Annotated in this window: 105 protein-coding genes, 5 tRNA genes and 5 pseudogenes (2 of these 115 only partly in view); 60 read left to right on the top strand and 55 right to left on the bottom strand. The window is 65.9% G+C overall.

Going from position 1 to position 110,563, the window contains the following annotated elements; genetic code table 11:
- Both OCI36_RS08440 and OCI36_RS08435 read right to left on the bottom strand, forming a co-directional pair.
- Positions 1 to 1,185, bottom strand: the 5' portion of a protein-coding gene (locus OCI36_RS08440) for a family 10 glycosylhydrolase (RefSeq protein ID WP_261664643.1). The gene continues 714 nt to the left of window position 1, outside the view; only the first 1,185 of its 1,899 coding nucleotides appear in the window; its start codon is at positions 1,183 to 1,185; its stop codon lies beyond the left edge, outside the window.
- An 82-nt stretch (positions 1,186 to 1,267) separates the two neighbouring features.
- Complete coding sequence (locus tag OCI36_RS08435) at positions 1,268 to 2,566, bottom strand: cation:proton antiporter (RefSeq protein ID WP_261664642.1); 1,299 nt, start codon at positions 2,564 to 2,566, stop codon at positions 1,268 to 1,270.
- Positions 2,567 to 2,631: 65 nt separating this feature from the next.
- Here OCI36_RS08435 and nadE point away from each other — a divergent pair, with 65 nt between their 5' ends.
- The 4 genes from nadE (at position 2,632) to OCI36_RS08415 (ending at position 6,369) form a co-directional block, all read left to right on the top strand.
- Entirely contained in the window at positions 2,632 to 3,501 is an 870-nt protein-coding gene (gene nadE, locus OCI36_RS08430) for an ammonia-dependent NAD(+) synthetase (protein ID WP_261664641.1), read from the top strand.
- 81 nt (positions 3,502 to 3,582) lie between these two features.
- The gene (locus OCI36_RS08425; protein WP_261664640.1) at positions 3,583 to 4,356 is read left to right on the top strand and encodes a flavodoxin family protein; all 774 of its coding nucleotides are present in this window, start codon (positions 3,583 to 3,585) and stop codon (positions 4,354 to 4,356) included.
- Entirely contained in the window at positions 4,353 to 5,261 is a 909-nt protein-coding gene (locus OCI36_RS08420) for a metalloenzyme domain protein (protein WP_261664639.1), read from the top strand. The genes OCI36_RS08425 and OCI36_RS08420 overlap by 4 nt, the downstream gene beginning before the upstream one ends.
- A gap of 463 nt (positions 5,262 to 5,724) precedes the next feature.
- Positions 5,725 to 6,369, top strand: coding sequence for a hypothetical protein (locus OCI36_RS08415; protein WP_261664638.1), 645 nt, complete (start codon positions 5,725 to 5,727; stop codon positions 6,367 to 6,369).
- Here the strand turns inward: OCI36_RS08415 and OCI36_RS08410 are convergent.
- From OCI36_RS08410 to OCI36_RS08400, 3 genes are read right to left on the bottom strand one after another with little or no spacing between them, the layout of a single operon-like run.
- A complete protein-coding gene (locus OCI36_RS08410; RefSeq protein WP_261664637.1) occupies positions 6,317 to 6,709 on the bottom strand; it encodes a diacylglycerol kinase in 393 nt (130 codons plus the stop codon). The genes OCI36_RS08415 and OCI36_RS08410 overlap by 53 nt on opposite strands.
- 4 nt (positions 6,710 to 6,713) lie before the next feature.
- Entirely contained in the window at positions 6,714 to 7,214 is a 501-nt protein-coding gene (gene ybeY / locus OCI36_RS08405; protein ID WP_409996729.1) for an rRNA maturation RNase YbeY, read from the bottom strand.
- Between the two features lie 8 nt (positions 7,215 to 7,222).
- Complete coding sequence (locus OCI36_RS08400; protein ID WP_261664635.1) at positions 7,223 to 8,311, bottom strand: transposase; 1,089 nt, start codon at positions 8,309 to 8,311, stop codon at positions 7,223 to 7,225.
- Between the two features lie 60 nt (positions 8,312 to 8,371).
- On the opposite strand from OCI36_RS08400, the pseudogene OCI36_RS08395 reads away from it, so the two are divergent.
- The 3 genes and pseudogenes from OCI36_RS08395 to OCI36_RS08385 form a co-directional block, all read left to right on the top strand.
- Positions 8,372 to 8,845, top strand: a pseudogene (locus OCI36_RS08395) (transposase); the annotation flags it as partial.
- A 66-nt stretch (positions 8,846 to 8,911) separates the two neighbouring features.
- Positions 8,912 to 9,121, top strand: a complete 210-nt coding sequence (locus OCI36_RS13430; protein ID WP_409996728.1) for a hypothetical protein — start codon at positions 8,912 to 8,914, stop codon at positions 9,119 to 9,121.
- A 33-nt stretch (positions 9,122 to 9,154) separates the two neighbouring features.
- Positions 9,155 to 9,829, top strand: a pseudogene (locus tag OCI36_RS08385) (transposase); the annotation flags it as partial.
- A 14-nt stretch (positions 9,830 to 9,843) separates the two neighbouring features.
- On the opposite strand, the gene OCI36_RS08380 reads toward OCI36_RS08385, so the two are convergent.
- Positions 9,844 to 10,544, bottom strand: a protein-coding gene (locus OCI36_RS08380) for an IS1 family transposase (protein WP_148231767.1) whose coding sequence is annotated in 2 segments (ribosomal slippage) — positions 9,844 to 10,310 and positions 10,310 to 10,544 — 702 coding nt in all. Because the reading frame shifts where the segments join, the coding sequence is not laid out codon by codon here.
- Between OCI36_RS08380 and OCI36_RS08375 the strand changes: the two are divergent.
- The 5 genes and pseudogenes from OCI36_RS08375 to OCI36_RS08355 all read left to right on the top strand — a co-directional run.
- A pseudogene (locus OCI36_RS08375) lies at positions 10,542 to 10,685 on the top strand (IS982 family transposase); the annotation flags it as partial. The gene OCI36_RS08380 and the pseudogene OCI36_RS08375 overlap by 3 nt on opposite strands.
- A gap of 7 nt (positions 10,686 to 10,692) precedes the next feature.
- A pseudogene (locus OCI36_RS08370) lies at positions 10,693 to 11,607 on the top strand (transposase); the annotation flags it as partial.
- Positions 11,608 to 11,693: 86 nt separating this feature from the next.
- Positions 11,694 to 12,158, top strand: coding sequence for a hypothetical protein (locus OCI36_RS08365; RefSeq protein WP_261664634.1), 465 nt, complete (start codon positions 11,694 to 11,696; stop codon positions 12,156 to 12,158).
- 93 nt (positions 12,159 to 12,251) lie between these two features.
- The gene (locus OCI36_RS08360; RefSeq protein WP_261664633.1) at positions 12,252 to 13,592 is read left to right on the top strand and encodes a WD40 repeat domain-containing protein; all 1,341 of its coding nucleotides are present in this window, start codon (positions 12,252 to 12,254) and stop codon (positions 13,590 to 13,592) included.
- A gap of 255 nt (positions 13,593 to 13,847) precedes the next feature.
- Positions 13,848 to 14,519, top strand: a complete 672-nt coding sequence (locus OCI36_RS08355) for a hypothetical protein (RefSeq protein ID WP_261664632.1) — start codon at positions 13,848 to 13,850, stop codon at positions 14,517 to 14,519.
- Positions 14,520 to 14,536: 17 nt separating this feature from the next.
- Here OCI36_RS08355 and OCI36_RS08350 read toward each other — a convergent pair whose 3' ends face one another.
- From OCI36_RS08350 to recO, 8 genes are all read right to left on the bottom strand, one after another.
- Entirely contained in the window at positions 14,537 to 15,199 is a 663-nt protein-coding gene (locus tag OCI36_RS08350; protein ID WP_261664631.1) for a hypothetical protein, read from the bottom strand.
- Between the two features lie 73 nt (positions 15,200 to 15,272).
- Complete coding sequence (pruA, locus tag OCI36_RS08345) at positions 15,273 to 16,844, bottom strand: L-glutamate gamma-semialdehyde dehydrogenase (RefSeq protein ID WP_261664630.1); 1,572 nt, start codon at positions 16,842 to 16,844, stop codon at positions 15,273 to 15,275.
- A 354-nt stretch (positions 16,845 to 17,198) separates the two neighbouring features.
- A complete protein-coding gene (locus tag OCI36_RS08340; RefSeq protein WP_261664629.1) occupies positions 17,199 to 18,146 on the bottom strand; it encodes a proline dehydrogenase family protein in 948 nt (315 codons plus the stop codon).
- 67 nt (positions 18,147 to 18,213) lie between these two features.
- Positions 18,214 to 18,681, bottom strand: a complete 468-nt coding sequence (locus tag OCI36_RS08335; protein ID WP_261664628.1) for a hypothetical protein — start codon at positions 18,679 to 18,681, stop codon at positions 18,214 to 18,216.
- Between the two features lie 97 nt (positions 18,682 to 18,778).
- A complete protein-coding gene (locus tag OCI36_RS08330) occupies positions 18,779 to 19,270 on the bottom strand; it encodes an MgtC/SapB family protein (protein WP_261664627.1) in 492 nt (163 codons plus the stop codon).
- Between the two features lie 65 nt (positions 19,271 to 19,335).
- Entirely contained in the window at positions 19,336 to 19,605 is a 270-nt protein-coding gene (locus tag OCI36_RS08325; RefSeq protein WP_261664626.1) for a hypothetical protein, read from the bottom strand.
- 48 nt (positions 19,606 to 19,653) lie between these two features.
- On the bottom strand, positions 19,654 to 20,061 hold the full coding sequence (locus OCI36_RS08320; protein ID WP_261664625.1) for a hypothetical protein: 408 nt from the start codon (positions 20,059 to 20,061) through the stop codon (positions 19,654 to 19,656).
- A gap of 100 nt (positions 20,062 to 20,161) precedes the next feature.
- Positions 20,162 to 20,926 carry a DNA repair protein RecO gene (recO, locus tag OCI36_RS08315; RefSeq protein WP_261664624.1) on the bottom strand — a complete coding sequence of 255 codons (765 nt, stop codon included), beginning with the start codon at positions 20,924 to 20,926 and terminating at the stop codon, positions 20,162 to 20,164.
- A 142-nt stretch (positions 20,927 to 21,068) separates the two neighbouring features.
- Between recO and sdaAB the strand changes: the two genes are divergently transcribed.
- Together sdaAB and sdaAA are read left to right on the top strand one after the other, a co-directional pair.
- Positions 21,069 to 21,737 carry an L-serine ammonia-lyase, iron-sulfur-dependent subunit beta gene (gene sdaAB, locus OCI36_RS08310; RefSeq protein ID WP_261664623.1) on the top strand — a complete coding sequence of 223 codons (669 nt, stop codon included), beginning with the start codon at positions 21,069 to 21,071 and terminating at the stop codon, positions 21,735 to 21,737.
- A 51-nt stretch (positions 21,738 to 21,788) separates the two neighbouring features.
- Positions 21,789 to 22,661 carry an L-serine ammonia-lyase, iron-sulfur-dependent, subunit alpha gene (sdaAA, locus tag OCI36_RS08305; protein ID WP_261664622.1) on the top strand — a complete coding sequence of 291 codons (873 nt, stop codon included), beginning with the start codon at positions 21,789 to 21,791 and terminating at the stop codon, positions 22,659 to 22,661.
- A gap of 4 nt (positions 22,662 to 22,665) precedes the next feature.
- Here sdaAA and OCI36_RS08300 read toward each other — a convergent pair whose 3' ends face one another.
- Together OCI36_RS08300 and OCI36_RS08295 are read right to left on the bottom strand one after the other, a co-directional pair.
- Positions 22,666 to 23,988, bottom strand: coding sequence for an alpha/beta fold hydrolase (locus OCI36_RS08300; protein WP_261664621.1), 1,323 nt, complete (start codon positions 23,986 to 23,988; stop codon positions 22,666 to 22,668).
- 46 nt (positions 23,989 to 24,034) lie between these two features.
- Positions 24,035 to 24,829, bottom strand: a complete 795-nt coding sequence (locus tag OCI36_RS08295) for a CHAD domain-containing protein (RefSeq protein ID WP_261664620.1) — start codon at positions 24,827 to 24,829, stop codon at positions 24,035 to 24,037.
- 75 nt (positions 24,830 to 24,904) lie between these two features.
- Between OCI36_RS08295 and OCI36_RS08290 the strand changes: the two genes are divergently transcribed.
- From OCI36_RS08290 to OCI36_RS08275, 4 genes are all read left to right on the top strand, one after another.
- Entirely contained in the window at positions 24,905 to 25,768 is an 864-nt protein-coding gene (locus OCI36_RS08290; RefSeq protein ID WP_261664619.1) for a 50S ribosomal protein L11 methyltransferase, read from the top strand.
- 2 nt (positions 25,769 to 25,770) lie between these two features.
- The gene (locus OCI36_RS08285; RefSeq protein WP_261664618.1) at positions 25,771 to 26,463 is read left to right on the top strand and encodes a 16S rRNA (uracil(1498)-N(3))-methyltransferase; all 693 of its coding nucleotides are present in this window, start codon (positions 25,771 to 25,773) and stop codon (positions 26,461 to 26,463) included.
- Positions 26,464 to 26,560: 97 nt separating this feature from the next.
- Positions 26,561 to 26,935, top strand: a complete 375-nt coding sequence (locus OCI36_RS08280; RefSeq protein WP_261664617.1) for a hypothetical protein — start codon at positions 26,561 to 26,563, stop codon at positions 26,933 to 26,935.
- Positions 26,932 to 27,339 (top strand): inorganic pyrophosphatase, encoded by a 408-nt coding sequence (locus tag OCI36_RS08275; protein WP_261664616.1) that lies wholly within the window; start codon positions 26,932 to 26,934, stop codon positions 27,337 to 27,339. The genes OCI36_RS08280 and OCI36_RS08275 overlap by 4 nt, the downstream gene beginning before the upstream one ends.
- On the opposite strand, the gene OCI36_RS08270 is transcribed toward OCI36_RS08275, so the two are convergent.
- Entirely contained in the window at positions 27,330 to 28,322 is a 993-nt protein-coding gene (locus OCI36_RS08270; RefSeq protein ID WP_261664615.1) for an SDR family NAD(P)-dependent oxidoreductase, read from the bottom strand. The two genes, OCI36_RS08275 and OCI36_RS08270, sit on opposite strands and share 10 nt — an antisense overlap.
- Positions 28,323 to 28,421: 99 nt before the next feature.
- Here OCI36_RS08270 and OCI36_RS08265 point away from each other — a divergent pair, with 99 nt between their 5' ends.
- Complete coding sequence (locus OCI36_RS08265; RefSeq protein ID WP_261664614.1) at positions 28,422 to 28,769, top strand: HIT domain-containing protein; 348 nt, start codon at positions 28,422 to 28,424, stop codon at positions 28,767 to 28,769.
- A complete protein-coding gene (locus OCI36_RS08260; protein WP_261664613.1) occupies positions 28,766 to 29,437 on the top strand; it encodes an HAD family hydrolase in 672 nt (223 codons plus the stop codon). Before OCI36_RS08265 ends, OCI36_RS08260 begins: the two co-directional genes overlap by 4 nt.
- Positions 29,438 to 29,467: 30 nt before the next feature.
- Here OCI36_RS08260 and OCI36_RS08255 read toward each other — a convergent pair whose 3' ends face one another.
- From OCI36_RS08255 to OCI36_RS08235, 5 genes are all read right to left on the bottom strand, one after another.
- Entirely contained in the window at positions 29,468 to 30,448 is a 981-nt protein-coding gene (locus OCI36_RS08255) for an NAD(P)H-dependent glycerol-3-phosphate dehydrogenase (protein WP_261664612.1), read from the bottom strand.
- A complete protein-coding gene (locus OCI36_RS08250) occupies positions 30,445 to 31,212 on the bottom strand; it encodes a class I SAM-dependent DNA methyltransferase (protein WP_261664611.1) in 768 nt (255 codons plus the stop codon). The genes OCI36_RS08255 and OCI36_RS08250 overlap by 4 nt, the downstream gene beginning before the upstream one ends.
- Before the next feature lie 62 nt (positions 31,213 to 31,274).
- Complete coding sequence (locus tag OCI36_RS08245) at positions 31,275 to 32,765, bottom strand: O-antigen ligase family protein (RefSeq protein ID WP_261664610.1); 1,491 nt, start codon at positions 32,763 to 32,765, stop codon at positions 31,275 to 31,277.
- 55 nt (positions 32,766 to 32,820) lie between these two features.
- Entirely contained in the window at positions 32,821 to 33,213 is a 393-nt protein-coding gene (locus tag OCI36_RS08240; protein WP_261664609.1) for a type II secretion system protein, read from the bottom strand.
- A 99-nt stretch (positions 33,214 to 33,312) separates the two neighbouring features.
- A complete protein-coding gene (locus OCI36_RS08235; protein WP_261664608.1) occupies positions 33,313 to 33,681 on the bottom strand; it encodes a type IV pilin protein in 369 nt (122 codons plus the stop codon).
- 558 nt (positions 33,682 to 34,239) lie between these two features.
- Here OCI36_RS08235 and dnaB point away from each other — a divergent pair.
- From dnaB to OCI36_RS08220, 3 genes are all read left to right on the top strand, one after another.
- Complete coding sequence (gene dnaB / locus OCI36_RS08230) at positions 34,240 to 35,589, top strand: replicative DNA helicase (protein WP_261664607.1); 1,350 nt, start codon at positions 34,240 to 34,242, stop codon at positions 35,587 to 35,589.
- Positions 35,586 to 36,443 (top strand): NUDIX hydrolase, encoded by an 858-nt coding sequence (locus OCI36_RS08225; RefSeq protein ID WP_261664606.1) that lies wholly within the window; start codon positions 35,586 to 35,588, stop codon positions 36,441 to 36,443. The genes dnaB and OCI36_RS08225 overlap by 4 nt, the downstream gene beginning before the upstream one ends.
- Positions 36,444 to 36,546: 103 nt before the next feature.
- The gene (locus tag OCI36_RS08220) at positions 36,547 to 36,771 is read left to right on the top strand and encodes a hypothetical protein (RefSeq protein WP_261664605.1); all 225 of its coding nucleotides are present in this window, start codon (positions 36,547 to 36,549) and stop codon (positions 36,769 to 36,771) included.
- A gap of 87 nt (positions 36,772 to 36,858) precedes the next feature.
- Here OCI36_RS08220 and OCI36_RS08215 read toward each other — a convergent pair whose 3' ends face one another.
- From OCI36_RS08215 to OCI36_RS08195, 5 genes are all read right to left on the bottom strand, one after another.
- Positions 36,859 to 37,365: an alpha/beta hydrolase gene (locus tag OCI36_RS08215; RefSeq protein ID WP_261664604.1), complete on the bottom strand. Its 507-nt coding sequence runs from the start codon at positions 37,363 to 37,365 to the stop codon at positions 36,859 to 36,861.
- The gene (locus OCI36_RS08210) at positions 37,362 to 37,724 is read right to left on the bottom strand and encodes an alpha/beta fold hydrolase (protein ID WP_261664603.1); all 363 of its coding nucleotides are present in this window, start codon (positions 37,722 to 37,724) and stop codon (positions 37,362 to 37,364) included. Before OCI36_RS08210 ends, OCI36_RS08215 begins: the two co-directional genes overlap by 4 nt.
- 127 nt (positions 37,725 to 37,851) lie before the next feature.
- Positions 37,852 to 38,148 (bottom strand): hypothetical protein, encoded by a 297-nt coding sequence (locus tag OCI36_RS08205; protein ID WP_261664602.1) that lies wholly within the window; start codon positions 38,146 to 38,148, stop codon positions 37,852 to 37,854.
- A 27-nt stretch (positions 38,149 to 38,175) separates the two neighbouring features.
- Positions 38,176 to 38,814 carry a phosphate signaling complex protein PhoU gene (phoU, locus tag OCI36_RS08200; RefSeq protein ID WP_261664601.1) on the bottom strand — a complete coding sequence of 213 codons (639 nt, stop codon included), beginning with the start codon at positions 38,812 to 38,814 and terminating at the stop codon, positions 38,176 to 38,178.
- Between the two features lie 203 nt (positions 38,815 to 39,017).
- Entirely contained in the window at positions 39,018 to 41,726 is a 2,709-nt protein-coding gene (locus OCI36_RS08195) for a DEAD/DEAH box helicase (RefSeq protein WP_261664600.1), read from the bottom strand.
- Positions 41,727 to 41,862: 136 nt separating this feature from the next.
- Between OCI36_RS08195 and OCI36_RS08190 the strand changes: the two genes are divergently transcribed.
- The 3 genes from OCI36_RS08190 to OCI36_RS08180 all read left to right on the top strand — a co-directional run bounded on the left by OCI36_RS08190 (position 41,863) and on the right by OCI36_RS08180 (position 46,091).
- Complete coding sequence (locus OCI36_RS08190) at positions 41,863 to 43,791, top strand: DUF5693 family protein (RefSeq protein ID WP_261664599.1); 1,929 nt, start codon at positions 41,863 to 41,865, stop codon at positions 43,789 to 43,791.
- A 95-nt stretch (positions 43,792 to 43,886) separates the two neighbouring features.
- Positions 43,887 to 44,867 (top strand): polysaccharide pyruvyl transferase CsaB, encoded by a 981-nt coding sequence (gene csaB, locus OCI36_RS08185; protein WP_261664892.1) that lies wholly within the window; start codon positions 43,887 to 43,889, stop codon positions 44,865 to 44,867.
- Positions 44,868 to 44,930: 63 nt separating this feature from the next.
- Positions 44,931 to 46,091 (top strand): DUF418 domain-containing protein, encoded by a 1,161-nt coding sequence (locus OCI36_RS08180; protein ID WP_261664598.1) that lies wholly within the window; start codon positions 44,931 to 44,933, stop codon positions 46,089 to 46,091.
- Positions 46,092 to 46,267: 176 nt separating this feature from the next.
- Here the strand turns inward: OCI36_RS08180 and OCI36_RS08175 are convergent, their stop codons facing one another.
- On the bottom strand, positions 46,268 to 47,473 hold the full coding sequence (locus OCI36_RS08175) for a sensor histidine kinase (RefSeq protein ID WP_261664597.1): 1,206 nt from the start codon (positions 47,471 to 47,473) through the stop codon (positions 46,268 to 46,270).
- Between the two features lie 289 nt (positions 47,474 to 47,762).
- On the opposite strand from OCI36_RS08175, the gene OCI36_RS08170 reads away from it, so the two are divergent.
- The 11 genes and pseudogenes from OCI36_RS08170 to ppk1 all read left to right on the top strand — a co-directional run bounded on the left by OCI36_RS08170 (position 47,763) and on the right by ppk1 (position 59,092).
- Positions 47,763 to 47,839: transfer RNA gene (locus tag OCI36_RS08170), tRNA-His, on the top strand.
- 109 nt (positions 47,840 to 47,948) lie between these two features.
- Positions 47,949 to 48,031 (top strand) — tRNA-Leu (locus OCI36_RS08165).
- Positions 48,032 to 48,207: 176 nt separating this feature from the next.
- Positions 48,208 to 49,548, top strand: coding sequence for a trigger factor (tig, locus tag OCI36_RS08160; protein ID WP_261664596.1), 1,341 nt, complete (start codon positions 48,208 to 48,210; stop codon positions 49,546 to 49,548).
- A gap of 313 nt (positions 49,549 to 49,861) precedes the next feature.
- Positions 49,862 to 50,233: a P-II family nitrogen regulator gene (locus OCI36_RS08155; RefSeq protein WP_261664595.1), complete on the top strand. Its 372-nt coding sequence runs from the start codon at positions 49,862 to 49,864 to the stop codon at positions 50,231 to 50,233.
- Positions 50,234 to 50,374: 141 nt separating this feature from the next.
- Positions 50,375 to 51,600: pseudogene (locus OCI36_RS08150) on the top strand (ammonium transporter).
- Positions 51,601 to 51,805: 205 nt separating this feature from the next.
- Complete coding sequence (locus OCI36_RS08145) at positions 51,806 to 52,849, top strand: beta-ketoacyl-ACP synthase III (RefSeq protein ID WP_261664594.1); 1,044 nt, start codon at positions 51,806 to 51,808, stop codon at positions 52,847 to 52,849.
- A gap of 3 nt (positions 52,850 to 52,852) precedes the next feature.
- Entirely contained in the window at positions 52,853 to 53,770 is a 918-nt protein-coding gene (gene fabD, locus OCI36_RS08140; RefSeq protein ID WP_261664593.1) for an ACP S-malonyltransferase, read from the top strand.
- 42 nt (positions 53,771 to 53,812) lie between these two features.
- Positions 53,813 to 54,580 (top strand): 3-oxoacyl-[acyl-carrier-protein] reductase, encoded by a 768-nt coding sequence (gene fabG, locus OCI36_RS08135; protein WP_261664592.1) that lies wholly within the window; start codon positions 53,813 to 53,815, stop codon positions 54,578 to 54,580.
- 120 nt (positions 54,581 to 54,700) lie between these two features.
- On the top strand, positions 54,701 to 54,931 hold the full coding sequence (gene acpP / locus OCI36_RS08130; protein WP_261664591.1) for an acyl carrier protein: 231 nt from the start codon (positions 54,701 to 54,703) through the stop codon (positions 54,929 to 54,931).
- A 270-nt stretch (positions 54,932 to 55,201) separates the two neighbouring features.
- Positions 55,202 to 56,440, top strand: coding sequence for a beta-ketoacyl-ACP synthase II (gene fabF, locus OCI36_RS08125; RefSeq protein ID WP_261664590.1), 1,239 nt, complete (start codon positions 55,202 to 55,204; stop codon positions 56,438 to 56,440).
- 513 nt (positions 56,441 to 56,953) lie between these two features.
- Positions 56,954 to 59,092 (top strand): polyphosphate kinase 1, encoded by a 2,139-nt coding sequence (gene ppk1 / locus OCI36_RS08120; protein ID WP_261664589.1) that lies wholly within the window; start codon positions 56,954 to 56,956, stop codon positions 59,090 to 59,092.
- 78 nt (positions 59,093 to 59,170) lie between these two features.
- Here the strand turns inward: ppk1 and OCI36_RS08115 are convergent, their stop codons facing one another.
- From OCI36_RS08115 to murG, 8 genes are all read right to left on the bottom strand, one after another.
- Complete coding sequence (locus OCI36_RS08115; protein ID WP_261664891.1) at positions 59,171 to 60,169, bottom strand: ADP-ribosylglycohydrolase family protein; 999 nt, start codon at positions 60,167 to 60,169, stop codon at positions 59,171 to 59,173.
- Positions 60,166 to 60,651, bottom strand: a complete 486-nt coding sequence (locus OCI36_RS08110; RefSeq protein WP_261664588.1) for a TlpA family protein disulfide reductase — start codon at positions 60,649 to 60,651, stop codon at positions 60,166 to 60,168. The genes OCI36_RS08115 and OCI36_RS08110 overlap by 4 nt, the downstream gene beginning before the upstream one ends.
- A 23-nt stretch (positions 60,652 to 60,674) precedes the next feature.
- Positions 60,675 to 61,730 (bottom strand): cell division protein FtsZ, encoded by a 1,056-nt coding sequence (ftsZ, locus tag OCI36_RS08105; protein WP_409996727.1) that lies wholly within the window; start codon positions 61,728 to 61,730, stop codon positions 60,675 to 60,677.
- Between the two features lie 187 nt (positions 61,731 to 61,917).
- Positions 61,918 to 63,372: a cell division protein FtsA gene (ftsA, locus tag OCI36_RS08100; RefSeq protein WP_261664587.1), complete on the bottom strand. Its 1,455-nt coding sequence runs from the start codon at positions 63,370 to 63,372 to the stop codon at positions 61,918 to 61,920.
- Positions 63,369 to 64,424: an FtsQ-type POTRA domain-containing protein gene (locus tag OCI36_RS08095; RefSeq protein WP_261664586.1), complete on the bottom strand. Its 1,056-nt coding sequence runs from the start codon at positions 64,422 to 64,424 to the stop codon at positions 63,369 to 63,371. The genes ftsA and OCI36_RS08095 overlap by 4 nt, the downstream gene beginning before the upstream one ends.
- Before the next feature lie 77 nt (positions 64,425 to 64,501).
- Positions 64,502 to 65,422, bottom strand: coding sequence for a UDP-N-acetylmuramate dehydrogenase (locus tag OCI36_RS08090; protein ID WP_261664585.1), 921 nt, complete (start codon positions 65,420 to 65,422; stop codon positions 64,502 to 64,504).
- Positions 65,419 to 66,873: a UDP-N-acetylmuramate--L-alanine ligase gene (gene murC, locus OCI36_RS08085; RefSeq protein WP_261664584.1), complete on the bottom strand. Its 1,455-nt coding sequence runs from the start codon at positions 66,871 to 66,873 to the stop codon at positions 65,419 to 65,421. The genes OCI36_RS08090 and murC overlap by 4 nt, the downstream gene beginning before the upstream one ends.
- An 85-nt stretch (positions 66,874 to 66,958) precedes the next feature.
- Positions 66,959 to 68,050 carry an undecaprenyldiphospho-muramoylpentapeptide beta-N-acetylglucosaminyltransferase gene (gene murG, locus OCI36_RS08080; protein ID WP_261664583.1) on the bottom strand — a complete coding sequence of 364 codons (1,092 nt, stop codon included), beginning with the start codon at positions 68,048 to 68,050 and terminating at the stop codon, positions 66,959 to 66,961.
- Positions 68,051 to 68,090: 40 nt separating this feature from the next.
- Between murG and OCI36_RS08075 the strand changes: the two genes are divergently transcribed.
- Complete coding sequence (locus tag OCI36_RS08075; RefSeq protein WP_261664582.1) at positions 68,091 to 68,573, top strand: HD domain-containing protein; 483 nt, start codon at positions 68,091 to 68,093, stop codon at positions 68,571 to 68,573.
- Positions 68,574 to 68,627: 54 nt separating this feature from the next.
- Here the strand turns inward: OCI36_RS08075 and OCI36_RS08070 are convergent, their stop codons facing one another.
- Both OCI36_RS08070 and OCI36_RS08065 read right to left on the bottom strand, forming a co-directional pair.
- Entirely contained in the window at positions 68,628 to 70,016 is a 1,389-nt protein-coding gene (locus OCI36_RS08070) for a S1C family serine protease (protein WP_261664581.1), read from the bottom strand.
- The gene (locus OCI36_RS08065; protein ID WP_261664889.1) at positions 70,013 to 70,234 is read right to left on the bottom strand and encodes an FmdB family zinc ribbon protein; all 222 of its coding nucleotides are present in this window, start codon (positions 70,232 to 70,234) and stop codon (positions 70,013 to 70,015) included. The genes OCI36_RS08070 and OCI36_RS08065 overlap by 4 nt, the downstream gene beginning before the upstream one ends.
- A gap of 454 nt (positions 70,235 to 70,688) precedes the next feature.
- Here OCI36_RS08065 and glmS point away from each other — a divergent pair, with 454 nt between their 5' ends.
- Together glmS and OCI36_RS08055 are read left to right on the top strand one after the other, a co-directional pair.
- Positions 70,689 to 72,509 carry a glutamine--fructose-6-phosphate transaminase (isomerizing) gene (glmS, locus tag OCI36_RS08060; RefSeq protein WP_261664580.1) on the top strand — a complete coding sequence of 607 codons (1,821 nt, stop codon included), beginning with the start codon at positions 70,689 to 70,691 and terminating at the stop codon, positions 72,507 to 72,509.
- Positions 72,510 to 72,627: 118 nt separating this feature from the next.
- On the top strand, positions 72,628 to 73,311 hold the full coding sequence (locus tag OCI36_RS08055; RefSeq protein WP_261664579.1) for a Bax inhibitor-1 family protein: 684 nt from the start codon (positions 72,628 to 72,630) through the stop codon (positions 73,309 to 73,311).
- Between the two features lie 92 nt (positions 73,312 to 73,403).
- Here the strand turns inward: OCI36_RS08055 and OCI36_RS08050 are convergent, their stop codons facing one another.
- The 3 genes from OCI36_RS08050 to OCI36_RS08040 all read right to left on the bottom strand — a co-directional run bounded on the left by OCI36_RS08050 (position 73,404) and on the right by OCI36_RS08040 (position 76,827).
- Complete coding sequence (locus tag OCI36_RS08050) at positions 73,404 to 75,356, bottom strand: DUF3084 domain-containing protein (protein WP_261664578.1); 1,953 nt, start codon at positions 75,354 to 75,356, stop codon at positions 73,404 to 73,406.
- Positions 75,357 to 75,455: 99 nt separating this feature from the next.
- The gene (gene lptB / locus OCI36_RS08045) at positions 75,456 to 76,208 is read right to left on the bottom strand and encodes an LPS export ABC transporter ATP-binding protein (protein WP_261664888.1); all 753 of its coding nucleotides are present in this window, start codon (positions 76,206 to 76,208) and stop codon (positions 75,456 to 75,458) included.
- 127 nt (positions 76,209 to 76,335) lie between these two features.
- Positions 76,336 to 76,827 carry a DUF420 domain-containing protein gene (locus OCI36_RS08040; protein WP_261664577.1) on the bottom strand — a complete coding sequence of 164 codons (492 nt, stop codon included), beginning with the start codon at positions 76,825 to 76,827 and terminating at the stop codon, positions 76,336 to 76,338.
- Between the two features lie 129 nt (positions 76,828 to 76,956).
- On the opposite strand from OCI36_RS08040, the gene OCI36_RS08035 reads away from it, so the two are divergent.
- Complete coding sequence (locus OCI36_RS08035) at positions 76,957 to 77,229, top strand: hypothetical protein (protein WP_261664576.1); 273 nt, start codon at positions 76,957 to 76,959, stop codon at positions 77,227 to 77,229.
- Between the two features lie 210 nt (positions 77,230 to 77,439).
- Here OCI36_RS08035 and OCI36_RS08030 read toward each other — a convergent pair whose 3' ends face one another.
- Both OCI36_RS08030 and OCI36_RS08025 read right to left on the bottom strand, forming a co-directional pair.
- Entirely contained in the window at positions 77,440 to 78,168 is a 729-nt protein-coding gene (locus OCI36_RS08030) for a hypothetical protein (RefSeq protein ID WP_261664575.1), read from the bottom strand.
- Positions 78,161 to 79,366 (bottom strand): phosphopentomutase, encoded by a 1,206-nt coding sequence (locus OCI36_RS08025; RefSeq protein WP_261664574.1) that lies wholly within the window; start codon positions 79,364 to 79,366, stop codon positions 78,161 to 78,163. The genes OCI36_RS08030 and OCI36_RS08025 overlap by 8 nt, the downstream gene beginning before the upstream one ends.
- 58 nt (positions 79,367 to 79,424) lie before the next feature.
- Between OCI36_RS08025 and meaB the strand changes: the two genes are divergently transcribed.
- From meaB to OCI36_RS07960, 13 genes are all read left to right on the top strand, one after another.
- Positions 79,425 to 80,423 (top strand): methylmalonyl Co-A mutase-associated GTPase MeaB, encoded by a 999-nt coding sequence (gene meaB, locus OCI36_RS08020; RefSeq protein ID WP_261664573.1) that lies wholly within the window; start codon positions 79,425 to 79,427, stop codon positions 80,421 to 80,423.
- 75 nt (positions 80,424 to 80,498) lie between these two features.
- Positions 80,499 to 80,574 (top strand) — tRNA-Asp (locus tag OCI36_RS08015).
- 27 nt (positions 80,575 to 80,601) lie between these two features.
- A tRNA-Phe gene (locus OCI36_RS08010) sits at positions 80,602 to 80,677 on the top strand.
- Positions 80,678 to 80,712: 35 nt separating this feature from the next.
- Positions 80,713 to 80,787 (top strand) — tRNA-Thr (locus tag OCI36_RS08005).
- A gap of 122 nt (positions 80,788 to 80,909) precedes the next feature.
- Positions 80,910 to 81,941 (top strand): endolytic transglycosylase MltG, encoded by a 1,032-nt coding sequence (gene mltG, locus OCI36_RS08000; protein WP_261664572.1) that lies wholly within the window; start codon positions 80,910 to 80,912, stop codon positions 81,939 to 81,941.
- A 347-nt stretch (positions 81,942 to 82,288) separates the two neighbouring features.
- Positions 82,289 to 83,335, top strand: a complete 1,047-nt coding sequence (locus OCI36_RS07995; RefSeq protein ID WP_261664571.1) for a COX15/CtaA family protein — start codon at positions 82,289 to 82,291, stop codon at positions 83,333 to 83,335.
- Positions 83,332 to 84,258: a heme o synthase gene (locus OCI36_RS07990; protein ID WP_261664570.1), complete on the top strand. Its 927-nt coding sequence runs from the start codon at positions 83,332 to 83,334 to the stop codon at positions 84,256 to 84,258. The genes OCI36_RS07995 and OCI36_RS07990 overlap by 4 nt, the downstream gene beginning before the upstream one ends.
- Before the next feature lie 462 nt (positions 84,259 to 84,720).
- The gene (gene coxB, locus OCI36_RS07985; RefSeq protein ID WP_261664569.1) at positions 84,721 to 85,938 is read left to right on the top strand and encodes a cytochrome c oxidase subunit II; all 1,218 of its coding nucleotides are present in this window, start codon (positions 84,721 to 84,723) and stop codon (positions 85,936 to 85,938) included.
- The gene (locus OCI36_RS07980; RefSeq protein WP_261664568.1) at positions 85,935 to 88,388 is read left to right on the top strand and encodes a cbb3-type cytochrome c oxidase subunit I; all 2,454 of its coding nucleotides are present in this window, start codon (positions 85,935 to 85,937) and stop codon (positions 88,386 to 88,388) included. The genes coxB and OCI36_RS07980 overlap by 4 nt, the downstream gene beginning before the upstream one ends.
- Before the next feature lie 131 nt (positions 88,389 to 88,519).
- Positions 88,520 to 89,254 carry an SCO family protein gene (locus OCI36_RS07975; protein ID WP_261664567.1) on the top strand — a complete coding sequence of 245 codons (735 nt, stop codon included), beginning with the start codon at positions 88,520 to 88,522 and terminating at the stop codon, positions 89,252 to 89,254.
- A 57-nt stretch (positions 89,255 to 89,311) separates the two neighbouring features.
- Positions 89,312 to 90,304 carry a Holliday junction branch migration DNA helicase RuvB gene (gene ruvB / locus OCI36_RS07970; protein ID WP_261664566.1) on the top strand — a complete coding sequence of 331 codons (993 nt, stop codon included), beginning with the start codon at positions 89,312 to 89,314 and terminating at the stop codon, positions 90,302 to 90,304.
- A 52-nt stretch (positions 90,305 to 90,356) separates the two neighbouring features.
- The gene (locus tag OCI36_RS07965) at positions 90,357 to 90,713 is read left to right on the top strand and encodes an ArsC/Spx/MgsR family protein (protein ID WP_261664565.1); all 357 of its coding nucleotides are present in this window, start codon (positions 90,357 to 90,359) and stop codon (positions 90,711 to 90,713) included.
- Between the two features lie 48 nt (positions 90,714 to 90,761).
- Positions 90,762 to 91,517: a hypothetical protein gene (locus OCI36_RS07960; RefSeq protein WP_261664564.1), complete on the top strand. Its 756-nt coding sequence runs from the start codon at positions 90,762 to 90,764 to the stop codon at positions 91,515 to 91,517.
- A gap of 54 nt (positions 91,518 to 91,571) precedes the next feature.
- On the opposite strand, the gene OCI36_RS07955 is transcribed toward OCI36_RS07960, so the two are convergent.
- Genes OCI36_RS07955 through OCI36_RS07945 form a run of 3 tightly spaced genes read right to left on the bottom strand, consistent with a single transcriptional unit; the run spans position 91,572 to position 93,366 of the window.
- Positions 91,572 to 92,087 (bottom strand): dihydrofolate reductase, encoded by a 516-nt coding sequence (locus OCI36_RS07955; RefSeq protein ID WP_261664563.1) that lies wholly within the window; start codon positions 92,085 to 92,087, stop codon positions 91,572 to 91,574.
- Positions 92,088 to 92,134: 47 nt separating this feature from the next.
- Complete coding sequence (locus tag OCI36_RS07950) at positions 92,135 to 92,575, bottom strand: dCMP deaminase family protein (protein ID WP_261664562.1); 441 nt, start codon at positions 92,573 to 92,575, stop codon at positions 92,135 to 92,137.
- Positions 92,572 to 93,366: a thymidylate synthase gene (locus OCI36_RS07945; RefSeq protein WP_261664561.1), complete on the bottom strand. Its 795-nt coding sequence runs from the start codon at positions 93,364 to 93,366 to the stop codon at positions 92,572 to 92,574. Before OCI36_RS07945 ends, OCI36_RS07950 begins: the two co-directional genes overlap by 4 nt.
- Positions 93,367 to 93,587: 221 nt before the next feature.
- On the opposite strand from OCI36_RS07945, the gene OCI36_RS07940 reads away from it, so the two are divergent.
- Positions 93,588 to 93,911, top strand: a complete 324-nt coding sequence (locus tag OCI36_RS07940; protein ID WP_261664560.1) for a hypothetical protein — start codon at positions 93,588 to 93,590, stop codon at positions 93,909 to 93,911.
- A 163-nt stretch (positions 93,912 to 94,074) separates the two neighbouring features.
- On the opposite strand, the gene OCI36_RS07935 is transcribed toward OCI36_RS07940, so the two are convergent.
- Positions 94,075 to 94,947, bottom strand: coding sequence for an SMP-30/gluconolactonase/LRE family protein (locus OCI36_RS07935; RefSeq protein ID WP_261664559.1), 873 nt, complete (start codon positions 94,945 to 94,947; stop codon positions 94,075 to 94,077).
- Complete coding sequence (locus OCI36_RS07930) at positions 94,944 to 95,237, bottom strand: hypothetical protein (RefSeq protein ID WP_261664558.1); 294 nt, start codon at positions 95,235 to 95,237, stop codon at positions 94,944 to 94,946. Before OCI36_RS07930 ends, OCI36_RS07935 begins: the two co-directional genes overlap by 4 nt.
- 197 nt (positions 95,238 to 95,434) lie before the next feature.
- Here OCI36_RS07930 and OCI36_RS07925 point away from each other — a divergent pair, with 197 nt between their 5' ends.
- From OCI36_RS07925 to OCI36_RS07915, 3 genes are all read left to right on the top strand, one after another.
- Positions 95,435 to 98,326 carry a 2-oxoglutarate dehydrogenase E1 component gene (locus OCI36_RS07925; protein WP_261664557.1) on the top strand — a complete coding sequence of 964 codons (2,892 nt, stop codon included), beginning with the start codon at positions 95,435 to 95,437 and terminating at the stop codon, positions 98,324 to 98,326.
- Between the two features lie 61 nt (positions 98,327 to 98,387).
- Positions 98,388 to 99,635, top strand: a complete 1,248-nt coding sequence (gene odhB / locus OCI36_RS07920; protein WP_261664556.1) for a 2-oxoglutarate dehydrogenase complex dihydrolipoyllysine-residue succinyltransferase — start codon at positions 98,388 to 98,390, stop codon at positions 99,633 to 99,635.
- Positions 99,636 to 99,747: 112 nt separating this feature from the next.
- Positions 99,748 to 100,245 carry a hypothetical protein gene (locus OCI36_RS07915; RefSeq protein WP_261664555.1) on the top strand — a complete coding sequence of 166 codons (498 nt, stop codon included), beginning with the start codon at positions 99,748 to 99,750 and terminating at the stop codon, positions 100,243 to 100,245.
- Positions 100,246 to 100,358: 113 nt separating this feature from the next.
- On the opposite strand, the gene OCI36_RS07910 is transcribed toward OCI36_RS07915, so the two are convergent.
- From OCI36_RS07910 to OCI36_RS07880, 7 genes are all read right to left on the bottom strand, one after another.
- Positions 100,359 to 100,670 (bottom strand): hypothetical protein, encoded by a 312-nt coding sequence (locus OCI36_RS07910; protein WP_261664554.1) that lies wholly within the window; start codon positions 100,668 to 100,670, stop codon positions 100,359 to 100,361.
- A 156-nt stretch (positions 100,671 to 100,826) separates the two neighbouring features.
- On the bottom strand, positions 100,827 to 102,221 hold the full coding sequence (locus tag OCI36_RS07905; RefSeq protein WP_261664553.1) for an RNB domain-containing ribonuclease: 1,395 nt from the start codon (positions 102,219 to 102,221) through the stop codon (positions 100,827 to 100,829).
- Between the two features lie 166 nt (positions 102,222 to 102,387).
- Positions 102,388 to 102,801 carry a hypothetical protein gene (locus OCI36_RS07900; RefSeq protein WP_261664552.1) on the bottom strand — a complete coding sequence of 138 codons (414 nt, stop codon included), beginning with the start codon at positions 102,799 to 102,801 and terminating at the stop codon, positions 102,388 to 102,390.
- Between the two features lie 30 nt (positions 102,802 to 102,831).
- Positions 102,832 to 103,740, bottom strand: a complete 909-nt coding sequence (locus tag OCI36_RS07895) for an AEC family transporter (protein WP_261664551.1) — start codon at positions 103,738 to 103,740, stop codon at positions 102,832 to 102,834.
- Positions 103,741 to 103,998: 258 nt separating this feature from the next.
- Entirely contained in the window at positions 103,999 to 105,393 is a 1,395-nt protein-coding gene (gene fumC, locus OCI36_RS07890) for a class II fumarate hydratase (RefSeq protein WP_261664550.1), read from the bottom strand.
- 284 nt (positions 105,394 to 105,677) lie between these two features.
- Positions 105,678 to 105,992 carry a hypothetical protein gene (locus OCI36_RS07885; protein ID WP_261664549.1) on the bottom strand — a complete coding sequence of 105 codons (315 nt, stop codon included), beginning with the start codon at positions 105,990 to 105,992 and terminating at the stop codon, positions 105,678 to 105,680.
- A 153-nt stretch (positions 105,993 to 106,145) separates the two neighbouring features.
- Complete coding sequence (locus OCI36_RS07880; protein ID WP_261664548.1) at positions 106,146 to 107,333, bottom strand: erythromycin esterase family protein; 1,188 nt, start codon at positions 107,331 to 107,333, stop codon at positions 106,146 to 106,148.
- Between the two features lie 273 nt (positions 107,334 to 107,606).
- Between OCI36_RS07880 and OCI36_RS07875 the strand changes: the two genes are divergently transcribed.
- Both OCI36_RS07875 and OCI36_RS07870 read left to right on the top strand, forming a co-directional pair.
- Positions 107,607 to 110,189, top strand: coding sequence for an ExeM/NucH family extracellular endonuclease (locus OCI36_RS07875; RefSeq protein ID WP_261664547.1), 2,583 nt, complete (start codon positions 107,607 to 107,609; stop codon positions 110,187 to 110,189).
- 278 nt (positions 110,190 to 110,467) lie between these two features.
- Positions 110,468 to 110,563: the beginning of a hypothetical protein gene (locus tag OCI36_RS07870; RefSeq protein ID WP_261664546.1), read on the top strand. The gene runs 183 nt beyond the window's last position; the window shows 96 of its 279 coding nt (coding positions 1-96); the start codon lies at positions 110,468 to 110,470; its stop codon lies off the right edge, out of view.

The raw sequence follows: 110,563 nt of genomic DNA, 5'->3' as shown, positions 1-110,563 counted from the left end.
GTCCTGCAGCACGGTGCGGTAAGAAGCGGTGCTCTGGAAGGCCTTGAGGTCGCCGGCGGCGGGCGGGCTGCCATAAACGATGGTGGCCGCGCTGACCCACAGCTCGGGCCGGATGGCCTTGGCCTGCACGGAGATGCGGCGCACCAGCCCGGTCACCTGATCGCGCTTCCAGGCCTTGAAGTATTCGTCGCTGGGGCTGGGGCGGCCCTGGCGGCCGGTTTCCAGTTGGTAGCGGTAAAGTGTCTTGGGCGAGTAGCCCCAGTCACCGCTGTCGGGGTAGCGGATACGGTCCAGCTGAATGCCATCCACATCGTAGTTCTTGACCACGCTCAGCAGGCCGTCGCTGATGTAGCGGGCCGCCTCGGGAATGGCCGGGTCCAGCCAGGCGTCGTTGCCTTCCTGCCAGCTGCCGTCCTGGCGCACCACCAGCCAGGGGTCCTTGCTCTGGGGGCCGTGCAGCCGGTAGACGTGGTTGGGGTTGCTGTTCAGGTTGCCCAGGTTGCCGATGCCGGTCACGCTGGCCCAGGCAATCACCTTGATGCCCCGGGGCTTGGCCAGGCGCAGCACCTCGGCCAGGGGATCGAAGCCCGGCTGCAGGTCCTTGTCACTTACGACCGGCAGGCTGGATTTCAGGCAAAAGCAGTCGGCGCGGCGCACAGTCTGCACCACCAGCACGTTGACGCCCATGTTCTCGGCGTCGTCCACCATCTGCTGCACCTGCGCGGCTGTCTTCAGGCCGGGGCCGAAGCCGTCCACCCACAGCCCCCGGATTTGGGTGGAGTCGGGAGTGGGCAGGCTGGCCGCCGGCACACTGGCCGGCAGCAGGTCCGCCGGCTGGCCCAGCAGCGGCGTGTTCAGTGCCGGGGCGCTCAGGATAGAAGGCGCCAGCGCCGGACCGGGCAGAGGCTGACCGCTGGGTAAAAGTTGGCCGCTGGGTAAAGGTTGGCCGCTGGGCTGAAGGGCCGCACTGGGCACCGGCAGTGTCAGGGCCGACGTGCCGGGCGCAAAAGTGTGCGGCAGGTTGCCGCCCGGGAAAGCGGGAGCAGTGGCGAAGCCGGCAGCCTGCGGCGCCGCAGCGAGGTGGCCTGGAGCGCTCTGGCTCTGGGCGCCGGCCGTGCCCAGCCCCAGGCTCAGGCTGAGCAGCAGGGCCGGACGCAGGCGGGCGGTAGAGAAAAACTGTGTCACGTCGCGGTTCAGCTTAACCCAGCCTGCCCGCCGGGTGATGGGAGATTCTGACCGCGCCCTCATTTGACGAGAACCTGACTGCCTAGTGAGCTGCTGCCGCTTCCTCGCTGGCTGGCGCCTCGCCGGCGGCGGCGGCAGCTTTGGCGGCCAGGCCGCTCATGGTCAGCCCCTGCACCACGATGGAGAAAATCACCACGCAGTAGGTCATCACCAGAAACAGGTCGCGGCCTTCGCTGGCCGGCAGGGTAAAGGCCATCGCCACGCTCAGCGCGCCCCGCATGCCGCCCCACACCATCACCCGGCGGGTAAACGGCGTGAACTGGGCGGTGCGCTGTAGCAGCGCGAACGGGACCTGCACACTCAGCGCCCGCGAGAGCAACACCAGTGGAATGGTCAGCAGGCCCAGCACCAGGGGCTGGGGGCTGAAGTGCAGCACCACCACTTCCAGCGCCAGCATAAAGAACAGAAGGACGTTCAGCAGTTCGTCAATCAGGTGCCAGACCGAATCGAACTTCTCGCGCGAGCTGAGTGCCCCCGGTTGCTGGTCGGTCAGCGAGCCCACCAGCAGCCCGGCCGCCACCGCCGCCAGCGGCGCCGAGACGTGCAGGTGCTGGCCCAGCGTGGTGCAGGCCAGCACCACTGCCAGCGACACCAGCACCTCGGTCACGAAATCGTGCTGGGATTTCAGGCCCAGCCAGCCCAGGTAGCCCAGCACGGAACCCAGCAGCAGCCCGCCCAGCGCCTCCTGGGCAAAAAAGCCCAGCACACCCGGCACGCTCAGCTCGGGGCCGTGCCCGGCATGCACCCCGGACGAGGCCGCCAGACCCGAGAGCACGCTGAACAGCACCACACCCACGCCGTCATTGAACAGCGATTCGCCGGCCACCACCGTTTCCATCTTCTGCGGCACCCGCGCCTCTTTCAGCAGTGCCAGCACCGCCACCGGGTCGGTGGGCGAGATTAGGGCGCCGAACAGCAGGCACAGAATCAAGGGAATGTGCAGCCCGAATATCCCCAGCAGCCCGTAGACCAGCCCGCCCACCAGGAAAGTGGACAGCACGGTCGAAACCACTGCAAAGGTCGTGACCGGCCCGCGCAGCTCCCACAGCGCCCGCGAGTTCAGGCCCATCGCCCCGGCGAACAGCAGAAACGACAGCACCCCCTGAAACACGAATTCGTCGAAGTCCACCGCCCGCAGCACATCAACCGCGTCCTGCGCAGCCGGCACCCCCGCCGCGACCAGCCCCAGCGTGAGCAGGCTGAACAGCAGCCCCACCACCGTGACCCCGATGGACGCCGGGAGGTGAAAGTACCAGACGTTCAGCAGCGAAGCCAGCGCCGTGACGGCGACCAGCAGCGTAACGATTTCAAGCAGCCCCATACGGCGCATTGTAGGTGCCAGGCCGTAGGCTCACCAGAATGTCCCGCGCCCACTAGAATGCCGGCATGACCACCCCCACCGAGATGCAGCGCCGCATTATTCAGGAACTGGGCGTGCAGCCCACCATCGACCCCGCCGCCGAAATCCGGCGCCGCACCGATTTTCTGGCCGATTACCTGCGCCGCACTGGCGCGCGGGGCTTGGTGCTGGGCATCAGCGGGGGGCAGGATTCCACCCTGGCCGGGCGGCTCTGTCAGCTGGCCTGCGAACAGGTGCGTGCCGGGGGAGAAGGGCAGGCCCAGTTTTACGCCATGCGCCTGCCCTACGGTGCGCAGTTCGACGAGGCCGACGCGCAGCTGGCGCTGGACTTTATCCAGCCCGACGTGCGCCTGACCGTCAATATCAAGCCGGCTACCGACGCCATGGAGCAGGCCTGCGAGGACGCGCTGGACGCGCTGGCGCAGGGGCTGGCGGCCGGCGAGAACAGCATCGGTGACTTTACCAAGGGCAACATCAAAGCCCGCCAGCGCATGATTGCCCAGTACACCGTGGCCGGCCAAAAGGGCCTGCTGGTGGTGGGCACCGACCACGCTGCCGAGGCGATTACCGGGTTCTTCACCAAGTTCGGTGACGGGGCCGCCGACCTGATGCCGCTGAGCGGCCTGACCAAGCGCCAGGGCGCGGTGCTGCTGCGCGAATTGGGCGCCCCGGCCTCCACCTGGGAAAAGGTGCCCACCGCCGACCTGGAAGAAGACCGCCCCGCCCTCCCCGACGAGGAAGCCCTGGGCGTGCGCTACCGCGAGATTGACGATTACCTTGAGGGCAAGGCCGTGAGTGCCGAAACCGCACAGCGACTGGAAGACTATTTCCGCCGCTCGGCGCATAAGCGGACCACGCCGGCAGTGCCCCCGCTGCCGACCGCCTCTACCGGCTGAGTGAGCTGGGGTGCCCAACCTGCAGCAAACCTTTAGTCTTTGCTGGCCCGCGCCCGGCCCCGGCCGGCGTAGGCTGGGCAGATGACCGATCACCAGCCGCCCGCCCCCGCTGAATTCGCTGGCCTGAGGGCCCTTTTTATCAACTGCTCGCTCACCAAAGACTCGGCGCAGTCGCACACCGGCAGCCTGATGAGCGCCGTGTCCGGGCTGATGGAGCGGGCCGGGGCGCAGGTGGAGACGGTCTACGCGCTGGACTATCCCATCGCCAACGGCGTTTACCCCGATATGCGCGAGTACGGCTGGAAAGAAGACGCCTGGCCCGAGCAGCTGTGGCCGAAGGTGCAGGCGGCCGACATTCTGGTGATCGGCACGCCGCTGTGGCTGGGCGAGGAATCGTCCATCTGCCGGGTGATGATCGAGCGGCTGTACGGCATGTCGGGCCAGCTGAACGAGAAAGGCCAGAGCGTCTTTTACGGCAAGGTGGGCGGCGTGGTGGTGACCGGCAACGAGGACGGCGTCAAGCACGTCGCCATGTCGCTGACTTTTGCGCTGTCGCACCTGGGTTACACGGTGCCGCCACAGGCCGACTGTGGCTGGCTGGGCGAAATTGGCCCTGGCCCCAGTTATGGAGACCCCACCGACGGGGGCACGCCGGTGGGCTTCGACAACGAATTCACCCAGCGCAATGCCACCATCATGGCCTGGAATCTGCTGCATCTGGGCCGGCTGCTCAAGGAAGCTGGCGGCCTGCCGAACTACGGCAACGACCGCAATGCCTGGCAGAACGGCGAACGTTTCGGTTTTCAGAACCCCGAACCACCCCGGCAGCCTGAGCAGGGCGGCTCTCCGGAGTGAGCCGGCCCCTGATCCAGCCCCCGGCCCGGCCACTGATCTGGCTGGCGCTGGACGGCGTGGGCCACCCGCAGGACGCTCCGCCCGGCTCGGTCTGGGACACGGCCCTGCCTACCCTGCGCCCGCTGGTAGATGCCGGGCTGACGCTGGACGCTGCGCTGGGTGTTCCCGGCCTGCCGCAGTCCGGCACTGGGCAGGCCTGCTGGCTGACCGGGCAGGACGCGGTGCGCCTGATGGGCGAGCATTTCGGGCCACAGCCGGGGCCCACGCTGCGCCGGTTGCTGGACCAGTGGAGCCTGCCGGTGCGGCTCGGCCGGGCCGGGGGGCGGGTGGCCCTGGCGAATTTTTATCCGCCGGCCTATTTTGCGGCACAGGCCGAGCAGGCCAGCCGAGGCCGGTCCCGCGCGGGCTGCTTTCCCCACTCGGTGCTCAGCGCGGGGCTGCCGCTGAACCCGCCGGACCTGCCCCCGGTGCCGCCTACCCTGGGGCTGAATTACACGGCGCCCTGGCAGCCACAGTGGCCGCTGGATAATCTGACCCGGCTGGGCGCTGAGCTGGCACAGGCCGCCCGCGCCGGCACCTACGACCTGGTGATGCTGGACCTGTGGCTGAGTGACGCCATCGGGCACAGCGGAGCCCAGCCGCTGCCGGAGCCTTCGCTGCAGGCGGGCCGCGAATACCTGCGGCGGGTAGACACCCTGCTGGCCGGCGCCCTGGACGCCGGCGCGGCGGCGGTCATCAGCAGCGACCACGGCAACCTGGAAGACCTGAGTGTGCGCCGCCACACCCGGGCGCGGGTCCCGCTGGCCTGGTCGGGCGTGCCCGCGCCCGGCCGGCTGACCGATGTGGTGCAGGCCGGCGCCTGGCTGGCGGACATGTGGGGACTGCCGGCCCCACCCGACCTTTAGCAAACGTCCATTTTTCTGCTGTTTCCGGCAGCGTCAGAGCGCGAAGTTATCCACAAGGCCAGACATTTGTCCAGAGAACAGGGGAGTCTGGGCTGTCATTGCTGGATTTGCCTACGGGACCTCCCAGCGAAAAGTGCGTGCGGGACAGTGTTTCACGGAAGCGATCAACAATTTTGCGCTGGCAGACAGAGTCCGTAGAGTTATCCACAGTGAAACTTGAACCTGTGGATAACTTTGTGAGCCGGGGGAGCTGTGCCACTCATACGGGGCCACTTTTGCTGCGTACATCGCTGTAGCGCTCAAAGAGCTGACTTCCAGCTGAAAGGCGGGTGGTCTGCTGAAGGCTCTGCGCGGTTCTGGCAGCGGCAGGGGAGGGCCGGCAATGTCTCTTCCTTTTGTTCTGGCTCCCACCTCTCCACCCCCCCTTCACCCCCCCGTCAGCTCTGCTCACTAGGCTAAGGGCATGACGCTGCCACCCCCACCGCCCACACCCGCCGTGGTCATCCACTTGGGCAACGAAGCCATCACCTTGACTGGCCCCTCAAACGCCGGTAAAGCCGGCATGGACGTAGGTTTATGGGCGCACGAAGAAACCCTCTACTCACCGCGCGGCGATTCGGCGGCGGTGCGCTTTTGCTGGGACGCGGTGAAATATCACGGCTGCCGGGTGTACCTGGCGCGGCCTGGCGGCGCAGTGAGCGAACTGAAGAACAGCGACGTGATCTATTTGCTCTGGACCCAGGACGGCGAGTATCTGGCCGGAGCCGGGGCCAATACGCTGCGGCTGTGGAACCTGTCGGGTGGGATGCGCAGCGTGGTGTACCGCACGAAAGCGGGCGCACCCGGCAACATCGAGCGCCTGTGGCTGGAACCGAATGGGCGCGGGCGCGGCGACCTGTGCGTGTCGTCCACCGACGCTGTGCGCTCTGACCAGCCCGGCCAGCTGCGGCCCACGCTGACGCTCAGCGCGGCGCGGTACAGTCTGCCTGCGCTCACGCGGCTGGGGCTGAATACGGTACAGGCGCTGGACGGGGAGGCAGCGTGTCCGGCCGGGGTCAGACCAGCGCCGCTGCCAGCAGCGCCCACACCCGCGGCCCCAGCACACTGAGGCCCACCAGTGCAGCAAAAAAGGCCGCCAGGTACACTGCGCCGGCGGCGGCGTCCTTTGCCACTTTCGCCAGCGGATGTTCTTCCGGGCTGACCAGGTCTATGGCGGCTTCCACGGCGCTGTTCAGCAGTTCCAGGCTCAGCACCAGCGCGCAGGACAGCAGGATGGGCGGCAGCGGCGCGCCCAGCGCCAGAGTAAGCGTCAGGGCCAGCACGGCGGCCCAGACCTCTATCCGGAAGTTGGGCTCGCTGCGGTACACCTGCCGCACCCCGGCCCAGGCGTAGCCCGCCGAGCGGCGCCAGCGGGCCACGCTCAGTGGCGAGCCGACATTCTTGGGCATCTTCCTAGATGCCTGCGGGCAGAGCGGCCCGCGCGGCGGCCCAGGCGTCATGGAACACCTGCCACTCCGGCCCGGTGGCGCCTTCTTCAAAGCCCAGACCCTCGGCGTGGGGGTGGTCGTGGCCCACCAGATGGGTCATGCCGTGGCTGGCCAGCAGCGCGGCCTCGCGGGTCAGCGAGTGGCCCCGGCCTTCTGCCTGCCGCAGCGCCGTATCCAGGCTGATGATGATGTCGCCCAGGTGCGGCGGCATGAAGGGGTCGCCCGGTTCCCAGGTGGGAAAGCTCAGCACGTCGGTGGGGGCGTCCTCACCCCAGTGCTCGGCCTTGAGCGCCTGAATGGTGGGGTCGTCCACCAGCACCACCGTCACCTCGCGGTCTTCCACGCCAAAGTGCCGCATCACAGCCTCCAAGCTGCTTTCCAGCGCGGCAGGCAATTCGGCGGGCGGAGCATATTCGGTCACGAGGTCTATCACGCCTCCCAGGATAGGGCAGCGGCCCCTGGACATGGCTTAACTCATAAGTTGCACCTTGCATAGCTGAGCGAATAGCCGTGCTGGTGGAGGAATTCTTGCTCTTTTTGAATTTGGCTCAGCAGGTGGTTCAGCCTGACTTCGGGGAAGAGGGTATGTAGGGCCAAGCGGGCTGCCTCTTTCAGGGTCATGTCCTCAGAGCGGTACAGCATGGTCAGGGTGAAGGCCAGGAAGACCATCAAAATCCAGCGGTCCAGACCCCTGGCAGTTCGCAGCGCGAACTGCGCCAACCCAAACTGATGCTTTCCCTCCTTAAAAAAGGATTCCAGCGCCCAGCGCCGTTTTCCTTCGGCCAGGATGTCATCCCCCTCTAACAGCTCAGACGACACCGCGAAGAATTCGCGGTCCCCACGGTCCATCCTCCCCAGAGACAGCGTTTCCAGAGGCCAGTTGGCGAGGTTGACGTACCCCCCATGCGGACAGTCCGCAACCGTCACCTGTCCAGGATGATCCGTGCGCCGGTTACTCCTCACACCCACCACGAACTCGAAACCGAGACGCTGCACACCGTCCAGAAAGACAGCGGATTCGAATCCACTGTCTGCCAGTACGCAGACCTGAAAGCGTTTCCCGACGAAGTCTGGCACCTCTTCCAGCAGGTCAAGGGCTAACGTGACGGGAGTGCTGGTGTACTTGCCCTGGTAGACCCGGTAAGAAATGGGGAACTTCAGTTCCCCATATTCGGCGAACAGGACCACCAGATGGATGCCGTGCCTGCCGTTGTAGACGCTGACGTAGGGCAGCTGAATTCCCACCTTTTCCACCGTGGTCAGATCCACGCTGAGCCGCAGACGAGGTCTGCGTTTGTGACGAGCTGTATCCAGCAGGATGCGCCACTGGAAGTCCTGCATCTCTTCCCGGCAGCGGTCTGAATCCCAGTCATAGACGTTGAAGAAGCGACTCAGTGCACTGGGGCTGACTCCCTCAGCCTGGCTGAACTTGGTCTTCTGACCTGGACTGTGGAAGAGGTGCAGCGAAGCCTGGAGGCTTCGCCGTTGGTACAGCGTCTCTGGAATGTCCAGAATCCGCTGTGAGAGAATATGGGTGCGCTCCCCTGAAACCTGTTTGTACACACTTCCAGAATTTCAGCTCTGGGAGCGCTTTTTGTCCGCCTATTCAGGTGCAAGTTCTGAGTATTGAAGCTCCTCCGCGTCTTGCCAGCGAAACGCTGGCAAGGCCTGGTGGCTGACCGTGAGTTCATCGGTGCGGAGTGGTTCCGTTTTCTCCGTCGTCAAGGCATCAAGCGGGCGATCCGCATTCGGCACAGCGACATGCTGGACGACATGAATGGGAAGGAATGGTTTAAGCACGTCCAGCACGGTCATTTCCATGAAATCGACGAAAAGGTGTTCGTGTTTGGCGAACTCATGCGGGTGGTCGCGACGAGGTCATCCACAGGTGACCTCGTCATCATTGCCACAGATTTCAGCGCTCGGAAGACCTGGAAGCTGTACAAGCAGCGCTGGTCAATCGAGTGCACCTTCAGCAGCTTCAAGAAGCGAGGCTTCGACCTGGAGCGGACTGGGATGACGGAAAGGAGCCGTCTTCAGCGGCTCTTCGGCCTTGTGACACTGGCCTGGATGTTTTGTTTGCGCTTGGGGGTCTGGTTTGACTCAGAACTTGCACCTGAATAGGCGGACAAAAAGCGCTCCCAGAGCCGAAATTCTGGAAGTGTGTACAAACAGGCTTCAGGGGAGCGCGCCCATATTCTCTCACAGCGGATTCTGGACATTCCAGAGACGCTGTACCAACGGCGAAGCCTGGAGGCTTCGCTACACCTTTTCCACAGTCCAGGCCAGAAGATCAAATTCAGCCAAGCTGAAGGAGCCAGCCCCAGTGCACTGAGTCGCTTACGCCGTTTAGGGCTGACCGACCACTGTTGAAGTGCGTCTCAGGCACATAAAAATAGAGACGACATGGCTAAATATCGTCTCCACCATAGTTTAGGACGTCGACACGTCATTCGCCACCTCTATCTCTGGGCCAGGAAGCACTTCAGTGACCGGAAATCCTGCCAGCACCAGAAGGTCACAGATGCCATGCTGGTTGCTCTGCTGCTCTCCCGTCTCATCTTCAAGCATCCATTTGCTTCCATCTGGTGGAACATCCTCAAGGAAGACCGTCCCGGTCTTCCTTCCTACACACAGGCTTACACCAGGGGCATCAAGCTTTTACCACTCTTGGAACATGTTGCCAGCCCAGCTCAGCCGTGCGCCGAGGTTGTGATTGATTCGATGCCCCTCCCCATTTGCCGTCCCAAACGCACTCATCTTTGTCAATTCCCAGGAGCAAAGTGGGGTTTCGGAACTCAGGGTGAGTTCTTCGGATACAAGTTGCACGCCTGGGTCACACCAGGTGGACAAATCGTTCAGTACGTCATCCGACCTGCAAACCTCCACGACGTTACGGTGAGTTACGAGCTGAATCTCAGGTGGCCAGAGTTTGAAGGCCCAACCATCATTGGCGACAAAGGCTATTGCTGTCTAGGCTACGTGTATCCACCCAAGAAGAACACCAAATACGACACGGGATGGCGAGAATCTCGCCATCCCAGAATTCGCAAACGCATTGAAACGGTCTTCTCTGCGCTCGGGTAGTGGCTGCATCAACGTGACAAGTTGTATCGGTGGAAGGCCAGAGTCAGGCTGGCTTCGAGCATTTCGTCCGTCTTCGAGAAAGACAACGACTTACGAACAAGCCGACCCAGCCGCTGTCTCAGCGTGCAGTTCAATCGTTCGACATGATTCGTTTCTCCCTTCCGGGTTAGCCGCTTTACCCCCAAGAGCGGTTCATCGTAGGCTCGCCACAGATCGGTGCAAAACGTCCCTTTCAGTCGCTGCTCAAGGGACAATGGTAAGCGTTCCCAGAGCTTGAACGCTGTTTGCTCACTGCGGTCACCCAATACCCAGGCCAGCACCCTGCGGGTGCTGCGCTCCAGGGCAATCCAGATCCACCTCGTCTGTTTTTTCTTGGCAACGAAGGTCCACATTTCATCCAGCTCAATGACCACTTCTTCTGGAGGTGTCATGCAGACTGTACCAGTCTGCATCACTTCACGGGCCCCTTTTTTATCCACCGGATCACGGTGTTGCGGTGAACACCAAAGACGCGCTGTACTCCTCTCAGACTCATCCGCTCGTGGACAGCATCAAGAATTTGTTGCCGGGTCGCTTCACTGTGCGCTATAGGGCGGGCCTCCGGGTGGAAACGACGGCCACAACCCTTACATAAGTAGGTCTGGGTGCCATTTTTGGCCTTCCCATTTTTGACAGTGTGTGTGCTTTGACAGGCTGGGCACTCCGGCATCCTGTCAGTAGATCACGTTGGTACAGCCACTACCCTGCGCTCGTAGAAGCGCAAATTCGTTCCGTTCAGACCAAAACTCTGGCGTCACTCAAGCTCCGCGTCGTTCTGGCTGTACTCGCGCACAACCTCGCTAGGCCCTAAACGGCGTCGCTTCTTCAACGTCTATGACTGGGATTCAGACCGTTGCTGGGACGAGACGCAGGACATCCAGTGGCGCATTTTGTTGGACGTAGCTCACTCCAAACGCCGACCTCGGTTGCGGCTCAGTGTGGATCTGACCACGGTGGAAAAGGTGGGAACTCAGTTGCCCTTTGTCAGTGTGTACAACGGTAGACATGGCATCCACCTGGTCGTCCTGTTTGCCGAGTATGGGGAACTGAAGTTCCCCATTTCTTACCGGGTCTACCAGGGCAAGCACACCAGCACGCCCGTCACTCTGGCGCTCGACCTACTGGAAGAGGTGCCGGACTTCATCAAGAAACGTTTCCGGGTACGTGTCCTAGCGGACAGCGGCTTTGAAGCCGCTGTTTTTCTGGAAGGCGTGCAGCGTCTAGGTTTCGAGTTCGTGGTGGGTGTGCGGAGCAACCGACGCACGGATCATCCTGGGCGGGTGACAGTGGCGGATTGTCCGCACGGAGGGTATGTCAACCTCGCCAATTGGCCTCTGGAAACGCTGTCTCTGGGGAGGATGGACCGTGGGGACCGCGAATTCTTCGCGGTGTCGTCTGAACTGCTGGAGGGGGACGAGATCGTTGCTGAGGGTGCGCATCGCTGGGGGGTGGAATCCTTCTTTAAGGAAGGTAAGCACCAGTTTGGGTTGGCGCAGTTCGCGCTGCGAACTGCCAGGGGTTTGGACCGCTGGATTCTGATGGTCTTTCTAGCCTTCACCCTAACCATGCTGTACCGCTCTGAGGACATGACCCTGAAAGAGGCAGCCCGCTTGGCCCTACATACCCTCTTCCCCGAAGTCAGGCTGAACCACCTGCTGAGCCAAATTCAAAAAGAGCAAGAATTCCTCCACCAGCACGGCTATTCGCTCAGCTATGCAAGGTGCAACTTATGAGCTTAAGGCAGCGTCAGCCTGCTCCGGTCAGACTGTGACCATGCGACAACTCCTGACGGCTTTGCTCGGCGGCCTCGGCAGCCACCTTGAATGCAGTCACGCCCATTCCCGGCCACGCGGCGGGCAGCTTTGGCCTGAGCGAAAGTTTCGGGCCGCTGGCAGACGGGGCGGCGTGGTCGGCGGACGGCCGCACCGTCTGGACGCTGGACACCACCCGGGAGCTGAAGCGCTGGCGGGCGGCGGACGGAGCGTTGTTGGCAGGGCAGCGGCTGAGTCCCCCGGCTGCCTTGCCAGATGAGCGCCGCGACTTTCCGAGCGCGGGCCTGACCCTGGGCGGCACGGCGAATGCCTATGGATTGTCCCTCACTGCGCGGGGCATCCGAAACGACAAACAGGTGCTGCTGAACTACCGTCTGAACACCGGCAGCGGCCAGGAAACGCGGCAGCCGGGCTGCCCACCTGGCATGTTCAGCGGCCAGACCTGCACCCCGGACGGTGCGGTGCGCGCCTGGGTAGAGGACGGCAAAGTGCAGTGGCAGCGCGGCGAATAGCGAGAGCGCCTGCCCCTGCCAGCGGAGCTGGCCCTGAAACCGCAAAGCGGCCAGACTTCTTTCAGCCTGGGCCTCAGCTCGGATGACCGGCGGTTGGCCCTGCTGGCGCTGAGCAGCAAAGACGTGGCATTTGGCGGCAAGGGCACCCTGCTGACCTGGGAGCGGGACGCGGCCGGCGCGGTGCAGGCCCGGCGAACGGCGCTGGGTGGCCCGCTGCTGTATCCCGGCTCCAGCCTCAGCTGGGTGGGTGGGCGCGTTTTGCTGGCCTCCAACGTCTACAACACCGGCGGCGGCGGCAGCCGGTACGGGCAGAGGCTGATGCTGGTTACGCCCGGTGAGGGAGCAGTTTGGGCGCTGGAGGCCGAAACAGGGCTGCGCGGCGCGTACCCCTCGCCGGACGGGTCTTTGTTCGTGACCGTGCGTGACGGCAGCGTGCCCGAACTGCGCCGCGTGTCGGATGGTCGCTTCATGCGTGCGCTGGGCGCGGCGGTACAAGATGCCGTGCCGCTGAGCGGGGGCCGCACCCTGCTGGCGGTGCAGGACGGCGCCGGATTCGGGCGCATTGTGCGGCACCGGCCGGGGCGGCTGGAGACGCTCTACCGGGGGCCACAGGTGCCTGAACACCTGGCGGCAAATAGAGACGGCACCCGTATTGCCGCTGCTGGTGGGAAAGATGGGCGCACGCTGCGGCTGCTGGACGCCTCGGGCCGGATGCTGCGCGAGTGGCGGGCGCAGGAACGGGTCAGCGACCTGACCTTCAGCCCGGATGGTCTGGTGCTGAGCGCCGCGCTGGGCTGGTGGGGCGACAGTGGTGTGCAGGCCTGGCGCGTGGCCGACGGCGCCGCTTACCCCTTGCCGCAGGGCGCGCAGTTCCCGGTGTCGCAGGTGGTGATTCGCTCTCAGAATGGACACCAGAGTCCCCTCGCCGCAGTAGAGTGGGGAACGAATACGGTGCTCTGGAAGTTCCCCGAGAAATCCAGTGTCTGGTACAGTGTTCCCTCACCCGGTGGCCGGTGGTTGGCCGGCACCGGCCTCACACCCGAATCTACCGAGCGCATTCCCCCAAATAGGGAACGCGGCACCGTCAACCGCTTCGCTCGCGTGGACGCCCGTACCGGCAGGAGCGGCCCGGTGCTGAGTGTCCCGGTGGCCCACCCGAATGACCCTTATGCCGGCTGGGGCCTCGCCGCCTTCGACGGCCGGCGCGTGCTGCTGAGCGAGAGCAGCGGCGACGGCTGTGGCGCGCAGCTGTACGGCTACCGGCTGGCCGACCTCACGGCTGGCCGCACCCTGAACACCCCGGCGCGTCTGGGTCAGGGTTACGCCCGGCTGATGGGCTGCGGCCATTACGCACCCCAGCCCGAAGCCGACTTTGCTCCGGACGGCCGGCTCCTCATCCGCGATGGCAACCGGCTGGACTGGTGGGCGCTGTAGTGGGTGAGGGGGCGGGGAGAAGAAGGTTCGGGCGTGGCCAGCGCCCGTCAGATATCCGTTACCCGTCTGTATTAGCCTGAACTTATGCACCGCCTCTTTCCTCTGCTGACACTGGGCCTGGTGACCACTGCTTCGGCCTAGGCGGCCACGTCCTTCGCCCCCGCCGACTGGCCCGCGCTGGACCGTATCGCGCAAAAAGTTCCGGCCTTTGCGGGCTTTACGACCGGCGAGGAGAACGGCAAGGGCGTGGTGCGGTTGGCCCTGACCGACAAGGGGCAGGAAAATGCTTTGCGCTCAGCTCTGAAGGCCGACCCGGAGTGGAACAAACGGCTCAAAGGCTGGAACCTCGGCGCGGGCGTGGTCAGCATGAAAACGCCGGTCAGCCGCCTGCTGGAAGTGGCCCGACGGGTCAAAAGGGAGCGGCCCAATGCCACCCTCCGAATTGACACCGCGTTCGGGCGGGTGCGGCTCAGTGCGCCCGCCGCCTACACCCGCGAACTGGCCGCGAAGCTGAAAACGGGTGACTTGCTGGTGAACAACGAATGGACGCCGCCCCTGACCGTCAGCTACGACGTACAGCCGCGCACCGTGAGCCTGAGCCGGGTGCCGAAGAACGACCCCTTCCACGCCGTGCCGGGATTGAAAGTGCTGGTCAAAAACACGGGCAAAGAGGTGGTGCAATTCAACTACGGCTGTGGGGGAAACGTGCCGGTAGGTGTCGTCACAGCGCGTGGGGAGCAAACGCCACGGCTCAGTGGCATCGGCTGCACGACGGAAGCCCGCTGGCGTCTGATTCAGCCGGGCGAAACCGTCACCTTCCCCAGTTTCTCGTGGAACGACGTGCGGAAGCTGAAGCCTGGATACTATGCCTGGGTCGTGCAAATCGAACCCAGCTTCAAGAGCTTCGCCTTTCGGTTGACGAAGTAACGCAGCAAGTTGAGCAATCAGGCATCGGGCGCAGCTTCCAGTATCAGCACCGCGTCATGTAGCATTCGCCGCGTTTTTTCGTCTTGCTCTGTAAAAAACGCGTCCTCCAACCACTTCACCATGTCGGCGCGGGGCCATTCGGGAGGCGGCGAACCATTCAGTAACAGGTCTTGCGCCAGCACCAACGCTCCTGCTGGATGCGTCCACCACAGCGTCAGCAACTCGGCACGGGTGATGCCGAACGGTTCTAACTCTTGGAAGTTCAGCAGGCTAACAGCGCTAAACCAGTTCTTGGTCAGTTGGTCACAAAAGTAGGCCAGGGCGTAGGCTTTCAGGGCGTCCTGTTGTCTGCCAGTCAGTGGAAAACCCTGTCTGCGCCTGTAGTCCAAGCGCCCACCAACGTCCACGCCAATATCGTGACCGACTGCGGCCCAACTGGGCAAAAGCTCCAGGAGGCGCGGCAGAAAATACCGGAAATCGTCCCAGGTGCCGACGGTGTAGACCGAATCGAACAGGTAAGAACGCATCAGCTCAGATGAAAGCTCACGTAGCGGACGACTGACCAGTGCACGTTCCTCAGCTGCTTCCAAACCAAAGCTTCCCAGCTTGCTGATCTGCGTGGGGCTCGGCATATCTGCAAAGGCGGCGTAGGTTTGCGCTATCGCCTCGGCCAGCGTCATACGAGAAGTTTAGCCCCCAGCCAGTGTGCCGGGGGCAAACTCCTTTATCCCTCAATTCTCTCTTAGCAGCGCCTTACCAGCGTTCCGTCACCGTCTTGAGCTGCATGAAGTTGCTCAGGTAATCCGGCCCGCCCGCCTTGGAGTCGGTGCCGCTCATGTTGTAGCCGCCGAAAGGCTGCACGCCCACGATGGCGCCGGTAATTTTGCGGTTGAAATACAGGTTGCCCACCTCGAACTCGGCCCGCGCCTGCTCCAGCCGTTCGCGAGAGCTGCTGCACACGCCGCCGGTCAGCCCGTACTCGGTGGAGTTGGCGATGTCGAGGGCGTCCTGCCAGTCTTTAGCCCGCAGCACGGCAATCACCGGACCGAAGATTTCTTCCTGCGCCATGCGGGCGTCACGTTGCACGTCGCCCACAATGGTCGGCTGGATGTAGTAACCCTGCTTGCCGCCGCACTCGCCGGGAGCCTCGCCGCCCAGCAGCACTTTGCCTTCCTGCGGGGCCAGTTCCAGGTAAGACTTGATTTTGTCGAAGCTCATCTGGTTCACCACAGCAGTCACCGGGGCGTTTTCCTCGCCGGTGCCGACCTTCAGCGCCCTGGCCCGCTCCACGAAGCCGTTCACCACCGCGTCATACACCTCGTCCACCACGATCAGACGGCTCATGGCGCTGCACTTCTGGCCGTTGAAGCCGAAGGCGCCCTGGGTGGCCGCCGTAATCGCATTGTCCAGGTCGGCGGTTTCGTCCACGATTAGGCCGTCCTTGCCGCCGAGTTCCATCACCACGCGCTTGATCCACTTCTGCCCCGGCTGCACTTTGGCCGCCACCTCGTTGATATGCAGGCCCACCGCGCGGCTGCCGGTGAAGGTGATGAAGCGGGTTTTGGCGTGCGTGGTGAGGTACTCGCCCACTTCCTTGCCCACGCCGGGCAGGAACTGAATCACGCCGGCGGGCAGGCCCGCTTCCAGCATGATGTCCATCATGAAGCCGGCGATCAGTCCCGCGTCCTCGGCAGGCTTCACGATCACGCAGTTGCCCACCACCACCGGCGCCACGGCCATGCCGATGAAGATGGCGCAGGGAAAGTTCCAGGGGCTGATGCTCACGCCCACGCCCAGCGGAATGCTCATCAGGCCATTTTCCTCGCCCTCGAACCAGGTGGTTTCGCCGCTGCCGAAGCCCGCGTATTTCATGGCCGAGCGGGCGTAGTACTCCAGGAAGTCAATTGCCTCGGCCACTTCCACGTCGGCCTCGGCGTAGTTCTTGCCCACTTCGATGCTCATCAGGGCGCAGGCTTCCAGGCGGCGGCGCTTGAGAATGGCGGCGGCCTTCAGCAGGATGCGGGCGCGGGCGTCCATGTCCCACTTTTTCCAGCTCTCGAAGGCTTTCCAGGCGCCTTGTAGGGCGTTTTCGGCATCCTGAATGGTCGCTTTGGCGGTGGTGCCCACCACTTCGGAGGTGTCGCAGGGGTTGACGCTCTGGATTTGCTCGGCGGTGTCTACTTTCTTGCCGTCAATGACCAGCGGGTAGTGCTTGCCGACGAGTTCCCCGCGCACTTTGGCGAGGGCGGCCTGATACGCCTTGACGTTTTCCTTTTTGGTGAAATCGGTGAAGGGTTGGGGGCGGTAGTCCTGAACTTTGATCATGGGTGTGCCTCCTGAGGGCGCTGAACGCCGCTTAGGCTGTGTGATTCGGAACCTGCTGAAAGTGTGGGGGAGCGGTGTTGTGCCGGCAGTCTAGCCCACCCTTATGCTTGTATGCAAAGCTGTATACATTCCCGGAAATGTGCAGGTTTATGCGTTGCGGAGCAGGTTTCAACCGCTGCCTCGATCAGCAGCGGCGAGGCAATCTTAGGAAACCCGCAGAGTCAAGAAATCGGGCGCCCGGGCCTGCTCACCACGCGGGAAAGTGCGTCGGTGCAGGCTGGAACAGGGGAATGTTGTAGGAGACGGCAAACCGGATGAGCCCGGCAGCGCGTGGCCGGGCATCCCTGCATTGCCTCAGATCAGGCCGCGCAGCACGAACAGTGCATTTTTGGGCCGCTCGGCAATGCGGCGCGAGTAGTAGCCGTACCAGTCCTTGCCGAAGGGAATATACGACCGCACGGTGTAGCCGGCCTCTGCCAGTTCGCGCTGCAGGTCCTCGCGGATGCCGTACAGCAGCTGGAACTCGAACTGGTCCTTGGGAATGCCGTGCGCCAGCGCAAAATGCATTACGTCGTAGATGATCTGGTGGTCGTGGGTCGCCACGTTGCAGTAGTTGCCGGCCTTGAGGTGCTTGTACACCAGCCGGCGGTAAGCGGCGTCAATCTCGCCCTTGCTCTGCATGGCGGCGGCCTCGGGCTCCAGGTAGGCGCCCTTCACGATGCGGATGTTGGGCTGCAGGTCGTCCAGGCTGCGGCGGTCGGCTTCGGTGCGGTGCAGGTAAGCCTGCAGCACAGTCCCCACATGCTGATTGCCGAATTCCTGTACCAGCTCGCGGAACAGCCGCAGGGTTTCGTCCACGCGGGTGTGGTCTTCCATGTCCAGATTCAAGAAACCGCCGTACTGCTTGGCACGGGCCACCACCCGCCGCGCGTTGATGTCGCCCAGGTCCTGCTCGCGGCCGTCCGGGCCAGTCACCAGCTGGCCCTGGCCCAGCGCCGAGAGCTTGATGGACTGGTACGGCACCAGCCCCGCAGCGTGGACTTGATCAATGGTCGCCAGCACCATCTCGGTGTTGGCATTGGCCGGCTCCGGGGTGCTGACAAACTCGCCCAGCACGTCGAGGTTGTCGCGGATGCCCTCTGCTTGCAGCTGCTTGATGGTGCGGATGGCGTCCTCGGCGGTTTCGCCGGCAACGAACCGCTGCGCCAGTGTCCAGCCCTGCTTGCTCACGATTTTTTCCACGACCGGGTTGCCGGCAACGCCCAGGGCCACCTGCCGGTACAGCTGTTCGAATTGACTCATAGTGGCCTGTATTCTAGGCGTTTGCGCCCTGTGGTGGGATGGGTCTAAATCGCTGAGAGGGCCAGGCTCAGCGGCGCCGCCGGGGCCAGGCGCCGGTGGTCCACAGCGCCCCGGCCACCAGCGCCGGCTGGAACAGCAGCCGCACCAGCCGCTTGCGGTCGCTGTCCAGCCCGAAAGCGTCCGCGCGGGTCAGGTACTGCGAGACATTGCCCGGAAAGACAGCTATAAAAAAAGCGGCGCTGATCCGTCCCAGGGCGCGGCGGTGCTGCGGCAAAGCAATCAGGGCGCTGCCCAGGGAGATTTCGGCTATCCCGGACGCCACCACGATCAAGTCCTCGCTCAGATGCAGCGGGCCGTCGGTGAGTATGTCGGGCACCTGCGCCGGGAATTCGCCGCGGGCAAAAGTCAGGTGCCCGGTGCCGGCCGCGATCAGCACGCCGCCCAGCAGCAGGCGGCCGGCCGTTTGCAGAGCGGTGGGGGTGGTGTCTGCGGCTGTGGTGTCTTCAGCTGTGGGCCGGGGTAAAAAGGCAGTCATGCCCTACGCTGACACGCCGGGAGCGCCGCAAAGTGGACCCGCCTCACCAGCGGCCGGCTTCTCTGAAGCATTGCCAAATTGGGGCGCTGGCCGCCGGCTAGGGCTCGTCGCCGGAGCGGTGAGGCGAGCTGGTCAGCCGGCCCAGTGGCCCCAGAGTGAACAGAAACAGCGCGGTGGCGCCGGCTGCCAGCACATACATCTGCAGGCCGCAGGCCACGCCCACGGCGGAGGTGGCCAGCAGGCCCGCCGCGGTGGTCAGGCCCTTGGCGCCTTCGCCGCTTTTGGACGAGAAGATCGCCCCGGCCCCCAGAAAGCTGACCCCGCTGACCACCGCGCCCAGAATGCCGATCATGTCGAAGCGTACCTGGTCGTCTTCCTTGGCGAAGGACGTGACCAAACTCTCGCCCAGCACGATAAACAGTGCTGCGCTGACGCCCACCAGCATATAGGTGCGCAGGCCGGCACCATGGGTCTGCTGCTGGTGGGTTTCGCGCTCCCAGCCGATCAGGCCGCTCAGCACGGCGGCTGCCAGCAGGCCCTGCAGCAGCTCAAGTTGATTCCAGAAACCAGTCCACAGGGCGCTGTCCATGAATTGCTACAGCATAGGCAGCCGGGGCCATGGCGTGCCTTGGCGCAGGGTTCAGAGAGTTGCCATTACTGGGGCAGGGGCAGGGGCAGGGAGGGGCGGAGGGCTTCAGTCTGCCGGTGTAGGCCGCCGTACACCAGAACTTCCAACCCGGGAAAGGCCAGCGGCAACAGCAGCAGCCCGCCCAGAATCAGCCAGTGCAGCGGCAAAAAAGAGGTCTCGGGGTTCCAGGCCACCCAGAGCTGCTCGGGTTCCCCGGCCAGCTCGCGCCAGCGGACCATCGGATAGCGGCAGTGTGGGCATTCACGCCAGGTAGTCTGGGGCACGGGGCGGGGCATGGTGTCAGCCTTTACGCGGCCTGGCCCGGCAGGGTTGCCCCTCCAGGCTCAGAACATCTCGGCGCCGGATTCGACCGGGAAGACGCGCTCGGCCAGGGCTTCCAGGCCGGCTCTGCCCGCGCGGCTCTGGCAGTGCTCGGTGCTGCGGCAGAGGGTAATGTAGCGGCTGCGGCGCTGCGCGACCACCACCCGGTAAATGGTGGCCTCACTGGGCGAGCGGGTGTGATGGCACAGGTCACAGTGCAGGGCGTTCTTGGCCTGGCCGTGCAGGGGGGTGAACTCGGCCAGCTGCCGGCCATGCACCAGCGCCAGCCGGCCGTCGGCCACCGGATAAAGACCCAGGGTGGGCTGCCCGCTCATGTCCTGCGGCGCGTCTTCGCTGCCCGGAAACAGTTCCTGAAGCAGCTCGGCGGCGCTGAACGACTGCGGGGCCGGATTCTTGGAAGAGTCGCTCATCTGGCTTCTATGCTAGCGGCCCCGGCCAGGGGCGACTGTGCGGCCGTGCCCGCTGCCGGCCCTGTCTGTCTCAGCCGACGTGCAGGCAGCTGGTACGCCCTCAGCTGGCGTGCAGGTGCGGCCAGCTGCGTACTCTCCCCACCTGCACGCCCACGAAACGCTCCAGCCCCTGCCACAGCGGCCCGCGGTCTTCGGCCGGCACCGGGTGGTCCATGTTCTCGCGTACACTGCGGCGCACCACATGCCGCAGGAAATCCAGGCTGGACGGGCTCAGCGCCCGCTGGTGCGAGCAGCTGCCGCACAGCAGTTCGCCGCCAAACGGGTCGGGGTGGGCAGGGTCCGGCGCTCCGCAGCGCGCGCAGACCCGGGTGCGTGGCGGGAAGCCGGCCAGCGCCAGCAGCTTGTAACTCATCACCAGGGCCACCCAGTCGGGGTCGGGATAGTGCGCCACACCGCGCAGGCCCCCGGCAAACAGCTCGAAAGCTTGCTGTCCATACTCGTCGGCCTCGCCTTCCTGAAACAGCAGGTCGGCCAGTTCGGCCAGCAGGTGAGCGTAGGGGTGGCGTTCCGGCAGGGCCAGCCTCGGCAGGGCACCCTCCAGGCTGGCCTGCTGAATGACGGCCAGATCGTCGCCGGGCCGGGCGTACACCTGCAACCCCACATGGTGAAACAGGTTCAGCGCCCCGGCGTGCTTGCCGCGCAGGCCGCCGCGGGCAATGGCGCGCAGCTTGCCCTGTGGGGTCAGCAGGCTGACGATCAGGTCACCCTTGGGGGTCTTCCAGCGCCGCAGCACCACGCCGCTGCGCGAGCTGGAACGCTGGCGCCGGGGGGCGCGGGAGGCAGGGGCAGTGGGCGGTTGGGTCACGGCTTTTATTCTAGGGGCCTGCCCAGCCGCCGACCGTGGTGGCTCTCAGGGTGGGCGGCTGTCTCTGCTGGTCAGACGGCCACCGGGCAGGGCCAGCCGGCGGCGGGCCGATCTGCTCCCTGCAGTGGGTACACTGGGCGGCATGACACTTCTGGATATGGTCGGTCCGGTCATGGTCGGCCCCAGCAGCAGCCACACGGCCGGCGCCTGCCGAATCGGCCTAGCGGCGCACCACCTGCTGGGCGAGCCGGTCCGCTCTGCCGAGATTGGCCTGCATGCCTCGTTTGCCAAGACTGGACGTGGTCACGGCACCCACTTTGCGCTGGTGGCCGGGCTGCTGGGCTACGCTCCTGACGACCCCCGCTTGCCGGACAGCTTCGAGCATGCGCGGGCGCAGGGGCTGACCTTCAATTTCAGCCACATCGAACTGGCCGAGGTTCACCCCAATACTGCCCGCATCAGCCTGCGCGGCGAGACCCGCTCGGCCGAGATCATCGCCAGCTCGACCGGCGGCGGCGTGATTCTGGTGACCAACATCAACGGCTACGCGGTGCAGCTGAGTGCCGCCCATCCCACCCTGATCCTGCAGTACCGTGATATGCCCAGTATCCTGTCGCGGATCACCACCGCCATCGCGGCCGAGGAAGTCAATATCGCCACGCTGAGCTGCACCCGCGACCGCCGTGGCGGCACCGCCCTGGTCGCCATCGAATTGGACGGCCCGGATATTGACCCCGGCGTGCTGGACACTTTCGGGCGCTATCCCAGCATGCAGTGGGTGCGGCTAATGCCCAAACTGATGGACGGCTGAGTGCATCCCTTTTCAAGTGCTAAAAATCCCTTTTTCCCCGAGGAGGACCCTATGAAACTGGAAGACATCATGCAGGCCCCCGCGCCCGCCTCTGCCTGGGTGCTGGAGCGTGACTGCGAAGAATCTGGCCTGGACCCCCAGGCGGTCCGTGCCGAGATGCGCCGCCGCATTGCCGAGATGCGCGACTCGGTGGATCGCGGGCTCCGCAGCGATGCCAAGAGCATCACCGGCATGGTGGGCTGGAACGCCAAGGGCCTCTGGGAAGTACCGGACCTACTGAATGCGCCGCTGCTGGTGCGGGTGCAGGCGTACGCCATGGCCGTGAACGAGGAAAATGCCCGGATGGGCCGCATCGTGGCGGCGCCCACCGCCGGCAGCGCCGGCACCGTGCCGGGCGCGTTGCTGGGCGTGGCCGACCACCTCGGCATTGACGACGACCAACTGGTGGGCCCACTGATTCTGGCGGCCGGGATTGGCAAAGCCATCAGCCAGAAGATGTTCATTTCAGGTGCCGCCGGCGGCTGTCAGGCGGAAATCGGCTCCAGCGCCGCGATGGCCGCCGCCGCCGTCACCGAGCTGATGGGCGGCTCGCCCCGCGCCGCCGTTCACGCTGCCGCCCTGGCACTGACCAACACCATCGGGCTGGTGTGTGACCCGGTGGGCGGCTACGTGGAAGTGCCCTGCGTGAGCCGCAACGCCTTTTACGCCGTTCACGCGGTGAGCGCGGCGCAGCTGGCGCTGGCGAACCTGGAAAGCTTTATTCCGCCCGACGAGGTGGTGACCGCAATGGCCGAGGTGGGCCGGATGATGCCCCCTTCGCTGCGCGAAACGGCCGAGGGCGGCCTGGCCCAGACTCCTACTGGCCGGCAGATCATGGAGCGGATGGAAAGCGGGGAGATTGACCCACTGCCGCTGATGCAGTGACCCTTCAGCGGTTGCCTGGGGCGAAGCCGGGTTGGCGTTCCAGCCAGCGCTGCGCGCCAGGCCGGTGCTCCTCGCGGTGATGTGCCAAGCTGCCGCGCAGCACATCCAACAGGGTATAGCCGTCTAACCAGTCTCTTGGGCAGGTCAGGTCGCCTTCGTCTGGTAGGCGCGCTAACCTCAGCACTTCCCGGAAGCCACTTTCCCACGCGGCGTGGCTTTCGGCCCAACTCTGTCCCTGGGCGGCGGCCTGAATCCGGGCGTTCAAGGTGTCGAGGTCCTGCCTGTCGGGATTTTGACCTTCTGCCCAGGCGGGGTAGGCTGGCTCTGCACCGTCAGGAGCCGTTTTGAGACGGGCCAGAGTCACCTCCTGCCAGGCTCTCAGGTGCGCCAGCAACTCACGCCAGGTCCAGGCATTCTGCATCCGGGTCTCGGTCAGGTGCAGCCGCTCGGCCTGGGCATTCATGGTCTGCCACGTCCAAAACTCGCGGCGCAGCTCGGCCAGGACGCCCGGCGCTGACATCAGCTCAGAAACTCCAGCAGGGCCCGGTTCGTCCAGGTTGGCGAGGTGCCCGGCGCCTTGGATCTGCTGCACGGTGCCGCCGCTCAGGCGGGCCGTTTCCTGCGCTTCTTCCGGCGGGGTCAGGCCGTCCTCGCTCCCCACCAGCGCCAGCACCGCCACCTGCCGCCCGGCCAGTGCCCGCAGCACGTCCCGGCGGTCGGCGCGGGCAGCCATGGCCCGCAGCGCGGCGGCGATGCCCTCGCGGCTGGCCTCCTGGGTCATGGCGACCGTCTGCTCGGCGGTGGAGGGTTTCTGCTCCTCGCGGGCGTTCTTGATGATAAATTCAGCGCCCTCGGCCAGCACTCGCTGGGCCTGTTCTTCGCGGTGCTGCTTTTTCTCCTCGTCGTCGCCGCTGGCAGACGTATCGGCCAGCACCACGCGCGGCACCCGCTCACTCTGGCCGCGTTCTTCCAGCAGAGCCAGCACTTCCAGCACCAGATAGCCGCCCATGCTGAGGCCCACCAGCGAGAACGGTTCTTCGGGCAGTTTGCTGTCCAGCAGCCACTGCGCGGCGGCTTCCAAGCTGTTCATCTGGCCCGGTTCGCCGCCAAAACCCGGCAGGTGCGGCACGATCACGCGCAGGCCGGCGGCCTCCAGCGCCGCTTTCTGGGCGTCCCACATCCGGGCGTCCAGCGGGAAGGCGTGCAGCAGCACGGCGGTCTGGGGGCGCGCCGCCGCGCTTTGGTCGGTGTTCTGGCCTGTGCTGTTCTGGCCTGTGCTGTTTTGGGTGGTGGCGTTCTGGGAAGGGCCGGTCTTGTCCTGCGCCATGGGCCCAGGCTAGCGGTCCGGTGCGGCCTCCGGATGGGCCGCGGCTTTAGGATTCGCCGGCTTCCTGAAGGTGTTTTTTCAGCCTGGGCCACTGCCGGTGAGCTTCGGCGCGGGCCTGCGCCTGGGCCTGCAGCTCCCGTTCCTGCAGCGCCGCCCGGTGGGTCTTGCTGAATGCGGCGTCCTCGCTGCCCAGCAGCTCCAGCAGCACCTCGGCGTCCTGCACCCGGCCCAGCAGGTCCAGCATGTCCCGGACCTCGCGGGGGGCCTTGCCCGACAGTTCCAGGGTGTAGCGGTAGCGCTTCATCTGTTTGCGCCAGGTATGCCAGGCCTCGGCGTCGTCGCTGCCTGCGCCTTTCATCAGCACTTTGCCCTGTTTCAGCAGCGCCCGGCGGTCTTTTTTCAGCGCTTTCCTGGCTTTCTTCTGCCAGTCGGCCGGCAGGTTGTAGCCCCGGGGCGGCCTGGCCGGCAGGGGACGTTGCCGCAGCAGCTCGGCACGGCGGCGAGACCAGGCGCGCTCGAAACGGGTCAGCGCAGTCGGGCTGGCGTCCAGCTCATGCAGGGCGGCCCGCAGGTGTTCGCCGGCCGCGTCGTGGTCGCGCAGCGGGGCGGCGGCCCGGCGCAGATCACGCCACTCGCGGCGCACCCCGCCTTTCAGGCCACTGACCTGCGCCTCGGCGGCGGCGCGGCGGGTCAGCTTGCGCACCTCGTGAATGGCGGTGGGGTCAGCCGCCTGGAAATCGTCCCAGAGACTGGCCAAGCGCTGCGGCAGGGCGCTGGGCTGGCGCTGCTGACCCGGGTGCTGGCTGACGGCTGGTGTGCTCGCTCGCGCTGCGCTGGACATGCTTTAGCCTAGCAGGCCCCCGGCTCCTATACGGCACCGGCTGCTCCCCTGGCCCCGGCCGTTACACTGGGGCCCATGCTGGTGTATGTCTTGCCCGGAACCCTGGAAACGCGTGAAGCCGACCTCGACCTCTTGTGGGAGGCCGGCGCGACCGGCCTGGAAGAACGCGGGGAGCAGATTCGCGCCTATTTCGACGAGCGGCTGGACCTGGAAAGCGGCCCGCTCTCCGGCGGCGAGTGGTTGGAAGAACCCGAGCAAGACTGGCAGGCCGCTTTCAAGCGCGACATTCGCCCGGTGCAAGCGGGCCGCATCACCATCGCCCCGCCCTGGCTGGCAGATCAGGTGCCGGCCGGGCAACTGCCGCTGATCATCGAGCCGGGGATGGCGTTCGGCACCGGGCACCACGCCACCACCCGGCTGGCGGTAGAAGCCCTCAGCGAGCTGGACCTGAGCGGCGCCCGCGTGCTGGACGTGGGCACCGGCAGCGGCGTGCTGGCGATGGCGGCGGCGCGGCTGGGCGCAGCGCTGGCCTACGGGGTGGACATTGACCCCCAGACCATTCCGGTGGCCCGCGAGAACGCCGCCCAGAACGGCCTGGGCGCTCCCGGCGTTCTGTTTGATGAAGGTAGTCTGGGCCCCAGCGGCTTCACAGCGCCGGCCGGTCAGCAGGAGGCTCTGGCCGAGCAGGGCTACGATGTGTTGGTCGCCAACCTGTTCGCCGAGCTACACGACCTGCTGGCCGACGCTTACCTGCGGCATCTGCGGCCCGGCGGCGGGCTGATTCTGACCGGCATCCTGGAAGACCGGCTGCCGCTGGTGCTGGCAGCCCTGGAGCGTGAAGGCGTGCAGAATGTGCAGGTGCGCCAGGACGGCGAGTGGGTGCTGGTCACCGGCCAGAAAGCCACCAACCAGAAAGCCACCGGCCAGAAAGCAGGCTGAGGATGCGCCTGACCCGCGTGCGCGTGCCGGAATTGGCCGCCGAGATGACCCTGAGCGGCTCCGAAGCACACCACCTCAGTGTGATGCGGCTGGGCGCCGGCGACCCGCTGCTGGTCTTTGACGGGCGGGGCCGTGAAGCCCGCGCCGAGTTGCTCACGCTGGACAGCCTGCGGGCCACCCTGCGGCTGGTGGAAGAAATGCCCGGCACTCCCGAAACGCCGCAGCCGGTCACGCTGGCCGTAGCGCTGCTCAAGGGCGACAAACTCGCAGACGTGGTGCGGGCCGCCACTGAACTGGGCGTGGCCAGCATTCAGCTGCTGGTCACCGCGCACGCCGACGTGCGCGACATCGGCGCCAACAAGCTGGCCCGGCTGAACCGAATTGCTGCCGAGGCCAGCAAGCAGTCGCGCCGCGCCGTGACGCCGGCGGTGCTGCCGCCCATTCCTCTCCCGGCGCTGAGCTGGGAAGGGCAGGCTTACGTGGCGCACCCCTATGTCCACGACCTGTTGGCCGATCAGCTGCACTGGGAGAGCCCGGTCACGCTGCTGACCGGCCCAGAAGGCGGCTTTTCTGAGGCCGAGATGGAGGCGCTGCTGGCCCGTGGCGCCCGCGGCGTGGTGCTGGGCCCCCGTATCCTGCGGGCTGAGACGGCCCCGGTGGCCCTGCTGGGTGCCATCGCGGCCACCGGCGTCTGATTCCCTTCCCCCCGAGTATCTTCCGCTGCGCACCTCCCGCCGCGTAGCTTCGGCCGCGCAGCCGGCACTCAGAAGGGGCCGCTAGACTGGTTGCCATATGCGCCTGCCTCTCCGTCTCGTGCCGCTGCTGGTGCTGCCCCTGCTGGGCGGCTGCCGCTACAACTACGTGCCGCTGATTCCGCCGGTGGCCGAGGTAAACCTGCCCCCGCGCATCTTCGGTGCCGAAATCCGGCGCGACGGTGACGATCTGGTGCTGACCGCACAGCTCCAGGGCCGCTTTCCGGCCGGTTATCTGAACGTGACCTGGTTTGACGGCAACCGGCAGCTGGCGCAGGACTCGGTGTATCTGGACGCCGAGCAGCGGGAAGCCACTTTCCGCCTCAAGGCCCCGGCGAAAGGCGCCTACCGCGCGGCCCTAGGGCTGGGTGATCAGGTCATGCGGCTGGTGGAGTTCTACGAGGTTCGCCCGTGAGTGACGCCGTCTACACCGGGGTGGTGGAGTGGCGCCGCGGCGAAACCGAGCGCTGGGTGTGGCGCAGCTCACAAGATGGTGGGGGAGAGGTGGTTCCCTACCGCAGCGAGCCCTGGCCGGCTCCAGTAAATTACGGCTGCCTGCCCGCGCTGCACAACCCCGCCGACAACGCCGAAGTGGACGCCGTGTGGCTGGGAGAACCGCTGGCGGTGGGCGCCCGCGTCACGGCCACCCCGGCCGGGGTGCTGTGGCTGCTGGACGGCGACCACAAGGTCGTTTTCGGTGACGACGAGCGGGGTCAGGCCGACCTGCTGGCCTGGTTTCCGCCGGAACGCGGCGCCCGGTTGCTGGGGCCCGGCGCCGCGCTGGCCTGGCTGCAGCAGCTGGCCGCGGCTCAGTCCTGATTGAACTGTTGCTCGGCCGCCCGCTTGAAAGGGTTGCCACGGGTCATGCTGGTCTCGGCTTCGGCGCCGCGGTAAGCTTTCAGGTCGCCGGTCGGGCCAGGCAGCAGCCGGTTGACCAGCACCATCGCATCGGCCATCAGCTGCGGAGCCAGCGCCTGCACGTAGCGGGCCACCGTGGCCGGAATGCCGATCATCGCCTCGGCGTCGCCGCGCTCCAGAGCATTCACGATGCCGCGGGCAGCTGCCGGCGCGGGCATGGAAATCAGCGGCAGGTTGTCGATGGTGGCAAACCAGCCGTATTCCTTTTCGTAATCACCTTTCACCAGCGCGTGCTTGGGGCTGCCGGTCTGCATCAGGCCGGGGCAGGCCACCGTCACCCCGATGCCGTCCAGGCTCAGCTCGGAGCGCAGCGCCGCGCCCAGGCCCACCGCCGCGAATTTGCTCATGGAGTAGGGGCCCAGGTGCGGCACCGCAATCTTGCCGCCGATAGAGGCGATCAAGAGCACCCGGCCGCCGGCCGCCTTGAGATGCGGGTAAGCCGCGCGGGTCAGGCGCAGACCGGCAAAAGCGTTGATTTCCATGATCTCGCGCCAGTCTTCTTCGGTCATGTCCTGCACCGGGCCCGACTGAATCATGCCGGCGTTGTGAACCACTACGTCCAGGGTGCCGTAGGTGTCTGCGGCATGTTGCACGATGCGCTCCAGGTCCTCTTGGCTGGTCACGTCGCCGGCGATGGTCGTGACCTCGGCGCCGCGTTCACGCAGGTCAGCGGCCGCTTTTTCCAGGTCCCCGGCGGTGCGGGCGGTCAGGGTCAGCCGGGCGCCGCGCTCAGCGAACTCGCGGGCCAGCGCCAGACCCAGCCCACGCGAGCTGCCGGTGATCAGCACGCTTTTGCCGCTCAGGTCGTAGCGGGGAACCAGGGCGCGGCGGGCGGCCAGGGCCGTGACGGCACCGGCCAGAAGCAGTCGTTTGGGAACTCGCATACCGCATTATGGGCCGCAGCGGGGGCCGGGGGGAGAGCGCCGACCTTAGCTTGAATTCATGTGCTGACCTTGCGGCAGTGTCTGGCTACACTGGGAGGCATGACCCAAGGCCGCGAACCCAGCATCTTCGAGCGCATCATCGCCCGTGAAATCCCTTCGGACATCGTGTATGAGGACGACGACTACATCGCCATCCGCGACATCGCGCCCAAGGCGCCCATTCACCTGCTGGTGATTCCCAAGGTCTGGACCCCCCGGATCGACACCATTCAGGACCCGGAGCAGATGGGCCGGCTGTGGCTCAAGGCGTCCGAGGTGGCCCGGCAGCACGCCCAGGATTACCGCCTGGTGGTGAATGCCGGCCGGGGCGCGGGCATGATGGTGGAACACACCCACATCCACATTCTGGCCGGCTGGGAAAATGGCCCCGAAAGTGACGTGCTGTGACGGCCGCCGGCTTCGCCGGAGTCATCTTCGACTTTGACGGGGTGCTGGTGGATTCCGAGGGCATCGCCTACGACGCCTGGGTAGGTGCGATGGGCGAGGCTGGTGAGCGCATCGGCAAGCAGGCTTTGATGGACGCCGGCAATGGCCTGACCAACGCCATGCTGCTCGACTGGCTGCGCGAGGAACACGGCTGGGAACCGCCGGCTGGGTTCAGCGACGACCTGAGCCGGCGTTTTGCGCAGGCGTTCGGCCCCGGCGCCATGATTCTCGGCGCGGCCGAGACCCTGGCAGGTTTACGTGCGGCCGGTGTTCCGGTGGCGCTGGCGACCAACAGCAGCCAGGAAGAAATGGTGTTCAAGCTGGGCGAGGTGGGCCTGAGCGAAGGCTTTGGCAAACACGCCTATAACCCTTCGCACGTGGGCGGCCGCGCCAAGCCGGCGCCCGACCTCTACCGCCATGCGGCCACGGCGCTGGGCCTGCGCCCGCAGCAATGCCTGGTGCTGGAAGACAGCCTGGTGGGCGTGCGCGCCGCCGTGGCCGCCGGCTGCACCGTCTGGGGCCTGACCGCTACCCATCACGACCCGGCGCTGGCCGGCGAACTGCTGGCCGCCGGCGCCCAGCGCACCCTGAGCAGCCACGCGGAAGTGCAGGCGGCGCTGGGGCTGTAAAGGCCGCAGGCGGGGTGAGGCAGCTCTGGCCTATTCTGCCCGCATCTCGCGCTCCATCAGCTCCCGGGCAGCCTGCTGCGGAGCCCACTCACCGGCTGCTACCCGCGACACGGCGTGGATGATGGGCAGGTCAAAGCCGTGCTGCTCGCCCCAGTCGTGCAGCAGCCGGGCGGTGCGCAGACCTTCCACCACCTTGCCGCCCTGCTCGGGCTGCTCGCCCAGCGCCAGCGCCTCGCCGGCGGCCCGGTTGCGCGAGTGCCGGCTGCCGGCGGTGGCTATTAGGTCACCCAGGCCGCTCAGGCCGTAGAGGGTGCCCGGCTGTGCCCCCGCCCAGTCCAGGTAGCGGGCCATTTCCGGCAGGCCCCGGGTCAGCAGCGAAGCTTTGGCGTTGTCACCCAGGTGCAGGCCGTCCACCAGCCCAGCGGCCACCGCCAGTACATTTTTCAGCACGCCGCCCAGCTCCACGCCCACCGGGTCGCCCGAGGTGTAGGGCCGCAGGCTGGCCGACTGCAGCAGCGCCTGAGCGCGGCGGGCCAGCGCGGGGTCGTCGCTGGCAATTACAGTGGCGGCCGGCAGCCCCCGCCCGATTTCCTCGGCGTGGTTGGGGCCGCTCAGCACTGCCAGCCAGGCAAACCCTCCGGCCCGCGCCAGTTCGCTGAGGCGCTCTCCGTTTGGCCCCAGGCCCTTGGCGCACAGCAGCAGTGGCAGTTTCTGTGGCAGTGCGGCCAGCAGGTCCGGCACCCCCACGCTGGGCGTGACCACCAGCGCCAGTTCGGCGCCGTCTACTGCTTCGGCCAGCTTGGACGTGATGTGCAGTTCGGGCGGCAGTGGCACGCCCGGCAGATAGGCCACATTTTCCCGCCGCTCGCGCAGTTCCTGGGCGGCCTCCGCGCGCCGGGCCCACAGGGTCACATCGCTGTGCCCGGCCCGCAGCAGGCTCAGGGCCAGGGCGGTGCCCCAGCCGCCGGCGCCCAGGACAGCAACCTTGGGCGCGGGAACTCTGGGCGTCACTGTGCCTCACCTTTCCAGGCCAGCACCCAGATGCGCGGGGTGTCGGCCTGCGGCTCAGCATAATCGGGGTATTCCACGATGTCCCAGTGGGCAAATCCGGCGGCCCGTAGCAGGGGCTCCACCTCCTGGGGGTCATAGCCGCGCTCGCGGTGCATTTCGGTGAATTCTTCTACCTCGCCGCCGTCGCGCACCACCCGGCATAGCGCCTGCACCACGCCCAGTTCTTCCTCCTCGTCGTAGACGTGGGACCAGTGGTAATGCACCTCGCTGCCGTCAGCCGCCGGGGCCACGCCTTCCATCACGCCGCCTTCCCACAGGTCGCGCACGCCCAGGCGCGTGTTCAGGTCACAGGCCAGCAGCCCGCCGGGGCGCAGGTGCCGCGCCGATTGGGTCAGCGCCTGCCCCAGTTCCTGTGTGCTCAGCAGGTTGTTGAGGCTATCGAACACGCAGGTGATCAGGTCAAAGCGTTCCTCCAGCTCGAAGGTGCGCAGGTCGCCTTGCACCAGCGGCACGCTGCCTGGCAGGCGCTGGCGTGCGCGGGCCAGCATCTCGGCCGAGCCGTCCAGCCCGGTCACGTCCCAGCCGGCCGCCAGCAGCTCGCGGGTCAGGCCGCCGGTGCCGCAGGCCAGGTCCAGTGCCTGCCCACGCCCCAGGCCCCGGTCACGGGCGTAGGTCAGGAGAAAATCGGTCCACTGGTCGTACTCCACGTCGTCCATCATGGTGTCGTACACCGCAGCCAGCGCGGTAAAGGGGGGATGTTGCATAGCGACAGGATAGGGGAGGATAGCCGGGGGCCTGTGCTCAGGCACCGGGCCGGGGCCAGCGTTCAGCTCTGAAAGCCCGGTTTCCCAGTTGCTGCCGCGGCCACTGGCCGGCTGCGCAGCCGGTCAGCACTGCGCAGACCCAGTGCCAGCACCGCCAGCGCCAGCGGCGTGACCGAGGGGTTCAGGAACCAGCCCATCAGGAAACCGCCGTAGCCGAGTAACCCAAAGAAAGCCAACAGGGCCAGCTCGGTGCGGGCCTTCAGCAGCTCGGCCGCGATCAGGCCCAGCAGTGGCAGCAGAAACAGCAGCACGGGAAAGCCGTTGCTGTAGACCTCCTCAATCAGGTAGTTGTGCGGCTTGATCATCAGCAGGGTGCGCTCACGGGTCACGGTCTCGCCGTTCACTTCCTTCTGGGCGATGGCCGCCAGCCCGCTCACGCCCACCCGCTCATCCGGCTGGGCACCAACAATTTTGCGCAGGAAGGGTTCGCGTTCTTCTGGGGTCAGGTGGCTGTAAAAGTTGTTCTGAAACGTCTCGTAGCCCCAGCCGGTCAGCGGCCGCGCGGCCGCACTCCGCAGGCCCGAAGTGAAAATCAGCAGACGCTCGGAGGTGGTTTTGGCGGTGGTGCCGGCATTGAACTGGTTTTCCTGGTCGGCCGGTTGCAGCGGCGCCCAGCCCGCATTCTGCACCTGCCGGCCCAGCTCCACCAGCCCGTTGGTGGCTGCCGGCGGCAAAAAGGCGGCTCCGGCCAGCAGCAGTGCGGCCAGCCAGGAGCGCCGCACCGTCAGCACGGCAAACAGCAGCATCTGCCCCGAGAACACCAGCGCGGCCAGGTTGCCCTGGGTGGAGGCCACGCCCAGCAGCAGGAAAGCCAGCGATAGCAGCAACAGCGGCCAGTGACGCCGCCTAGCGAACAGCAGCGCCAGCGGCGTCAGCAGCGGCCAGATGCCCGAAATCCAGCCGGAATTGCCCACCGTCAGGATGGGAAAGGCGGTCACGCTGAAGGCCCCCTGCAGCGGGCCGAGGTAAGGGTTGCCCAGCAGCGGCCGCAGGCCCACGAATTCGGCGCTAGACCACAGGCTGATGACCCCCAGAAAGCCCAGCAGCAGCGGCCAGACCTGCCGCTCATGGCGTGCCGTTTCGGCAGCGCCGCTCACCGGCCGGCACAGTGCCAGCAAAAAGGTGGCCCAGTAGAGCGCGTTGGTGAGCAGGCCGCTGCGCCAACCGGGCCAGCCGATCACACTGACTTCCGGGTGGGAGGCGGTCAGCGTGTTGGTCACGGTGATCCAGGCCAGATAGCCCAGCACCAGCCACAGCACCGGCCGCGGCGCACTGAAGCGAAAACGCTGCCGGTTCAGCCAGATGAAGGTGCCGGTCAGCAGGGTAATGGCGGCCAGCGCGGCCAGCTTGCCCACCACGAAATAGCCTTCGCTGTTGGTGTGCGGCACCACGAAGAAAAACAGCAGCAGGCCTACCACCAGCCAGTAGGTGTCGGTCCCAATCCAGGAAAAGAGACGTTGCGGGGGGGTGGAGGCTGTGGCTGGATGAGGCATGCTGACCCTAGTTATAGGGCAGAGCGGTTAAGGAAGAGACCCAGGCCGGGTCCATTCAGTGCTGAACGGTCAGGGTGCCGCCGTCAAAGGTGAAGCGGGCGCCAGAGACACTCTGGGCCGTGACACTCACCGATTGGTCGGGCAGCAGGGTAATTTTGCTGGTGCCGGAAACAACGGCGCTGGGTTCCGGCTGCGCTGACGTGCTCAGGGCATCGGCGCTGCTGTCGTTGCACTGCCGGCCGTTCAGCGAAGCCGGCAGGTAGCCCAGTTCATCACGCTGCATCTCCGCGCCGCTGATGCAATGGCGGAGATAAGCGACCGTCGCCCCATCGTTGGCGCGGGCGCGTGCCTGGAACAGGTTGGGCAGCAACACGGCCAGCAGCACCGCAGTGATAGAGAGAACGATCAGCAGTTCTACCAGGGTAAAGCCTTGCTGGGAATGCTTCATAACAGGCCTCGGGGTGAGGTGGGTGGGGAAGAAAGGATGCAAAAAAGCCGCCCCTGCACAGAGAGGCGGCCCAGGAGTCCTGAGGACTCAGGTAAGAGGTTACTTCTTAGGAGTGAACTTCCAGGCCTGGCCGTCGTAGTCCCACACGCCGCCGGACTTGGAGGTCGCGCTGACGGTGTAGCTGTCGGTGGCATCCACAGTCGTGAAGGTGGCGGCGCTGGTGGCACCAGGCAGAGGCTTGCCCATCAGCTTGGCGCAGTCGCCGCTCTCAGGCAGCTTGCCACTCACGGCGTCACGGGCAGTTTCAATCGCAGTGATGCATTCCTTGGCAACAGCCTGGGTGGCGGTGTCGTTGGCCTTGTTGCGGGCGCTCAGCAGGTTGGGCACCAGCACGGCGGCCAGGATGCCGATGATGGCGATGACGATCAGCAGTTCAATCAGGGTAAAACCAGCGGTGTTGTTCTTCATGGTGTGCTCCTTGTGGGTTCGGCGGGCCGGTTAAAATATCGGATAGGTCCGGCCGCGCCTGGTATGGCTTGGCAGTTGCGGGGGTGTGTGGCCGGGGCAATCGCCCGGGATATTCGGCCTTCCCGTCTCTGCTGTCAGGAGCATAGGCCCGGCCTTCTCACAGCGGTCTTACGTTTGAGGGGTTGGTCCCCGCCTGTGTGCCTTTAGACTTTTTTCCAGCAGGTTTCCGGCGTGTGAGGCGAACTTTTTTTGTCTCCGGCCTCCATAAGAGCGGCTCTGGAAGGCCCCGCCGGCCCCCGTTTTTCTGACACAACTCTGCCAGGGTGCCGCGCCCAGGCCGGTGCGGTATGATGCCTGCGTTGCCGCGGAGCCTGGTGCCCCGCCGAAAGTGGCTGTGCCGTGCTGCACGGCCTGAGCCGTGTTCCCCTGGCCCCCTGGAAGCGTTCCAGCGTGCTGGCGGGCGGAACCGCTTTTCTCCCTGTTTTCTCTTTGGCCCCTGTCTTCTGGCCCCTGAAAGGAACCCACCCCGCCCATGCGAGATTCGATGGAAGTTCACCCGTGGAAGTAAGCCCGCGCATTGCGCCCCACTCCAACGACGCCGAGATCAGCGTGCTGGGCAGCATCCTGCTGGACAACGACGTGCTGAGCGCCCTGGGCGACACGGTCACGCCCGAAATGTTCTACCGCGAAGGCCACCGCAAGATTTACCGTGCCATGCAGAAATTGCAGGAGCGCGGCGAGCCGGTGGACCTGGTCACGCTGTCCGAAGACCTGCGGGTCGGCGGGCAGCTGGACGAGGTGGGTGGCCTGCCGTACCTGATCGGGCTGTCGGACCAGGTGCCCACCGCCGCTTACGCCGAGCACTACGCCCGCATCGTGAGCGAGAAATACACCCTGCGCCAGCTGATCGGCGCGGCCGGCCGGGTGATGCAGCTGGCTTACGACGGCGCACAGCCGCTGGAAGATCTGCTGGACGGCGCCGAGAAAGCCATTTTCAGCGTGGCCGACCAGAAGCAAAAGGGCGGCGACTTCGAGGTGATGAGCGACGTGGTGCACGACACCTTCGAGTACATCACCCAGCTGCACCAGAACCGGGGCATGCCCGACGGCGTCAGCTCCGGCTTCAGCGACCTGGACGAAACCATTTCCGGCTTTCAGAAAGGCAGCCTGAACGTGCTGGCGGCCCGGCCCTCGATGGGCAAGACGGCTTTCGCCCTTTCTATCGCCCAGAACATCGGCCTGCGCGGCGACAAGACGGTCGCCATCTTTAGCCTGGAAATGCCCAGCGTGCATCTGGTGCTGCGAATGCTGTGCAGCGAGGCGCGGGTAGACATGAACCGGATTCGCAACGGGCAGCTGGGTGAGCGCGATTTCGAGCGGCTGGCGCACGCGGCGGGCCGGCTGGCCGAGGCGCCCATCGTGATTGATGACCAGCCGGACCTCACCCTCAACACCCTGCGCTCCAAACTGCGCCGCATCTCCGCGCAGCGCGGGCAGCTGGGCATGGTGGTGATTGATTACCTGCAGCTGATGTCGGGCGGCCGCGGCGGAAACGGCAGCGAGAACCGCCAGCAGGAAATCAGCACCATTTCGCGCGGCCTCAAGGGGCTGGCGCGTGAGCTGGACGTGCCGATCATCGTGCTCTCGCAGCTGTCGCGCGCTGTGGAATCGCGCCCCAACCACCGCCCGATGCTCTCGGACCTGCGTGAATCGGGCGCCATTGAGCAGGACGCCGATATCGTGATGTTCATCTACCGCGACGAGTACTACAACCAGGAAACCGACCAGCAGGGCATTGCTGAGATTATCGTGGGCAAGAACCGTAACGGCCCGGTCGGGACCGTGAAGCTGCAGTTCCACAGCGCCCATGTGCGCTTTAATGACCTGGCCCCCGAAGGAGCGATATGAGCGACGACACTCCGGTGACACGTTCTTCACGCAGTGGCCGCCGGCGCCGTTCGGGCCGCCGCAGCGCAGGGGCAGCCGGGCCCGGCCAGCCGCAGCAGATCCAGGATCAGGGGCAGCCGGGAGAGGGCGGTCAGGCCGCAGCACCAGCCGCCCTGACCACCGAGAACCGCCCCCAGAGCGGCGAAGCGGCCACCCGGACCCCGCGCCGGCGCAGCCGCAGCCGCCGTGGGGGCAAGGCCAAGAAGGTGGGCAACAATATCCAGTACCCTGGGCAGGTCACCAACGACACCTCGGTGCCCAAGCCGGCGCCGCCCAGCCGCCGCGGCAAGCGCAAACGCCCGCTGGCTGCGCCCCGGATCGGGGTGGGCTGCGTGATTTTGCGCGGCGACCAGATTCTGCTGGTGCGCGAGCGCGGCCGCTGGTCGCTGCCCAAAGGTGGGCTGGAAGCCGGCGAACTGATTCAGGACGGCGCCCGGCGCGAAACCTACGAGGAAACCGGGTTGGTCATCGAACTGCGTGACCTGGCCTTCGTGGTGGAGTTCCAGGCCGAGTCGTGGGGGCACCACCTGCAGTTCTTTTACACCGGCCGGGTGGTGGGCGGCGACCTGGGCCCCAGGGACCCCGACCACGACGTGCAGGAAGCCCGCTTTGTGCCGGTGCGCGAGCTGCGCGAGTACATCCGCTTCCGGCCCCGGCTGGTGTCGCTGGAAACTTGGCTGCACGAGCGCCGGCCCCGGCACTTTGTGTTCAACCTGGACCAGGAACCCGCCATGCTGCGCCGTCGCCGCCGGGTTGGGGCAGACGGGGCAACGCCAGCTCCCAGCAATGAGCCACAGGACGTAGACCTCGACTAGAGAAGTGCAGCGGGAGAAACCGGGAGGGCCGGGCCAAAGGGCATAAAAAGGGTCAGTAAAGGCAGCCCTTCCCCTGCCCAGCTTTGTATGTTATTTTCGTAATATGAGACGAAATTCTGCTAAAACCAGCCGAAAATACTGGAAGGAAGACCCCTACCCGGCCAGTGGGCGCAGCTACGAGTATGTTTGCCCCGACTGCGGCCAGCCGCTGGAGCTGTGCGACCTGCGCGACGGCGACCAGGCCTACTGGTGCCACAGCTGTGGGCGGGGCCACCGCGCCGGGCAGCCCCCGCTGGAAGCCCTGCGCCGCGGCGATGATGTGGCCTGAAAGCCGCTGCCAGCCAGACACAAACATAAGAGAGGAGCGCAGGCCTATTCACCTGCGCTCCTCTCTTTTCAGCTGCTAAAGCAGTCTTTAGCGGTTGCTGCTGAGCCAAAGAGCGATGGCCGCATTGGCCGCGCCCGCCTTCTCGAAGATGGCGGCGTGGCCGGCACCCGGAATCATGACCAGCTGGCTGCCGGCAATGTCTTGGTTCATCTTCTTGGCGCCTTCGGCGGCCGTCACGTTGTCTTCCAGGCCAAAAATCAGCAGGGTGGGCACCCGGATGGACTTCAGCACCGGGCGGGCGTCGGGGCGGTTCGCCAGGGCATTGGCTCCGCCCACTGCGCCGTCACGGCTGGCCTGCTTGATCAGGGTCTTCAGGTGCCCGGCCTGGGCCGGCTGATTCAGGCGGTCGGCGCCGGTCATCATGCGGGGCATCAGCACGTCCACCAGGCTGCTCACACCGCGCTCCTGGGCCTGCTGCGCCACGCCGCGCCACATGCCTGCTTCGGCGGGGCCGGCCGGGTCGGCGGTGGTGTCAATCAAGATCAGGCCCTTGAAACGTTCGGGCGCCGACTTATACATCTGCAGCAGGGTCATCTCATGCCGGCGGCAGTGGTCTTTTGCAGGCCCAGGGCGTCCATGAAGCCCAGCATGGTGCTGGCGTAGTTCTCAATGCTGACCGGCTGGCCGGGAGCCAGCGTGCTCTTGCCGAAGCCGGGCAGGTCCACCGTGACCACCCGGTAGCCGGCCAGGTTGCGGTTCTTCTTGAACAGTTCGCCGTTCAGGGGGTAGCCGTGGATCATCAGCAGGGGTTCGCCCTGGCCTTCAGCCTTGAAAAAGACTTTGGCACCGTTCACGTTGACGGTGCCTCGGTCGGGGATGGTCTGGTTGGTGGCCGCCTGAGCAGCAGAGGTCAGTAGGGCGGCGGAAATGGTCAGCAGGGCCAGTTTTTTCATGGGGAACCTCCAGTGGTTCGGGTCAGATTTGGGGAAATCAGAGCCCTATTCTGGATGTTGCCCTCTGCTCCTGCGTGTGCCTCATGTAAAACCTGGGTTTATTGATGCTGAGCCGGAGTCTGGCCTGTCAGTCGGCCGGCTGCTCTGTTTCAGGCATAAGTTTAGGCTCCGGCGCGTCGCTCCCAGTCAGGCTCAGGCGGGCTTCCAGCGCCGCGACCCGCTCGGTCAGTTCGCGGTTCTGGCGAGTCAGGGCCAGCAGCAACAGGGCGTAATGGTCGTACAGCTTGGGCCGCTCCATTCGCACCTCGCCGGACATCCACTCACCCAGCAGCTGCTCGGAGGCGGCCAGCACCTCGCTGTCCGGCACCTCGCGCCAGTGGCGGCCCTGCAAGATGGTGTGGGCAAAATTCAGCTCATCGCTCATATGGCCCAGTGTAGAGGGCAGCTCTGGTCAGAACCGGTGTTCGCCGGTCACCCAGTAGGGCACCCGCTCGGCAATGTTTTCCATATGGTCCCCGATGCGCTCGATGGACCGGCCGATGCGCATCAGCTGTAGGGCGTCAGCCACCTGCCCGGGCTCGCGGGTCATGTGCCCGATCAGCTCCTGCTGCAGCTGCTCGTACAGGTCGTCCACCTCGTCGTCCATCCGCACGGTGGCTTCGGCCTGCGCCACGTCGCGGTCGGCCAGAGCGTTACGCAGCGCCCGGCTCATTTCCTCCAGCCGGGCCAGCATTCGGCTGAGAATAGGGCGCAGTTTCTCGGGAATCACCACGTCTTCGCTGTGCTCGGCCACATGCACCACATAGTCACCCATCCGCTCAATGTCGGTCAGGCATTTCAGAATCAGGCCCAGCTGCCGCAGGTCACGGGCCACCGGCTGGTGCAGTGCGATGACCCGCAGGCAGTCGGCCTCGATCTGCATTTCCATCCGGTCCACTTCCTGGTCAATAGAGCGCAGCTGCTCCAGCTTCTGCTGCTCACCGTTCAGCAGCACGTCGGCGCCGATGGTGTACATCCGCTCCACGGTGCCGATCATGTTGAGGGTGGCGTTGAGGCTGTTTTTCAGTTCTTGGTCGAGGACTTCGCGCATGCAGGGACTCCTTGCGGTGAGGACGAATCAGAGGCAAAAGGGGCTAAAAGGGAAAGTGGAGAAGCCGGGAAAGAAGAGGGAGAAACAGCCAAGAACGGGCGGTCTGGCAGCTCTCTTCCCCGGCGCAATCGCACTGACCGTAGCACGGGGCCGCGCCGGTTTTGTCAGCGGGATGTCAGCCGCGCCGCGCGGCCCAGTTTCTGCTAGGGCACCACCTTCAGCCCGGCGTATTTCAGCAGCAGGCGTTTTTGGCCCACGCCCGGAAAGTACACCAGCACCTCGCGCCGCTCGCCCTGCCCGAAGCCTTGTAGCAGGTGGCCTTCGCCCCACTTGGGATGGGCCAGCCGCAGCGGCGAGGTGGAGGCCACCGCCCGCTGAATCTCGCGGCTGGGAATACTCAGCCGCGCCGAGACTTCCGGCAGCGACAGCCCACGCAGGTCCAGCAGCTCGCGGGCCTGCAGCGGCCAGCCGGCCGGCGGCGGGGGCGCCTGGTCCGCCGGGGGCTGTATGGGGGGCACTGCCCGCCGCGGCGCTGGCGCGGTTCCGGTATGGGGAGCAGCGAAAGAAGCAGGGGCCGGTTGGTGCGTGTGTTCCGAGGCCGCCACTGGCCGCACCTGCAGCCCCGGCACCTGGGCCAGCAGCGCGCGGGTGGCCGGTTTGCTGGTGGGCCGCCGCTCGCCACTGGGCAGCAGGGGCGCAAAGCAGCGGCTGACCGCGATGCACTCGTAGCAGCCTTCGGTGGCGGTGCAGCAGTCCTTTTCGGTGAGTTCCAGCGCCCGTTGCAGCAGTTGCGGCAGGCTTTCCAGCGCCCGGCGGGCGATGCCCAGCCCGCCGCGCCAGTCGTCGTAAATGAAAAAGGAGGTGTCGTGTCCGGTGCGGAAGGCCCCAGCCAGGTCGCCCTCGTCGCAGGCCACCGCTTCGGGAATCAGCTTGAGCAGCAAATGTTTGAGGGTGTGCGCCACCGCCGTGGGCTGCTCGGTGGCCCCGGCGTTCACCGCCACTTCCAGCGCGGTGGTCTGCAGCGGTTCCAGCGTGACCGGCTCGTCGTAGAGGTGCTCGGAAATCTTCTGGTCCTGCATTCGGTCCTGGATGTGGCCCCCGCAGCGGCGGCAGACCCGCTCGGTCGGCTCGGGAACGCGGTCACAGCCGGTGCAGACCCGCTCAAACAGCGGGCGAATAATCTGATAGCCGCGGTAGACCCGCGTGACCTGCACCTCGCCGCCGCGGTAGGCCACCGGCCCCTGCTTGGTCCATTCGCTCATGCGCCCCGGCAGCGGCCGCACCTGCACCTCGTACAGCCCGCGGGTGATCTGGCCCTCGGCGGCGTAGGGCTTTACCAAAATGGCGGTGCCCTGCGGCGTCTTTTCCCAGCGGGTCACCTTGTAGTCCTGGCCGTCGAGGTTAAAGACCGCTTCGGGGTGTTTCTCGGTCAGGGCGTAGTGCTGGCTGGGGCTATCCAGCGGCTGGCGCAGGGCCGCCGCGCCGTCCTTTTCCCAGGCGCTTTCCTCGACCACGGCGTGCAGCGCCATATCTTCGCCGCGCAGCAGCCAGTGCGGCGGCGAGCCCAGGTTCTCGGGTGGGGTCAAGCCGGCCATGCGGAACTCGGCCATCTGCCGCGCATGGTGCCGGGGCGCGAGATAAGGGTTGCCCGGCTCCACCACCGCTTTTTCGGTGGGCCCGGTCAGCAGTTCGCGGAAGTTGTCGGCGTTGGAATAAAAAGCGTCTACCGGCAGCGGCACCCCGCGCGAGGACAGCGTGGGCAGGTACAGCACGGCGCCCGGCGCAATGCGCCCCGAACGGCCCGCCATCTGCCGGAAAGCCATCCGCGAGCCGGGATAGCCGTCCAGAATCACCACTTCCAGGTCGCCGATGTCCACCCCGGCTTCCAGGGCGTTGGTGGCGAACATTACGCCGCTGCGGGCGCGGCGGAACTCGGTCAGCCGGCCGGCGCGCTCGGCGGCGCCCGACATGTACAGATGCACATGGTCGTGAAAGCGGCGGTCGCGGCGGTAGGTGCTGTACAGCCGCATGACCCGCGAGCGCCCCCGGAAAAAGGCCAGCACCTTCAGGTCGCGCTCCACTGCCGAGCGCACCACCGCGTCCCAGAAGCGCCGGGGCTGCCCGCGGTGGTCGGCCAGGTAGTAGCGTTTGCCGTGCCGCGCCGCGCCCGACTCGGAGACTTCCACGGCTTCTACCCCCACCAGCTCGCGGGCGAACTGCGACGGGTTCCCGATGGTGGCGGTGCTGAGAATCACCTGCGGGTTGGCCCCCAGCGCCCTGGCGAGTGCCAGCAGCCGCCGCAGCATTCCCGAGACTTCCGAGCCGAAGCCGCCGCGGTAGCTGTGGGCTTCGTCCAGCACCAGAAAGCGCAGATGCCGCAGAAATTCGCGCACCCGGGGGTGCCCCAGGTTCCAGTGCAGCTTGTCGGGGGTGGCCGTGACCATCCGGATGCCCGGCGCAAAGGCCGCCGCTACCTGCGCCCCGCCCTGAAATTCCCCGATCGGCCAGCCGCCGGGGCGCGCCGTGAACCCGCCCTGCTGCGCGAACGCTTCGAGTTTCTCGCGCTGGTCCTGCCCCAGCGCTACCAGCGGGTACACCAGCAGCGCGGTGGCCTGGGGATCAGCTTCCAGGGCGCCGAACAGCGCCGGAAAAAAAGCCCCGGTCTTGCCGCTGGCGGTGGGCGTGGTCACGATGACGTGCTGACCCTGTTGCAGCAGCCGGTAGGTTTCGGCCTGGTGCGAGTAGGCGGCCGGAAACCCGAACCCGCGGCGCACGCCCTCGCTCCAGCCGAGGTTCTCGACCGCTACGGTCTGCGCCGGCTGCACCGCTTCTTCATACAGCAGGCTGGCCCCGCCGCCCAGCGTGTCCCGCATGAAGCCTTCTAGGCGGGCAAAGGCGGGATCGTCGGGCATAGAAGGCAGTCTAAAGGCTGCCCAGAGCCGGGTTGATGGAGTGGGCGACATTGCAAGCGGCTCGTCTCACGCCTTCTCATCCCGTTTCTGTCTGTTTCTGGGCTGCTGCCCCGCCCGGCCCGCTACACTGGGCCTTGTGACTGCTGCACCCCCGCGCCCCGGCGCCGACCCTGCCGAAACTGAGACTTCCACCCACCTGCCCGCTCCTACCCGCAGCCGCTGGCAAGCGCCGCTGCTGGGCGTGATCGGGCTGTCGCTGCTGCCGGCGCTGTGGCTGGCCTACGAGCGAGTCAGTTTTGAACAGGCCCAGAAGACCGTGGCGGTGGTGATGGACTACCCGTCCCTCAAATCCCAGGCCGACCAGTACGGCCGTGATCCTCTGGAGCTGTTGGCGCAGTACCGCGCCGACGGTGTCAACGGCGTGGCGGTGTTCGAGGACGTGCTGGGCAACTGGCAGAACCGCGGCGACGTGTTCGTCAAGTCGGGCGCCGATCTGCTGGCACAGTACCCCCAGGCCGCCTTCAAGCCGGGCAAGTACTATCTGGCCGAAGCCCGTCCCGGCGCGCTGGACCGGCTGAAAGGCCGCTTTTCGATTCAGCCGAATATCGTGAACCTGGCCGGGCGCCAGTGGCAGGAGTGGAACATCAACCCCACCTATCTGCCGGTGGGCCCCGACACGGCCCTGATCGACCGGCTCAAGTCGCAGGGCTACACGGTGGTGTACCGCCCTTACGACGACCCGGCTGTGATCAACATCGCCGCCGACTGGCCCAAGGTGCCTTTTATCGCCTTTAACGGCACCGAGGTGGTGGGCGCCAGCGACCCGGCGCGCCTGGCCGCCGTTCAGGCCGCGATGGGAGACCGGATTCCGGCGCTGATTGAAGGCGTGCGGCAAAAGGGCATGGATACTTTGCTCGAAGGCCACACCGCCGCGCGAATGTTCAGCCTGAATGCCCAGTGGCAGGCCACGCTGCTGCCCGAAGCGGCTGCCTCCAAATACGCCCTGGCCGCCCGCGAGCGCAGCCACCGGCTGCTGTACCTGCGGCCCTACTCCACGGTGGCCGAAACCGAAACCCTGCTGAAGCGCACCACCGAGCTGCTGCACCGCGCCGACATCCAGGTCGGCACGCCGCAGATCCGGACCTTTACGCCCAGCCCGCTGCTGCAGTACCTCAGCATGCTGGGGCCGCTGGCCGCTTTGCTGCTGATCGGCCTGAGCTACCCGCTGCCGCGGGTGGGGCTGGTGGTCGCCGGGCTGGCGCTGCTGGGCGCTCTGGCGCTCAACGGCTTTCACCCGCTGGGCGGCATGGCGCTGGCGGCTTCGATCGCTTTTCCGGCGCTGGGCTTCGTACTGTGGCGCTCGCGGATGGCGGACTGGTTTGTGGCGACCGCCCTCAGCCTGGCCGGGGTGTTGTTCGTCTCGGCGCTGGGGGCCGGGCCGCAGAGCATGCTGGGGCTGGAACCGTTCCGTGGGGTGGGCCTGACCCTGATCGCGCCCATCGCGCTGGTGCTGGGCAGCTACCTGCCGCGCCAGGACCTGCGCCGCACCGCCCAGGACCTCTACCGCCGGCCCATCAGCACCGGGGACCTGGTGGTGATGGGCGCCGCGCTGGCCGCCTTTGCAGTGATGTTCCTGCGCCGGGGCAACACCAGCGCCGTGGGCGTCAGCGACGCCGAGGCCAAACTGCGCCAGGAGGTGCAAGATTCCATCATCCGGCCCCGCTTCAAGGAAGTGCTGGGGCACCCGCTGGCGCTGCTGGGATTGGGCGGCGGCCTGCCCGGTTACTTCCCGGGCCTGCTGCTGTTGGGCGGCGTGATGGGGCAGGCCAGTGTGCTGAACACCTTCGGGCACTTTCACACCCCGCTGCTGATCTCGGCCACCCGGATGTTTATCGGGCTGGGCCTGGGGCTGGTGCTGGGCTACCTGCTGACCTTTGCGGTGCGCTGGGGCGTGCGGCTGTGGCAGACCTGGGGCGGCGGCCTGCCCGGGCCGGCGCCGGTTCACCTGGTCAGCGTGGCCGGGCAGGCTGAAGTTCCCGCCGAGACCCATGAGGTGCGGCCATGAGCTCTGCGCCCACCACTTCTACCGTGCCCGCTGCGCCGTCACTGGAGGCTGCTGCGGCCGCTGAGGAAGCACCTGGGGGGCCGCAGCAGCCCCCCCTGCGGGTGCTGGTCAGCGGCTATTACGGCTTTGCCAACGGCGGAGACGAGGCGATTGCTCTCAGCATCGCCCGCGAGCTAAAAGCGCGGGGGCACACGCCGGTGCTGCTCTCGGCCAACCCAGCGCACACGGCGCAGCTGTGCGGCTGCGAGGCGGTGCCGCGCATGAACCCGCTGGCGCTGGCCCGCGAACTGCGCCGCGCCAATCTGCTGCTGTCGGGCGGCGGCGGCCTGCTGCAAGACAAGACCAGCGCCCGCAACCTGACCTACTACCTGGGCCTGATCCGGCTGGCCCGGCTGCTGCGGACGCCGGCCGCTGTCTTTAACCAGAGCATCGGGCCCTTGACGGTGCGCGGCGAGACGCGAGTGCGCCGCGCTGTAGCCGGGCTGCCGCTGATCGTGCGCGACCGGGGCAGCCTGCGCACTCTGGAAACGCTGGACCTGCACGGCCGGCTGGGCGGCGACCCGGCGCTGCTGCTGCGCCCGTCCAGCGGCTTGGTGCGCGACCCGCAGAGCGTGGTGATTGCCCCGCGCGGCGACGTGACTGCTTCGCTGGCGCCGCTGCGCGAGCTGACCGGCCGTCTACAGGCCCAGGGCCGGCGGGTGGTGGCGCTGGCCCTGATGCCGGGTGCCGACAGTGAGGCCGCCCAAGCGCTGGGCGCCGATACCGTGCTGGACAGCGCCGACCCGCAGTTGCTGCTGGATACCATCGCGGCCAGCGGCTATGTGGTGGGCGTGCGCCTGCACGCGCTGATTCTGGCGGCGGCGGCTGGAGTACCGTTTGCGGGCCTCAGCTACGATCCCAAGGTGCAGGGGTTCTGCACAGATGCTGGCGCGCCGGTGCATACCGTGACCCCGGACGTGGGCCTGCTGCTGGAACAGGTGCAGCAGGGCGTGGGTTTCGATGAAGCCAGCGTGGATGAGATGAAAGAGCGGGCCCGCCAGAGTTTCGACTGGGCGCTGGAGGCAGCCCGGTCCTAGCAGGCACTGGGGGGAGTGTCTCCCCGGGGCCTCTGCTCACATCTCCTCACGCTAGCCTGAAGTGTGACTGTAACCCCGCCCATGTCTGCCCTGCCTTCGCTGTCTGGGGCCCCCCCCGCCGCCGCGCCTGCTCCGGTGGCCCCCCAGAACCGTGCTCTACTCCCCGATGCGCTGCGTGGCCTGGCGCTGGTGGGTATTGCCCTGATCAATGTGCAGGATTTTGCCGGCTTCCGTGTCTGGGAGCAGCAGGGCCTGGACCGGGCCGTGCAGGTGCTGACCGATCTGCTGTTCAACGGCAAGTCGGTGGCGCTGTTCGCCATGCTGTTCGGCTGGGGCGCGGCGGGACTGTGGGAGCGGCACGGGCTGCGGCTGTATCTGCGCCGGCATCTGCTGCTGCTCTTGATCGGGCTGGCGCACTTTACCCTGCTGTGGCACGGCGACATCATCGCCGGGTACGCGGTCAGCGCATTCGTGTTCATCCTGCTGCTGCGCCGGCCCACCGGGGCGCTGCTGAAATGGGCCTGGGGCCTGTACCTGCTGGGGGCGTTCAACTACGTGGCCGGTTTTTCTCTCTACAACACGGTCCCGGGCTCGCGTGACCTGTTTTCGCCGGATTTTGCGCCGCACCAGAGTTACGCCAGCATCCTGGCCGACCGGTTTTCGCAGCTTCCGGAGCAGCTGGGCAGCGAACTGTTTCTGGTTTCGTTTACCCTGCCCTTCTTCGCTTTCGGGGCCTGGGCTTACCGCACTGGCCTACTGAGCCGCCCGGCCGAGCACCGCCCGTTGCTGCGCCGGCTGCTGGGCTGGGGCCTGGGGCTGGGCCTGCCGCTGGGCCTGGTGCTGGCTTATCTGAATACCCTGGATACCGAGCAGGCTGGGCTGCTGTCCGAAGGGTTCAGGGTGATCAGCGGTCTGCCACTGGCTTTCGGCTATGTGGGTCTGTTCGGGCTGCTCAGCCTGCGGCCCCGCGTGCCGGCGTTCCTGACTGCGCTGGCCCGCAGCGGCCGGCTGGCGCTGACCCATTACCTCACGCAGTCGCTGATTCTGACGCTGATTTTTTATCCCTACACCTTTCACCTGTATGGCCAGGTCCACGCGGCCGCTGCGGTGGGCGTGGCCCTGCTGCTGGCGCTGGCCCAGGTCGCTTTCAGCGGCTGGTATCTGCAGCGCTTCAGCCGTGGCCCACTGGAAACCCTGCTGCGCTGGGCAGTGTACCGCCGCTAGAGCATTTGAAAAAAAGTTGGCACAGCTGTTTGGCGAGCGAAGTGAGTGCACCACAAAGAGCAGGACGGACTTGCAAAGCTGCGGAGCAGAGAATGGAGCGGGTGGCGGTGCTGTTCCGACGCACGCGTCATTCGGAGAACTGCTCTAGACCGGGGCCGCCGGGGCCAGCCGGTCATTCAGGGTGCGGCAGGCAGCGCCAGCGAGAAACAGGCGCCCTCGCCCGCGCCGGCCGAGTCTGCCCAGACGCGTCCACCCTGGCGCAGCATCAGCCGGCGCACCACCGACAGCCCCACGCCCTCGCCGGGAAAGTCGCGGTCGGGGTGCAGTTTGCGGAACACCTCGAAAATGTGGGCGCGGTAGTTGGCGTTAAAGCCCATCCCGTTGTCGCGCAGGTGGATGATGACCTCGTTGCCTCGCCGCTCAGCCGAGATATCCAGGCTCGGCTCCGCGCTGCCGGCTGTGGCCTTGGCGGCGTTGTCCAGCAGCTGTGCCAGCACGGTCTGCATGGACTGGATGTCGCACAGCACCTGCGGCAGATCACTGCGGCAGATGGTCATTCGCTGCGCAGCCCCCGACGATTTCAGCGCCGCGTCCAGCACCCGGTCCAGGTCAATCGGCATCAGGCTGAGCTGCGAGTTGCAGGCCAACGCCACCTGATCCAGTGCGTCAATTAGGGTATTCATCCGCCCGGCCGAGGCCAGGATGGTGCTCACGGCCCGGCGATCCGCTTCGCTCAGGTCACTGCGTTCCAGCCGGCCAGCAAAGCTCTGGATATGCCGCAGCGGGCCCGACAGGTCGTGCGCCACCGACTGGGTAAAGCGCTCCATCTCGCCGGCCATGCCCACCACGTCGGCGGTGCGCTGCTCGATGCGCTCTTCCAAGGTCTGGTTCAGCCGCAGCAACTCGCCCTGGGCGCGTTTCAGCGCCGTGATGTCGGTCAGGGCCATCAGCAGCCGGGGCTCGTCCTGTTCGCTGGCCGTGTCCAGGTCCTCGGTCGCCACCAGCTGGGCCTGCGCCGAGCAGGTCTGGCCGTCGGCCCGCTGGAGTTGCAGGTCCACCGTCACGCTGGGCCGGGTGCGCCGCTGGTCCAAGTCGTCCAGCGCCGGGTGCGAGCAGGGGTGCAGCCAGTGGTAGAACGACTGCCCTTCCAGTTGCTGGCTGGCCAGCCCCAACATGGCCCCGGCTGCCTGATTGGCCTGCCGGATCACACCGCTGCGGCACAGCACCACGTAGCCGACCGGCGCATTCTCGAACAGCTGGCGGTAGCTGTCGCGGGCAGCTGCCAGCGCGCTGGCCGTGTCCTGGGTCTGCCCCGGCACAGACCCGGACTGCGCTGGGGCCTGGCTTTCGGCTGCGGTAGAGGAACGTTCGGTAGAGCTCATGGGGTAGGGACTCCTGACTGCAAAGGGACTTCGCTGGAACTTTCCGCCGGCCTGACCTCTCCGGGCCGCGCCACTCACATCAAGCATATTGTAACAATCGGTTGAATCTTGGTGAAAATCGCCTCATTTTACTGAAAAACCCGGCCCAGCTGACAAAGAACCGGGACAAACTAAGGCGGCAGCAGGCTGGTGGTGGGCCTGTGCCGGCTGGATGTAGAGGCTACACCGCGCCCGCCTTGACAGGCACCGGGCTTTTCTTTAGCATGGCTAAGCCTGAGTTTCAGTTGTGGTGGGATTAGCTCAGCTGGTTAGAGCGCCGCTCTGTGGAAGCGGAGGCCGTGGGTTCAAATCCCATATCCCACCCCAAACGCAGCCCCAACTTGCCCGGCAGGTGGGGGCTGCTTTATTCTGCAGGCCTGTTTGTTCTGCGAGTTCAGGAATTCCGGCCCGGAAAGACTGGCCTGCAGAGAACTGCGCGAGGATGGCGGAATTGGTAGACGCGCCAGACTTAGGATCTGGTTCTTCGGAGTGAGGGTTCAAGTCCCTTTCCTCGCACCAGCCCGGCAGGCGGCTTTTCCTCGGGGGAGAGCCGCCTTTTTTTCTGGCTGCACTGACCCCCGGAGCCAGAGAAAAAGCGTGTATAGTACTCTTTTGAACGATAGGCCCACCAGCGGAGCCCGCCCAGCGCGGCCAGGGCCCGCATCCCACACGAGGTGAGGCCAAACGGGAGACCCATGGCAGAGTTAATCAAAAAAGAAGGTAATCAGGTCGAATTCAAGGTCGAAGTGCCCGCTAACGAAGTGAACAGCGCCTTCGATGCCGTTTGGAAAAGTCTGGCCCAGCAGGTTCGCGTGCCTGGCTTCCGCCCTGGCAAGGCCCCCCGCCGCGTGATCGAAAAGCGCGTGGGCGAAGGCTACGCGGAAAGCGAAGTGCAGAACCGTCTGGTGAACACGTACTTCTCGCAGGCCATGCGCGAGCTGGAACTCAGCCTGGTGGACGCCCAGATTGACCCCGCCGAAGTCAAGAGCGGCGAGACCTTTACCTTCACCGTGAAGGGTGACCTGTACCCGGAAGTGACCCTGGGCGACTGGAGCAGCCTGAGCCTGAGCGCCGCTGCTCCCGAAATTACCGACGAAGTGCTGGACCGCACCCTGGCCGACATGCAGGAACGCGCCGCCACTTTCGAGCAGGTAGAGCGCCCCATCGAAGCCACCGATCAGGTGACGGTGGAAGAAGAGGGTGAAGAAGGCAGCTACCCCATCTACATGGATATGGCTGGCGAGCACATCCAGCAGGCCCTGATGGGCAAGAACGTGGGCGACGAGGTGGAAATCAGCGTGCCCGCCGAAGAGGGCGAAGACGCCACCCCCGTCAAGGTGAAGGTGCTGGGCATCAAGTCCAAGTCGCTGCCCGAACTGAACGACGAATTTGCTGGCACCATGCAGTTTGAAAATGTGGACGCCCTGCGTTCCACCCTGCGCGAAGAACTGGAGCGCCGCGCCCAGAGCGAAGGCGAAGGCGCCCGCCGCGAAGAATTCCTGAACGCCCTGATCGAAGGCATGACCGTGGATATTCCCCAGTCCCTGATTCAGCGCCGCCAGGACGATCTGATGAATGAGATCAAGAGTGACCTGAGCCGCCAGGGCGTGCGCTGGAGCGAGTACGAAAGCTTCATGCAGGAACAGGGCAAGCTGGACGAGTTCATGCAGGAACTGGGCAAGAATGCCGAGCAGCGCGTCAAGCGCGACCTGGCTCTGGGTAAGCTGGCCGAAGACCTGAAGGTGGAAGTCACCGATCAGGAGTTCAGCCAGAACCTGGTGGCGATGGCCCAGATGAATGGCATCGCTCCCCAGGACATGCAGAGCCAGCTGGGTATGGACGGCCTGAACGCTTTCTACGCCGACGTGCTGCGCTCCAAGGCACTGAACCAGGCCCTGACCCAGCTGAGCGGTGAAGGCGACGGCCAGAACGCTACGGAAGCCAGCGACGCCAGCCAGAGCGAAGATGCTCAGCCGGCTGAGGAAGCCCAGAGCCAGGACGTGGCAGCAAGCGACGAAACCAAGACCGAAGAGTAAGCCGCTCTTCTGCCAGAGGCGTGCTGGGGAACTTCCCCGGCGCGCCTTTTTTGCTGTTTTCTCTGACCACCAAATTGCTGCATCTTTTTACAGGACGCCTCTGCTGTTTTCTCTGTCTAGAACAGTCAACATCACTAACCTGAAACCGGCCGGTGTCAGGCACAGCGTTTTGAGTGGTGGAATTTCACTCCAGCACATGCGCGGACTTGTATAAATATTTTTGACAAATAGTCAGAAACTGCTTAATATCTCTACATGTCTGGAAGTTTATGCAGTTGAATTTCTGTGACATTGACAGAGAGAGGAGGCGGAAATGAAACTGGTCATGGCAATTGTGCGCCCCGAGCGGGTACAGCAGGTTAAGCAGGCGCTTTTTGATGCGGGCATCCGGGGAGTTACCCTCAGCCGGGTCAGTGGGCACGGCGGCGAGCAGGAAGTGGTGGAGTATTACCGTGGCACCCGGGTCATGGTGGAATTCCACGAGAAAGTGGAGTTCCGAATGGCTGTGTCTGACGAGTTCGTCTCCGCCGCGGTGAGGGCCATCTGTGAAGGCGCGCGCACCGGTGAAGTGGGCGACGGCAAGATTTTCGTGCAGCCGCTCGAACAGGTGGTGCGGATCCGCACCGGCGAGACCGATACCCAGGCTCTGACCCCGGTCAGCGCTCCCCGGCCTGTATCGCGTTAGGCCTGCGGCCGTATAGCACGCGGCTCCGCTCCCATTCCTTCCTGCGTCAGCCAGCGGCTCACCTGTTCCCTCCGGCAGTTTTCCCGCCCCGGTGCGGCCTTTCTGGAACTTTTCTATCGCGTCCTTGCCAAGGAGGACACCATGACCCTATCCACGACTTTCCGTTCACCTTCGCTGCAGCGCTCTTTGACTGTTCTGGCTGCGGGCCTGTTGCTGGGTCAGGCCGCTGCGCAGGGCACGGCGGCGCCGGCCCCTGACAGCGGCGACACCGCCTGGATGCTGATTTCGGCTGCCCTGGTGTTCCTGATGACGCCGGGTCTGGCCTTCTTTTACGGTGGCCTGAGCCGCGCACAGAGTGTGCTAAACACCATGATGATGAGCATCGCTTCTATCGGGCTGGTGGCGCTGCTGTGGACCCTGGTGGGGTATTCACTGGCGTTCGGCGACAGCGGCAGCCCCCTGATCGGCAGCCTCAGCCACGTGGGGCTGGCTGGCCTGGCCGGGAGCCTGACCGGCACCATTCCCAGCTACGTGTTTGCTGCATTCCAGGCCATGTTCGCCATTATCGCGGTGGCGATCATCAGCGGAGCGGTGGTGGACCGGATGCGCTTCGGGGCCTTTCTGGCTTTTGCGGGGCTATGGTCGCTGCTGATTTATTCGCCGCTGGCCCACTGGGTCTGGGGTCCTAGCGGCTGGCTGCTCAAAGCGGGCGCCCTGGACTTTGCCGGCGGCACCGTGATTCACATCAGTGCCGGGATCAGCGCCCTGGTGGCGGCCGCCATGATTGGCCCGCGTCTGGGCTTTCCGCGGGCGGCCCACCCCCCCCACAACGTGCCGCTGGTGCTGCCATGCTGACCTGGCTGCTGCTGGAAAGCCGCGGCAACGGCAAACCGACTGCCGTGGGCGCCGCTACTGGCCTGGTGGTTGGCCTGGTGGCCATTACCCCCGCCTGCGCTTTTGTGACTCCCTGGGCGGCTGCCTTGGTGGGCGTGCTGGGCGCTCTGGCCAGCTTTGCGGCCATCAGCTACAAGCACCGGATGCGCTCGGACGACGCGCTGGACGTGTTCGCCTGCCACGGGGTGGCAGGTATCGTGGGCGCCCTGCTGACCGGCGCCCTGGCCTGGACCACCGGGCAGGGTGCCCCGGTCGCGCAGCAGGTGTGGGTGCAGCTGATCAGCGTGGTGGTCAGCCTGGTGTACGCCGGGGCCGGCTCCTGGGTGCTGCTGAAGCTGGTCTCTGCGGTGATGCCGCTGCGCGTCAGCGTGGCCGAGGAAACCACCGGCATGGACCTGAACGCCCACCGCGAGAAGGGCTACAGCGAGCAGGAAAACGGCCTGTCTGCGCCGGTCTTCCTGGGCGGCGACTGAACTTCTGAAAAGGGGGAGTGGGCAGTCTGGCTGCTTGCCTCTCCTGTTCAGACAGCCAGCGAAGTGCGGTCCTCCAGCTGCCTTCGCTGGCTCTTTGCTGTCTTCCGGTTGGCTCCTGCCTGCGTTCCGGACGGTCTGAAACCCGCATTCTGGACCGTATCCCAGATTGACTGAACGGCGGTTCAAGGAATGCTACTTTGGCCGCATGACCACACACAACCAGCAGCCTGCGCCCCGGCCGGCGGGGGCCGGGAGCAGCGGCATCATCGCCCTGGGCATGTACGTGCCGGAGCGGGTGGTGACCAATGCTTTTTATGAAACCTACCTGGACACCACCGCCGAATGGATCGAGTCGCGCACCGGAATGCGCGAGCGCCGCTACGCCGCCGAGGACGAGTACGCCTCTCACCTGGGCGTCAAGGCCGTGCAGGACCTGCTGGCCCGCGACCCGGACGCCCTGCAGGACGTGGACCTGATTCTGTGCGCTACCGGCACCCCCGACGCCCTGTTTCCCAGCACCGCCGCCCTGATCGGTGAGCAGGTGGGCCTGCGCGGCGTGGCAGCGGCCGATATTTCGGTGGCCTGTTCGGGCTTTGTGTACGGCCTGGCGATGGCGAAAGGCCAGATCGCGGCCGGTATTGCCCGCCGGGTGCTGGTGATCGGCACCGAGGTGCTGTCCAAGCGGGTCAATCAGCAGGAACGCAACAACGCCATTCTGTTTGCCGACGGTGCCGGCGCGGCGGTGGTGGGGCCGGTGCCGCAGGGCTACGGCCTGGGCGAATTCGTGATGGGAGCCGACGGCACCGGCGGGGCCAGCCTCTTTATGCCCGGCGCCGCCCCGCAGCTGCCCGACGGCACCCCGGTCGGTGAATACGCCGCCATGAACGGCCGCGAGGTGTTCAAGTTTGCCGTGCGGGTGATTCCCGAAAGCGGGCAGCAGGTGCTGGACAAGGCCGGCCTGACCATGGACGATGTCAGCTGGATTATTCCGCACCAGGCCAACATCCGCATTATCGAAGCGGCGGCCCAGCGTTTCGGGGTGGGGATGGACAAGTTCGTGGTGAACCTCGACCGCTACGGCAACACCAGCGCCGCAACCGTGCCGCTGGCGCTGGCCGATGCCGTGCGCGACGGCCGGATTCAGGACGGCCAGACCCTGCTGGTGGTGGCTTTTGGCGGCGGGCTGAGCTGGGCCGCCTGCACCATGACCTGGTGGGGCGGGGCGTCCTCGCTGCGGGCGGAGGCCTGAACCGTGCAGCACAGCGACTTAAAAGGCCAGAAGATCGCCGCTCTGTTTCCGGGGCAGGGTTCGCACGCGGTGGGCATGGGAGCCGACCTGGCCGCCGCTTTCCCGGAAGCCGGGGCTGTATACGCAGAGGCTGAAGCCACCTTGCCGGGCCTGCGGGCCCTGATAGAGCAGGGGCCGCTGGAGGACCTGACCCTGACCGCCAACCAGCAGCCGGCGCTGGTGGCTGCCAGCGTGGCTGCCTACCGTGCCTGGCAGGCCCGCACCTGCCTGACTCCGGCTTTTGCCGCCGGGCACAGCCTGGGGGAATACTCGGCGCTGGTGGCGGCCGGAGCGCTGACCCTGCCGGACGCCCTGCGCCTGACCCGGCAGCGCGGCGAACTGATGCAGCAGGCGGTGCCGGCCGGCCAGGGCGCCATGAGTGCTGTGATGGGCGACCCGCAGAAGGTGCGGGAGGTTTGCGAGTCGCTGCAGGGCGTGCAGCCGGCCAATTACAACGCGCCTGCCCAGACGGTGATTTCGGGTCAGGGCGAGGCCGTGATGCAGGCCAGCGCCGATCTTAAGGCCCTGGGCCTGAAAGTGATTCCCCTGAAGGTAAGCGCTCCTTTTCACTGCCCACTGATGGAACCGGCCCGCACGGCACTGACCCCGGCGCTGGAGGCCACGCATTACGGTGAGTTCGCCTTTCCGGTCTATGCCAACGTAACGGCCGCCGCCAATCAGTCGGCGGGCGCCCTGCCGGACCTGCTGGCCCAGCAGATCACGGCCCCGGTGCGCTGGGTCGAAACCGTGCAGGCCCTCGCGGACGCCGGCGCTGAAGTCTTTATCGAATTTGGCCCCGGCCGGGTGCTGAGCGGCCTGGTCAAGAAAATCGTGCCGGGTGCGCAGGTGCTGAACGTGAGCGCCGCCGCCGATCTGGCCTGAGTTCCCAATTCACTCCCTACAAGAACGGGAAGAGGAGGCGTGATGTCTGAACAGCAAGAGCAGCAACAGCAGCAGAGAAAAATTGCCCTGGTCACCGGTTCCAGCCGTGGCCTGGGCCGGGCGATGGCCCTGAAACTGGCCCAGGACGGCTTTACCGTGGCCGTGCACTACGGGCGCGGCCAGGAACAGGCCGAGGCGGTGGCTGCCGAAATCCGCAGCGCCGGCGGCGCAGCCGAGGTCTTCGGCGCTGATCTGTCGGAGCCCGCCGGGGCCACGCAGCTGGTGGAAAACGTGATCAAGGCGCTGGGTGGCCTGGACGTGCTGGTCAACAACGCTGGCGTCACCCGCGACGGCCTGGCGGTCCGCATGCGCGACGAGGACTGGAACACCGTGCTGCAAACCAACCTGAGCAGCGCTTTTGCGGCCAGCCGCGCTGCCATCAAGCACATGATGCGGGCCCGCTCGGGGCGCATCATCAACATTTCCAGCGTGGTGGCGCTGAGCGGTAACCCCGGCCAGGCCAACTATGTCGCCAGCAAGGCCGGCCTGATCGGCCTAACCAAAGCGCTCGCCAAGGAATACGGCGGGCGTGGCATCACCGTCAATGCGGTGGCGCCAGGCTTTATCGAGTCGGACATGACGGCCGACCTGGGCGCCGATCTGCGCGCCGAGTACGAGAAGAATATTCCCCTGGGCCGGATGGGCCGCCCTGAGGAGGTCGCGGCGCTGGTGGCCTTCTTGGCCTCTGACGCGGCCGGCTACATCTCCGGGCAGACCATCGGCGTGGACGGCGGCATGAACCCGCACTGACCGTGCTGGGCGCCGGGGCTGGGGTCTCCGCCCTTCCTTTAAACCGCGTCCGTACTTGCGGGCCGCATTCACCCGAATCCGCTACACTGGGCTGGATTTCAGAAAGTAGGAGGTAGAAACATGGCGATTTTTGATGATGTAAAAGAAGTGATCGTAGAGAAACTGGGTGCCGAAGCCGATCAGGTGACTCCCGAAGCCCGCTTCGTGGAAGACCTGGGCGCCGACAGCCTGGAAATCGTGGAGCTGGTGATGGGTCTGGAAGACAAGTTCGGCCTGACCATCAGCGATGAAGACGCCGAAGATATCCGCACCGTTCAGGCGGCTGTGGATTACGTCGAACAGCACCAGTAAAGCCTGACCTGACCGGCGAGGGCGGGACGGGATTTTCCTGCCGCTCCCGGTTCCTGAACCACGTCAGCCACGTTCATGTCCAGCAGCGACAGGCGGGGGCCGGAAGTGACAGACGCCCGCCCGGGGTGCTCTGTCACTTCTGCTACCTGTTGCTGGCGGCCTGCGCCGTTGCTGCTTTACCGCCCTTTTTTGCATGCGGCCGGAACTTCCCTGCCTCCTCCTGCCCCGCCGGGCCGGCCGCTTCCCTTCATTTTCTCAAGGAGCGAAACCATGACCGAACTGAAACGCGTAGTGATCACCGGCCTGGGCCCTGTGACGCCCATCGGCACCGGCAAGGACGCTTTTGCCCAGGCCCAGCGGGCCGGGGTCAGCGGCACCGGGCCAATTACCCGCTTTGATCCCAGCACCATTGCCAGCCGGATTGCCGGCGAGGTCAAAGACGACCTGTCGCAGTGGCTGGATGCCAAGGAAGCCCGCCGCCTGGACCGGGTGGTGCAATTTGCGCTGGTGGCGGCCGACCTGGCCCTGGCAGACAGCGGCCTGACCCGTGAAGAGGTGGCCGGCGAGCGCACCGGCACCCTGGTTGGCAGCGGTATTGGCGGCATGGAGACTTTCGAGGCGCAGGCCCGGGTCAATATTGAGCGTGGGGCCGGGCGTATCAGCCCGATGTTCATCCCGATGATGATCGCCAACATGAGTACCGGCCACGTTGCCATGCGCTACGGTGCCACTGGCCCCAGCTCTACCGTGGTGACCGCCTGCGCCACCGGCACCGGCTCTATCGGCGAGGCGGCCCGCTACATTCAGCTGGGCCTGGCCGACCGGATGTTCGCCGGCGGCACCGAAGCCAGCATCGTCCCGCTAGCGATGGGCGGCTTTTCCAACATGAAAGCCCTCAGCACCCGTAACGACGACCCGCAGGCCGCCAGCCGGCCTTTCGACGCCGAGCGCGACGGCTTCGTGATGGGTGAGGGCGCCGGCGTGGTGATGCTGGAAGAGTACGAAATGGCCAGGAAGCGCGGCGCCCACATCTATGCCGAGATTCTGGGCTTTGGCGTCAGCGCCGATGCCTACCACATCACCATGCCCGCTCCCGAAGGCGCCGGCGCGCAGCTGGCAATGCGGATGGCGCTGCGCACCGCTGGCATCAACCCCGAGCAGGTGGGCTACATCAACGCGCACGGCACCTCCACCCCGGCCAACGACCTGCACGAAACCCAGGCCATCAAGCATGTGTTCGGTGACCACGCCTCCCGGCTGGCGGTCAGCTCCACCAAATCCATGACCGGGCACCTGCTGGGTGCGGCCGGCGCCGTGGAAGCCATTGCGGTGGCCCAGGCGCTGCAAGACGGCATTTTGCCGCCCACCATCAACCTGACCCACCCCGACCCCGAGTGCGACCTGGACTACATCCCGGAAGGCGCCCGCGAGCAGCAGGTGCAGTACGCCCTGAGCAACTCCTTCGCCTTCGGGGGGCAGAACGCTGCGTTGCTGCTGGGCCGCGTCTAAACCGGAAACCCACGGCGCGGCGCAGCACCCCACAGATCAGCACCCCACAGAACAGCGCGGCGCCGCCCCGGCCCGGTCACTGGTAGCAGGCAAAACAGCCGCCGCCAGTGGCCGGGCTTCTCTTTATGGCGGGTTACGGCCTCCGGCGCGGCCCCGGCGGTCCGGCGGCGGTGACAGCCGGCAGGCGGCCTGAACTGTGCAGCCTGACCTATCCTTGACATACCGGTGACGGCACTCCGCTCTAATCGTGACACTCTGTCGGCTTATTCCTTTTTCCGTTCCTGTCACAGCGAGGTAACCATGACCAAAGCCAAATCCACCGCCAAAGCGGCAGCCAAGACTGCGGACAAAACTGCCGCCAAGTCTGTTTCTAAGCCTGTAGCCAAGGCCGCCGCCAAATCCAAGCCCAGCAAAGCGGCTTCCCGCCGTCGGACTGCCGCAAAGACGCCCCAAGCTCCGGCTGCCAGCGCCAAAACAGCGCGGCCAGGGAAGGCCAGCCTCAGAGCAGCTGCTATGCCGGCGACTGCTGAGAAGAACCTGGACAAAGCTGCCAAAGCAGCCAGACCGGCTGCGGCGGAAGCGGCCGCTGATCAGGCACCCGCTGCGGCCGAGCGGCCCCTGCGCGAGACCTTCAGCACAGTGGGCAACCCCGGCAGCCGCTTTCTGAACCGTGAAATGTCGTGGTTGTCGTTCAATGAGCGGGTGCTGGCCGAAGCCTGCGACGAGCGCAACCCGCTGCTGGAGCGGCTGAAATTCACCGCCATCTGTGGCAGCAACCTCGACGAGTTCTTTATGGTGCGGGTGGCCGGGATTCACCAGCAGATTGCCGCCGGCGTGCAGACGCCCAGCTTGGACGGCCTGCTGCCCCGCGAGGTGCTCAAGCTGGTGCGCGAGCAGACCCACACCATGATGACCCGGGTAGAAGGGGTGACCCGCCGGGTGCTGGGCCAGCTGCAAAGCGAGGGCATCAAAATCTGGCGGATGGATGAGCTGGACGCCGCTGCCCGCGAGGAAGTGCGCCGGCATTACCTCGACCAGATTCAGCCGGTGCTGACCCCACTGGTGGTGGACCCCAGCCATCCTTTTCCCTATATCAGCAACCTCAGCCTGAACCTGGGCGTGCTGCTGGAAGGCAAGAAGAAAAAAGAACCCGACTTTGCCCGCGTCAAAGTGCCGGTGGGCGTGCTGCCTAGAATCGTGACCATCGGCGGGCGGCTGATGCTGCTGGAAGATGTGATGGCCGCTCACATGGGCGAGCTGTTCAAGGGGCGCCAGGTCAGGGCGGCCTATCTGTTCCGGGTCACCCGCAACACCGATTTCGACTTTGATGAGGACGAGGCCGAAGACCTGCTGGCCACCGTGGAAGACGGCCTGCGCCGCCGCCGCTTTGGCGACCCGGTGCGGCTGGAAGTGACCCAGGACATGCCCCAGAAACTGCTGGGCTACCTGCAGGAACGCATGAGCATCTCGCCCAAGGACGTGTTTCAGTTGCAGGGGCCGCTAGGCACCGGCGACTTTATGGGGCTTCCGGTGGATTGCCCGGCGCTGAGCTTCGAGCCACACCAGCCGCACCTGCACACTTATGGCCGGGACGACGACGAGAGTATTTTCGACGTGCTGCGCCGGCGCGACATCCTGCTGCACCATCCTTACGATTCGTTCGGGCAGGTGCTGGATTTTCTGGAAGAGGCCGCCGCCGACCCGGACGTGCTGGCGATCAAGCAGATTCTGTACCGCACCGGTGACGACCACCGGCTGCTGGGCGCGCTGCGCTCGGCGGCCGAAAGCGGCAAGCAGGTGGTGGCCTTTATTGAGCTGAAAGCCCGCTTTGACGAGCAGCGCAACATTTCCTGGGCCAAGCAGCTGGAGCGGGCCGGCGCCCACGTGGTGCACGGTGTGGCCGGGCTCAAGACCCACGCCAAGGTGACGCTGGTGGTGCGGCGCGAGGCCGGTGGCCTGCGGCGCTACGTGCATATCGGCACCGGCAATTACAACGCCAAAACGGCGCGGCTGTACACCGACCTCAGCCTGCTGACCGCCGATCCCACCTTGGGCGCCGACGCCACCGAGCTGTTCAACCACCTGACCGGTTACGCCGAGGCCGACTATCAGCGCATGCTGGTGGCCCCGCAGTACGCCCGCGACGGCATGATCGAGCGGCTGGAGCGCGAGGCCGAGTTCGCCCGCCAGGGCCATGATGCCTGGTTTACCGGCAAGTGCAACCAGCTGACCGACCCGGCCATGATCGAGGCGCTGTACCGCGCTTCACAGGCCGGGGTGCGCATCCGGATGGTGATTCGCGGGGTGTGCTGCTTGCGCCCTGGTGTGGAGGGCCTCAGCGAGAATATCGAGATTCGCAGCCTGCTGGGCCGCTTTCTGGAACACTCGCGCATCTATGCTTTCGGCAACGGCGGCGAACCGGAAGTGTATTTCGGCAGCGCCGACTGGATGAGCCGTAACCTGGACCGCCGGGTGGAGGTGCTGGCGCCGGTGCTGGTGCCGGCGCTGCGGGAAGAGTTTCTGGAGATTATGGACACTGAGCTGCACGACCAGCGCGGTTCCTGGTACCTGCGCGAAGACGGTGTGTATGAGAAACTGCCCGGCGAACGCAGTGCCCAGGCGGAGTTCGCCGAGGACGGCAGCTCCGTCTGAGCCGCAGAAGGCGGGGGCGTGCCAGCCTCGGCTGGTGGACGCGTCCCGCTGAAGAAGCCAGCGCTCTGTGCTTTGACCTTACTGAGCGCCGGCAATCGCCGCAGTCAGCAGCGCCGGGTAATGCTCGCTGCAGAGCCACCCCCGCTCCCAGCTGGGCCAGGAGTGGCCCAGTCTGAGCGGCGGCAGCAGATGCTCCGGCACACTCAGCCCCCGCGCTCCCACGATGGCCCCGGTCACGCAGGCCACCGTGTCCGAATCGTCGCCTGCCAGCACAGCCAGCTGGGTGCAGTCCAGCCACGCGCCGCTGCGGGCATGGGCCAGCGCAGCCTCCAGGGTGTCCAGCACGTAGCCACTCTGCGAGGTGTATTCGCCTTCCAGGCCACTGTTGACCCGGTCGCGCACCTGCTGCTGGGCCGAGCGGCTCTGTTCTCCGAACTGCGTGTAAGCGGCGCGGCTGTCCACCCCGAATAGCCCGGCGTCCAGCATGACAGCGCGGGCGTCGGTTCTCTCCAGCCGTGCCAGCCCGTAAGCGGCGGCGCGTGGCAGCGATTCGTCCTGGGCCAGTGCTTCCAGCAGCCCGGTCAGGAACACCGAGGCGAACACGCAGCGCGGGTCGGCGTGGGTCAGGGCGGTGACCAGCACGCTCTGCCGGTTCAGCTCCTCGCCACTGAAGCCGGCCAGCCAGACGGCAGCAATCCTCATCAGGCCGCCGTTACCGGCGCTCTGATACCCGCTGTCGGCCCAGGCCCGCACGCCACCGTCCAGGGTGCCGTAACCCAGGGCGCTGCGGGTCAGGCCGCCCACGTCCGGCGGGCGGGTGCTCAGCCAGTCACTCAGGCCGCCCAGCACGCCGCTCAGCCCCTCGCCGCGCCGGTAGCTCAGCAGGGTCGCGGCGGTCATCTGGCTGTCGTCGGTGGCCTCGCCCGGCCCGAAGCCGAACACGCTGCCCGGCTGATAGTCGTGAAAAGTCTCGCCGTAGCGCTGCCGGATGGCCTGCGGCGTCTTGAACTCGGTGGCGGCGCCCAGAGCGTCGGCTGCTGTCAGCGAAAACAGGGTGTTCAGGCGGCGGTCCATCAGCGGTCCTCCTGGGGCCCGGCAGTGCCTTGGGCTTCAGTGATTTCGGCCAGCCAGTAATCCAGCCGGGTCTGGGCGTTGTCCTGGCTGCCGTAAATCGAGCGCACCACCTCGCCGCCCTGCAGGGCGATCCAGTGGGGCGTGCCCTCGGTGGCGTAAGCGGCGGCCAGCGAACCGTCCAGGTCCAGCGCTACCGGAAAAGGCAGCCGGGCAAACTTCTCGGCAAAGTGCAGCAACGTGGGCAGAATCTCCTCGCGCGGCAGCTGACGGTGCCCCCGCGAGGTATGCACCGCGATGAAATTCACCTGTTCGCCGTACTGCGCGTGCAGCTGCTTCATAAAAGGAATGCCGCGCGACACACAGGCCGCGCACTCCAGATGAAAGAACATCAGCAAGGTGGGCCGGCCCGGCTGCACGTCTTCGGGCCGCCAGACAAAATCCCCTGCCGCAGGCCAGGGCAGGGGAGAGTGAGGGTCAGGAGTCATGGCTCCAGTCTAAGCGGCGCAGTTCAGTCGCGGCCCACATTCCGCAGGAAAGCGGGAATGTCGTAATCCTTGGGGTCGTAGCTGGAGGAGCTGCCGGTCCGCACCGGGCGCACCATATGGTCAAAGCTGCTGCTGCTTTCAAACGGCATGTCGTCAAAGCCGGTGGCAATCACGGTGACGCGCACCTCGTCGCCGGCCGCTTCGTCAGGGGTGATGCCGAATAGTACGTCCGGGTCTTCCTGGCCGGTGGCTTCGCGCACGCGCTCTAGAATCTCGTTGGCGTCGTTCATGCTCAGATCGTAGGAGCCGGTCACGTTCACCAGAATGCGAGTGGCACCCTCGATGCCGCGTTCCAGCAGCGGCGAGTGAATGGCGGACAGCGCGGCTTCTTCCACCATCTTGTCACCGCGGCCGGCGCCGATACCCATCAGGATGGTGCCGGAGTTGCTCAGCAGGTTGCGCACGTCGGCAAAGTCGAGGTTAATCATGCCTTCCACGTTGATCACGTCACTGATGCCCTTGACGCCGAAATACAGCACCCGGTCGGCAATCAGGAAAGCTTCGCGGAACGAGACCTTCTTGTCGATGGCCGTCAGCAGCTTCTCGTTGTTGACCACGATCATGCCGTCCACCCGCTCGGCCAGCTTGCTGATGCCTTCTTCAGCCACCCGCTGACGCTTGGGGCCTTCGAACTTGAAGGGACGGGTCACGATGGCCACGCTCAGGATGCCCATTTCGCGGGCAATCTCGGCCACCACCGGCGCGGAGCCGGTGCCGGTGCCGCCGCCCATGCCGGCGGTGATGAACAGCATGTCGGTGCCTTCGAGGTATTCCTTGATGCGTTCCTTGTCTTCCATGGCGGCCTGCTCGCCCACTTCGGGGTTGGCGCCGGCGCCGAGACCACGGGTCAGGCGGTCACCCAGCTGAATCCGCGCCTCGGCGTGGTTCTTGGCCAGCACCTGTGCGTCGGTGTTGCCGGCGATGAACTCCACGCCGTCCAGGCCCGATTCGATCATGCGGTTCACGGCGTTGTTGCCGGCTCCACCCAGTCCAATTACGCGAATTTTGGCAGCTTCCATATCTGACTCCTTTGAGAACTCCGGGCGGGATTTCGGCCGCCCGGGGGTGGGCTGTAAGGCTCTTTTCCGTGTGGCCTGCGAAAAGAGGCGAGCCCTGAGAAGAATGCGGCATTCAAGCTTTCAGCAGTGTAGCGCGGGCAGGCACCCGGCGGGGAGGCAACTGCTGCCCCCTGCCGGGCCTGTGCCCTTAAAGCCAGTCGCTGAACCAGCTGCGAATCTTGTCCAGCAGGTTAGGCTTGCGGTCCGGGTTTGCCGGTTGCTGTGCCTGCGGCGAGGTACGCACCACCGTCTGCTGCACCGGCGCAGTGGGCACCGGCTCAGGGCGCGACTGCACCGGCTGGGGCGCCGGAGCGTGGGGCCGCTGCTGCGGCGCGGCCGCCGGCTGCGGCTCGCGTTCCGGTTCGCGGTCCTTTTTGGATTTGATCAGTGGTGCTTTAACCGGCGCCGGCTCGGGTTCCGGCTCGGGCAGGGGCGCGGGGGCGGGCATCACCAGCCGGCCGTCCTCATTCAGGCCGAACAGCACCAGGCCCACGCCGGCCGCGTATTCAGGACCATTGACGATATCGATCAGGCCGCCGATGTTGATCGGTTTGCCCAGCCGCACCGGCACCCGGAAACGGTCGCGGGCCAGCTCGGGTGTGCCGCGCAGTTTGCTGGCGCCGCCGGTCAGGATCACATGCTGGGCGATCAGTTCGACCGGCCCCAGCGTCTGGTCAATCTCGTCGCGGATCATGCCGAAAATTTCGGCGATGCGCGGCTTGATGACCCGTGACAGCTCCTGCGCACTCAGGGCGTGGGTCTTACCCTGCCCGGTGGTGATTTCCAGGGTCAGGTCGGTGTCGGCCATTTCGGGCAGAGCGGCGCCGTAACGGCGCTTGACGTCCTCGGCCTCTTCCATCGGAATCTTGAGAATCTGGGCCAGGTCGGCGGTGACGTGATCGCCCCCGATAGGAATAGAGGCGCTGTGGGCCAGGTTGCCGCGCCGGAACACCCCGATATCGGTGGTGCCGCCGCCCATGTCGATCACGATCACCGACTGGCTCTGCTCACCGGTATCCACCGTGGAGAGGCCTGAGGCCAGCGCATGCAGCACGAAGCCGTCGACCCGCAGCCCCGCCTCCTGCACGCAGCGGCGCAGGTTCAGCAACGGTCCAGCGGTGCCGGCCACGATATGCACGTCCACTTCCAGCCGCACGCCATGCATCCCGACCGGGCTCTTGATGCCTTCCTGGCCGTCTACCTCGTACTCCTGCGGCAGGGTGTGCAGCACTTCCAGATTGGGGTCAAGCGGCACGGCCTGAGCATTTTCAATGGCGCGGTGAACGTCGGTGTCGGCAATCTCGTGCCCGCGACGGATAGCGGCCAGTCCGTGGCTGGTGATGGCTTTGGTGTGGTTGCCCGACACCGTAACGTAGGCGCTTTCCACCTTGACGCCCGCCACCCGCTCGGCGCGGTGCACCGATTCACGGATGGCCTGCACGGTCCGCTCCAGGTTCACGACCGAGCCACGCTTGAGTCCCTCGCTGGGCACGCTGCCCTGACCGATAATGTCTACACTGCCGTCGCCGGCCAGTTCGCCAATTACAGTGGTAATTTTGGTGGTGCCGATATCAAGGCCCACAATCATTCGGTTGTCCTTCATTCCTGGACGCTCACCCCCCAGGGGTAGATATGAATAGCTTGATTAGGGTAGTCCGCCAGTGCTCCGGCGTACTTCAGCAGAGACTCTAGATCTCCACTCCAGGCTGTGCTCTCGGGAGAACTGACCGTAAGGCCGGAGGGAGTGTACTTCACCAATTGTACATGGTAGGGCGCGAGGGCTTCCAGAGCGGTCAGCGCGTCGCCGGTCCGCTCGGGGCCCCAGCCGGAGATGGTAGGAAGCCCGCCCAGGTTCAGTGGCGCCCCGGGCAGATGGGTGCCGTCCCGGGCCACTGCCACCGGCGACTGGCCTGACTCGCGCAGGACCGCGTAGGGCGCACGCTCGGTGACCTTGATGCTCAGCCGGCCGGGAAACTGCCGGGCCACCTCGGCCGTGGCGATCCAGGGATTGGCCGTCAGCCCGGCGGCTTGCCGCGCCCCGTAATACAGCCAGCTGCTGCCCCGAGCAAGGCCGGCAGCTGCGACCACATCCTCGGCGCTGAGATGCCGGTTGCCGCTCACCTCTACCTCGCGGATAGGCAAGGCGAACCACGAAGCCGCCAGCCCCAGGAGCAGGGCCGGCACGGCTACCCAGCCCCAGCGCATGCCACGGCGCCGGCTGGGTGCGGGCGCTGGGGCTGGGGTCAGGGTAGGCTGTTCCTCTCCGGGGACAGCGTCGGGCACGGACGCCGTTTCTGCCAGCGCTGCGCTTTCAGAGATGATGACAGGGGTAGCCTCATCCGGTAGAGACTCAGCTGGCGGTGTATCTGGGAAAGCCTCCAGCTGCGGCTCAGGTTGGGGCGAGCGGCGCAGCGAAAAAATCTGGCGTCGCGGCGGGCGGCTGGCCGGTGCAACGGGGGGCTCTGGCAGGTCGGCAGCAGCCGCTGAGCCGTCTACCAGTTCAGGTTCGGCTGGCTCAGCCAGCGGCGGTGCGGCCACGCTTTCAGCGGCGGGCAAGTCGTCCAGATCCTCGTGCAGCACTTCTTCTTCTGCGTCCGGATGCCACTTCTTCTGACGGCGTGGCGTGCCGGGGTTGGGGGGCGGACGGCGAAACATAAGGTCAGCTTAGCGGGTTTACCGTGAAGGAGTTCGCATTTGTGGCCGACCTTCCAGAGTCCGCGCTTCCAGGGCGCCTAGCGCAGGTCGTCGGCCGCTTCCTCAGGCCAGATCTCGTATTCCAGCTCCAGCGGCACATTCAGCTGAGGTGCTAGCCGGCTTTTGACCAGCCGCAGCAGTCCCAGCACGTCGCTGGCGCTGGCCCCGCCCAGATTCACGATGAAGTTGCCGTGTTCGGGGGCAATCCGGGCCTGACCGATCTGCTCGCCTTTCAGCCCGGCCTGGTCGATCAGCATGCCGGCACTGACGCCCGCAGGGTTCTTGAAAGCACACCCCGGGGTTTTCATCTTGGGCTGGCCCTTGCGGGCCTGGTCAGCCTGATCCATTCGCTGCTGTACGGCTTCCGGGGTACTCTGCTGCAACTTGAGGCGCACCCGCGAGATGACGTGGCCCCGGGGAATACCGCTGTTGCGGTAGCCCCAGGCGAGGTCATCCGGCGTCACCTGCCGCACGCCCTGCGGCGTCACGATTTCGATGGTGTGCAGGCCGCTGAACATCTCGCCAAAGCGGGTGCCGGCGTTCATCCACACGGCGCCGCCCACCTGCGCGGGAATGCCGACGGTGCCTTCCAGGTTACTCCAGCCCTGGGCCTGCAATTTGCGCAGCAGCCCTGGCAGCGGCGTGCCGCCACCCACCCAGCCGGTCACGATCAATCCACTCTGCGGGTCGCTCAGGTCGGGGGCGGGGGTCAGGTCGGCCTTGGCAAGGGGACCAGAGAGACGAATGACCCGCTCGGGCACGCCGCTGTCGGCAATCACCAGGTTGCTGCCGCCGCCCAGGATGCGGTAGGGCTGCTCCACCGCTTCGGCCAGGGCGTCCAGTGATTCCACGAACCACACCTCCGCCTCGCCGCCCACGCCGACCGTGGTGTAGCGGGCCAGTGGCCAGCGCTCGACCCGGGTGCCCAGCCGACTGGGCGAGGCGGAAGCGGCCGTCACTGAACTTCTCCCAGCGGGGGCCGAGGGTTTTCGCCGGCCTTGACCAGATCCCGCGCCAGCTGCCAGACATCTCCGGCGCCCATCGTCACGATGATGTCGCCGGCGCCGGCCGTGTCCCGCAGGTGTTCGATCAGCTCGCTGCGTTCAGGCCAGTAGCGCACGTCGTGGTGACCATGCTCGTTCATCCGGTCCACGATCAGCTGAGAGTGCACGCCTTCGATAGGCTGCTCGCCAGCTGCGGCGATGTCCAGCACCATCACCTCGTCGGCGTCCATCAGGGCGTCGGCCAGGCGCGGCCAGGACTGCCGGGTCCGCAGGTAGCGGTGCGGCTGAAACACCACCCGCACCCGCCGGCCGGTTTGCTGCGCGGCCTCGACGGCGGCGTGCAGTTTGGTGGGATTGTGCGCGTAGTCATCCACCACCTGCGCGCCGTGCACTTCGCCGATGTGCTGCCAGCGGCGGCCCGGACCCTTGAAGGCGGCCAGTGCCTGAGCGGCCGCTGCAAAATCGCCGCCGTACAGGTGGGTCACGGCCAGCGCAGCCAGCGCATTCATGGCATTGTGGTGTCCCGGCAGGCTGACCCGGGCCTCGCCCAGCACCTCGCCGCGGCAGGTCACCGTGAAACTGGTGCCGTCCGGATCGGGGCGCAGGTCCTCGGCACGGTAGGTGCAGCCCTTGGACACGCCGTAAGAAAACCGCGCCGGGCAGCCGGTGACCAGATGTTCCAGGCTGCGGCCTTCCAGCCCGTGCCAGTCGGCGTAGTACAGCACCTGCTTGGCCTGCGATACGAACTGCGCGAAGCCGGCATGCTGTTCTTCCGCCGTTTCCCAGTAGGTGGCCTGATTGCCGCCCACATGGTCATCCTCGGCGTTGGTAAAGACGGCCGTTTCGCAGCTCAGCCGCGCAAAGTTGCGGTCGGATTCGTCCACTTCGGCCACAAACGGGCCGTGGCCTGCCCGCGCATTAGCGCCGAACTCGGGCACGATACCGCCCACGAAAGCCGCCGGGTCCAGCCCTGCGCCGGTCAGGGCCACCGCGATCATCGAACTGGTGGTGGTTTTGCCGTGGGTGCCGATCACTCCGATAGAGGGCGACGCGCTCAGTAGCTGAGCCAGCAGCTCCATCCGCGGCAGCACGCTGACGCCGGCGTCTAGCGCCGCCTTGACTTCAGGGTGCGACTTGGGCACCGCTTCGGAAGCGACCAGCACACTGGCGGCCGGCACGCCGCCGCGTGGGTGCAGGTGCGAAGGATCATGCCCAAGCTGCACGGCGATGCCCTCGGCTTCCAGTTGCCGGGTCAGGTCCGAGGCCTGGGCGTCACAGCCGGAAACGTGGTAGCCACGGGCCTTGAGCAGCCGGGCAAAGGCGCTCACGCCGATGCCGCCGATGCCCATCAGATGGATATGTGTCTCCTTGGGGGAGGGATGTTCAGCAGTAAACAGTTTGGTCATGGTGGAAGGGGGCGGCAGGGGCGCTTGCGAACAGTGTGGGTTTGAGACGTTCGGGGGAAAGAAACAGACTTCCGGAGCCGGCCTATCAGAGTCGTTCGATCAGATCGGCCAGCCGGGCCGCCGCGCCCTGTGGCGAACGCTGCTGTGCGGCCCCCCGCATCTCGCTGCGCGTGCCTGACAGACCACACTCTAGCACCCGCTTTCCCAGGTCACGGGTGAGGGCATCCTGCGGGACCAGGCGGCCGGCACCGGCCCGTTCCACCGCCTGCGCGTTATGAAACTGGTGGTTCTCGGCCGATTCGGGCAGCGGCACCATGATCAGCGGCACCGCGTAAAAGGCAGCTTCAGCCAGGGTGCCGGTGCCGGCGCGGGTGATGCCCAGGTCGGCCACGCTCCAGGCGGCCGGGGCGTCCACGAAGCCGGCCACGTGATACCAGGGCAGGTCGGCCACGGCGGCCTTCACGCCGCTTTCCCAGCGCGGCCCGGTGGAGTGCAGCACCTGCACCGGCTCGCCGTGCAGCTGCCCGCCGGCCAGCACCTCCCGCAGCACCGGGGGCACACCCTCGTTCAGCGCCAGCGACCCCTGCGAGCCGCCCATCACCAGCAGGGTCAGGCGCTGCGGGTCCAGTGCCAGCCCGGCTTCTTGCAGGCGTGCGAACGCTCCGGGGCGTTCCAGCCGGGTTTCCCGGACCGGCATGCCCACCAGGGTGCCTTTGCCGGCCGGCAGCCCGATCACCTCATCGTAAGCGGTGCCCACGGCGCGGGCGCGGCCGGCGGCCAGCCGCTGCGTCAGGCCCAGGTGGGCGTTCTGTTCGTGCAGCACCGTGGGAATCCCCAGGCTCTGCGCGGCCAGCACCCCTGGCAGGCTGGCAAAGCCGCCGTAGCCCACCACGGCGTCGGGGCGCCGCTGCGCCAGCCAGCGCCGGGCCTGCACCACCCCGCCGGCCGCTTTCAGCAGTTCGCGCGGGTCGGGGCGGCCCTGACCGCTGCGGGCCAGTTTGCCGGCGTCCACCCCGAAAAATTCCAGCCCACCCCGCTCGGCCGCGCCCTGCTCCATCCCGCCGCGCTGGCCCAGCAGCGCCGCGTGGTGCCCGCGCCGAATCAGTTCCTGAGCGGTGGCCACCGCCGGATAGATATGCCCGCCGGTGCCTCCGGTCGCCATCACGAAACTTCCCATGTCAAAGAGCAATATACGCAGCTGCGCCATACTGCAGGCCATGCTCCGGCTCCGCGCACTGCCCGAAAAGCTCCGCCGCCTGCGCCGCAGCCTTAGGGAAATGCAGGCGGCCCCGGACGACCTGTGGGCCCTGGCCCGCCTGACCCCGGCCGAGGGCCGGCTGTTCCTGCGGATGGACGCCCGCGACCGCGAGCATGCCCTGCGCGTCACCCAGGCGCTGCTGGCCGGGTTCCCTGCCGCCGGCGATGAACTGCTGGCCGCTGCCCTATTGCACGACAGCGGCAAACTGCGGCGGCCCTACCGCGTTTGGGAGCGGGTTGGCGCCGGGTTGCTGCCTTACCCGCTGGCTCGTCAGGTGCCCTGGGGCCCGGCGCAGGTACGGGCCCGGCACCCCGAGTGGGGTGCGGCGCTGATCCGCGAGGCCGGGGGCCGGGAGCGGGTGGCCGAACTGGTCGCCGCTCATCACCGGCCTGCCGGCGACGCTGAAGCCGCTTGGCTGCACCGCTTCGACGATCTGGAATAGCTGGGCCCATAACTGCGGGCGGCCCGCCAGAAGGGGCAGGCCGCAGGGCGAGACTTACGGGTGGGTAGGTTCGCCGCTGGGGGCGTCTGGCGTATTCATCACCGGGCCGTCGGCGCCTTCGGGCATAGGAGCTGCGCCTTCGCCGGAGTCCACACCGTCATCCACGCCGGGGGCGCTGTTGCCTCCCCGGCTGCCGGTGCCGGGGTTGCCATTTCCGGTGCCTGGATTGCTCAGGCTGGGTGTGTTGCCTCCCGGATTATCGGTGCGCTGGTTCTGCGAGGCGGGATTGCTGGGCCCGGGCTGATTCTGGCTGGACTGGAATTCTTCCAGGGTGCGCTGCTGCAACGTCACGTTGAGGTCCTGCCGGCGGCCGTCGCGCCAGACGGTCAGGCGCACGGTGTCGCCGGGGCGCTTGGCGGCCACCAGTGAGGTCACGTCAAACGGCTTGCTGACCGGCTGGCCGTCCACCGCCACGATGATGTCGCCCAGCGGCGCCAGCAGCTGCCCACGCGAGTTGCGCAGCGAACCGCGCAGGCCGGCGCGGCCGGCGGGGCTACCCGCCTGGATTTCGTCCACCAGCACGCCCTGGTTGCTGACCAGGCCAGCCAGCTGCCGCAGGGCGGGGTCCAGGTCTTCCAGCGCCACCAGCGTCACGCCCAGGTTGCCGCGCTGCGGCGCGCCGGTCTGTTCCAAGTCGGTCAGGGTCTGCTTGACCAAGTCACCCGGAATCCCGATGCCGATCAGGCCCGCCGAAAGCGAGCTGGCCGCCGCGTTGGCGTTGGCAATGCCGACGACCGCGCCGTGCGAATCCATGATCGGCCCGCCCGAGTTGCCCCCCTGAATGCTGGTGGTGGTGACGATGTACTGCCCCACCTCGTTGGCAAGGTTGTCGGTGCGGGGAATCTGGGCGGCCGGCGCCATCACGCTGAAAATCCCGGTGCCCACATAGTTCTGAATCTTGAGCGGCGACCCGATACTGATCAGCTTCTGCCCCTGCACCAGCGAGGCGCTGGAACCGAAAGCCAGGGTGCGAGGCGCACCCACTGCCGTAACCCGCAGGACCGCCACGTCAATGCCGGGGTCCACCCCCTCAACCGTGGCTGGTACGGTGCGGCCGCTGGCCAGAGTCACGGTGAGGTGTTCACTGTTTTGCACCACGTGATAGGCGGTGACGATCAGGTCTTTCTTGTAAAAAAAGCCGGTGCCCACTTCCACCGGGTCGTCGCCGGGCATCAGGGCTTCGGGGGCCAGGGTGTTGTTGACCTGCACCACCGCCGGGCTGGCCTGGCGTACCACTTCGACCGTGTTGACCTCGTCGGGGACCACCAGCGCCTTTTGCGCGGTGACCTGCCCGGTGGCGTAGGCGCCGGCCAGCGCTCCGGTCACGATCAGGCCGGCCAGCAGGGGGCGCAGGCTGGGGGCAGGGAAGGGGCCCCGGCTCATCCGTTGCCCCCGTCTCCGCCACTGCTGCCGCCTTCACCCGAGCTGCGCGAGTCGTTGACATAAAAACCGCTGCCATGAAAAGCAATTCCCGGCGGCGTAATCAGGCGCTTGACCGGCGCGCCAGTCTCGGGGTGCCGGGTGTAGGCCTCGTCCTTCATGCTCTGCTTGAACTCGTACAGTTCGCCGGTTTCCAGGTTCTTATAGACATAGGTGGGCATCACACACTCTCCGGAAATCATGCTAGCCCATGCAGCTCTGAGAACTGCAGTGCGGACGTCACTGCGGTCCCTGACACCTGCTGCGTGGCCGGGGCCACAATGCCATGCTATGCTGCCCCGCGAAAGAGGCCCAGTGTCCCTTTTTCGACTTCGGGAAGCGCAAGGTCTGCCGGGATTCAAGAGCGGCAGAAGACGAGGTGAAGGTGAGCGAGATTCTGCGGATGCCTTCAGGTGGTTCTCTTCCCACCTACCCGGCCCGGGCCCTGATGGGGCACAGGCAAGCGCGGCGATAACCCCCCAGGTGACTGGGGCATAAGGCCAGAGCGCAGCAGAGAACGCGACAGACACAACCTGCCCCCCCGGCCGGCTCCTTTTTTTTCTGGGCCCGCCAGCTGCCCTGCCATACTGCGCGGCCCCGCCGGGGCCCAGCAGCGGGCGGACAAGGAGAACCCTTATGTGTGGAATCGTTGGATATATCGGCCCTAGAGACGCGCAGGAGGTCCTGCTCTCGGGCCTCAGCAAGCTGGAATACCGTGGCTACGACAGTGCGGGCATCGCAGTGGGGGACGGCCAGCAGATCGCCGTCCGGAAAAAAGCCGGCAAGCTGGCCAACCTCGCCGCCGACCTCGAAGCCGAGCCGCTGAATGGCTCCTTCGGCATCGGCCATACCCGCTGGGCCACCCACGGGGTGCCCAACGATGTCAACAGCCACCCGCACACCACCGAAAACGGTGACATCGTGCTGGTGCACAACGGCATCATCGAGAATTATCTGGAGCTGAAAGCGGGCCTGCTGCAGCGCGGCCACGTCTTCAAGTCCGACACCGACAGCGAAGTGGTGGCCCACCTGATCGAGGAAACCTATCAGGGTGACCTGGAAAAAGCCGTGCGCGACGCCTTGCACCAAGTCCGTGGCGCCTACGCGCTGGTGGTGACCCACAAAGACCACCGCCAGATCGTGGCGGCCCGGACCGTCAGCCCGCTGGTGATGGGCGTGGGCGAAGGCGAGATGTTCCTGGCCTCCGACGTGCCGGCCCTGCTGGCCTACACCCGCCAGATGGTGTTTATTCAGGACGGCGACATGGTTATCCTGGACGATGACGGTTACCGCATCACCGACATGCAGGGCCAGCCGGTGCAGCGCGAGGCCGAAACCATCGAGTGGGACGCCGAAGCGGCCGAAAAAGGCGGCTATGACACCTATATGCTCAAGGAAATCTTCGAGCAGCCCCAGGCCCTCAGCAACACCCTGCTGGGCCGCCTGAAAGGTGAAGAAGGCCGGGTGGAACTGGACATCAGCCTGGACCCGACCTCGTTCGACCGGATTCATATCGTGGCCTGCGGCACCGCCTACTACGCCGGTATGGTGGGCAAGTACCTGCTGGAGCAGCTGGCGCGGGTGCCGGTGGAGCTGGACGTGGCCAGCGAATACCGTTACCGCCAGCCCCTGGTGACCGATAAAACCCTGGCTATTGCCGTGAGCCAGTCGGGCGAGACCATCGACACGCTGGAAGGCATGCGCGAGGCCAAGGCCGGCGGCGCCCGCACGCTGGGCATCATCAACGCCAAGGGCAGCTCCATGACCCGCGAGCTGGACGACACCCTTTACATCCATGCCGGCCCCGAAATCGGTGTGGCCAGCACCAAGGCCTACACCAGCATGGTGGGCGCTTTTCTGCTGTTGGCCGTGTGGCTGGGCCAGCAGCGCGGCACCCTGAGCAGGGATGAAGTGGCCCGCCTGGTCCAGAGCGCCCATGACCTGCCTCAGCTGGTGGCGGAAACCCTCAGCGATGAGCGGCTGGCCCGGGTGCAGGAGGTGGCGCAGAAGTACCACCAGGCCCGCGATTATCTGTTCCTGGGACGCGGCGTCAACAACCCCACCGCTTACGAGGGTGCTCTGAAACTCAAGGAAATCAGCTATATCCACGCCGAAGCCTACGCAGCCGGCGAGATGAAGCACGGCCCCATCGCCCTAATCGACGAGCACCTGCCGGTGGTGGTGGTGGCCACCGAGTCGCGGCTGCTGGAAAAAACCATCAGCAATGTGCAAGAAGTGCGCGCGCGCGGTGGCCGGGTCATTCTGCTGCTCAGCGACGGTGACACCGACAACGCCCAGCACGCCGAGGACGTTCTTTATGTGCCCCGCTGTGACGAGCTGATCAGCCCCATCGTGAATGCAGTGCCTATGCAGCTGTTGGCCTACTACACCGCCAGCACCCTCGGTAAAGACGTGGATAAACCCCGCAACCTCGCCAAATCGGTGACGGTGGAGTAACCCCCGGAGCGAAGCTTTGCAGGCCGGCCGCCGCCTGTCTCTACGTGAGGCGGGGCGGCTGCCTGCCTGTGTTCTCATCTCTGACCTACGTTTTACACGGCTGAGCTAGGGTGGGGGCATGACGACTTATGCTCCGGCAACCGGACGTACTGAACTGGTCCGGACTTTTCTGAATCGCACCTACAGCTGGATGGCGGCCGGCCTGGCGCTGACGGCCGGCACCGCCTACCTGACGGCCGGCAATCTGGCCCTGTCGCAGCTGGTGTCGGGCCTCACGTGGCCGCTGATCATTGCGCAATTTGCGCTGGTGCTGGGCCTCAGCTTTCTGGCGGACCGCCTCAGCCCGGTGGTGGCCGGCATTCTGTTTATGGTGTATGCCGGTCTGACCGGCCTGACCTTCAGCTCGCTGCTGTTCGTTTACAGCCCGGCGGCGGTGGGTACGGCTTTCCTGACCTCGGCCGGGGCTTTTGCCGGCATGAGCGCTGCCGGCTACCTCACCAAGCGTGACCTGAGCGGCTGGAGCCGGTTCCTGCTGTTCGCCCTGCTGGGCCTGATTCTGGCGATGGTGGCCAACTTCTTTTTCCACAGCGGCGCAGCCAGTTTCGCCATCAGCGTGGTGGGCGTGCTGGTGTTTGCTGGCCTGACCGCCTACGACACCCAGAAGCTGAAGCTGATGGCCCAGAGCGGCCTGCAGGGCCGGGCCGCCGAAAGTGCCGCCATTAACGGTGCGCTGGTGCTGTACCTCGACTTCATCAACATGTTCCTGTTCTTCCTGCGGCTGCTCAGCGGCGACCGCGACTGAGCAGGGAGAGCCGGCAAAACTGAGGAGGGGAGAAGGCCTGAGTGCTTTCTCCCCTTTTTTTCCGTGGGTGGGCTCCTCAGCGGCGTAGTCCTTTAAGGCCGCCCGACCACGCTGGCTTTCAGGCTGACCGGCGAATCCAGCTGGATATCGCTGCGGGCCACCAGGCGCACGGTAACCTGTCCGGCCGGCTGCCGCTCGGACAGCGAGACCAGTTCGGCCAGCAGTTCCACCATTTCGCTGACCGGCAAGGCGCTGCCTACCAGGTTGCTTTCCGGCAGGCCGCGGGCCAGCAGGCGCTGGCGGGCCTGTGCGGTCAGGGCTTCGACCTGCGCCTGCAAGGCGGCCGCGTTGCCGCCCAGCTGCACCGGCCCCTCGGCCACCGCTGCGCCGGCCGCGTAGATCACCCGGTTGGGCCGGGCCTCGCAGTTGAGGTTGACCTCGAACCCTTCGGGCACGTTGGCGGCGGCGCGGCACTGCACGAAGCTGCCGGCGCTGAAGGCGCCCACCGAATCGGCCAGCCCGGCCCGTGAGCTGTCGGCCAGCGCCGCCGAGCGGCCCCCCCGCGCCAGGGCGGCCTGGGAAGCACTGCTAAGAAAAGCGTCCAGCTCGGCCGGATTGCGGATCACGCCAGCATACACCAGGTCGTTCTTGGCGTAGGCCAGGTCGCTGTTCAGCGAGGCGCTCAGTTCGGTGCGGGTGGATGAATAGTCGTCCTGCAGCTGGCCCAGGCTGGTGCGGGTGCTGACCAGGTCCGAGGCCAGCTCGGCGTTGGCGGCCACCAGCTCGGTCTGCTGGTCCAGCAGGTCGCGCTGTAGCGTTTGTAACTGGGTCACGTCGCGGCGAACGGTGGCCAGTTCGCTGGCGGCCTGATCGCGCTCGCCCCGCAGGCTGTCGCGTTCGGCCTGCAGGTCGCGGCGCTGAGTGAGCAGCTCACTGCGCTCGGCGGTCAGGGCGTCGCGCTCGCGGCGCAGGCTGTCGCGCTCGGCCGCCAGGGCGTCCCGCTGGGTTTCGGTGGCCCGCCGCTGGGCTTCGGCCTGCGCCTGGGCGGCCTGGGCAGCGTCGCGGCCCTGCACGGCACTGTCCCGTTCGGCCAGGGCGCTGTTTCTTTCACTGACAGCGTTATTTCTGGCAGCGATGGCGCTGTCGCGTTCGGCAGCCGCGCTGTCTCGCTGGGCCGCTGCCTGATCGCGCTCGGCAATGGCCCGCTGGCGCTGGGCCTGCAGTTCCTGGCGGGTCTGTTCCAGGGCGCCGACCTGCGCTTCCAGGGTTCTGGCGCGCTCGGCGGCAGCCTGAGCACGGGCCTGCAACTCACGGGTGCGCTGCTCGGCTGAGCGGGCCCGGGCCTGGGCTTCACGGGTGCGCTGGGCGGCGGCGTCAGCCTGCGCCCGGGCCTGATTGGCCTGGGTCTTCAGGGTGCCCAGCTGGCGGTCCAGCTGTGCCACCTCGGCGTCCAGCGCCTGCGCGCGGGTCTGACTCTGTTCCAGCGCTGCCCGGCTGCCGCTCAATTGGGTACGGGCCTGCTCGGCCTGGGCGGCCAGGGCGTCGCGGCGGGTTTGCAGCGAGGCCACCCGCTGTTCCAGGTCCGCCGCGCGGGTTTCCAGGGCCTGGACGGCCTGCTGGGCCCGCTGCAGGTCCCGCTGGGCGCCGCTGAGTTCCTGCTGGGCTTTGCCATACTCGCCCTCCAGCTTGCGCGCCGCCTGCTGGGCCTGGTCGCGCTCCTGCTGGGCCCGCTTCAGTCCCGCTTCGGTGCGTGACAACTCACTGCCCACCCGGCCGATTTCGGAGCGCAGCCGCTCCAGCTCAGGGCGCAGCTGCTGGGCCTGCTGAATGTTGGCGATGGCGCCGCGGTTCAGCAGGCCGAAGGTGGTCAGGCTGATCAGGCTGATGGCCATGCCTGCGAGCACCGCCACCAGCAGCGCGGTGTCCTTGGGCCGTAGCCCGAACATCCGCATGTGCTTGCGGCCCACCTTGCGGGCGATGACGTCGCCCGCGTACGCCACCACTCCCGAAAGGAGGACCACAAACCCCAGAAAAAGCCACAGCACGCCCCGGAGTCTAGCAGGGGGCCTGTGCTCACAACAGGAAGCTTTGCCGCTCGTCCGGCTCTGGTCGGCGCCGTGGTCCGGGCAGACAATAGGGCAACGTTACAGTTCGAAATCCTCGCCCAGATAGTGTGCCCGCACATCCGGGTTGGCGGCAAACTCGGCCGGGGTGCCCTGGAAAGTCACCTGACCGTCGAACATCAGGTAGACCCGGTCGGTCAGGGCGATGGTTTCACGCACGTTGTGGTCGGTGATAAAGACGCCGATGCCCCGGCGGTCGCGCAGTTCGCGGATCAGCCGCTGAATCTCGCGGATGCTCTTGGGGTCCACGCCGGTAAAAGGCTCGTCCAGCAACAGGTAATCGGGCTCGGTGGTCAGGGCGCGGGCCAGCTCCAGCCGCCGCCGCTCGCCGCCCGAGAGCTGATAGGCGTAGGAGTTTGCCAGGTGGCTGAGGCCAAATTCTTCCAGCAACGCATCGGCGCGGCGTTCCTGCTCGGCGCGGGGCAGCCGCTGGTATTCCAGAATCGCCAGCAGGTTGTCGCGGGCCGAGAGCCGCCGGAAAGCGCTGGGCTCCTGTGGCAGGTAGCCTAGGCCCATACGCGCCCGCTGGTGCATCGGCAGGGCAGTCACATTGCGGTCGCCCAGGGTAATCTGCCCCGCACCGGCGCGGATAAAGCCCACAATCATGTAAAAGGTGGTGGTCTTGCCGGCGCCGTTGGGCCCGAACAGCGCCACGATCTCGCCGGGGTTGACGTTCAAGTCCACACCGCGCACCACTTCGCGCCGCCCGTAGGTCTTGCGCAGGCCACTGGCCACCAGCGGCGGGCGGGCAGGCAGGCCGGGGGTCACGGCCATGTCCGCCTGCGCCGCAGCGGAAGCGGAAGAGGGGGCAGTGGGCTGTGGGGCGGCAGGAACGGTCACGTCCGGCAGTGTATCAGGGGCCAGATGAGAGGCGCTGAGGCGTCTGCCGGGTTATGACCCGTTACTGAGTCATGACCTGGCCCCAGCGGCCTAGAACCACATAGATGATCCAGCCGGTCACCGCCACGTACAGCCACACCGGCACCGTCCAGCGCACCCACTTGCGGTGGGTGGCAAAAGCCGCGCGGGCGGCCGGCACCTGCTCGATGTTGGCCAGCGACCCGGCCGCCTTGACACCCTTGTAGGCGTAGAACAGCGGCACCAGCGCCAGCGGCACGTTGGCCGCCGCCAGTGCGATATGGCTGATCAGCAGCGCGAAGTATGGCACCCGCCACGGCTGGGGGCCCACAAAGACTTTCTCGTAGCCCAGCGCCAGCCGGGTCAGGTACAGCACCAGAAAGAGGGTTGCCAGGGCACTGGCGGTCAGCATGGACCGCATGTGGTTGACCCGGTTGCCCGAGCGAATGAAATACACTCCCGTCAGCAGCGCGAAACCGCTCAGGACGATGGTGAAAACTGCGGCTTGGTTGATGAAGGCGGCGTCTAGAGGCATCACCGGCCACTATAGTAGGGGGCTGAACGCGCGGTCAGGGCAGGGAGTCCCTTTCTCCCACTTTCCTCTGCGGCGGGGGCCTGACCCTGCTGCCAGCCTTCCATCAGGCTGCGCTTGTATGCTGCGGCCATGCCCCGTATGCTCTGGCCTTTGCTGCTGCCTGCCCTGGTGGCCTGCGCTCCAGCGCACACCCTGGCCACTCCGGCCGAAGAGGCGGCCCTGGACCGCGCCCTGCTGGCAGACTTCTGGGAGATAGGCAGCTGCCCCATTCCGCCTGCGTCCATGACCTGCTGGGCCGCGAAGGGCAGACTTTTTACCTCAACACCATGTGTGCGCACTGGGAGAGGAAAGGCACGGCGGGTGAGTGGCGGACAGCATCCGGCAGTATCGGCCCGGCTGTAGTGACGCTGGGCCAGCCCCCTACGGTCCACCAGTTGCTAACGCCCGAATTCATTCCCCAGTTCTTTCCGCCTGCGCTGCAGTGGAAGGCTCGGCTGGCAGATACGCCCTGGGTACACCAGGAACTGACGCGCCGCAACCGGGCGCGGGCATTGCCATAACAGCTCGGGAACCGCTGAGGCGGGGAGCGGGGGCTGAGAAAAGAAGGCTGGGTCAGCCCACCCGCCGCCGCACCCGGCCGCCGCTGTGGCCCTGCCGGGCACCGGGCCGCTCATTCCAGATGTTGGCCGGCTGGGCATCCACCACGCCGAAGGGTGTGGGCTGGGTCAGGCGCAGGAAGCTGTGGGGCCGCTCAGCTGAGCGCCACACCCCCGCGCTGCCGGGCCGCAGCAAAAATACCTCGGCCGCCGCCTCGCCCACGCTTTCGTCCGGCAGGCGCTGCACATGCACGCCGCTGCCGGCCAGCCGCACCACTCGCTGCTCGCCGGGCGCCGCTTCCCACTCGCGCACCCACAGCAGCAGCGAGAGCGGGTCCAGATAGTCGGTGATCAGGGGGGCGCCGGTTTCCTCGCCGCGTTGCCGCAGCCGCAGCTCGCCGGCGCGGTAATCCAGGCTCAGTTCCAGGCTGGTGCGGTTACCCTCACCCTCGGCGTAGGCCAGCAGCGCCAGCGTGCGCGGGTGTAGCCGGCTGGTCTGGTGCACCCGCAGATGCGGCAGCACCCCGCCGAACTCGGTCTCCACCCGCGTCACCACGGCGCCGCGCTCGGGCCGGATGTTCCAGTGCTGCACGCCGGCATACTGGCCCCCCAGGCTAAGGGCCAGCTCGAAGTCCTCGCCCTCTCTGGCCCAGCCGGGAAGGGCCCCGCTCAGGTCGAACAGGCCCGGCGGGCCGCCCGCAGCGGCCCCGGAGTCATGCCCGAATGGAAGGGATGACTCAGCCACGCAGCTGTGCCCAGAAGCTCTGGCCGGGGCCGTCCCACTCGGCGCCCAGGGCCTCGGCCGCAGTGGCGCCCACGTCGGCAAAAGTCTCGCGGGTGCCCAGGTCGGCCAGCTCCTGCATGCCGGGGCGGTAGGCCAGCAGCAGCCCGTGTTCGCGGGTGTGGTCGCTGCCGTACCAGGTGGGGTCGTTGCCGTGGTCGGAAATGATCAGCAGCGCGCCGCCCTCGGGCACAGCCGCCAGGAACTCCGGTAGGGCGTCATCGAATTCCTTCAGCGCCGCTGCGTAGCCCTGCGGGTCGCGGCGGTGGCCGTATTTGCTGTCAAAGTCCACCAGATTGGTGAAGATCAGGCCGTCGGTGCCTTCCTGCCCGGCGCGGCGCATCCGTTCCAGCGTCTGGCGAATGCCGTCGGTGTTGTCGTCGGTGTGGTGCTGCTCGGTAAAGCCCTGCCCGGCGTACAGGTCAGGAATCTTGCCGATGCCGATCACAGCCTTGCCGCTGTCCTTGATGGCGTCCAGCACGGTGCGGGGCGGCACCAGTGAGTAGTCGTGGCGCTGGTCGTTCAGCCGCTCGAAGTTCGGGGCCTGGCCGGTAAAGGGCCGTGCAATCACGCGGGCCACGGCGTATTTGCCCTGCAGAATCTCGCGGGCAGCCTCGCACCAGGCGTAGAGCGTTTCTACCGGCACCACGTCCACATGCGCCGCCACCTGAAACACGCTGTCGGCACTGGTGTACACGATGGGGAAGCCGGTGCGCAGGTGTTCCTCGCCGTAATCTTTCAGCACCTCGGTGCCGGAGTAGGGCAGGTTGCACAGGTGGCCGCGCCCGGTGGCGGCGTCGAAGCGGTCCATCACTTCTTTGGGGAAGCCCTGCGGGTACACCTGAAAAGCGTTTTCCAGCTGAATGCCCATGAATTCCCAGTGGCCGGTGGACGAATCCTTGCCGGGGCTGACCTCCTGCATCCGCCCGAACGCGCCGCGCGCACTCTCCACTTCGGGAATGGTCTCGGCGCTGCGCTCCACGCCTGGCAGCGACCCGAGGCCCAGCCCTGCCAGGTTCGGCAGCGCGGTGGGGGCCGCCTTCAGGGTGTGGTTGAGGGTAAAAGCGCCGGCGTCGCCGCCCTGCTGCGGATCGCCGAAGTGAGCGGCGTCCGGCAGTTCTCCCACACCGACGGAATCGAGAACCACAATAGTCATGAGCATGCCCCCAGCATAGATCAAGTGCCCCGGCCTGCCGGGAGCCGTGCTTTAGCATGGGCTCATGCCTTCCCATCCTCTCGCCGCTCCGCTGCTGGCCGGGCAGCGCCGCGCCCTGGCGCAGGCCATCACCCTGATCGAGAGCACCCGCCCCGACCATGAAGCGGCCGGCCAGGCCCTGCTGACCGAGCTGGCCCCGCATACGGGCGGCGCTGTCCGGATCGGGCTGACCGGGGTGCCGGGGGTGGGCAAAAGCACTTTTACCGAGGCGCTGGGACTGTGGCTGGCCGAACGCGGGCACCGGGTGGCCGTGCTGGCGGTGGACCCCAGCAGCGTGCGCACCGGCGGCTCCATCATGGGCGACAAGACCCGGATGCCGCAGCTGAGCGTGCACCCGGGCGCGTTTATCCGGCCCAGTCCCTCGGGCGGCACCCTGGGGGGGGTGGCGCGGCGCACCCGCGAGGCCATCAGCCTGTGCGAAGCGGCCGGCTACGACGTGATTCTGGTCGAGACGGTGGGGGTGGGGCAAAGCGAAACCCAGGTGGCCGGCATGACCGACCTGTTCGTGCTGCTGACCCTGCCCAACGCTGGCGACGAGCTACAGGGCATCAAGCGCGGCATCATGGAACTGTGCGACCTGGCGGTGGTCAACAAGGCCGACACCGACCCGCGGGCGGCCAACCGGGCGCAGTCACAGCTTACGGCCGCCCTCAGTCTGCTGACCCCGCACGGCGCCGAGTGGCGGCCACGGGCGCTGCAGCTGTCGGCCCTGACCGGGCAGGGCATAGAGGCGTTCTGGGAAGCGGTGCAGGAATTCCACGCTGGGGTGGACCTGGCCGCTCGCCGCCGCGCCCAGACCGCCGCCTGGTTCGATGAACTGCTGCACGAGGCGGTCTGGAAGTCTTTCGCGCTTGGCCGCCGGGAAGCACTGGCACAGCAGCGGGCCGAGGTGCTGGCCGGCCGCCGCACACCGCTGCAGGGGGTGCAGGCACTCCTGAGCGGCGAAGAAGGCAAGACTGCTACCGCCAGGGCAGGTCATAGAGCCGGCCTGAACACAACGTGACCCGGTTGACCGTAAGCCAGTTGACAGGGCGGGGGCGGCCGGCTATGCTTTATTCCGCTGCTTAGGCGGCGCTCTGGTCCGGTAGTGTAGCGGTTAGCATATCTGCCTGTCACGCAGAAGGTCGCGGGTTCAAATCCCGTCCGGACCGCCAGAGTCTCCCCTTAGGGGGAGCAAATTCGGCAATGTAGCTCAGTTGGTAGAGCAAACGACTGAAAATCGTTGGGTCGGCGGTTCGAGTCCGCCCGTTGCCACCACTTTTTTTGATCACGTTGAACCGTGTCAAGCAGCTGCCAGTGTAGCTCAGGGGTAGAGCAACTGATTCGTAATCAGTAGGTCGTCGGTTCAATTCCGACCTCTGGCTCCAGCAGATCCGCCCGCCGTCAGGCGGGTTTTTTTGTTGTCTCACGCCGCTTCTCATGTGCCGCTGCTCTGAAGCCAGGGCCATCGGGTATCCTGGCAGGCAATGGATATTCAAGGGAGCCAGCAATGACCAGGCTGGGACATAACCGGGGCCTGCCGCTGTGGGCCAAGATCATGATGCCACTGCTGATCCTGCTGGTGCTGGCCGGCGGGGGAGCCGCCTGGTTTCTGACTGGGCAGACGGGCCCGGCCGGCGGCGGCGAGTACACCCTGGAAGTCAAATCCGGCGAGACGGTGGCTGCCGTGGTCCAGGAGCTGGAAGACCACGACGTGGTCCGTAGCGCCGACGCTCTGCGCTACGAGATGCGCCGCACCGGCACAGACGCCTCGCTGAAAGAAGGGCTGTATGACCTCAATGGCCAGATGACCGTGGCTGAGGTGGCGCAGGCCCTGGCCGCCGCGCCGCGCCAGGCCACCATCAAGGTGACGGTGCCGGAAGGCCGGCGCATCAAGGACCTGCCGGGCATCTTCAAGAAAGCCGGTTTCGAGCTGCAAGGACTCAAGGAAGCCCTGAACGATCCCTCGCTGAGCAAGTACGCCGAGGTGAATCTGGAAGGCTTCGTCTTCCCGGCCACCTATGAGTTCAAGAAGGGCAGCACTGCCAAGGAAGCGGTCACCCAGATGGTGGACCGCATGAACGAGGAATTCACCCCCGAGCGGATTGCCAAGGCCAAGGCCGAGAAACTGAGCGTGTACGACTGGGTCACCCTGGCCAGCATGGTGCAGGCCGAGGCCGCCAACGACAAGGAAATGCCCATCATCGCCGGGGTCTTCCTCAACCGACTGCGTGACGGCATGACATTGGGCAGCGACCCCACCGTGGCCTACGGCCTGGGCAAGGACCTGCCCGAGCTGAACCGCGCGGCCGGCGACTTTTCCACCGATCACGATTGGAACACCTACACCCGTCAGGGCCTGCCCAAGACGCCGATCAACAACCCCGGCGAGGCGGCGCTGCTGGGCGTGCTGAATGCCCAGCGCAAGCTGGCCGACGGCCGCGACGCGCTCTACTTCCTACACACCCCCGACGGCAAGATCTATGTCAACCACACCTTCGAGGAACACCAGAGCGACAACGTCCGCTACCGCTCGCAGTAAGCGAGCAGCTGCCCGGTAGACTCTGCGCCTGCCTCCGGGCTGACCGGACGGCAGAGCGAGCAGAGACCGGGCGGAGCGGCCTGGGCCGGGGGTGCCTCCGGCTCTGCCGCAGTGTTTACAGTTGACGCCGGGGCATTGTGGCACGGTGACATCCAGAGGTGTCACTGACCCTTCCGGCGTCCTTCAGTCAGGGGACAATTGGGCCTGTAGCCCGGCTCCCTGCCTGCCTAGAATGCGCACTATTGCCGTGTTTGCCGTCTGTGCGGACGTGCCGCGGGGGCGCTTCAGCGAAGACAAATGAAGTCGGGGGAGCGCCCGACCCGGAGGGCAGGAGAGGAGAAAAGACCTTGAATAAGGCAATCACTCAGGCTGGAACGCCCCGGCCAAGTTCGGGACCCGCAGGCCGCAGCTTGATTTATCTGGCCTGGGGCGCCCTGATCTACAACGTGGCCGTCATCTTGTGGGGGGCCGTGGTGCGCCTCAGCGGGTCTGGCGCCGGCTGTGGTGATCACTGGCCGCTGTGCGACGGTCAGGTGGTGCCGCTCAGCTTTACCGCCGAGCGGGTCATCGAATTCAGCCACCGCCTGACCAGCGGCGCCAGCGGGCTGCTGGCCCTGGGCCTGATTTTCCTGGCCTTCCGGCAAACTGACAAAGGCCACCCGGCACGGCTGGGTGCCGTTCTCAGTTTCGTTTTTCTGCTGTTGGAAGGTCTGGTGGGCGGCGTGCAGGTGCTGCTGAGCCTGACTGCCGACAGCACCGACCCGGCTCGCGGGCTGTTTCAGGGCGTCCACCTGGCCAACACCTTTGTATTGCTGGCGGTACTGCTGCTGACCGCGCTGTGGTCGTCCGGGTTTCCGGCGCTGCGGTTCAAGACTCTTACCGATGGCAAACGCCGCGCCCTGTGGGTGCTCGTCGGCGGCCTGGTGCTGACCCTGGTGGTCGGCATGACCGGCGCCGTGACGGCCCTGGGCGACCTGCTCTTCAAGCCGGCCCCCGGCACCCCGCTGGATACCATTCGCAACGATTACGGGCTGAACACCGGTTTCTTTGAGCGGCTGCGGGTGCTGCATCCCCTGCTGGCGGTAGGCACAGCCGGCTACCTGGTGTGGATGACGGCCCGGGTTCGTCAGTGGGTGCCCGGCCCGCAGGTCACGCTCTGGAGCAACCTGTTGCTGGGCACGGTCGCGGCGCAGGTGCTGGCCGGCGTGGTCAATGTGGGCCTGCGGGCGCCCGACGCCATGCAACTGCTGCATCTTCTGCTGGCCTGTATGCTGTGGCTTATGACGATCCTGCTGGGCTACTTCGCTCTCTTCGGCCGCCAGCCTCAGCCTGCTTCATGGCCGGGGCGGCCGGCATCCACGGCCGAGACGGCCGAAGTGGGGGTGACAGGATGACTGTAAGTGTTCCGGCGCCGGCAGGGGAGACCCCCTCGGCCAAGGCCACCTGGCGTGACTACCTTTCTCTGACCAAACCCAAAGTGATCAGTCTGCTGCTGTGGACCACCATCGCGGCCATGTTCATGGCGGCACAGGGCTGGCCGGGGCTGTGGCTGCTGATCGTGGTGGCCCTGGCCGGCTACGCCTCGGCCGGGTCGGCGGGCGTGTTCAACATGATCATCGACCGCGACATCGACCACCAGATGGCCCGCACGGCGCAGCGGCCCACCACCTCGGGGCTGATTTCCACCCGCAACGCCTTTATTTTCGGCACGGCGCTGCAGGTGGCGTCCTTTGCGGCGCTGTGGTTCTGGGCCACTCCACTGGCCGCCTGGATGAGCCTGGCGGGATTTTTCACCTACGTGGCGGTCTATACCCTCTGGCTCAAGCGCACCACCTGGCACAACATCGTGATTGGGGGCGCCGCCGGCTGCTTCCCGCCGCTGGTGGGCTGGGCGGCCGTGACCGGAGACCTGAACCTGTTCGCCGGGTTCCTGTTCGCCATCATCTTCTTCTGGACGCCGGTTCACTTCTGGGCGCTGGCCATGATGATTCAGGAAGACTACAAGACCGTGGGCATCCCCATGCTGCCGGTGGTGTACGGCAACCGCATGACGGCGGCGCAGATCGGGCTGTATGCCATTTACACCGTGGTCCTGTCGGTGATGCCGGTCTATTTCGGTGCAGTCAGCTGGCTGTACTTCTTCTCGGCGCTGGGCCTGGGCGGCTGGCTGCTGTGGCTGTCTTGGAAGCTGTACCGCTACGTGATGGCCGGCGGACAGCCCAGCAAGCAGGAAATGCTGCCGCTGTACCTCTATTCCATGCTGTATCTGGCGATGCTGTTCTTGGCTGGCGCCGCCGACCGGGTGCTGCTGGCCTGAAGGCTCTGCCTATCTAGAGAACCAAACAAGAAGCGGAACGGGAGCCCAGTGCCCTGTTCCGCTTCTTGTTTGCTGGACTCAGCTGCCTGGCATGAGCCGGGCAAATGTGCGCCCATGACGCTTTTGCTGAGGACAATTGACACCGCGTCAGGGTGGTCTGATAACGGAACGTGCGACTTCTGGCCTCCAGGAAGCGGCGCTGGAGACGGCCCGCTGTAGCCGGAGCCTGTCATTCCCTGGCTGACCAAACGTTCGGCAAGCCGCACGGCCGTCAGGAAAGGTGGTGGGCTCTAGCCCGGCGCTCTTTCTGTGGCGGCAAGATCCCCGCATGTTTCCGCCCAGGGGGAGACAACTTCAACATAGCCGTGGCATTCTTGCTTAGACTATGAAGCGAGGAAAGGAGAAATGTTGAACACCAAGCATACCTGTAGAGGCAGGTCAGCCGGGCCGCTGTCCAGAGGCATGCGGCGCATGTCGGTGGCGGCCGGGTTGCTGAGCCTTTCACTCCTGACAGGTTGTCAGGAGCACCAGCAGACCCTTACCATCGGTGACCAGTCTGCTCACTACAACACGGCCCTGTGGCAGCTGAGTACCGTGGCTATCGGCCTATCCATCATCATCTTCCTGGGTGTCTCGGCGCTGCTGTTCTATACCGTCTTCCGGTTCCGTGAGGACAAGAACGACGCAGAACCCCAGCAGTTCCACGGCAACAACAAGCTGGAAATGGTGCTGATCGGCTTCCCTGTGGTTATCGTGCTGCTGCTCAGTGTGCTGAGCGTGAGGACGATGGCCCAGACCACGCCCATCAAGGACAAGCAGATCGGCGCGAATATTACGGCGCTGGCCAAGCAGTTCTGGTGGAACTTCACCTACACCGACGCCAAGGCTGAAGCCGGCGGTGAAGTCTCCAACGGCAACGAACTGGTGATTCCTGCCGGTAACGACGGCGCGGGCAACCCGGTCAATACCAAGATGACCCTGCAGTCTGCCGATGTGGTCCACGAATTCTGGGCCCCCAACGTCGGCCCGCAGCGTCAGGCCATCCCCGGCTCTGAAAAAGTCTGGACGATCCACACCGACCGTCCCGCCATTTATCAGGGCAACTGTAGCTATCTGTGTGGTGCCAGCCACGCCAACATGCGCTTCAAAGTGGTGGCGCTGCCGCAGGCCGACTACGACACCTTTATCTCGGCGGCGCAGAAGTACTCGGCGCCCGTTCCGGCAGCCGGCAGCGCTGAAGAGCGCGGCTACAACCTGTTCCTGAACGGCAAGCCCGACACTGGCGCAGTCGCTTGTGCCTCGTGCCACCGCATTCAGGGCACCAAGGCCAACAGCCCGGTGGGCCCTGACCTGAGCTTCTTCGGCACTCGCCGCACCCTGGGTGCCGGCATGTGGCAGGCTCCCGTGCAAGAAGGCTGGAATGATCCCAAAGCCCATCAGCATCTGATCAACTGGATCACCCACAGCCCCAAGGTGAAGCCCGGCAGCCTGATGCCCACCTACGACGGCAGCGAGTATGTCGTCAACGGTCAAAAGCAAAAGGGCGGCACCCTGACTCCCGAGGAAATCTCGGATATTGCGGCCTTCCTCACGACCCTCAAACTGCCTGACGAAGCCAACTACTGGCAGAAGGCCAAGGTCTTTGACGACGCCACCATTTTGCCTGGAGGTCAAAAATGACGGTAAGACACTCACCTCAGGTGACCGAGCGTAAAGGCTTCGGAGCAGTCATCTGGGACATGATGAACACCGTGGACCACAAAAAGATCGGGCTGATGTACATCATCCTGTCTTTGATCGGTCTGGCGGTGGGCGGCTTCCTGGCGGTGGCGATTCGCCTCCAGCTGGCGCTGCCGGACCAGACGTTCCTGGTCGGGAATGTCTACAACCAGGTCCTGACCATGCACGCCGCGGTCATGCTGTTCTTCTTCCTGATTCCGATTGGTCTGTTCGGATTCGGTAACTACTTTCTTCCGCTGCAGCTGGGTGTGCGCGACGTTGCGCTACCGAGGCTGAACAACTTTGCGGTCTGGTCTTTCTTTTTCTCGCTGGTGCTGGTGCTGCTGGGTATTTTCGGCGGCGGTTACCCCACCGTGGGCTGGACCTTTTACTACCCGCTGACGCTGGACGGCAACCAGACCGGCGTGGCGATCTTCATGATGGCGATTCTGTTCAACGGCCTGGGCTCGCTGTTCGGGAGCGCCAACTTTGCCGCGACCATCATGAACCTGCGCGCCGAAGGCATGAGCCTATGGCAGATGCCCATCTTCGCGTGGTCGCTGTTCGCCACCGCCCTCTTGCAGCTGATCAGCCTCAGCGGCCTGACCGCCGCCGCGCTGACCACTTTCCTGGAAATCAAGCTGGGCCTGAGCATGTACAACGCCGATATCGGCGCTGCCCCGGTGATGTTCCAGCAATTCTTCTGGTTCTACTCGCACCCTGCTGTGTACGTGATGCTGCTGCCCTACCTGGGTATCGCCGCTGAAATCGCTTCCACCATGTCGCGCAAGCCGCTGTTCGGCTACCGCGTGATGGTGTACTCGATCATGGCCATCGTGTTCGTGTCGCTGCTGGTGTGGATCCACCACATGTTCGCCGTGGGTGTGCCTGAAGCTTGGCAGATCGCCTTCATGATCGCCACCTTGATCGTGGCCGTGCCGACCGGCGTGAAGCTCTTTAACCTGATCGGCACCCTCTGGGGCGGCCGCATCATGATGAAGATGCCCACCCTGTGGCTGATCGGCTTCCTGTTCAACTTCCTGATCGGCGGGATCACCGGCGTTTCGCTGGGCATGATTCCTTTCGACTATCAGGTGACCGCTTCGTACTACGTGGTGGCTCACTTCCACAACGTGATGATGTTCGGTACCGCCTTCCTGGCCATGGGCGCCCTGTACTACTGGTGGCCCAAGATGACCGGCCGTTTCCTGGACGAAAAGGTTGGCCGCGTCCACTTCTGGCTGTTCATGATCGGCTCCTGGATGACCTTCCTGCCCCAGTACATCCTGGGTCTGCTGGGTATGCCCCGCCGTTACTACACCTACCCGGCTGGCAACTACGCCTGGACCGAGCTGAACTTCATCAGCACCATCGGTGCACTGATGCTGCTGGTCGGCGGCGCCGTGTTGGTCTGGAACCTGCTGCAGAGCATGCGTAAGCCCATCACCGCCGGTCCCAACCCCTGGGGCGGCTACACCCTGGAATGGGCCACGTCCAGCCCCCCTCCTGCCTACAACTTCGCTGTGGAATTCCCCAAAAACTTCCCCTCCGAGCGTCCGCTGTACGACTGGGAAAAGAATGGCGACACCCTGACGCCGCTGGACCCCAAGACCATTCACTTGCCGGTGGATAGCCCCTGGCCTTTCCTGACCGCGTTCTCGCTGCTGCCGATGACCTTCGGTATGACCTTCGGCTGGTTCACTCCTTACCTGCCTTCGACCGGGCTGCAGACCTGGGGCGATATGACCGGTCTGTTTAAGTTCGCCTCTGTGCTGCTGTACCTGAGCATCCCGCTGTTCTTCTACGCGGTCTTCAAGTGGGCCGGCACCCGTGAATATGACGTTCCGGTGGCGCACCACGGCCTGACCAAGTATGAAAACGGCTTCCTGGGGATGTCCTGGTTCATCATCTCGGAAGTCACGCTGTTCGGCATTCTGCTCTCCGGCTTCATCTACTACCGCGCGACCGGCCTGGCCGTGCCGGACCCGGTCAGCCGCCCGGCCATGTGGCTGGCGATTCTGAACACCATCGTGCTGGTCAGCAGCTCGATCACGGTGCACACCGCCGAGCAGATGCAGCACCAGGGCCGCCACAAGTGGGCGCGTATCCTGCTGTTCATCACCCTGCTGCTGGGCGCACTGTTCCTGAGCTTCCAGGTGTACGAGTTCACCCTCTTCGGCCTGGAAAGCGACTGGAAACAGAACCTGTGGCAGTCCTGCTTCTTCATCATCGTGGGCCTGCACGGTCTGCACATCCTGATCGGTGCAACCGGCGTGGCGCTGCCGTTCTACCAGTCCATGACCGGTAAGATCGACAAGTACAACCACGGCTCGCTGGCCCCCGCCAGCCTGTACTGGCACTTGGTTGACGCGGTGTGGTTGCTGATCGTGATGCTGTTCTACGCCTGGTAAGCCCCCTTCTTTCCCGCTTCACGGCGCCCTCCCACTGTGGGGGGCGTTTTTTTGTGGGCTGAGTGGTGGGCTGGCCTGCGAAGGAGCGCTGCGGGACACTGCTCACGCGCTGGGGCCGTTACCCTGAGACAGTGAAATGGTTGACTCCCGCCCTGCTCCTGATTGCCGCCGTGCTGGCCGGCCTGCTGTTTTTCCGGCAGGCGGGGGCGCAGCCGCAGTACGGCACGTCCCTGGATGAACCCAAGCCTCTGCCCTCTGTGGCCCTGCTGGACGACCGGGGCCAGCCGGCCAACCTGAACGATTCGCACGGCAAACTGCGGCTGGTCTTTTACGGCTTTGTGCGCTGCCCGGATGTCTGCCCGGCCACCCTGAGTGTGCTGTCACGGACCTACGGGGGCCTGCGGCCGCAGCTGAAGGACAAGGTGCTAGTGCAGATGGTCAGTGTGGACCCGGCCAACGACCGCCCCGAGGTGCTGCGCCAGTACCTGGACCGCTTTGACCCGGCGTTCGCGGGACTGACCGGCGATACGGCTGCCATTGACCGGGCCGCGCGCGAGATGTTTGTGGGCGTGACCCGGCCGCCGTCACTGACCGACCACAGCCAGCACATGAACATGGGTGCCAGTCATACCGACCATGCCAGCGGTGCCTCGGCGTCTCAGGTGGCCACGGCTGAAGCGGCCAGCGGCGCAGCGACTGACCCGGCCGACACCGGCGCGGCCGAGGCGGCCATGCTGCACGGCGATCAGGTCAGCGTGGTGGACGCGCAGGGCAACTTTGTGCGGGTCTACGGCAATCAGGAAATCCTCTCCGGGCAGCTGGGCGAGGACCTGCCGGCGCTGGTGACGCAGTACGGCCCGAAATAATGGCCAGCGGCATCCCCGCTCTGTTTTCTTGCAGAGAAAAAAAGTAGAATATTGATTATGACTGCAACAGAATCAAACGACGCGGCTCTGCGGCCACGCTCGCTGACTGAATACGTGGGGCAGGCCAAGCTGAAAGACAAGCTGAGCGTGTACCTGCAGGCGGCCCGTGGGCGCGGCGAGGCGCTGGACCACACCTTGCTGTTTGGCCCGCCCGGGCTGGGCAAGACCACTCTGGCGCACATCATCGCCTATGAACTGGGCGTGAATATCCGGGTGACTTCCGGCCCCGCCATCGAGAAGCCGGGCGACCTGGCCGCTATCCTGACCAACTCGCTGGAAGAGGGCGACGTGCTGTTTATCGATGAAATCCACCGTCTGGGCCGGGTAGCCGAGGAGCATCTTTATCCGGCGATGGAGGATTTCAAGCTGGATATCGTGCTGGGGCAGGGCCCGGCGGCCCGCACCATCGAGCTGCCGCTGCCGCGCTTTACCCTGGTGGGGGCTACCACCCGCCCCGGCCTGATCACGGCGCCGATGCGCTCCCGCTTTGGCATCATCGAGCACCTGGAGTACTACACCGCCGAGGACATCGCCCAGAACCTGCTGCGCGACGCCCGGCTGCTGGGTTTTGAGCTGGACGAAGCGGCCGCGCTGGAAATCGGCGGACGCAGCCGCGGCACCATGCGAATTGCCAAGCGGCTCTTGCGGCGGGTGCGCGACTTCGCGGAAGTGGCCGGCGAACCCAGCATCACTCTGGCCCGCGCCCACGACGCGCTGGACAAGCTGGGCCTGGACAGCGCCGGGCTGGACGACCGCGACAAGAAGTACCTCGAAACCCTGATTCACCGCTTTGCCGGCGGGCCGGTGGGCCTGGATACCCTCGCCACGGCGATCAGCGAGGACGCGCTGACCCTGGAAGACGTGTACGAGCCGTTCCTGATACAGCTGGGTTTTATCAAGCGCACGCCGCGCGGCCGGGTGGCCACGGCGCACGCTTACGACCATCTGGGCCTACCGCCGGGCAACGAGCTGGGCTTTTACGTGAACTGAGTGGGTGGGGGTAAGGAGGCGGCCGGGCCGAGCCCCTTGCTACGCTGACGTTATGGCAGAAGTGCAGATGTTCGGCACCAAAAAGAGTCAAGGCGCCCGCGCCGCCGAGCGGTTTTTCAAGGAGCGCCGGGTCAAGATTCACTATGTGGACCTGACCCAGCGGCCGATGAGCAAAGGGGAGCTGACCCGCTTCGTGCAGAAGTTCGGGCTAAATGCCTTGCTGGACATGGAAGGCAAGGCTTACAAGGACGCCGGCCTGGAATACCTGCGCGTGACCGAGGACAGCCTGCTGCAAAAGATGCTGGACAACCCCGCTCTGCTGCGGCTGCCGCTGGTGCGCGGCGGCAAAGTGCTGGCGGTGGGCGACGACGCAGCCGCCAGGGCAGCCTGGGCCGAAATGACGGACTGAGGCGGGCTTCTCGTTACCTGGAACCGCCTACCGCCTAGAATTGGGGGTATGAAGCGAAGCCTTCCCCTGAGAGCAGCGCTGCTCGTCGCGGTGCCCTGGCTGGGTGCCTGTGACCAATCGCCGCAGAGCCAGACGCTGGACTGGCAGGCCCCCAGCGCCGCCGAGCAGCGGGCCTGGAAAGAGGCCGCCGGCACCGACCCGCAGCGAGACGCACCGGATATTCTGGCGGCCACCCTGGATTTCCCGGCGCAGACGCACACGGTGGCTTATGCCACGCTGCGGAGCGACCGTGACGGGGCCGAGGTGACCCTCAAGGACCTCAGCGCCGAGCTGAAAACCCGCTTTCCGCAGGGCCAGCCCAAAGGCGAGGTCTATCAGGAACGCTGGCTGGTGGGCCGCGCGCAGAACAGCCAATGCGCGCCCCAGCAACTGCGGCTGCTGACGATGGCCGGCGAGCTGCCTCCGCGCGAGGGCCAGGAGTGGACTGGCGCTCTGGGACTGCTGCCCGATCCGGAACCCTGCTCGGGTGTCCAGGCCGACGCTGTGAGTGCCAGCGTCCGGAAAAGCGGCCTGCAGCTGAACGAATGGAACGTGGTGCAGCGCACCGAACTGAGCAGCAAACAGGCTCAGCCGGTGGTCTACGCCGTGGCCGTTTACCCCACCGACGCGGCCCTGCCGCTACCGGCCGGAGCTGCGGCCGACGAACTGGTCTGGCTGGAAGGACGGGCTGGGGCACCCCTCGACTACGCCGGGCTGAAGCTGCCGGCCCTCCCCGACCCCCACGCGCCGCTGCCGGAGAAATAAAGCCGGGCGTGCCGTGTGAGGGGCGGCCAGCCCGGGTCAGACTGCTGGGTTAGGCTAGGCGCGCCGAACCAGGGTACGGAAGGTCATGTCGTAGCGGTTGCGTTCGTCGCTGGGGCGCTCCCGCTCGGCGGTGATGTCCCACTGGCCGGGCAGCTGCGGGAAAAAGGTGTCGCCGTTCAGCTGCGTGTGAATCAGGGTCAGTTCCACCCGGGTCAGGTCATCCAGATACAGCCGGTAGATTTTCTCGCCGCCGATGATGGCGATTTCTCCGCTTTCGCCCAGGTTCTCCTGCGCCAGGGCCAGCGCTTCCGCCGGGGAATGGGCCAGCAGCGCGCCTTCAGCCGGCAGGTCCGGTTGGCGGGTCAGCACGATGTTGGTGCGGCCCTTCAGGGCTTTGCCGCCCAGCGAATCCCAGACCCGGCGGCCCATGATGTTCGGTTTGCCCTGGCTCAGCCGCTTGAAGTGAGCGAAGTCAGCTGGCAGGTGCCAGGGCATGTCACCGTCCTTGCCGATCACACGGTTTTCGGTCATGGCGACGATGGCGACGAGAGCAGGAGAGTGACTGGACATGGCACTTTACAATGCCGCTTACGTTCCAGCTGGCGCAACTGACCCGCTTACCTCACCTGCTGCACCTTGATGCCAGCCGCTTCCAGAATGCCGGCGCCGCTGGGCAACCCGGCCCCCACCCGCGTCTGCTCGGTATAGTTCTGCGCGAACAGCACCCGGCTGATGCGTCTGGAATTGACGATCAGCCGGGCGCAGGTGGCGCAGGGTTCGTGGGTCACGTACAGGGTGTGGTTCTCGCCGTTCCAGTTGGCGGCCAGCAGGGCGTTGACCTCGGCGTGAATAAAGCCGCTGGCACCCTGCGTCAGGCTTTCGCGCTCGTTGGGTTCGCCGGCGGCGCGGCCGTTGTAGCCCACGCCCACCACCCGGTGATGATGGTCCAGGATGCAGGCCCCCACCTTGACCTTGGGGTCGGCCGAGCGGGTGGCCCACAGCCGGGCCGTATCCATGCCCAGCTGGTCGAAAGTGGGCCGGGCTTCGGCGCCGCTCATACCGCCACCTCGGCGCGGATGCCGGGGTGTGGCTCATACCCTTCCAGCTGAAAATCCTCGTACTGGAAACCGAAAATATCCTTGACTGCCGGGTTCAGGTGCATGGTGGGCAGCGGCCGGGGCTCGCGCGCCAGCTGCCGTTCCACCTGCGCCATGTGGTTGCTGTAGATGTGGCAGTCGCCGCCGGTCCAGATAAACTCGCCGGGTTCCAGGTCACAGACCTGCGCCACCATCATGGTGAGCAGCGCGTAACTGGCGATGTTGAACGGTACCCCCAGAAAGCTGTCGGCGCTGCGCTGGTACAGCTGGCAGCTCAGCCGCCCGTCTGCCACATAGAACTGAAACAGCAGGTGACAGGGCGGCAGGGCCATCTCGTCCACCTGCGCCACGTTCCAGGCCGACACGATCAGCCGCCTAGAATCGGGGTTCTGCCGGATCTGCTCAATCACCTGGGTGATCTGGTCGATCTGGCCGCCGTCACCGTCTGGCCAGCTGCGCCACTGCTGACCGTACACCGGTCCCAGCTCGCCCTGTTCATCGGCCCATTCGTCCCAGATGGTCACGCCGCGCTCCTGTAGCCACCGCACGTTGCTGTCGCCGCGCAGGAACCACAGCAGCTCGTAAATGATGCTCTTGAGATGAACCCGCTTGGTGGTGACCAGCGGAAAGCCCTGCTGCAGGTCAAACCGCATCTGATACCCGAACACCGAGTGGGTGCCGGTGCCGGTGCGGTCCATCTTGTCGGTGCCGTGATCCCGGATGTGCTGGAGAAAGTCGAGGTACTGGCGCATATGTTTTTTAGTGTAGGCCCGCAGTGCATCAGGAGAATGCCGGCGGGGAAAATGTTACGTTTGGCACAGCAAAGCTGCTCTTATGCCAGCAGCTTACATGAAGGCCGCTGAACTGCCGGGCAGTGTCATAAATCCGGCAGAGCCACTGCCTAATCTGAGACTGATCTGGTCTGGCGGTTGCCGCCGGGCCGCCCCACCTCTACCGAAGGAGCCTGCTGCCTATGTCTCTACTTTTTCCCCGCTTCCGCCTGCCGGCCCTCGGCGCTTCTCTGCTGGCGTTTTCGCTGAGCGCCTGCACCATGTCGCCCGCCAACAACGCCATCCCCGCCACCGACCTGCGCATCTGGCCGCCGTCGGTGACCCTGGCACCCGGCCAGAAGCAGACGGTGATGCTGGACCTGAATACCCGCGAGGGCGCTGGCCCCGGGCCTTATGTCATCAGTGTGGATCAGGTGCCCGGCACCCTGGAAATCCTGACCGAACCGGAGCAGCTTTCCAGCAAGGGCCGCGTTTACCTGACCCTCAAAGCCGCCGAACATGCCTAGAGCAGTCAGCACATCCTGACGGTTACGGTGACTGACCCCCAGGGCCGGGTGCTGCAAAGCCAGCTGCGGGCTTTCGTAGGACAGGACCGGCCCACGCCGATTCCTTACTTCCCGTCGTTCTGAGGCTCCTGCTGCCCCTTTGTGGGGGCGGCAGGTCGCCGCATTACCAGCCCCGCACCCGGGTGGGCAGATGGTACAGCCCGGTGCTGGCCGTAATGAACAGCTCGGTGCCGTCGGCCCCGCCGAAGCAGAGGTTGGCGGCGGTTTCGGGCAGCAGAATGCGGCCCAGTTCCTCGCCCTGGGGTGAGAACACATGAACGCCGTCGCCAGCGCTGCTCCAGATGCGGCCATCCGCGTCTACGCGCAGGCCGTCGGTCTTGCCCTGGTCCACCTGAAAAAAGCCCCCCTGATGCTCGGCCCGGTCACCGTCAATGCGGTAGAGGTGGGTGGCGGCCTGGTCGCCGGTATCCGACAGCAGCAGTTCGTTGGCCGAGCGGAACGCCAGGCCGTTGGGCTTGTGGCGGTCGGTGATGGGGCAGCTGAGGGTGCCGTCCGGGGCAATCCGGAACACGTAACGGCCCGGCAGTTCCATCTCGCCGCCGTAGCCTTCCTCGGGCTTGTCTATGCCGTAGGTGGGGTCGCTAAACCACAGGCTGCCGTCGGGGCTGAGAGCCACGTCGTTGGGGCTGTTCAGCCGCTGGCCCTGCCACTCGCTGGCCAGAGTGGTCCAGCGGCCGTCTTCTTCCTGGCGCAGCACCGCCCGGTCGCCGTGCGAGCAGGCCACCAGCCGGCCCTGTGCGTCCAGGCAGTGGCCATTCTGGTGGCGGCTGGGGTTCATCTCCTCGGCCAGGCCGCTGCCGGGGGTCCAGCGCCAGGTGCGGTCCTGCCGTACATCACTGAACACCACGCAGCCACGCGCCGGAATCCAGCAGGGGCCTTCGGTCCAGGTAAAGTCACCGGCCAGCCGGGTCAGTTCGGCGCCTTCAGGAAACAGGTCCAGGAACCCGCCCTGGGCGGCCTGGAACAGCGGGCTCACAGCCGCTTGTCTCCGGTGGGGTCAGTATCGAAGGTGGTACCGGTTTCGTTGCGGCCGTCACCCTCGGTCACGCCTTCGGGAATGCCACGGGTAGCGTCGTCTTCCTGGCGGAAGGGGTCGCCGCCCAGCGCAGTGCCGGCGTCGGTGGCCGGCTCGCTGGCGGGAATTACTCCGCGGCTGAGGGCCTCATCACCAGTCCAGTGGCTCTGGCTGCTCATGCCGTTGCCGGTGTCATGAGTGTCAGTACCGGTATCGGCATTCTGTTCGGGAGTGCGGTTTTTGTCGGTCATGCTTGCATGATGGCAAACCCGCCGGGGCGCCGGATGGGACTGGGCTAAAGGTTCGGCCGGAGCCCTTCTCTTGCCGGCACTGGGCAGACCAATTCTGTTACCCACGCAGGAACGCGGCCGGGGTGTTCGGCCAGCCGGGCCTGCCAGTGAGCCGCTCCACCCCACGGGGCCGCAAAGGGCGGTATGCTGACAGCGTTATGACCCGACCAGAAACCATCATGTCAGGTGGCAACGCGGCCTTTTTGGATGGGCTGTATGAGGACTATCTAGCAGATCCCCAGAGCGTCGACCCCGAGTGGCGCGCCTTTTTCGATGCTGAACGTGGCGGCGTGCAAGAAGCGCGGCACTCGGCCGTTCAGCAGGCCTTCTATGAGCTGGGCCGCCAGAGCCACGGCCGCACCGTCGTGGTCTCGCCGGCAGCTGCGGGCGAAGCCAGCGGTGCCCAGCAGGCCGTCAGCGGCTTGATCACTTCTCACCGCGTTTACGGCCATCTCCAGGCTGAGTTCGATCCCCTGGGTCTGCACGATAAGACCCTGGCGCCCGAGCTGAACCCCGAGTATTACGGCCTGAGCGCCAACCAGATGAACGAGCAGGTCAAAGACGGCCACTTCTCCGGCACGGTCAGCGAAGTGCTTCAGCAGCTGCGCAGCATCTACTGTGGCCCTATCGGCTACGAGTACAACTACCTGCCCAGCGAGGAACGCGAGTGGTTCCAGAACCGCATTGAAGTGCGCCGCGAGGGCCTCAGCAAGGATGAGAAGCTGCGCCTGCTGGACCGCCTGAACGCCGCCGAGGGCCTGGAAAAGTACCTCCACATCAAGTACGTGGGCCAAAAGCGCTTCTCGTTAGAAGGCAGCGAAAGCTTTATTCCGCTGCTGGACCGCCTGATCCAGCAGGCCGGCAAGACCGGCACCATCAAGGAAATCGTGCTGGGCATGGCCCACCGTGGCCGCCTCAACACCCTGGTCAACATTTTCGGGAAGCGCCCCAAGGACCTCTTCGACGAGTTCGAGGGCAAGAAGGTGCTCAGCGAGAACCCGGATATTTCCGGCGACGTGAAGTACCACCTGGGCTTTTCCAGCGACGTGGCCACCGCAAACGGTCCTCTGCACCTGGCGCTGGCCTTTAACCCCAGCCACCTGGAACTGGTGTCCCCGGTGGTGCACGGGTCCACCCGCGCCCGGCAGGACCGCCGCGACGAAACCCCCGACAAGATGCGCGAGGTTCGCCGCGACAACGTCCTGGCCATCACCGTCCACGGCGACGCTGCTGTGATCGGTCAGGGCGTGGTGATGGAAACACTGAACATATCGCGCCTGCGTGGCTTTACCACCGGCGGGGCCGTGCGCATCGTGATCAACAACCAGATCGGCTTTACCATCTCCGACGCGCGCGATAGCCGCTCCAGCCGCTACTGCACCGACGTGGCCAAGATCGCCAACGCCCCGGTGATGCACGTGAACGGCGACGACCTAGAAGCGGTGGCCTTTGCCGCTGACCTGGCCCTGGCTTACCGTCAGCAGTTCGGCAAGGACGTGTTCATTGACCTGGTGACCTTCCGCCGTCACGGCCACAACGAGGCCGACGATCCCACCATGACCCAGCCGATCATGTACAAGAAGGTCAAGGCGCACCCCGGCACCCTGGCGGTGTACGCCGACAAGCTGGTCAAGGAAGGCCTGATTGACGAGGCCGGCGTGAGGGCGATGGCCGACGACTACCGCGACCGCCTGGACCGCGGCGAGAGCGTGGTGGCCGAACTGACCGACGACACCGTGAGTGACCTGGGTCAGCGCTGGGCCGAGTACAAGCAGGCGGCCAAGGAATCCAACTGGCAGTCGGTGGCCGAAACCGCCGTGCCGGCAGAGAAGCTGGCCGAGCTGACCGACAAGATGACCACCTTTCCCGAAGGCTTCGAGCTGCACCGCGGCGTGAAGCGCGTGATGGAAGCCCGCCGCGCCATGAGCCGCGGTGAGCAGCCGGTGGACTGGGGTATGGGCGAAATGTTGGCCTACGCCACGCTGCTGGACGAAGGCTACAACGTGCGCCTGAGCGGTGAAGATTCTGGCCGTGGCACTTTCGTGCACCGCCACGCCGTGGTTCACGACCAGCGTGGACAGGACCCCCTGAAGGGTGACTACCTCAGCCTGGAATTCCTGCGCCCCGGCCAGGGCCGCGCCGAAGTGATTGATTCCACCCTCTCTGAAGAGGGCGTGCTGGCCTTCGAATACGGCTACTCTGGCTCGGCGCCCAACTCGCTGGTACTGTGGGAAGCGCAGTTCGGTGACTTTGCCAACGGCGCCCAGGCCGTGATTGACCAGTTCATCGCCGCCGGTGAAACCAAGTGGCTGGGCCTCAGCGGCATCACGCTGCTGCTGCCTCACGGCTACGAAGGTGCTGGCCCCGAGCACTCCAGCGCCCGCATTGAGCGTTACCTGCAGCTGTGCGCCCAGAACAACATGCAAGTGGCGGTGCCCAGCAGCGCCTCGCAGATTTTCCACCTGCTGCGCCGCCAGATGCGCCGTGGCTACCGCAAGCCGCTGATCGTCTTTACTCCCAAGAGCCTGCTGCGCAACAAGCGCGCCATGACTCCGCTGAGCGAACTGACCGACGGCCGTTTCCGCAACGTGATCGGTGACCCCGAAGTAGAGCAGGCCCGCCGCGTGGTGATCAGCTCCGGCAAGCTGCACTGGGAACTGTTCGACGCTCGCGAGGAAGACCGCGAGGGCTACCACGGCACTGCGCTGGTGCGGCTGGAACAGCTGTATCCCTTCCCGCAGGAGGAACTGGCCGCCGAACTGCGCCGTCACCCCGGCGCGCAGGTGGTCTGGTCACAGGAAGAACCTGAAAACCAGGGTGCTTGGCTGCTGATTCGTGAAGACCTGGAACGTACCCTGGCCGAACTGGGCCTGGGCCACACCCTGACCTACGTCAGCCGCCGCCGCGCCGCCAGCACCGCCACCGGGTACTCGCATGTGCATGCCAAGGAGCAGGCCAAGGTGATTGCCGACGCGCTGGGTGAAAAGGTCTCGCGTGAAGACTATGACGCGCAGGTAGAATTGACCAAGGAAGCCGGCGCTCAGGGCTGAGCCGGCCACTGTTTCTCCCCGCCCTTCCTCCTTTGCCCCCCCCTTTTCAGAGAGGTGAACAATGTCCGAAATTAAAGTTCCCGTATTTAGCGAATCCGTTTCCGAAGGCACCCTGCTGGGCTGGAACGTGCAGCCGGGTACCAGCGTCAAGCGCGGTGACGTGCTGGCCGAAATCGAAACCGACAAGGTCGTGCTGGAAGTTATCGCCCAGGAAGATGGCGTGCTCAAGAGCGTCACCAAGAACGAAGGCGACACCGTACTGAGCGAAGAAGTGCTGGGCGAACTGGCCGCCGGTGAAGCCGGCGCCGCCGCTCCTGCCCCGGCTGCTGCCAGCACCGAAACCAGCGCCGACCCCGCTCAGAGCGCCGGCGGCGAAAGCCAGGCCCGCGAACCCCAGGCGGTTCCGGCTCCGGCTGCCCAGAATGAGCGCCGCGAAGACCTGTCGCCGGCTGTGCGCAAGATCGTGGCCGAAAAGGGTCTGGACCCAGCCCAGGTGCCGGCCAGCGGTCCCCGCGGCAACATCACCAAGGCCGACGCCATGAACGCTCAGCCTGGTCAGGCCACGCAGGCCCAGACCAGCGCCCCGGCTGTGCAGCTGCCGGCCGGCGAACGCCCCGAAGAACGGGTGCAGATGACCCGGATTCGCCAGCGCATCGCCGAACGCCTCAAGGAAGTGCAGAACACCACCGCCATGCTGACCACCTTCAACGAGGTGGACATGAAGCCGATCATGGACCTGCGCAAGAAGTACCAGGATCAGTTCGTCGCCAAGCATGACGTGAAACTGGGCTTTATGAGCTTCTTCGTGCGTGCTGCCACCGAAGCTCTTAAGGCTTTCCCGGCGGTCAACGCCAGCGTGGACGGCAAAGACGTCATCTACCACGGCTTCTACGACATCGGTATCGCCGTGTCCACCGACCGCGGCCTGGTGGTGCCCATCCTGCGCGACACCGACCAGATGAGCCTGGCCGATATTGAAAAGGGCATCGGCGACTATGCCAAGAAGGCCCGTTCCAACAAGCTGAGCATGGAAGACATGAGCGGCGGCACCTTTACCATCACCAACGGCGGCACCTTCGGCTCAATGATGAGCACCCCGATCATCAACGCGCCCCAGAGCGCCATTTTGGGTATGCACAACATTGTGCAGCGCCCGGTGGTCGTGAACGGCGAAATCGTGATTCGCCCGATGATGTACGTGGCCCTCAGCTACGATCACCGCATCATTGACGGCAGCGAAAGCGTGCGTTTCCTGGTCACCATCAAGAACCTGCTGGAAGACCCGGCCCGCCTGCTGCTGGACATCTGAGACTTCCCCGGCCTTGTCAGTCACCAGCCCTCCAGGGGGCTGGTTTTTTTGGTGCTGAGGGGCCGCGCAGCTGTAGGGCTTTTGTAGACCCGGGCTGCTTATGATGACGGGCATGACAGCAGCGAGCGGCAATCTGAGCGGGCGTTTCGGTTCCCTGGACAGCGGATATGACCTTCAGGGACAGTGGACCGGCCAGGAATTCCGGGGCCGGATCGGCAGTTTCCTGAACGGTATGGATATCCGCATCGGGGCGGCGCCAGCGGGCTTGGGCGGCCGGGTAGGCGGCGTCAGCTACGGCTTTGATGTCTCGGCCAGTGTGGGCGGCACCCGCATGTCCGGCCGGCTGGGCAGCTACCTGGAGGGGCTGGATTTCGTGCTGGACTTTACCCCTGAAGGCGCCAGCGGCCGCTTGGGCGGCGTCACCGACGGACAGGACCTCAGTTTCCGTGTGTACGGTGCCGAGGCACGTGGCCGCATTGGCGGTGTCAGTGACGGGTTCGATGTGCGAATGGACCTGGGTGCGGTGCCCTTTCCACTGGCGGCCCTGCTGGCCCTCTGCGCTTTCTGGATGCAGCAGCAGGGCTTCTCTGGCGTCGTACAACCGGACTGAGCTGAGGCGGCACTGCGCCGGCAGTTTCCCCGCGCCTGAACAGCTGCCTACCCTGGTAGACCAAAAAGCCGAAGCCCGCCGCAGCAGGGTGCTGGGCGGGCCTCGGGTGGTTTTCAGTGAAGGGGCGCGGCGGCTGGACCGTCGCTGTCTGGACGGCTCAGCCATTGCCGGTCTGGCTGTGCCGCCGCGCACTGCGCCAGGTCGCGGAAGGCCCGGGCTTTGGCATTCAGGTTCATCTGCTCATAGCACTCAGCCAGCCGCAGGGCAAAAAACTGCACCGCCTGACAGTCCTCTCGCCGCTCTGCCGTTTCCAGGCAGCTGCGATAATGCATCACCGCCAGATGGTACCGTGCTTCCTGTGCCGCACGTTCGGCCCGGCAATGGCTGAGCCGCAGAGTAACGATGTCCTTGGCCTGTGAGCGCATACCCCTACTCTAACCACCCCAGCGCGCTTAACAATGCAAGATGAGTCAGGGTTGCCCTGACAAATGCAGTGTCAGACGCATTCGATTTCCCGAATATGTGAAAACTGTGTGGGCGTTCATTCGCCTTTATGTTTCTGGCCTCCCCCCTCCGCCGGCTCAGCTTTCCGAGGCGCGAACTTTCAGCTCGGGGTAACTGGTGACGGTCAGCCGGACCTGCATCTCCTGGCCGGGGCCTGCGGGCGTGGTCATGGGGAGGTCCAGCGCCAGTTCCGGAATCAGCAAGATGGCCTGTGGCCCGCGTTTTTCGACCACCACGGCATCCCAGATTTTTTCCGGCTGGGCCGCGATAAAGCGCAGGGTGTGGTGCCGGCGGCTGAGGCGCTCGGCGGTGCGGGTGCCGGCCGAGCCGATGCCAGCCTCCGCAATGTGTGAGGCTACTTCGCGCCCCGACATGGGCTCCTGGCCGCTCAGGTGCGCGCGTAGCTGCTGGTGCACCACCAGGTCCAGATAACGCCGCATCGGGCTGGTGGCCTGGGTGTAGAGGTCCAGGCCCATGCCCGCGTGTGCGCCGGGCGCCGACTGAAAGCGGGTGCGGCTCAGCGATTTGCGCCGGGCCCAGTGGGCGGTCATGCTTTCGCCGCTCACCTCGCGGTGAGGAGGGTCCTGGGTGGCAAAGGGAACCGGCAGTTCAAAGTCGTCGGCGTAGATGGCGGCCCCCCAGCCGGCCAGCGTCATGCATTCCTGCACCACGGCGCGCATTTCGGGTCGGGGCAGCGGCAACACCTGGGCGCCGTTATCGTCGGCCTTGACCCGCACTTCGGGCAGGTCGATGCTGACGGCGCCTTCCTCGAAGCGGATGTCGCGGCTGACCCGGGCCAGCTCGGCCAGCCGGGTGAATTCGGGGTGGCCCTGCTCGTACATGGCCTGCGCCTGATCGTAGCTGAGCCGCTGCACTCGTACGCGGGTCAGGTGAACTTCTACCGCCTCGGCGTTGCCGTCGGCGTCCAGGTCCAGCGCAATGGACAGGGCCGGGCTGATTTCGCTCAGGCCCAGGCCAGCTTGCTCGACCAGCGCCTCCGGGAGCATATGAATGGTGCGGTCGGGCAGATAAAGGGTGGCACCGCGGGCACGGGCTTCCAGGTCCAGCGGGCTGCCGGGGGTGACCAGGGCGGCCACATCGGCCACGTGCACCCACAACCGGGTCAGGCCGCCCGGCAATTCCTCCACGCTGAGGGCGTCGTCGGGGTCCTGGTTGCCCTCGTCGTCAATGGCAAAAGCCGGCAGGTGGGTCAGGTCCAGCCGCTCCTCGTCGGGCCAGGCGGGCACCGGCAACTCCACCGCGCTCAGCGCCGTGCCCAGCCGCTCGGCGTAAGGAGTCTGGGTTTCGGTCCAGCGGCCAGCGTCCAGCAGCAGGGCGTGGGCGCTTTCGGGCGTTTCGGGGCGGCCCAGGTCACGCAGGGTGCGCGACTTGTCCTGTTTGCCGCGGGCCAGCAGCTCCACATCGGTCCACTGCGCCGCACTCAGTTCGCTCGGGTTGAGAGAATCGGTCATCCTGGCAAGGTAGCAGAAGTCCCCTCATCACTGCCGCCCGAAGCTGATCGCAGCAGCGACTGACATAAAAAAACCCGCTCACTCGGAGCGGTTATGTTGAATACTCTAGCACAGTATGCAGTATTCGTCAAGCTTATAAGCCCAGCGCCGTTGCCAGAGCCGGACTTCAGGGACGGCGACTGGCCGGAGCGAGTGAGCAGTTGAGGGTATACACACCGTCGGCGCGGCGTTCCTGCTGGCTAAACAGCGGCAAAACCGTATCCAGCAGAGCAAAGCGGGTCAGATGGTCACTGTCGGTCTCGAAGCGCACCCGGGCACCCGGCAGGAAAGCCTGGAGATCCTGAGTAAACGCCTTGGCACTTGCGGCCGCTTCTGCAAACTGTGCTGAGCTGAAACGGCCGGCGGCGCGGTCCACGCTGTACTCGCCGGCGCAGGGCTGACCGGAGAACTTCAGAGCGGCGGCGCTGATTTCCTTTTCCCACTGCGGGGGCAGCGGGAGACTTTCGGGCAGCGCCTGGGCCGAGGCGGGTGCGGCGGCGCAGAGGGCGAGGGCAGCCACCAGACAGATTTTGGGGGTCATGGCAACAGGATAGGGGAGTGGAGGCTTGCTCTAGTGCAGGCGCGGCAGCAGCGTTACTATGGCGGCAATAGTCAGTACGCTGCCCAGGGTGCTGAGGGTGGCGACGCCCGCGACCGTGTCGGTGTCGGCGCCGTACTCGCGGGCAATCAGCAGGGCATTCACGGCGGTGGGCATACTGGCCGAGAGCACCAGCACCTGCAGGTTCTGAGCGTCCAGCCCCAGCGCCTTGCCGGCGGCGTACCCGATCAGGGGGCCGCCGATCAGCCGGCCAGCGGTGCCCAGCCACAGCGACTGCGTGAGCCGGGGCCAGCCACCGGCACCCAGTTGCAGGCCCAGCGCCAGCAGCACCATCGGCAGGGTGGCCTGACTGAGCAGCGAGACCCCGCGGCTCAGCCCCTCGGGGAGCGTGAGGTGCAGCGCCCGCAGAATCACGGCAAGCAGCGCCACCCACAGCGCCGGGAGCCGCGCGATGCCCCCCACGGCGGCGCGCAGGTCGGTGCTGGGCCGGCCCAGGGTATAGACCAGCGGGCCAAAGACATACATGCCCACGAACGACGCCAGAAACAGCAGCGTGGCCCGCTCGAAGCCTGCCTGCCCGAAGGTGAACAGGGCGATAGGAAGACCCATATTGCCGCTGTTCCAGATGCCGACGGCGGCGCTCAGGCTGCGGCGTTCGGCGTCGGGGCGGCCCCAGCCGAACAGCCAGCCCAGCGCCAGACACAGCAGCGAAGTGAGCAGGTAAGCGGTGCCCAGCTGCAGCGCCTCACCGGCTTGCACCGGCGTTTTCAGAACCACGTCCAGCACCAGTGCGGGCGACAGCAGGTACAGCGTGATGCGAGAGATGGACTGCTGGTCAATCGGAAAGCGGGAAGCCAGCAGCGCGCCCAGCCCGGCCACCAGAATGACCGGCAGCAGAACGTTGGTAAGGGCGGTGAGCATTCCGCCATAGTGCCACATGCGGTCCCAGCGCCGAGCAGCAGACTGTGGTTCAGGCAATAAAAAACCCGCTCACTCGGAGCGGTTACGTTAAATACTCTAGCGCGCTATGCAGTATTCGTCAAGGGTATGCGGGGCACAGCCTAGCCCTCTGACCGGGGCAACCGCTACAACCACCAGCCGCCTCCGGGCAGGAAAAGCGGCTGGCAGCGGGCCTCTTCTTTGCTGCGGCAGGCAAAAAGAGGCTCAGAGGTTCGTGGCTCAGTTGTGCGTCATGTCCAGCGGCACGACCCACTGGGCAAACTCTTCTTCAGTCACGTGCCCGAGTTCCAGCGCCGATTCCTTGAGGGAAATGCCCTTCTTGTGGGCGTTCTTGGCAATCGCGGCGGCCTTGTCGTAGCCGATGTGGCGGTTAAGGGCCGTCACCTGCATCAGGTTCTTGTCGAGGTTTTCCTTGATTTTGGCCTCGTTGGGCTCGATACCGACGGCGCAGTGGTCGTTGAAGGCCAGGCAAGCGTCCGAAATCAGGCGAATGCTTTCCAGCACGGCGTGAACCATCACCGGCTTGAACACGTTGAGCTGGAAGTTGCCCTGGCTGCCGGCAAAAGCGACGGTGGCGTCGTTGCCGAACACGCGGGTGGCGACCATCGTCATGGCCTCGGACTGGGTGGGGTTCACCTTGCCGGGCATGATGCTAGAGCCGGGTTCGTTCTCGGGAATAGTGATTTCGCCGATGCCGTTGCGCGGGCCGCTCGCCAGCCAGCGCACGTCGTTCGCCATCTTCATCAGAGCGCCGGCCAGGGTGCGCAGCGCGGCGGAAGTCTGCGCCAGCGCATCGTGGGCGCTCAGCGCGGCGAACTTGTTCTCGGCGCTGCGGAAGTGGTAGCCAGTTTCTTCCTCGTACTTCTTGGCAGCCAGATCACCGAATTTGGGGTGTGCGTTCAGGCCGGTGCCGACTGCCGTGCCGCCGATGGCAAGGTCGAGCAGGCCTTCGCCCGCGTGCTTCACCTCGGCCAGCGCGTAGTCGAGCTGCGCGACCCAGCCGCCGATTTCCTGGCCCAGGGTGATGGGCGTGGCGTCCTGCAGGTGGGTACGCCCCACTTTCACGATGTCCTTGTATTCCTCGGACTTGGCGTGCAGGGTGTCGCGCAGTTTGCTGACGGCGCCGTAGAGCCGCTCGTTCAGCTCCAGCACCACCGCGATGTGCATGGCGGTGGGGAAGGTGTCGTTGGAGCTCTGGCCGCGGTTGACGTGGTCGTTGGGGTGGACCGGCTTCTTGCTGCCCATCTCGCCGCCCGCCAGCTCGATGGCACGGTTGGAAATCACCTCGTTGGCGTTCATGTTGCTCTGGGTGCCCGAGCCGGTCTGGAAGACAACCAGCGGAAAGTGCTCGTCGAGCTTGCCGGCAATGACTTCGTCGGCGGCCCGCACGATCAGGTCGGCGATGTCCTGCGGCAGCTCGCCGAGTTCGGCGTTGGCCTGCGCCGCGCCTTTTTTCAGGATGCCCAGCGCCCGGATGATGGGCCGGCCCCACACGAAGGTGTCGCGGCCGATGGGAAAGTTGTGGATGGAGCGCTCGGTCTGCGCGCCCCAGTACTTGGACGCGTCCACGTCCATCTGGCCCATGGTATCGGTCTCTTTACGGAAGTTGGTCATAGCACCTCAGTTTACGGCGGGGCGGGTGCGACCGGGCAGGGGCCAGCCAGTACGGCGTCCCGCATTGCTGGGCCGCTGCACTGGCCGGCTGGCCCGCCCGCTCCGTGTTGTGGGTGCGTAGGGTCTTCGCCGGACACCCACTCCGTTCCGCCTCCGGCAGGTGCTTATATGCCCGGGCCTTTCGCCCAGAGCTTTTTGCTAAGCCGGAAGAACGAAGATACGTCCCTGACGAATCCGTCCCGGCTGACCGTCGGTGTGGGCACTGCGGGTCTGTAGGTCAGATGTTAAGGCAAGGTCACACGCGCAAACGTCTTGTCGAGCATGGCGTCAATTGCGTCGCGCTGCTGATACAGCTCGCCGCCCTGGGCATCGACCGAGCTGCGCACAAACGTCACGTTGCCCTGTGGCTGAAAATAATAGGTGATGCTGGCAGATTTATTGCTGATGCCGCCGCCCAGAAACAGCCCCGCCACTGCACCCGCCGGCTTGAGCGGGGTCGTAATCACCAGCTCATTGGCGGTGCGGCGCGTCACCCGGAAGGGCTCGTTCAGCGGCTTGACGGCAAGCGCCGGGGCCAGGCGGGCAATAGCGTTCATCATCTGAGTGGGGCTGGCACGGTAGGCTTGACAGGCTGCGGCGCACACGCACTCAGAGACAGCGCAACGAGGGCAAAGGCGGGAAGCTGATGAGCGACTTTCATGCCCTACAGTTTAAGGTGAAAGGCCGCCCGGCTGAGCGGCCGGGGGCCGGGGCTAGTGGTCCGCGTCGCGGACAAACAGCAGGCCGTCCAGCTGCGGCAGTTCGGCGGCCCGCAGTGCAAAGGCCTGTGGCGGAAAGTCGCGGCGGTCCTGCAGAGGCGGTGTGAGCAGCGAGGCCAGCTCACGGGTCGGCAGTAATTGCACCGGGTCTGGGCAAGCCCACAACCGGCCTTCCGGCGTATTCGGGTCAGGTTCAGCGACGCCCAGCAGCCCTGACCGGCCCAACCCGCTGCCGATAAAAGCGTAAGCGGGGCCGTGGCGTTGGTGGCACAGAGCACCGGCGCCCCACCACTCGCTGCGCTCGTCTCCCAGCTGCATGGCGCTGGGTCCACGCTTCAGGTGCAGGTTGTGGGCAAAAACCAGGGTGGTCCCGCGTTCCTGTTCGCGCCGGGCAATGGCGCTCAGGTTATCGGCCATCATCAGGTCGCGCAGCGCCAGCATCCGGCTGAGGCGGTCTGGTGCCGAACGGGCCATATTCGCGTGGTAGCGCAGCAGGCCCAGCGCGGTGCGGGCGTGCATTTGGGCCTGCCAGAAGTCGGGGAGAGGCTGAAGCCGGGGCGCTTCACGCCGCAGCAGGGTGTGCAGGTCGTCGGCCAGCAGGCGCAGCTGCCGCGCTTCCGGGGTGTCGCCGGCGGACCGGGCCGGGTTCAGCGCGGCGGCCTCATCGGTCCAGCGGGCGTCGTCGCCGCACAGGGCCTGGATGTGGGCGGCGTCCGGTTCTACCGTGCCCAGTTCCCGCGAAAGAAAGGCGTGCAGAGCCAGCAGATTCGGCCGGGGACTGGCCGCCCAGAAATTCTCCATCGGGGCGTCGAACCCGTAAAAGCGCACCTGCTCGGCCGCGCTGAGGCCCGTATTGAACTCGCGCAGCCAGCTGACCAATTCGCGGTTGGCAGCATAAGCGCCAAAGCCGTGGCTGAACCCTGCCGCCATGACCTCGTCCAGTGGGGCATTGCTCGCGCCACGGATATAGGCGTCTACCCGCTGTCCGGCCAGCAGGTCACTCTCCAGGGCGATGGAGCGGAAGCCGTGTTGCTGCACCAGCACCCGAAAAATACGGTTGCGCCACTGCGGAAAGACCTGTAGGCCGTGCGACGGTTCGCCCAGCGCCAGCAGCTGGGGCCGCGCCGGAAGTGAAGTGAGGACATCCGAGAGAAGGGCCGGCAAGAGGCTGAAACTGTTCATGCTGAGTCTCCTTTTCCAGCCGGTGCGCACCTGTTTCTGGTGCCCCCATCCTGAATGGGAGCAGCATGAGAAACCTTACGGGTGAGCCTTCATGGGGTATTTAGGTTTCGAGCCGCTGAGCGGCCACTTTTGGCGGCTGGGAAAAAGGCAGTCTCCGCCTCATCACCAAAAGCTGACGCCGCTCACGTATGCTGCCGGGGTCGCTTTTCAACTTTTTGCTGTCCGGCAGCTCTTTTTTCGTCTCGCCTCTTCTCTTCTTTCTGGGGGAATGTCATGAACTTGAAATCCATCCTGGCGCTGTCCAGCGCCCTGTTGCTGGCCGGCTGTCATCAGTCCGGCGCGCCCGTTCCGTCTTCTTCGGGGCCTGCCACGGAACCGCTTCCGGCAATCAGTTGCCCGGCAGCCAGCGGCCCCCTGACCGCCATTCCCGCCGTGCAGGGCAGCGGCGACGCCAGCCCGCTGGTGAATCAGGTGGTGACGGTACGCGGCGTGGTGACGGCCGATATGCAAAGCGGCCTGCGCGGCTTTTTCCTGCAGGATGCCCAGGGCGACGGCAACCCGGCCACCAGTGACGGCATCTTCGTGTACACCGGCGCGGCGCCTCAGACAGTGCAGCTGGGTCAAGTGGTGCAACTCACTGGCACGGTCAAGGAGTTCTCCGGCACCACTCAGCTGGATACCCTGACGGCGTTTGCCAGCTGCGCCGGCACCGTGGATGTGAAGCCGGTGCCGGTGCGGGCCCCCTTCACCAACCTGGAACGCTACGAGGGCATGCGCATCACTTTTCCCGAAACGCTGACCGTAACCGACAACTACGGCTACGGGCGCTACGGCGAACTGGGCCTGAGCAGCGGAGGCCGGCTGTTCAATCCCACCAACGGCAACGTCCAGACCACCGCTGAGGCGAACGCTGCCCGCAAAATCGTGCTGGATGACGCCAGCAGCGCGCAGAACCCGGCCAACCTGCCTTACCTCAGCGCCGCCGGCACTCGCCGCACCGGGGACACCGTTCAGGGACTCTCCGGCGTGCTGCACTACGCCAATGGCACCTTCAAGGTGGAGCCCACTGCCGCGCCTGCCTTTGTGGACGCCAACCCGCGCCCGGCGGCCCCGCAGAACGTGGGTGGCAGCCTCAAGGTGGCCGGGGCCAACGTGCTGAACTACTTCACGACTTTCGGCGGTACGAACGACCGCGGCGCCGACAGCGCCTACGAGCTTGGGCGCCAGCGGACCAAAGTGGTGAATGCCCTTAGAGGGCTGGACGCCGACATCGTGACCCTGATGGAAGTGCAAAACAACGGTGACACGGCGCTGAACGACCTGGTGACCAGCCTGAACGCCGCTTACGGAGCCGACACCTACCGGGCGGTGCAGACCGGCAGCATCGGGACCGACGCCATCCACGTCGCCATTATCTACAAGCCGGCCCGCGTGACGCCCACCGGCAAGTTCCAGACCGATGCAGCCAGCGTGTACAGCCGTCCGCCGCTGGCCCAGACTTTTCAGGACAAGCAGAGCGGCGGCGTGCTGACCGTGGTCGCCAACCACCTCAAGAGCAAGGGCAGCTGCCCCAAGACCGGCGACCTGGACAGCGGCGAGGGCTGCTGGAACGAGCTGCGCACCGAGCAGGCCCAGGCGCTGCTGGGCTTCGTGGAGCGGCTGAAAACCCAGACTGGCGACCAGGATGTGCTCCTGATGGGTGACTTCAACGCTTACGGCGCGGAAAAGCCCATCCAGACCCTGGTCAGCGGCGGTTTCGTGAGTGAGAACCTGCGGATTCCCGCCGAGGAGCGCTACTCGTACCAGTTCGGCGGGCAGTTCGGCTACCTTGACCACGCGCTGGCCAGCCGCAGCCTGGACACTCAGGTGACGGGCGTGACCGAGTGGCACATCAACAGCGACGAACCCACCCTGGCCGACTACAACGTGGAATACAAGCAAAACCCCGAGTGCCGCACCAGCACTTGCACCAGCCCCGATCTGTGGCAGGACACCCCCTACCGCGCTTCCGACCACGATCCGGTGCTGATTGGGCTGAACCTGACCCGCGACGAGGCCCGCCACGACTTCACCCTGGCGGTAAGCGGCGCGGCGACGGCCACCGCCGGGCGGCCCTATACCCTCAGCTTGATGCCCAGCGCGGCACCCGACACGCTGAGCGTGAACTGGGGTGACGGCAGCCAGACCGAAACTCCCGCGAGCAGCGCGACTACTGCGGCCCATACCTACGCGGCAGCGGGCACTTATACCGTGACCGCCACGGCCACTGCGAACGGCCAGACCCAGACGGCCACCCAGACGGTCAGCGTGAGTGCGGCGCCGGTGACTGGCCCCACGCCGCCCGCGCCCGGCGCCGCCCGGCTGGTCGTCAGCCAGGTGTACGGCGGTGGCGGCAACAGCGGCGCGACCTATACCCACGACTTTATCGAGCTGTTCAATGCGGGTCACCAGAGCGTAAACCTGGGTGGTTACTCGGTGCAGTACGCTGCCGCCGGGGGCAGTAACTGGGCCGCCATGCCGCTGAACAGCTATGACCTGGCCCCCGGCCAGTACTACCTGGTGCAGCAGGCTAAAGGTGCGGGCGGCACCCAGCCGCTGCCCACGCCCGACGCCAGCGGCGCTCTGGCGCTGGCCGGCGCGGCGGGGCAGGTCGCCCTGGTGGAAGGCACCGCCAAGATTGCCGGTCCGGCAGACGCCAGCGTGCGCGACTACGTGCCTTTCAGTGGCCTGGGCAGCACCACCAGCGCCAGCCGCCTGAATGGAGGCTGCGCCAACACCGGCGTGTACGCCGACGATTTCCAGGCGGGAGCGGTCACGCCCCGTAACACTGCCAGCCCGCTGAACGTCTGCCACTGAGCGGCGAGCAGTCCGACCGCACCCGGCTGAGCTTCCGGGTGCGGGTTTTCTTTGCCAGACATCCTGGCCCGGTCCAGCAACATTTGCTAAAAATCCTCTGTTAAAATCTGGACATCATGAAAAAGTCAAACTTGATGGCGACTGTTCTGCTGGCAGCTACAGCAGCGAGCTGCGCTCCCCGGATAGCCCAGGCTGAACCCAACAGCCCCGACTTTTCGGGCAAGACGGCGCCGGTAGGAAGCGCCCGAGCCGTCAGCGCCGGCCTTTGCAGCAGCCTTGTGGCCAGCTTCCAGAACGTTGCGGCCCGGCTGCCGGCGCCCTTGCCTGAAGGCGGCCTCTGGTCCCCGCTGATTCTGGAGCAGACCGAGGGCAAC

Origin of the sequence: Deinococcus sp. Marseille-Q6407 (genome assembly GCF_946848805.1) — a bacterium.
In the GTDB taxonomy this organism is placed as follows: Bacteria; Deinococcota; Deinococci; order Deinococcales; family Deinococcaceae; genus Deinococcus.
The sequence above is the reverse complement of the archived record's forward strand: the minus strand, read 5'-3'. Positions and strand labels throughout refer to the sequence as shown.

What these genes read in the sequence shown, in the direction of transcription:
- OCI36_RS08435 (WP_261664642.1), bottom strand. Translation starts at nt 2,566, where the DNA reads ATGGGGCTGCTTGAAATCGTTACGCTGCTGGTCGCCGTCACGGCGCTG.
- nadE (WP_261664641.1), top strand. Translation starts at nt 2,632, where the DNA reads ATGACCACCCCCACCGAGATGCAGCGCCGCATTATTCAGGAACTGGGC.
- OCI36_RS08425 (WP_261664640.1), top strand. Translation starts at nt 3,583, where the DNA reads ATGACCGATCACCAGCCGCCCGCCCCCGCTGAATTCGCTGGCCTGAGG.
- OCI36_RS08415 (WP_261664638.1), top strand. Translation starts at nt 5,725, where the DNA reads ATGACGCTGCCACCCCCACCGCCCACACCCGCCGTGGTCATCCACTTG.
- OCI36_RS08410 (WP_261664637.1), bottom strand. Translation starts at nt 6,709, where the DNA reads ATGCCCAAGAATGTCGGCTCGCCACTGAGCGTGGCCCGCTGGCGCCGC.
- ybeY (WP_409996729.1), bottom strand. Translation starts at nt 7,214, where the DNA reads ATGTCCAGGGGCCGCTGCCCTATCCTGGGAGGCGTGATAGACCTCGTG.
- OCI36_RS08350 (WP_261664631.1), bottom strand. Translation starts at nt 15,199, where the DNA reads ATGACGCTGGCCGAGGCGATAGCGCAAACCTACGCCGCCTTTGCAGAT.
- pruA (WP_261664630.1), bottom strand. Translation starts at nt 16,844, where the DNA reads ATGATCAAAGTTCAGGACTACCGCCCCCAACCCTTCACCGATTTCACC.
- OCI36_RS08340 (WP_261664629.1), bottom strand. Translation starts at nt 18,146, where the DNA reads ATGAGTCAATTCGAACAGCTGTACCGGCAGGTGGCCCTGGGCGTTGCC.
- OCI36_RS08335 (WP_261664628.1), bottom strand. Translation starts at nt 18,681, where the DNA reads ATGACTGCCTTTTTACCCCGGCCCACAGCTGAAGACACCACAGCCGCA.
- OCI36_RS08330 (WP_261664627.1), bottom strand. Translation starts at nt 19,270, where the DNA reads ATGGACAGCGCCCTGTGGACTGGTTTCTGGAATCAACTTGAGCTGCTG.
- OCI36_RS08325 (WP_261664626.1), bottom strand. Translation starts at nt 19,605, where the DNA reads ATGCCCCGCCCCGTGCCCCAGACTACCTGGCGTGAATGCCCACACTGC.
- OCI36_RS08320 (WP_261664625.1), bottom strand. Translation starts at nt 20,061, where the DNA reads ATGAGCGACTCTTCCAAGAATCCGGCCCCGCAGTCGTTCAGCGCCGCC.
- sdaAB (WP_261664623.1), top strand. Translation starts at nt 21,069, where the DNA reads ATGACACTTCTGGATATGGTCGGTCCGGTCATGGTCGGCCCCAGCAGC.
- sdaAA (WP_261664622.1), top strand. Translation starts at nt 21,789, where the DNA reads ATGAAACTGGAAGACATCATGCAGGCCCCCGCGCCCGCCTCTGCCTGG.
- OCI36_RS08300 (WP_261664621.1), bottom strand. Translation starts at nt 23,988, where the DNA reads ATGGCGCAGGACAAGACCGGCCCTTCCCAGAACGCCACCACCCAAAAC.
- OCI36_RS08295 (WP_261664620.1), bottom strand. Translation starts at nt 24,829, where the DNA reads ATGTCCAGCGCAGCGCGAGCGAGCACACCAGCCGTCAGCCAGCACCCG.
- OCI36_RS08290 (WP_261664619.1), top strand. Translation starts at nt 24,905, where the DNA reads ATGCTGGTGTATGTCTTGCCCGGAACCCTGGAAACGCGTGAAGCCGAC.
- OCI36_RS08285 (WP_261664618.1), top strand. Translation starts at nt 25,771, where the DNA reads ATGCGCCTGACCCGCGTGCGCGTGCCGGAATTGGCCGCCGAGATGACC.
- OCI36_RS08280 (WP_261664617.1), top strand. Translation starts at nt 26,561, where the DNA reads ATGCGCCTGCCTCTCCGTCTCGTGCCGCTGCTGGTGCTGCCCCTGCTG.
- OCI36_RS08270 (WP_261664615.1), bottom strand. Translation starts at nt 28,322, where the DNA reads ATGCGAGTTCCCAAACGACTGCTTCTGGCCGGTGCCGTCACGGCCCTG.
- OCI36_RS08265 (WP_261664614.1), top strand. Translation starts at nt 28,422, where the DNA reads ATGACCCAAGGCCGCGAACCCAGCATCTTCGAGCGCATCATCGCCCGT.
- OCI36_RS08250 (WP_261664611.1), bottom strand. Translation starts at nt 31,212, where the DNA reads ATGCAACATCCCCCCTTTACCGCGCTGGCTGCGGTGTACGACACCATG.
- OCI36_RS08245 (WP_261664610.1), bottom strand. Translation starts at nt 32,765, where the DNA reads ATGCCTCATCCAGCCACAGCCTCCACCCCCCCGCAACGTCTCTTTTCC.
- OCI36_RS08240 (WP_261664609.1), bottom strand. Translation starts at nt 33,213, where the DNA reads ATGAAGCATTCCCAGCAAGGCTTTACCCTGGTAGAACTGCTGATCGTT.
- OCI36_RS08235 (WP_261664608.1), bottom strand. Translation starts at nt 33,681, where the DNA reads ATGAAGAACAACACCGCTGGTTTTACCCTGATTGAACTGCTGATCGTC.
- OCI36_RS08225 (WP_261664606.1), top strand. Translation starts at nt 35,586, where the DNA reads ATGAGCGACGACACTCCGGTGACACGTTCTTCACGCAGTGGCCGCCGG.
- OCI36_RS08220 (WP_261664605.1), top strand. Translation starts at nt 36,547, where the DNA reads ATGAGACGAAATTCTGCTAAAACCAGCCGAAAATACTGGAAGGAAGAC.
- OCI36_RS08215 (WP_261664604.1), bottom strand. Translation starts at nt 37,365, where the DNA reads ATGACCCTGCTGCAGATGTATAAGTCGGCGCCCGAACGTTTCAAGGGC.
- OCI36_RS08210 (WP_261664603.1), bottom strand. Translation starts at nt 37,724, where the DNA reads ATGAAAAAACTGGCCCTGCTGACCATTTCCGCCGCCCTACTGACCTCT.
- OCI36_RS08205 (WP_261664602.1), bottom strand. Translation starts at nt 38,148, where the DNA reads ATGAGCGATGAGCTGAATTTTGCCCACACCATCTTGCAGGGCCGCCAC.
- phoU (WP_261664601.1), bottom strand. Translation starts at nt 38,814, where the DNA reads ATGCGCGAAGTCCTCGACCAAGAACTGAAAAACAGCCTCAACGCCACC.
- OCI36_RS08195 (WP_261664600.1), bottom strand. Translation starts at nt 41,726, where the DNA reads ATGCCCGACGATCCCGCCTTTGCCCGCCTAGAAGGCTTCATGCGGGAC.
- OCI36_RS08175 (WP_261664597.1), bottom strand. Translation starts at nt 47,473, where the DNA reads ATGAGCTCTACCGAACGTTCCTCTACCGCAGCCGAAAGCCAGGCCCCA.
- tig (WP_261664596.1), top strand. Translation starts at nt 48,208, where the DNA reads ATGGCAGAGTTAATCAAAAAAGAAGGTAATCAGGTCGAATTCAAGGTC.
- OCI36_RS08155 (WP_261664595.1), top strand. Translation starts at nt 49,862, where the DNA reads ATGAAACTGGTCATGGCAATTGTGCGCCCCGAGCGGGTACAGCAGGTT.
- OCI36_RS08145 (WP_261664594.1), top strand. Translation starts at nt 51,806, where the DNA reads ATGACCACACACAACCAGCAGCCTGCGCCCCGGCCGGCGGGGGCCGGG.
- fabG (WP_261664592.1), top strand. Translation starts at nt 53,813, where the DNA reads ATGTCTGAACAGCAAGAGCAGCAACAGCAGCAGAGAAAAATTGCCCTG.
- acpP (WP_261664591.1), top strand. Translation starts at nt 54,701, where the DNA reads ATGGCGATTTTTGATGATGTAAAAGAAGTGATCGTAGAGAAACTGGGT.
- fabF (WP_261664590.1), top strand. Translation starts at nt 55,202, where the DNA reads ATGACCGAACTGAAACGCGTAGTGATCACCGGCCTGGGCCCTGTGACG.
- ppk1 (WP_261664589.1), top strand. Translation starts at nt 56,954, where the DNA reads ATGCCGGCGACTGCTGAGAAGAACCTGGACAAAGCTGCCAAAGCAGCC.
- OCI36_RS08110 (WP_261664588.1), bottom strand. Translation starts at nt 60,651, where the DNA reads ATGACTCCTGACCCTCACTCTCCCCTGCCCTGGCCTGCGGCAGGGGAT.
- ftsZ (WP_409996727.1), bottom strand. Translation starts at nt 61,730, where the DNA reads ATGGAAGCTGCCAAAATTCGCGTAATTGGACTGGGTGGAGCCGGCAAC.
- ftsA (WP_261664587.1), bottom strand. Translation starts at nt 63,372, where the DNA reads ATGAAGGACAACCGAATGATTGTGGGCCTTGATATCGGCACCACCAAA.
- OCI36_RS08095 (WP_261664586.1), bottom strand. Translation starts at nt 64,424, where the DNA reads ATGTTTCGCCGTCCGCCCCCCAACCCCGGCACGCCACGCCGTCAGAAG.
- murC (WP_261664584.1), bottom strand. Translation starts at nt 66,873, where the DNA reads ATGACCAAACTGTTTACTGCTGAACATCCCTCCCCCAAGGAGACACAT.
- murG (WP_261664583.1), bottom strand. Translation starts at nt 68,050, where the DNA reads ATGGGAAGTTTCGTGATGGCGACCGGAGGCACCGGCGGGCATATCTAT.
- OCI36_RS08075 (WP_261664582.1), top strand. Translation starts at nt 68,091, where the DNA reads ATGCTCCGGCTCCGCGCACTGCCCGAAAAGCTCCGCCGCCTGCGCCGC.
- OCI36_RS08070 (WP_261664581.1), bottom strand. Translation starts at nt 70,016, where the DNA reads ATGAGCCGGGGCCCCTTCCCTGCCCCCAGCCTGCGCCCCCTGCTGGCC.
- OCI36_RS08065 (WP_261664889.1), bottom strand. Translation starts at nt 70,234, where the DNA reads ATGCCCACCTATGTCTATAAGAACCTGGAAACCGGCGAACTGTACGAG.
- glmS (WP_261664580.1), top strand. Translation starts at nt 70,689, where the DNA reads ATGTGTGGAATCGTTGGATATATCGGCCCTAGAGACGCGCAGGAGGTC.
- OCI36_RS08055 (WP_261664579.1), top strand. Translation starts at nt 72,628, where the DNA reads ATGACGACTTATGCTCCGGCAACCGGACGTACTGAACTGGTCCGGACT.
- lptB (WP_261664888.1), bottom strand. Translation starts at nt 76,208, where the DNA reads ATGGCCGTGACCCCCGGCCTGCCTGCCCGCCCGCCGCTGGTGGCCAGT.
- OCI36_RS08040 (WP_261664577.1), bottom strand. Translation starts at nt 76,827, where the DNA reads ATGCCTCTAGACGCCGCCTTCATCAACCAAGCCGCAGTTTTCACCATC.
- OCI36_RS08035 (WP_261664576.1), top strand. Translation starts at nt 76,957, where the DNA reads ATGCCCCGTATGCTCTGGCCTTTGCTGCTGCCTGCCCTGGTGGCCTGC.
- OCI36_RS08025 (WP_261664574.1), bottom strand. Translation starts at nt 79,366, where the DNA reads ATGCTCATGACTATTGTGGTTCTCGATTCCGTCGGTGTGGGAGAACTG.
- meaB (WP_261664573.1), top strand. Translation starts at nt 79,425, where the DNA reads ATGCCTTCCCATCCTCTCGCCGCTCCGCTGCTGGCCGGGCAGCGCCGC.
- mltG (WP_261664572.1), top strand. Translation starts at nt 80,910, where the DNA reads ATGACCAGGCTGGGACATAACCGGGGCCTGCCGCTGTGGGCCAAGATC.
- OCI36_RS07990 (WP_261664570.1), top strand. Translation starts at nt 83,332, where the DNA reads ATGACTGTAAGTGTTCCGGCGCCGGCAGGGGAGACCCCCTCGGCCAAG.
- coxB (WP_261664569.1), top strand. Translation starts at nt 84,721, where the DNA reads ATGCGGCGCATGTCGGTGGCGGCCGGGTTGCTGAGCCTTTCACTCCTG.
- OCI36_RS07980 (WP_261664568.1), top strand. Translation starts at nt 85,935, where the DNA reads ATGACGGTAAGACACTCACCTCAGGTGACCGAGCGTAAAGGCTTCGGA.
- ruvB (WP_261664566.1), top strand. Translation starts at nt 89,312, where the DNA reads ATGACTGCAACAGAATCAAACGACGCGGCTCTGCGGCCACGCTCGCTG.
- OCI36_RS07965 (WP_261664565.1), top strand. Translation starts at nt 90,357, where the DNA reads ATGGCAGAAGTGCAGATGTTCGGCACCAAAAAGAGTCAAGGCGCCCGC.
- OCI36_RS07960 (WP_261664564.1), top strand. Translation starts at nt 90,762, where the DNA reads ATGAAGCGAAGCCTTCCCCTGAGAGCAGCGCTGCTCGTCGCGGTGCCC.
- OCI36_RS07955 (WP_261664563.1), bottom strand. Translation starts at nt 92,087, where the DNA reads ATGTCCAGTCACTCTCCTGCTCTCGTCGCCATCGTCGCCATGACCGAA.
- OCI36_RS07950 (WP_261664562.1), bottom strand. Translation starts at nt 92,575, where the DNA reads ATGAGCGGCGCCGAAGCCCGGCCCACTTTCGACCAGCTGGGCATGGAT.
- OCI36_RS07945 (WP_261664561.1), bottom strand. Translation starts at nt 93,366, where the DNA reads ATGCGCCAGTACCTCGACTTTCTCCAGCACATCCGGGATCACGGCACC.
- OCI36_RS07940 (WP_261664560.1), top strand. Translation starts at nt 93,588, where the DNA reads ATGTCTCTACTTTTTCCCCGCTTCCGCCTGCCGGCCCTCGGCGCTTCT.
- OCI36_RS07930 (WP_261664558.1), bottom strand. Translation starts at nt 95,237, where the DNA reads ATGACCGACAAAAACCGCACTCCCGAACAGAATGCCGATACCGGTACT.
- OCI36_RS07925 (WP_261664557.1), top strand. Translation starts at nt 95,435, where the DNA reads ATGACCCGACCAGAAACCATCATGTCAGGTGGCAACGCGGCCTTTTTG.
- odhB (WP_261664556.1), top strand. Translation starts at nt 98,388, where the DNA reads ATGTCCGAAATTAAAGTTCCCGTATTTAGCGAATCCGTTTCCGAAGGC.
- OCI36_RS07915 (WP_261664555.1), top strand. Translation starts at nt 99,748, where the DNA reads ATGACAGCAGCGAGCGGCAATCTGAGCGGGCGTTTCGGTTCCCTGGAC.
- OCI36_RS07910 (WP_261664554.1), bottom strand. Translation starts at nt 100,670, where the DNA reads ATGCGCTCACAGGCCAAGGACATCGTTACTCTGCGGCTCAGCCATTGC.
- OCI36_RS07905 (WP_261664553.1), bottom strand. Translation starts at nt 102,221, where the DNA reads ATGACCGATTCTCTCAACCCGAGCGAACTGAGTGCGGCGCAGTGGACC.
- OCI36_RS07900 (WP_261664552.1), bottom strand. Translation starts at nt 102,801, where the DNA reads ATGACCCCCAAAATCTGTCTGGTGGCTGCCCTCGCCCTCTGCGCCGCC.
- OCI36_RS07895 (WP_261664551.1), bottom strand. Translation starts at nt 103,740, where the DNA reads ATGCTCACCGCCCTTACCAACGTTCTGCTGCCGGTCATTCTGGTGGCC.
- fumC (WP_261664550.1), bottom strand. Translation starts at nt 105,393, where the DNA reads ATGACCAACTTCCGTAAAGAGACCGATACCATGGGCCAGATGGACGTG.
- OCI36_RS07885 (WP_261664549.1), bottom strand. Translation starts at nt 105,992, where the DNA reads ATGATGAACGCTATTGCCCGCCTGGCCCCGGCGCTTGCCGTCAAGCCG.
- OCI36_RS07880 (WP_261664548.1), bottom strand. Translation starts at nt 107,333, where the DNA reads ATGAACAGTTTCAGCCTCTTGCCGGCCCTTCTCTCGGATGTCCTCACT.
- OCI36_RS07875 (WP_261664547.1), top strand. Translation starts at nt 107,607, where the DNA reads ATGAACTTGAAATCCATCCTGGCGCTGTCCAGCGCCCTGTTGCTGGCC.